The sequence below is a fragment of the Pseudomonas sp. PDM25 genome (genome assembly GCF_019219045.1).
Classification (GTDB): domain Bacteria; phylum Pseudomonadota; class Gammaproteobacteria; order Pseudomonadales; family Pseudomonadaceae; genus Aquipseudomonas.
In genome coordinates this window covers 57672-150061 of record NZ_JAHUWL010000016.1, presented here as the reverse complement: position 1 = coordinate 150061, position 92390 = coordinate 57672, and the positions used below count along the sequence as shown (strand labels likewise).

At 59.0% G+C, this 92390-nt stretch carries 83 protein-coding genes, 1 tRNA gene and 1 pseudogene (1 of these 85 only partly in view); 43 read left to right on the top strand and 42 right to left on the bottom strand.

The features are described 5' to 3' along the window. Nucleotides 1-280: 280 nt before the first annotated feature. Entirely contained in the window at nucleotides 281-1480 is a 1200-nt protein-coding gene (gene tyrS, locus KW848_RS25590; protein ID WP_192409293.1) for a tyrosine--tRNA ligase, read from the bottom strand. Nucleotides 1481-1692: 212 nt separating this feature from the next. Between tyrS and KW848_RS25585 the strand changes: the two genes are divergently transcribed. Beyond that, complete coding sequence (locus tag KW848_RS25585; protein ID WP_218538460.1) at nucleotides 1693-3123, top strand: peptidoglycan DD-metalloendopeptidase family protein; 1431 nt, start codon at nucleotides 1693-1695, stop codon at nucleotides 3121-3123. Between the two features lie 3 nt (nucleotides 3124-3126). Further along, nucleotides 3127-4218: an anhydro-N-acetylmuramic acid kinase gene (locus tag KW848_RS25580; RefSeq protein ID WP_218538459.1), complete on the top strand. Its 1092-nt coding sequence runs from the start codon at nucleotides 3127-3129 to the stop codon at nucleotides 4216-4218. A gap of 66 nt (nucleotides 4219-4284) precedes the next feature. On the opposite strand, the gene erpA is transcribed toward KW848_RS25580, so the two are convergent. Both erpA and argC read right to left on the bottom strand, forming a co-directional pair. After that, nucleotides 4285-4635 (bottom strand): iron-sulfur cluster insertion protein ErpA, encoded by a 351-nt coding sequence (erpA, locus tag KW848_RS25575; protein WP_007947969.1) that lies wholly within the window; start codon nucleotides 4633-4635, stop codon nucleotides 4285-4287. Between the two features lie 168 nt (nucleotides 4636-4803). After that, nucleotides 4804-5838 (bottom strand): N-acetyl-gamma-glutamyl-phosphate reductase, encoded by a 1035-nt coding sequence (argC, locus tag KW848_RS25570; protein ID WP_008147251.1) that lies wholly within the window; start codon nucleotides 5836-5838, stop codon nucleotides 4804-4806. A 135-nt stretch (nucleotides 5839-5973) separates the two neighbouring features. Between argC and hemJ the strand changes: the two genes are divergently transcribed. The 6 genes from hemJ to coq7 all read left to right on the top strand — a co-directional run bounded on the left by hemJ (nucleotide 5974) and on the right by coq7 (nucleotide 10472). Further along, the gene (hemJ, locus tag KW848_RS25565) at nucleotides 5974-6402 is read left to right on the top strand and encodes a protoporphyrinogen oxidase HemJ (protein ID WP_008147249.1); all 429 of its coding nucleotides are present in this window, start codon (nucleotides 5974-5976) and stop codon (nucleotides 6400-6402) included. Between the two features lie 33 nt (nucleotides 6403-6435). Then, nucleotides 6436-7404, top strand: coding sequence for a nitronate monooxygenase family protein (locus KW848_RS25560; protein WP_218538458.1), 969 nt, complete (start codon nucleotides 6436-6438; stop codon nucleotides 7402-7404). Nucleotides 7405-7460: 56 nt separating this feature from the next. Further along, complete coding sequence (locus KW848_RS25555) at nucleotides 7461-8426, top strand: DUF805 domain-containing protein (RefSeq protein WP_218538457.1); 966 nt, start codon at nucleotides 7461-7463, stop codon at nucleotides 8424-8426. Between the two features lie 62 nt (nucleotides 8427-8488). After that, nucleotides 8489-9277, top strand: coding sequence for an SDR family oxidoreductase (locus KW848_RS25550; protein ID WP_046045397.1), 789 nt, complete (start codon nucleotides 8489-8491; stop codon nucleotides 9275-9277). 82 nt (nucleotides 9278-9359) lie between these two features. Further along, a complete protein-coding gene (locus tag KW848_RS25545; protein WP_008147240.1) occupies nucleotides 9360-9698 on the top strand; it encodes a histidine triad nucleotide-binding protein in 339 nt (112 codons plus the stop codon). Nucleotides 9699-9824: 126 nt separating this feature from the next. Then, nucleotides 9825-10472, top strand: a complete 648-nt coding sequence (coq7, locus tag KW848_RS25540; protein ID WP_008147238.1) for a 2-polyprenyl-3-methyl-6-methoxy-1,4-benzoquinone monooxygenase — start codon at nucleotides 9825-9827, stop codon at nucleotides 10470-10472. Nucleotides 10473-10568: 96 nt separating this feature from the next. Here coq7 and speD read toward each other — a convergent pair whose 3' ends face one another. Together speD and KW848_RS25530 are read right to left on the bottom strand one after the other, a co-directional pair. After that, on the bottom strand, nucleotides 10569-11363 hold the full coding sequence (speD, locus tag KW848_RS25535) for an adenosylmethionine decarboxylase (RefSeq protein ID WP_192409288.1): 795 nt from the start codon (nucleotides 11361-11363) through the stop codon (nucleotides 10569-10571). Nucleotides 11364-11600: 237 nt separating this feature from the next. Beyond that, nucleotides 11601-12023 carry an OsmC family protein gene (locus KW848_RS25530; RefSeq protein WP_007941657.1) on the bottom strand — a complete coding sequence of 141 codons (423 nt, stop codon included), beginning with the start codon at nucleotides 12021-12023 and terminating at the stop codon, nucleotides 11601-11603. Nucleotides 12024-12254: 231 nt separating this feature from the next. On the opposite strand from KW848_RS25530, the gene crp reads away from it, so the two are divergent. Then, on the top strand, nucleotides 12255-12899 hold the full coding sequence (crp, locus tag KW848_RS25525; protein WP_008147233.1) for a cAMP-activated global transcriptional regulator CRP: 645 nt from the start codon (nucleotides 12255-12257) through the stop codon (nucleotides 12897-12899). Here the strand turns inward: crp and KW848_RS25520 are convergent. From KW848_RS25520 to KW848_RS25505, 4 genes are all read right to left on the bottom strand, one after another. Beyond that, nucleotides 12896-13597 carry a lipoate--protein ligase family protein gene (locus KW848_RS25520; RefSeq protein WP_192409287.1) on the bottom strand — a complete coding sequence of 234 codons (702 nt, stop codon included), beginning with the start codon at nucleotides 13595-13597 and terminating at the stop codon, nucleotides 12896-12898. The two genes, crp and KW848_RS25520, sit on opposite strands and share 4 nt — an antisense overlap. A 67-nt stretch (nucleotides 13598-13664) precedes the next feature. Then, complete coding sequence (gene trpC, locus KW848_RS25515) at nucleotides 13665-14501, bottom strand: indole-3-glycerol phosphate synthase TrpC (protein ID WP_218538456.1); 837 nt, start codon at nucleotides 14499-14501, stop codon at nucleotides 13665-13667. Then, nucleotides 14498-15547 (bottom strand): anthranilate phosphoribosyltransferase, encoded by a 1050-nt coding sequence (gene trpD / locus KW848_RS25510; RefSeq protein WP_056741323.1) that lies wholly within the window; start codon nucleotides 15545-15547, stop codon nucleotides 14498-14500. Before trpD ends, trpC begins: the two co-directional genes overlap by 4 nt. Before the next feature lie 9 nt (nucleotides 15548-15556). Continuing rightward, nucleotides 15557-16150 (bottom strand): aminodeoxychorismate/anthranilate synthase component II, encoded by a 594-nt coding sequence (locus KW848_RS25505; protein ID WP_033056198.1) that lies wholly within the window; start codon nucleotides 16148-16150, stop codon nucleotides 15557-15559. A 47-nt stretch (nucleotides 16151-16197) separates the two neighbouring features. Here KW848_RS25505 and KW848_RS25500 point away from each other — a divergent pair, with 47 nt between their 5' ends. Beyond that, nucleotides 16198-16560, top strand: coding sequence for a hypothetical protein (locus KW848_RS25500; protein WP_158539706.1), 363 nt, complete (start codon nucleotides 16198-16200; stop codon nucleotides 16558-16560). Further along, nucleotides 16557-18464: an esterase EstP gene (gene estP, locus KW848_RS25495; RefSeq protein ID WP_218538455.1), complete on the top strand. Its 1908-nt coding sequence runs from the start codon at nucleotides 16557-16559 to the stop codon at nucleotides 18462-18464. The genes KW848_RS25500 and estP overlap by 4 nt, the downstream gene beginning before the upstream one ends. A 118-nt stretch (nucleotides 18465-18582) precedes the next feature. On the opposite strand, the gene trpE is transcribed toward estP, so the two are convergent. The 10 genes from trpE to KW848_RS25445 form a co-directional block, all read right to left on the bottom strand. Then, complete coding sequence (gene trpE, locus KW848_RS25490) at nucleotides 18583-20064, bottom strand: anthranilate synthase component I (protein ID WP_192409285.1); 1482 nt, start codon at nucleotides 20062-20064, stop codon at nucleotides 18583-18585. A 71-nt stretch (nucleotides 20065-20135) separates the two neighbouring features. Further along, complete coding sequence (locus KW848_RS25485; RefSeq protein ID WP_046045387.1) at nucleotides 20136-20954, bottom strand: phosphoglycolate phosphatase; 819 nt, start codon at nucleotides 20952-20954, stop codon at nucleotides 20136-20138. Continuing rightward, nucleotides 20951-21625: a ribulose-phosphate 3-epimerase gene (rpe, locus tag KW848_RS25480; protein WP_218538454.1), complete on the bottom strand. Its 675-nt coding sequence runs from the start codon at nucleotides 21623-21625 to the stop codon at nucleotides 20951-20953. Before rpe ends, KW848_RS25485 begins: the two co-directional genes overlap by 4 nt. A gap of 80 nt (nucleotides 21626-21705) precedes the next feature. Then, nucleotides 21706-22854 (bottom strand): iron-containing alcohol dehydrogenase, encoded by a 1149-nt coding sequence (locus KW848_RS25475; protein ID WP_218538453.1) that lies wholly within the window; start codon nucleotides 22852-22854, stop codon nucleotides 21706-21708. Between the two features lie 222 nt (nucleotides 22855-23076). Then, the gene (locus KW848_RS25470) at nucleotides 23077-23901 is read right to left on the bottom strand and encodes an ABC transporter permease (protein WP_008147216.1); all 825 of its coding nucleotides are present in this window, start codon (nucleotides 23899-23901) and stop codon (nucleotides 23077-23079) included. A gap of 12 nt (nucleotides 23902-23913) precedes the next feature. Beyond that, a complete protein-coding gene (locus tag KW848_RS25465) occupies nucleotides 23914-25161 on the bottom strand; it encodes an ABC transporter permease (protein WP_218538452.1) in 1248 nt (415 codons plus the stop codon). A 178-nt stretch (nucleotides 25162-25339) separates the two neighbouring features. Beyond that, the gene (locus KW848_RS25460; RefSeq protein WP_111452562.1) at nucleotides 25340-26383 is read right to left on the bottom strand and encodes an ABC transporter substrate-binding protein; all 1044 of its coding nucleotides are present in this window, start codon (nucleotides 26381-26383) and stop codon (nucleotides 25340-25342) included. 50 nt (nucleotides 26384-26433) lie between these two features. Further along, nucleotides 26434-27558 carry an ABC transporter ATP-binding protein gene (locus KW848_RS25455; RefSeq protein WP_218538451.1) on the bottom strand — a complete coding sequence of 375 codons (1125 nt, stop codon included), beginning with the start codon at nucleotides 27556-27558 and terminating at the stop codon, nucleotides 26434-26436. A gap of 343 nt (nucleotides 27559-27901) precedes the next feature. Beyond that, entirely contained in the window at nucleotides 27902-28555 is a 654-nt protein-coding gene (locus KW848_RS25450) for a response regulator transcription factor (RefSeq protein ID WP_178082239.1), read from the bottom strand. Nucleotides 28556-28672: 117 nt separating this feature from the next. Then, a complete protein-coding gene (locus KW848_RS25445; RefSeq protein WP_218538450.1) occupies nucleotides 28673-31069 on the bottom strand; it encodes a PAS domain S-box protein in 2397 nt (798 codons plus the stop codon). Nucleotides 31070-31142: 73 nt separating this feature from the next. On the opposite strand from KW848_RS25445, the gene KW848_RS25440 reads away from it, so the two are divergent. Beyond that, nucleotides 31143-32135 (top strand): alpha/beta hydrolase family protein, encoded by a 993-nt coding sequence (locus KW848_RS25440; RefSeq protein ID WP_218538449.1) that lies wholly within the window; start codon nucleotides 31143-31145, stop codon nucleotides 32133-32135. Nucleotides 32136-32254: 119 nt separating this feature from the next. Here KW848_RS25440 and KW848_RS25435 read toward each other — a convergent pair whose 3' ends face one another. From KW848_RS25435 to KW848_RS25425, 3 genes are read right to left on the bottom strand one after another with little or no spacing between them, the layout of a single operon-like run. After that, nucleotides 32255-33022, bottom strand: a complete 768-nt coding sequence (locus KW848_RS25435) for a TerB family tellurite resistance protein (RefSeq protein WP_218538448.1) — start codon at nucleotides 33020-33022, stop codon at nucleotides 32255-32257. Nucleotide 33023: 1 nt separating this feature from the next. Beyond that, nucleotides 33024-33695 carry an N-acetylmuramate alpha-1-phosphate uridylyltransferase MurU gene (murU, locus tag KW848_RS25430; RefSeq protein ID WP_218538447.1) on the bottom strand — a complete coding sequence of 224 codons (672 nt, stop codon included), beginning with the start codon at nucleotides 33693-33695 and terminating at the stop codon, nucleotides 33024-33026. After that, nucleotides 33692-34711 carry an aminoglycoside phosphotransferase family protein gene (locus KW848_RS25425; RefSeq protein WP_218538446.1) on the bottom strand — a complete coding sequence of 340 codons (1020 nt, stop codon included), beginning with the start codon at nucleotides 34709-34711 and terminating at the stop codon, nucleotides 33692-33694. Before KW848_RS25425 ends, murU begins: the two co-directional genes overlap by 4 nt. Nucleotides 34712-34841: 130 nt before the next feature. Between KW848_RS25425 and KW848_RS25420 the strand changes: the two genes are divergently transcribed. The 11 genes from KW848_RS25420 to KW848_RS25370 all read left to right on the top strand — a co-directional run bounded on the left by KW848_RS25420 (nucleotide 34842) and on the right by KW848_RS25370 (nucleotide 49032). Next, complete coding sequence (locus tag KW848_RS25420; RefSeq protein ID WP_218538445.1) at nucleotides 34842-37643, top strand: LPS-assembly protein LptD; 2802 nt, start codon at nucleotides 34842-34844, stop codon at nucleotides 37641-37643. Beyond that, nucleotides 37624-38940, top strand: a complete 1317-nt coding sequence (surA, locus tag KW848_RS25415) for a peptidylprolyl isomerase SurA (RefSeq protein ID WP_192409274.1) — start codon at nucleotides 37624-37626, stop codon at nucleotides 38938-38940. Before KW848_RS25420 ends, surA begins: the two co-directional genes overlap by 20 nt. Next, complete coding sequence (gene pdxA, locus KW848_RS25410) at nucleotides 38937-39926, top strand: 4-hydroxythreonine-4-phosphate dehydrogenase PdxA (RefSeq protein WP_218538444.1); 990 nt, start codon at nucleotides 38937-38939, stop codon at nucleotides 39924-39926. Before surA ends, pdxA begins: the two co-directional genes overlap by 4 nt. Then, complete coding sequence (gene rsmA, locus KW848_RS25405) at nucleotides 39923-40741, top strand: 16S rRNA (adenine(1518)-N(6)/adenine(1519)-N(6))-dimethyltransferase RsmA (RefSeq protein WP_218538443.1); 819 nt, start codon at nucleotides 39923-39925, stop codon at nucleotides 40739-40741. The genes pdxA and rsmA overlap by 4 nt, the downstream gene beginning before the upstream one ends. A 121-nt stretch (nucleotides 40742-40862) precedes the next feature. Further along, nucleotides 40863-41243, top strand: coding sequence for a Co2+/Mg2+ efflux protein ApaG (gene apaG / locus KW848_RS25400; protein WP_218538442.1), 381 nt, complete (start codon nucleotides 40863-40865; stop codon nucleotides 41241-41243). After that, nucleotides 41243-42124 carry a symmetrical bis(5'-nucleosyl)-tetraphosphatase gene (locus tag KW848_RS25395; RefSeq protein WP_111452553.1) on the top strand — a complete coding sequence of 294 codons (882 nt, stop codon included), beginning with the start codon at nucleotides 41243-41245 and terminating at the stop codon, nucleotides 42122-42124. Before apaG ends, KW848_RS25395 begins: the two co-directional genes overlap by 1 nt. Nucleotides 42125-42157: 33 nt before the next feature. Next, nucleotides 42158-42487 carry a thiosulfate sulfurtransferase GlpE gene (gene glpE / locus KW848_RS25390; protein WP_008147200.1) on the top strand — a complete coding sequence of 110 codons (330 nt, stop codon included), beginning with the start codon at nucleotides 42158-42160 and terminating at the stop codon, nucleotides 42485-42487. Nucleotides 42488-42783: 296 nt separating this feature from the next. After that, nucleotides 42784-44706, top strand: coding sequence for a PrkA family serine protein kinase (locus KW848_RS25385; RefSeq protein ID WP_033056218.1), 1923 nt, complete (start codon nucleotides 42784-42786; stop codon nucleotides 44704-44706). Between the two features lie 202 nt (nucleotides 44707-44908). Next, a complete protein-coding gene (locus tag KW848_RS25380) occupies nucleotides 44909-46180 on the top strand; it encodes a YeaH/YhbH family protein (RefSeq protein WP_008147198.1) in 1272 nt (423 codons plus the stop codon). Further along, nucleotides 46177-47739, top strand: coding sequence for a SpoVR family protein (locus KW848_RS25375; protein WP_074871405.1), 1563 nt, complete (start codon nucleotides 46177-46179; stop codon nucleotides 47737-47739). The genes KW848_RS25380 and KW848_RS25375 overlap by 4 nt, the downstream gene beginning before the upstream one ends. A gap of 63 nt (nucleotides 47740-47802) precedes the next feature. Next, a complete protein-coding gene (locus KW848_RS25370) occupies nucleotides 47803-49032 on the top strand; it encodes a multifunctional CCA addition/repair protein (RefSeq protein WP_218538441.1) in 1230 nt (409 codons plus the stop codon). An 82-nt stretch (nucleotides 49033-49114) separates the two neighbouring features. Here KW848_RS25370 and folK read toward each other — a convergent pair whose 3' ends face one another. After that, nucleotides 49115-49633 (bottom strand): 2-amino-4-hydroxy-6-hydroxymethyldihydropteridine diphosphokinase, encoded by a 519-nt coding sequence (gene folK, locus KW848_RS25365; protein ID WP_008147195.1) that lies wholly within the window; start codon nucleotides 49631-49633, stop codon nucleotides 49115-49117. Then, nucleotides 49624-49980: a dihydroneopterin aldolase gene (gene folB, locus KW848_RS25360; RefSeq protein ID WP_008147194.1), complete on the bottom strand. Its 357-nt coding sequence runs from the start codon at nucleotides 49978-49980 to the stop codon at nucleotides 49624-49626. The genes folK and folB overlap by 10 nt, the downstream gene beginning before the upstream one ends. Before the next feature lie 74 nt (nucleotides 49981-50054). Here folB and plsY point away from each other — a divergent pair, with 74 nt between their 5' ends. Next, a complete protein-coding gene (gene plsY, locus KW848_RS25355; RefSeq protein ID WP_008147193.1) occupies nucleotides 50055-50624 on the top strand; it encodes a glycerol-3-phosphate 1-O-acyltransferase PlsY in 570 nt (189 codons plus the stop codon). Nucleotides 50625-50647: 23 nt separating this feature from the next. Here plsY and tsaD read toward each other — a convergent pair whose 3' ends face one another. Further along, on the bottom strand, nucleotides 50648-51673 hold the full coding sequence (gene tsaD / locus KW848_RS25350; protein ID WP_218538440.1) for a tRNA (adenosine(37)-N6)-threonylcarbamoyltransferase complex transferase subunit TsaD: 1026 nt from the start codon (nucleotides 51671-51673) through the stop codon (nucleotides 50648-50650). 199 nt (nucleotides 51674-51872) lie between these two features. On the opposite strand from tsaD, the gene rpsU reads away from it, so the two are divergent. The 5 genes from rpsU to KW848_RS25325 all read left to right on the top strand — a co-directional run bounded on the left by rpsU (nucleotide 51873) and on the right by KW848_RS25325 (nucleotide 60416). After that, nucleotides 51873-52088: a 30S ribosomal protein S21 gene (rpsU, locus tag KW848_RS25345; RefSeq protein WP_002551877.1), complete on the top strand. Its 216-nt coding sequence runs from the start codon at nucleotides 51873-51875 to the stop codon at nucleotides 52086-52088. Between the two features lie 482 nt (nucleotides 52089-52570). After that, nucleotides 52571-54538 (top strand): DNA primase, encoded by a 1968-nt coding sequence (gene dnaG, locus KW848_RS25340; RefSeq protein ID WP_134104564.1) that lies wholly within the window; start codon nucleotides 52571-52573, stop codon nucleotides 54536-54538. Between the two features lie 67 nt (nucleotides 54539-54605). Then, the gene (gene rpoD, locus KW848_RS25335) at nucleotides 54606-56456 is read left to right on the top strand and encodes an RNA polymerase sigma factor RpoD (RefSeq protein ID WP_008147190.1); all 1851 of its coding nucleotides are present in this window, start codon (nucleotides 54606-54608) and stop codon (nucleotides 56454-56456) included. Nucleotides 56457-56577: 121 nt separating this feature from the next. Further along, entirely contained in the window at nucleotides 56578-60324 is a 3747-nt protein-coding gene (locus KW848_RS25330; RefSeq protein ID WP_218538439.1) for an EAL domain-containing protein, read from the top strand. Between the two features lie 15 nt (nucleotides 60325-60339). Continuing rightward, nucleotides 60340-60416: transfer RNA gene (locus KW848_RS25325), tRNA-Ile, on the top strand. An 81-nt stretch (nucleotides 60417-60497) separates the two neighbouring features. Here KW848_RS25325 and KW848_RS25320 read toward each other — a convergent pair. The 3 genes from KW848_RS25320 to KW848_RS25310 all read right to left on the bottom strand — a co-directional run bounded on the left by KW848_RS25320 (nucleotide 60498) and on the right by KW848_RS25310 (nucleotide 61968). Continuing rightward, a complete protein-coding gene (locus KW848_RS25320) occupies nucleotides 60498-60803 on the bottom strand; it encodes an XRE family transcriptional regulator (protein WP_056741296.1) in 306 nt (101 codons plus the stop codon). Beyond that, a complete protein-coding gene (locus tag KW848_RS25315; RefSeq protein ID WP_056741295.1) occupies nucleotides 60796-61161 on the bottom strand; it encodes a type II toxin-antitoxin system RelE/ParE family toxin in 366 nt (121 codons plus the stop codon). Before KW848_RS25315 ends, KW848_RS25320 begins: the two co-directional genes overlap by 8 nt. Nucleotides 61162-61320: 159 nt before the next feature. After that, a complete protein-coding gene (locus KW848_RS25310) occupies nucleotides 61321-61968 on the bottom strand; it encodes a peptidase M41 (protein ID WP_218538462.1) in 648 nt (215 codons plus the stop codon). A 205-nt stretch (nucleotides 61969-62173) separates the two neighbouring features. Between KW848_RS25310 and KW848_RS25305 the strand changes: the two genes are divergently transcribed. The 10 genes from KW848_RS25305 to KW848_RS25260 all read left to right on the top strand — a co-directional run bounded on the left by KW848_RS25305 (nucleotide 62174) and on the right by KW848_RS25260 (nucleotide 73185). Beyond that, the gene (locus KW848_RS25305; RefSeq protein WP_007980298.1) at nucleotides 62174-62635 is read left to right on the top strand and encodes an Lrp/AsnC family transcriptional regulator; all 462 of its coding nucleotides are present in this window, start codon (nucleotides 62174-62176) and stop codon (nucleotides 62633-62635) included. Nucleotides 62636-62895: 260 nt separating this feature from the next. Beyond that, nucleotides 62896-64578, top strand: coding sequence for an NAD(P)/FAD-dependent oxidoreductase (locus KW848_RS25300; RefSeq protein WP_046045362.1), 1683 nt, complete (start codon nucleotides 62896-62898; stop codon nucleotides 64576-64578). A gap of 12 nt (nucleotides 64579-64590) precedes the next feature. Beyond that, a complete protein-coding gene (locus KW848_RS25295) occupies nucleotides 64591-65385 on the top strand; it encodes a carbon-nitrogen hydrolase family protein (RefSeq protein WP_134104661.1) in 795 nt (264 codons plus the stop codon). A 48-nt stretch (nucleotides 65386-65433) separates the two neighbouring features. After that, entirely contained in the window at nucleotides 65434-67866 is a 2433-nt protein-coding gene (pqqF, locus tag KW848_RS25290; RefSeq protein ID WP_218538438.1) for a pyrroloquinoline quinone biosynthesis protein PqqF, read from the top strand. Between the two features lie 155 nt (nucleotides 67867-68021). Then, the gene (pqqA, locus tag KW848_RS25285; protein ID WP_009045898.1) at nucleotides 68022-68096 is read left to right on the top strand and encodes a pyrroloquinoline quinone precursor peptide PqqA; all 75 of its coding nucleotides are present in this window, start codon (nucleotides 68022-68024) and stop codon (nucleotides 68094-68096) included. Nucleotides 68097-68172: 76 nt separating this feature from the next. Then, complete coding sequence (pqqB, locus tag KW848_RS25280; protein WP_218538437.1) at nucleotides 68173-69084, top strand: pyrroloquinoline quinone biosynthesis protein PqqB; 912 nt, start codon at nucleotides 68173-68175, stop codon at nucleotides 69082-69084. Between the two features lie 137 nt (nucleotides 69085-69221). Continuing rightward, nucleotides 69222-69974: a pyrroloquinoline-quinone synthase PqqC gene (gene pqqC, locus KW848_RS25275; RefSeq protein ID WP_218538436.1), complete on the top strand. Its 753-nt coding sequence runs from the start codon at nucleotides 69222-69224 to the stop codon at nucleotides 69972-69974. Then, nucleotides 69971-70246, top strand: coding sequence for a pyrroloquinoline quinone biosynthesis peptide chaperone PqqD (gene pqqD / locus KW848_RS25270; protein WP_059407406.1), 276 nt, complete (start codon nucleotides 69971-69973; stop codon nucleotides 70244-70246). Before pqqC ends, pqqD begins: the two co-directional genes overlap by 4 nt. Continuing rightward, nucleotides 70218-71393, top strand: coding sequence for a pyrroloquinoline quinone biosynthesis protein PqqE (gene pqqE / locus KW848_RS25265; protein WP_375154735.1), 1176 nt, complete (start codon nucleotides 70218-70220; stop codon nucleotides 71391-71393). Before pqqD ends, pqqE begins: the two co-directional genes overlap by 29 nt. After that, nucleotides 71359-73185 carry a S9 family peptidase gene (locus KW848_RS25260; protein ID WP_218538435.1) on the top strand — a complete coding sequence of 609 codons (1827 nt, stop codon included), beginning with the start codon at nucleotides 71359-71361 and terminating at the stop codon, nucleotides 73183-73185. Before pqqE ends, KW848_RS25260 begins: the two co-directional genes overlap by 35 nt. Nucleotides 73186-73318: 133 nt before the next feature. Here the strand turns inward: KW848_RS25260 and KW848_RS25255 are convergent, their stop codons facing one another. From KW848_RS25255 to KW848_RS25240, 4 genes and pseudogenes are all read right to left on the bottom strand, one after another. Then, nucleotides 73319-73477, bottom strand: coding sequence for a YqaE/Pmp3 family membrane protein (locus tag KW848_RS25255; RefSeq protein ID WP_007904205.1), 159 nt, complete (start codon nucleotides 73475-73477; stop codon nucleotides 73319-73321). Between the two features lie 83 nt (nucleotides 73478-73560). After that, a complete protein-coding gene (locus tag KW848_RS25250) occupies nucleotides 73561-73881 on the bottom strand; it encodes a DNA-binding transcriptional regulator (protein ID WP_192409265.1) in 321 nt (106 codons plus the stop codon). Further along, a pseudogene (locus KW848_RS25245) lies at nucleotides 73874-74229 on the bottom strand (type II toxin-antitoxin system RelE/ParE family toxin). Before KW848_RS25245 ends, KW848_RS25250 begins: the two are co-directional and overlap by 8 nt. Before the next feature lie 251 nt (nucleotides 74230-74480). Next, nucleotides 74481-75764, bottom strand: a complete 1284-nt coding sequence (locus tag KW848_RS25240) for an aspartate aminotransferase family protein (protein WP_218538434.1) — start codon at nucleotides 75762-75764, stop codon at nucleotides 74481-74483. Nucleotides 75765-75933: 169 nt separating this feature from the next. Between KW848_RS25240 and KW848_RS25235 the strand changes: the two genes are divergently transcribed. Further along, on the top strand, nucleotides 75934-76863 hold the full coding sequence (locus tag KW848_RS25235) for a LysR family transcriptional regulator (RefSeq protein ID WP_111448574.1): 930 nt from the start codon (nucleotides 75934-75936) through the stop codon (nucleotides 76861-76863). Between the two features lie 227 nt (nucleotides 76864-77090). Here KW848_RS25235 and KW848_RS25230 read toward each other — a convergent pair whose 3' ends face one another. The 10 genes from KW848_RS25230 to bioB form a co-directional block, all read right to left on the bottom strand. Continuing rightward, entirely contained in the window at nucleotides 77091-78869 is a 1779-nt protein-coding gene (locus KW848_RS25230) for an acyl-CoA dehydrogenase C-terminal domain-containing protein (protein WP_192409263.1), read from the bottom strand. A 187-nt stretch (nucleotides 78870-79056) separates the two neighbouring features. Beyond that, entirely contained in the window at nucleotides 79057-80853 is a 1797-nt protein-coding gene (locus KW848_RS25225; RefSeq protein WP_218538433.1) for an acyl-CoA dehydrogenase C-terminal domain-containing protein, read from the bottom strand. Nucleotides 80854-80943: 90 nt separating this feature from the next. Beyond that, nucleotides 80944-82233: a GGDEF domain-containing protein gene (locus tag KW848_RS25220; RefSeq protein WP_111448571.1), complete on the bottom strand. Its 1290-nt coding sequence runs from the start codon at nucleotides 82231-82233 to the stop codon at nucleotides 80944-80946. A 198-nt stretch (nucleotides 82234-82431) separates the two neighbouring features. Next, nucleotides 82432-84237 (bottom strand): phenylacyl-CoA dehydrogenase, encoded by a 1806-nt coding sequence (locus KW848_RS25215; RefSeq protein WP_111448570.1) that lies wholly within the window; start codon nucleotides 84235-84237, stop codon nucleotides 82432-82434. Nucleotides 84238-84514: 277 nt separating this feature from the next. After that, nucleotides 84515-84811, bottom strand: a complete 297-nt coding sequence (locus KW848_RS25210) for a pyrroloquinoline quinone biosynthesis protein PqqE (RefSeq protein WP_218538432.1) — start codon at nucleotides 84809-84811, stop codon at nucleotides 84515-84517. A 120-nt stretch (nucleotides 84812-84931) separates the two neighbouring features. Further along, nucleotides 84932-85612, bottom strand: coding sequence for a dethiobiotin synthase (bioD, locus tag KW848_RS25205; protein WP_218538431.1), 681 nt, complete (start codon nucleotides 85610-85612; stop codon nucleotides 84932-84934). Then, nucleotides 85609-86421, bottom strand: a complete 813-nt coding sequence (gene bioC, locus KW848_RS25200; RefSeq protein ID WP_218538430.1) for a malonyl-ACP O-methyltransferase BioC — start codon at nucleotides 86419-86421, stop codon at nucleotides 85609-85611. The genes bioD and bioC overlap by 4 nt, the downstream gene beginning before the upstream one ends. After that, entirely contained in the window at nucleotides 86414-87145 is a 732-nt protein-coding gene (locus KW848_RS25195; protein ID WP_218538429.1) for an alpha/beta fold hydrolase, read from the bottom strand. The genes bioC and KW848_RS25195 overlap by 8 nt, the downstream gene beginning before the upstream one ends. Next, entirely contained in the window at nucleotides 87138-88316 is a 1179-nt protein-coding gene (gene bioF / locus KW848_RS25190; RefSeq protein ID WP_218538428.1) for an 8-amino-7-oxononanoate synthase, read from the bottom strand. Before bioF ends, KW848_RS25195 begins: the two co-directional genes overlap by 8 nt. 156 nt (nucleotides 88317-88472) lie before the next feature. After that, nucleotides 88473-89528, bottom strand: coding sequence for a biotin synthase BioB (gene bioB, locus KW848_RS25185; RefSeq protein ID WP_008147151.1), 1056 nt, complete (start codon nucleotides 89526-89528; stop codon nucleotides 88473-88475). A 93-nt stretch (nucleotides 89529-89621) separates the two neighbouring features. On the opposite strand from bioB, the gene KW848_RS25180 reads away from it, so the two are divergent. From KW848_RS25180 to KW848_RS25170, 3 genes are all read left to right on the top strand, one after another. Beyond that, nucleotides 89622-90362: a ComF family protein gene (locus KW848_RS25180; RefSeq protein ID WP_218538427.1), complete on the top strand. Its 741-nt coding sequence runs from the start codon at nucleotides 89622-89624 to the stop codon at nucleotides 90360-90362. A gap of 181 nt (nucleotides 90363-90543) precedes the next feature. After that, nucleotides 90544-91308, top strand: coding sequence for a TOBE domain-containing protein (locus tag KW848_RS25175; RefSeq protein ID WP_192409257.1), 765 nt, complete (start codon nucleotides 90544-90546; stop codon nucleotides 91306-91308). A gap of 58 nt (nucleotides 91309-91366) precedes the next feature. Beyond that, on the top strand, nucleotides 91367-92390 hold the 5' portion of the coding sequence (locus tag KW848_RS25170) for a PhoX family phosphatase (RefSeq protein ID WP_218538426.1). Its footprint extends 878 nt past the window's final position; 1024 of the gene's 1902 nt are visible here — the first part of the coding sequence; its start codon is at nucleotides 91367-91369; its stop codon lies beyond the right edge, outside the window.

Here is a 92390-nt window from a genome sequence, read left to right as displayed (position 1 = left end):
CTTGCGCTTGCGATCTCTCGTTAGCGGGAGGCGAATTCTACAGCGTTACTCGCTGCTGTCAACACCTCTTTTACACCGCTTTCGACCGAGAAGATCGAATCGTCAAAAGAGCCAAACAACCTCGCTCTTTCAACTCCTTCTGGGCTTCGATGACCTGAAGCAACTCGCTGTCGAAAACTGCGTAACTCATTGTTTACCAAGGAGTTTTCCGTTTCGACTGCGCCGGAAGTGGGGCGAATTATAGACTTCCAGAATCTGCCGTCAACCCCTAATTCGAGCTTTACTCGGATTTGAGCGTAATACGCGCAAATGCCTTCTTCCCAGCCTGGCAGACATGGGTCGCGCCCAGCGTGTATATAAAGGTGCGATCGACCACCTCACCATCTATACGCACACCACCAGAACCTAGAAGGTCCCGCGCGACAGCCGAGTTCTTGACCAGACCTGCCTTATTAAGGACAGCAGCAATCGGCATGTCTTCAGTAGCAGTCAACTCGATCTCTGGCAGATCGTCCGGCAGCTCGCCTTCCTTCATACGGTTACCCGCCCCACGGTGCGCATTGGCCGCTGCCTCTTCACCATGGAAACGCGCAACGATCTCTTCAGCTAGCTTGATCTTGATATCACGCGGATTGGCACCCGCCTCGACATCGGCACGGAACGCATTGATCTCATCCATGGAGCGGAAACTGAGTAATTCGAAGTAGCGCCACATCAGCGCATCCGGAATGGAAACCAGTTTGCCGTACATCACACCCGGCGCTTCCTGAATACCCACGTAGTTGCCCAAGGACTTGGACATCTTTTTCACGCCATCCAGACCTTCGAGCAGCGGCATGGTCAGAATGCACTGAGCCTCTTGACCATATCCACGCTGCAGTTCACGCCCCATCAACAGGTTGAACTTCTGATCAGTACCACCCAGCTCGACATCCGCGCGCAAAGCAACCGAGTCATAACCCTGAACCAGTGGGTAGAGGAACTCATGAATGGCGATCGGTTGATTGGTGGTGTAGCGCTTGTCGAAGTCGTCGCGCTCAAGCATGCGAGCCACGGTGTACTGAGAAGTCAGGCGAATGAAGTCGGCCGGCCCCATCTGATCCATCCAGGTGGAGTTGAACGCAACTTCGGTTTTCGCCGGATCAAGAATCTTGAAAACCTGGGTCTTGTAGGTCTCGGCATTCTCGAGAACCTGCTCGCGGGTAAGAGGAGGACGTGTTGCACTCTTGCCGCTCGGATCGCCGATCATCCCGGTGAAGTCACCTATAAGGAAGATCACCTGATGCCCCAACTCCTGGAACTGGCGCAGCTTATTAATAAGCACGGTATGCCCCAGGTGCAAATCCGGCGCGGTCGGATCAAAGCCTGCCTTAATACGTAGCGGCTGGCCACGCTTGAGCTTTTCGATCAGCTCGGACTCGACCAACAGTTCTTCCGCACCACGTTTAATCAGCGCTAGCTGCTCTTCAACCGACTTCATAACAGACCCGCAAGGCTCGAATTCAAAGGGAACCAACCATACAAGATCGCGCGTCAAATACAAGTTTTGCCCGGCGCACGGACACCAATCCACAGACTCAGCGTTCGCGGACTTGCTTCAGGGATGATTTGGTTATATTTTATACAGTTATTTCATCTTCATCATGTCATTCATCTTTTCCAATTCATCTTTTTCAAAGTCAAAAATTATCTATGACCAAAGAATCGTCTAAAGCGCCGCCGCTTTACCCGAAGACCCACCTGCTTGCAGCAAGTGGCATCGCCGCCCTTCTGAGCCTGGCGCTTCTGGTATTTCCTTCCAGTGATGTTGAAGCCAAAAAGACGACCCTGAGTCTTGAACTGGAAAGCCCTGCTGAACAACTGACACAAGATCAAGACGCTGCCGAGGCCGTCCAGGCCACAAATGAGCCAGCCGCTTCCCCTTTTGCGCAGATCGAAAACAGCGCCGAAGAACCCCAGGAAACCGCTCAAGCCGCGCCAGTGCCGGCGCCAGCACCAGTGATCGAAGAGAAAAAGTCTCCAAACCACAGGGAAGTGATCGTTTCTAAAGGCGATACCCTCTCCACCCTGTTTGAAAAAGTCGGTCTTCCAGCAGCTTTGGTGCATGAAGTGCTGGCCAGTGACAAGCAGGCCAAGCAGTTCAGCCAACTCAAACATGGCCAGAAACTCGAATTCGAACTGGGCCCCAACGGCCAACTGAGCAACCTTCACAGCAAGGTCAGCGACGTCGAAAGCATCACCTTGACCAAGAATGACAAGGGTTATGCATTCAACCGCATTACCGCAAAGCCTACCGTGCGCTCGGCCTATGTTCATGGTGTGATCAACAGCTCGCTGTCGCAGTCCGCTGCACGCGCCGGTTTGTCCCACAGCCTGACCATGGACATGGCCAGCGTGTTTGGCTATGACGTCGACTTCGCCCAGGATATTCGCCAGGGTGACGAGTTCGATGTCATCTACGAACAGAAAGTCGTCAACGGCAAGGCTGTCGGCAATGGCCCGATCCTTTCCGCTCGCTTCACTAACCGCGGCAAGACCTACACCGCCGTGCGCTACACCAATAAACAAGGTAACAGCAGCTACTACACCGCTGACGGTAACAGCATGCGCAAGGCGTTTATCCGTACGCCGGTGGACTTCGCCCGCATCAGCTCGAAATTCTCGATGGGCCGCAAGCACCCGATCCTGAACAAGATCCGCGCTCACAAAGGCGTCGACTATGCAGCGCCGCGTGGCACTCCAATCAAGGCAGCCGGTGATGGCAAAGTGTTGCTGGCCGGTCGCCGTGGCGGCTACGGCAACACCGTCATTATCCAGCACGGCAATACCTACCGTACGCTGTACGGCCACATGCAGGGCTTTGCCAAAGGCGTGCAGACTGGCAGTAGCGTCAAGCAAGGCCAAGTGATCGGCTACATCGGCACCACCGGACTTTCCACCGGACCGCATTTGCATTACGAGTTCCAGGTCAATGGCGTGCACGTCGACCCACTAGGCCAGAAAGTGGCGATGGCCGATCCGATCTCCAAAGCCGAGCGCGCACGTTTCCTCGCGCAGAGCCAACCGCTGATGGCGCGCATGGATCAAGAGAAATCCACGCAGCTGGCTTCGAGCAAGCGCTAAGCCATGACGCTCTATATAGGTGTGATGTCCGGGACCAGCCTAGATGGCCTGGACATAGCGCTGGTCGAGCTGGCTCCGACAATCAAACTGATCGCCACGCACTACATTCCCATGCCTGACTCACTGCGCACCGAGCTGCTTGGCTTGTGCGCCAGCGGCCCGGACGAGATTGCCCGCTCCGCCATCGCCCAGCAGAACTGGGTGAAACTGGCGGCACAGGGTATTCACACCCTGATCGACCAACAAAAACTGAAACCCGAAGACATTCGCGCGATTGGCAGCCACGGCCAGACCATTCGCCACGAGCCGGCGCGCGGCTTCACCGTGCAGATTGGCAACCCTGCCCTTCTGACCGAGTTGACCGGCATCACCGTCGTCAGCGACTTTCGCAGCCGCGATGTGGCGGCTGGCGGACAAGGCGCCCCACTGGTTCCAGCCTTTCACGAAGCGTTGTTTGAAGAACGCGCAGGCAACCGCGCGGTATTGAACGTTGGTGGATTCAGTAACCTCAGCCTGATCGAGCCCGGCAAACCGGTAGCCGGTTTCGACTGTGGCCCGGGCAATGTCCTGCTGGATGCCTGGATTCACCAGCAACGCGGCGACAACTTTGATCGCGATGGCCAATGGGCTGCCAGCGGCAAGGTCGAACCGGTTCTGCTGAACGAGCTGCTCAGTGATCCATTTTTCGTGACCAAAGGTCCCAAAAGTACCGGCCGTGAAGTGTTCAACCTGCCATGGCTGACACAACTTCTATCGAAACTGCCGACTTTCGCCGCCGAAGACGTGCAAGCAACACTGCTTGAGCTGACCGCACTGACCATTATCGAGTCATTGCAGAACGCCCAATCAGATACCCGGGAACTGTTGGTCTGCGGTGGCGGCGCCCACAACGCCACGCTGATGAACCGCTTGGCCAGCTTGCTGCCGAACACCAAGGTCAGCAGCACCGCGGCTTACGGTGTAGACCCGGACTGGGTCGAAGCCATGGCCTTCGCCTGGCTGGCCCATTGCTGCCTTGAAGGCATCGCTGCCAATCGCCCGAGCGTCACCGGCGCAAGTGGTCTGCGCGTACTCGGCGCCATCTACCCCGCTTAATCTGCACACAGCAAAACGCCGCAGAGCCCTGAGGCCATGCGGCGCTTGGTGATGCGATGATTGCGATCAGATCGAGAACGAAGAGCCGCAGCCACACGTGGTGCTGGCGTTCGGATTCTTGATTACGAAGCGTGAACCTTCCAGACCTTCCTGATAATCCACCTCGGCACCTGCCAGGTACTGGAAGCTCATCGGATCAACGACCAGACTCACTCCTTCGCGCTCGACAATGGTGTCGTCATCGGCCACTTCCTCATCGAAGGTGAAGCCGTACTGAAAACCTGAACAACCGCCGCCCGTAACGAATACGCGCAGCTTCAAGCGATCATTCCCCTCTTCATCGACCAGGCTCTTCACCTTGTGTGCGGCACCGTGGGTGAATTGCAAAGCAGTGGGGGTGAAGGATTCGACGCTCATGCTAACTATCTCCCGGCGTTACGCCGCCATAATGCGTGATGACGCGCATTATCCGCTTCTCCTAGAAAATCGGTCAACTATTGTTACGGTATATCAATCAACCCAATCGTAAGCCCGGAATGCAAAAAGACCCGTCAGACGGGCCTTTTTGCTGAGCGAGCTAAAGCCTTACGGCAACATGCCAGCGTGAGACAAGCCCAGGCGCTCATCCAGCCCGAACAGGATGTTCATGTTCTGCACCGCCTGACCCGACGCACCTTTGACCAGGTTGTCGATCACCGACAACACCACCACCAGGTCACCATCCTGCGGACGATGCACCGCAATACGGCAAACGTTGGCACCGCGCACGCTGCGGGTTTCTGGATGGCTGCCGGCCGGCATGACATCGACGAACGGTTCGTTGGCATAACGCTTTTCAAACAGTGCCTGCAGATCCACCGAGCGGTCCACGACGGTCGCGTAGAGCGTCGAGTGGATGCCTCGAATCATTGGCGTCAGGTGCGGAACGAACGTCAGACCGACGTCCTTGCCCGCTGCACGACGCAGACCCTGGCGGATTTCCGGCAGGTGACGGTGACCTTTGACGGCGTAAGCCTTCATGCTTTCCGACGTCTCGGAGTACAGCGAACCGACAGACGCGCCACGACCGGCACCACTGACGCCGGATTTGCAGTCAGCAATCAGGCGGGTGGTATCGGCCAGACCTGCTTCAAGCAATGGCAGGAAACCCAATTGCGTAGCAGTCGGGTAGCAACCCGGAACGGCGATCAGGCGAGCCTGCTTGATCTGCTCGCGATTGACTTCCGGCAAGCCGTAAACCGCCTCTTCCAGCAGTTCCGGCGCGCCGTGCGGCTGACCGTACCACTTGGCCCACTCATCGGCGTCTTGCAGACGGAAGTCCGCCGACAGGTCGATGACTTTGGTCCCGGCCGCCAACAGTTCGCCAGCCAGCGCATGGGCAACACCGTGAGGCGTGGCGAAGAACACCACGTCGCAAGCGCCCAGCGTCTTGATGTCCGGAACGCTGAACGCCAGGCCATCGTAATGACCGCGCAGGTTCGGATACATATCAGCCACGGCCAGACCGGCCTCGGATCGGGAAGTGATGACGACCACTTCTGCTTGCGGATGCTGCGCCAACAGACGCAGCAGTTCGACACCGGTGTAACCCGTGCCGCCGACGATACCGACCTTGACCATAAACCTGCCCTCAACGAACCCACTGGAAAGCCGTCGATAATAGGGGCCGCGCGGCTCTGCGACAACCGCCAAGGTGACGTGCGGGCGCTCTACCCTCTACTATCTTGGCTACCGTGAACCTGGGAACAACTAAAAATGCTTTATCTGTGGCTCAAAGCGCTTCACATCGTCAGCATGGTCTGCTGGTTTGCCGGCCTGTTCTACCTGCCGCGCCTGTTCGTTTATCACGCCCAAAGCGAAGACACCGTCAGCAAAGAACGTTTCAGCATCATGGAGCGCAAACTCTACCGCGGCATCATGGGCCCGGCGATGATCGCCACCCTGATTTTCGGCATCGCACTGATCGCCTTGAACCCCAGCATATTTAGTCAAGGTGCCTGGATTCACGCGAAGTTGACCTTGGTGGTGATCCTCATCGGCTACCACCACATGTGCGGCGCCCAGGTGAAGCGTTTTGCCCGTGGCGAGAACACCCGCAGTCATGTCTTTTATCGCTGGTTCAATGAAGTGCCGGTTCTGATATTGCTGGCCATTGTAATTCTGGTCGTCGTCCGGCCGTTCTAACGCCAATAAGCACAACTCTTCGGGGTACTTCCAATGTCGCTGCCCGCTCTGCTCGAACAACGCTTGCGTCTGCCAGTGGTGGCAGCACCAATGTTCCTGATTTCCAACCCGCAACTGGTGCTCGCCTGCTGCCGTAATGGCGTGGTGGGCAGCTTTCCTGCGCTGAACCAGCGCGAGAGCAGCGGCTTCAAGTCCTGGCTGGAAGAGATCGAAGCAGGGTTGGCGACACTGGAGAATCCGGCGCCTTATGCGGTGAACCTGATCGTCCACCACAGCAATCCGCGGCTGCAAGCGGACCTGGCGATCTGCATCGAACACAAAGTGCCGATTGTGATCACCAGTCTCGGCGCCGTGAAAGAACTGGTCGATGCAGTGCACAGCTATGGAGGTCTGGTGTTCCATGACGTGACGACTCGTCGCCATGCAGAGAAAGCCGCCGAGGCCGGGGTCGACGGTTTGATCGCCGTGGCAGCGGGCGCCGGTGGACACGCCGGAACCTGGAGCCCGTTCTCGCTGATTGCCGAGATTCGCCAATTCTTCGACAAGACCCTGCTGCTGGCCGGCTGCCTGAACCACGGCCACGAGATTCTCGCGGCACAATTGCTCGGTGCGGATCTGGCCTACTTCGGCACACGATTTATCGGCACCACCGAAAGTCATGCGCCTGACGCCTATAAAGAGATGCTGCTGACTGCCAGAGCCGCAGACATCGTCCATACTCCAGCGGTGTCGGGAGTACCGGCGAGCTTTATGCGTCAGAGCCTTGAGGCTGCAGGTTTCGACATGGCCGCGCTGCACGGCAAGGGCGAGGTGGACTTCGGCTCCAAACTCAAGCCCATGAGCGATGAAGCCAAAGCCTGGAAAACCGTCTGGTCCGCAGGCCAGGGTGTCGGCGAGATCGACGACTTGCCGAGTGTCGATCAATTGGTCGCTCGCCTTGATGCCGAGTACCGCAAAGCGCTGGAGCTGGCGGCAGCGATGCCCAAGCGCTGGCCACGCTGACAGGAAAACCTGGCCAGTCCATTCCGGCTGGCTTCACACGACAAGGATGCCTCGTAATGAGCGAAAACCGTTTCAAGATCGTGTTCGACGGCGCTCTGCTGCCAGGTGTCGACGTCACCACCGCCAAGCTCAATCTCGCCGAGTTGTTCAAAAGCGATGTGGCTGCCATCGAACGGCTGTTCAGTGGCAAGCCGGTTGCGCTCAAACGCGACCTGTCGCAGGGCGATGCGCAGACTTATCTCCAGGCGCTGACCAAAACCGGTATCGATGCCCGGATCGAATCCGAACCCTCGATCGAGCTGAACCTGGCTGACGTTCATGAACACGCCCCCGCTGTCGCGGCAGATCCCGAATCCCCTTACGCACCACCCCGGGCTACCGTTGGCGAAGCCTTGCCTGCGTTTTCCACACTCAAGCCGTTCAGCTTCGTGGGTCGGATCGGTCGCTTGCGTTATCTGGCCTGGACGATGTCGCTGACGCTGGTAACCCTTGGTGTTGGCGCTGTGCTTGCTGTTTTCGGCTTGGCCCTTATCTCTACAGACGCTACCGCCGGCCTGATTCTCGGTGGCTTGCTGGCCTTTATTCTCTTCGTGGCGCTGGCGTTCGTCAGCATCCAGTTCAGTGTCCAGCGTCTGCACGATATCGGCTGGTCTGGCTGGCTCTGGCTGCTGACCCTCGTACCGTTCGTGGGCAGCATCTTTCCGTTCGTGATGATGATTGCGCCGGGTAATAACACCGCCAATCGATACGGTGCGCCACCACCGCCCAACAGCGCCGCGGTCAAGGTCCTGTCGTCACTGTGGCTGGTGTTTATCGCGATCCTGTTCATCGGCGGACTGACCGGCGGCCTTACTACCCTCCGGAGCGAATACGAAAGCGCCACCCAGAGCGGCTATGAAAGTGACTCCGTGACCACTGAAGAGATCGAAGATCAAACCGCTGTGGAAGCAGAGCCCGCGCCAAATTCAGCCGACGATGCAGCCGAAGAAGCCCAGCCCCCTGTAGACTCTGCGAAAGAATGAACAGCGCTCCCCGTCCGTGACACCTGCGTCGCCGGCGCGGAGCTGTTGCGATGGAGAAATGCATGACCCGTTACGCTCTGATCACTGGCGCTTCCAGCGGCATCGGCCTGGCGATGGCCGAAGCACTGGCCCGGCGCGGCCGCAGCCTGATTCTGGTGGCCCGTCAGCGTGATCAGCTGGAAAGTATTGCGATTGAACTGACCCAACGTTTTGGCGTGGAAGTGTTGTTCCGAGCCTGTGACCTCGGCGAGCCGCTACGGCTGTCCGGTTTTCTGCTGGAGCTGGAGGAAGGTGACCGACAGATCGATTTGCTGGTCAACTGCGCCGGCATCGGCACCTGCGGCCCTTTTCTGGCTCAGGACTGGATGACCGAGCAGGACCTGATCGAAGTGAACATCCTCGCACTCACTCGACTGTGTCACGCGATCGGCAACAGCATGGCGCTACAGGGCGGCGGACAGATTTTGAACGTCGCCTCGGTGGCGGCGTTCCATCCCGGCCCGTGGATGAGTACTTATTACGCCAGCAAGGCTTATGTGCTGCACTTTTCCGAAGGGTTGCGCGTCGAACTGAAAAAATGCGCGGTCAAGGTCTCGGTGCTCTGCCCCGGCCCTACCCGCACGGCGTTTTTCCGCACCGCGCAATTGGACGCTGGCAAACTGATCGACAGCAAAATGCTGATGAGCCCCGAGGAAGTCGCGCTCTACACCGTCCGGGCTCTGGAGAAGAATCGCGCCATCATTATTCCGGGTCGACGCAACCGCTGGCGCGCCTTCCTGCCGCGACTCGGCTCCCGCTGGCTGACCCGGACAATCGCTGGCATGGTCAACAAGGCTTACTGCCCGCGCTGATCGCACCCTCAAGGTAAAAGGCTGGGCTCGGGCATAACCCATGGTTACACTCAGGCCAGCCCAAACAACGGAGAAAACAGCTGTGGATACTCTGTTCACCAAGATCATCAACCGGGAAATTCCGGCAAAGATCATTTACGAGGACGACCAGGTACTGGCCTTCCACGACATCGCCCCACAGGCACCCGTGCATTTTCTGGTGATCCCGAAAAAAGCAGTGCGCACGCTTAACGACCTGACCGAGGACGACAAGGCATTGGCTGGGCATATTCTGTTCACTGCCCAGCGTCTGGCCCTGGAACTGGGTTGCGAAGAGGGCTTTCGCGTGGTCATGAATTGCAATCCATTGGGTGGGCAGACCGTCTATCACATACATATGCATGTATTGGGTCAGCGCCAGATGCATTGGCCGCCGGGCTGATTGCAGCAAGCCCTGTGGGGGCGGGCAATCCCGCTCCCACAAGCACCTGCGTCGCAATGACTCAGCGCAAACCTTCCCAGGCCGATTGGGTTAAACTGGCCGCCGAGATTCTTCCCGGAGGTCAGCATGACAACCCAACGTCACTACTCGCCGATTGACCGCCTTCTGCTGCAAGCCGATGCCGCGATGCGTACCTTGCTGCCCTTCAGTGGTCAGCCGTACCGCCCTTCGCCCGCTATCGTGCAGCCGGATGCGCAAATGAGCGACGAAGACACCCGGCACGTCGCCGGTCTGATGCGCATAAACCATACCGGCGAAGTCTGTGCCCAGGCGCTGTATCAAGGTCAGGCCCTGACCGCCAAGCTGCCGCAAGTACGCGCCGCCATGGAACATGCCGCCGAAGAAGAAATCGACCATCTGGTCTGGTGCGAACAACGCATAAAACAGTTGGGCAGCCACACCAGCATTCTCAATCCGCTGTTCTACGGCATGTCGTTCGGGATTGGCGCGGTGGCCGGGTTGATCAGCGATAAAGTCAGCCTGGGTTTCGTTGCCGCGACCGAGCATCAGGTGTGCAAACACCTCAATGAACACCTTGAGCAACTGCCAGCCGAGGATGAAAAGTCCCGGGCGATCCTCGAGCAGATGCGCATTGATGAAGAACACCACGCCGAAAGCGCGCTGGAGGCTGGGGGTTTCCGCTTCCCGGCACCGGTGAAGTTCGGCATGAGCCTGATGGCCAAGGTCATGACCAAGAGTACTTATCGGATCTGACTCAATGGCTTTCGTAGGAGCAAGGCTTGCCTGCGATTGCATCCTTGAGATCGCCATCGCGGGCAAGCCTTGCTCCTACAAGGGCAATCGAAAATCTTAGTTCGGCATGTTGCGCGCGTAGAAGATTTCCAGCATTTCGTGTTTCACGCGGTCTGTCACCTGGGCACGCTGCTCCGCGGACAGGCTGCTGGTGGCGTCGCCGAACAGGTAGTTATCCAGTTCGAAGTTCTTCAGCAGCATTTTGGTGTGGAACAGGTTTTCCTGGTACACGTTCACATCGGTCATCTGGTACGCGCCCCGGGTGTCTTCGGAAAGGTAGTTCTGAATCGAGTTGATCTCGTGGTCGATGAAGTGCTTGTTGCCTTCCACGTCACGGGTGAAACCGCGCACACGATAATCCACGGTCACGATGTCCGAATCGAACTGGTGGATCAGGAAGTTGAGCGCCTTGAGCGGTGAAATGACGCCACAGGTCGACACGTCAATGTCCACACGGAATGTCGCGATGCCATCGTCCGGATGGATTTCCGGGTAGGTGTGCACCGTGATGTGGCTCTTGTCGAGGTGGGCCAGGATAATTTCAGGCAACGGGCCTGGAGACTCTTCGATCTGGCTGTCGGTAGGCGTCACCGGCTCTTCAGAGATCAGAATCGTGACACTGGCGCCCTGGGGTTCATAGTCCTGACTGGCGATGTTCAGGATGTTGGCACCAATGATATCGACAACTTCTGTGAGGATCTGCGTCAGGCGCTTGGCGTTGTACTCTTTATTGATGTACTCGACGTAAGCCTGTTGGTCTTGCGGGGTTTGCGCGTAGCAGATGTCATAGATGTTGAAGCTCAAGGTCTTTGTCAGGTTATTGAACCCGTGGAGCTTGAGTTTGCTTTTCACCGTTAAGACTCTCTATGTATTGCGGCCCGGCCGCATGATCAAGCAAGCCCGTCAGAAGCGCACGACGCACCTGCGCAGGACGGTTAACACCTCTTCACAATGGCGATTTTGGTTATATGTTCGGGTGCGCGGCCTGTCGGCGGACGGGCTACTACCCTGAAAAAAGTGGCGCGTTGTGCAGACGTCAGCTTGGGATCGCCACAGTCTGCACTGCCTTTATGATAGTTGAATGTCGATTCAACCGAGCTCGATGATCTCGTAGTCATGGGTAATTGCCACGCCAGCCGCACCCAGCATGATCGACGCCGAGCAATACTTCTCGGCAGACAGCTCGATGGCGCGTTTGACCTGGGCTTCTTTCAAGCCGCGGCCCTTGACCACGAAGTGCATGTGAATCTTGGTGAAAACCTTCGGATCTTCGGTAGCACGCTCGGCTTCGAGGAAGGCTTCGCAGCTTTCAACGGCCTGACGGGACTTCTTGAGGATGCTGACCACGTCGAAATTGCTGCAACCGCCAACACCCAGCAGGAGCATTTCCATCGGCCGAACACCCAGGTTGCGACCGCCGGCATCGGGCGGACCGTCCATGACCACGACATGACCGCTGCCGGATTCGCCGAGGAACATGGCTTCGCCAGCCCATTGGATGCGTGCCTTCATCGCCAAGACTCCACTGTATAAAAAAGGGTCGCCAGCTTAGCACAGGGGCCTTGATTGACGACGTCTCGCCTTCCTACGACGCAAGCCGCTGTGCTGTAGGTAAATTCTCGAATATTGCAGGAAGTGTCTGTTAAGCTGGCGCCAATTCACTGGCGCATTGCCAGCTTTATAGCAACCTCAGCGACTCATAAGAAAATCAAACACACCGTGAAGTCTTTTCGGGATACAACCATGGTTGCTATTACCCCAACACCCAAAATCAAGAACCTCGACAAGCTGTTGATGCACTGCCAGCGCCGTCGTTATGCGGCCAAAAGCAACATCATTTGTGCCGGCGACCGCTCAGACACGCTGTTCTTCATCATCAAGGGTTCGGTCACCATCCTGATCGAGGATGACGACGGCCGCGAAATGATCATCGCCTACCTGAACTCCGGAGACTTCTTCGGCGAGTTGGGCCTGTTCGAACAGGCGGGCCTGGAACAGGAACGCAGCGCCTGGGTGCGCGCCAAGATCGAATGCGAAGTCGCGGAGATCAGCTACGCAAAATTCCGCGAACTGTCCCAACAGGATCCAGACATTCTTTACGTGCTCAGCGGACAAATCGCACAGCGCCTGCGCAACACCACCCGCAAAGTGGGTGACCTTGCATTCTTCGACGTTACCGGCCGCGTCGCGCGCTGCCTCCTGGAACTGTGCAAGCAGCCAGATGCAATGACCCATCCCGATGGCATGCAGATCAAGGTGACCCGTCAGGAAATCGGGCGGATTGTCGGTTGTTCACGTGAGATGGTCGGTCGCGTACTCAAGGACCTGGAAGAACGCAACCTGGTGGACGTCAAAGGCAAGACCATGGTGGTCTTCGGTACGCGCTAAACCCTGAACATGTCTGCCAGCAACTCTCGGTACAACGTGTCGAGTCGCCCCATCGCATCAGGTGCTGCATATTTTTCATGAAGAGCAATGTGGCTCTCGGCGCGAACTCGCTGCTCCAGGCCACAGGCTTCATTGAAACGGTTAACCGCCGCAACCATCGACTCACGCTCGTTATCGAGCAACAAAGCACCGTGCACCAACCCTACCGGACGCGTACCGCCCTTGCTCTGGCGCCAGCGTTGAGCCGTGCCGACCATCTTGCGCCCATCAAGGTTGACGTTGAAACGCCCATCACAGAACGCCCCCTCTATTTCGCCCAAAGACGAAACGCCGCCCAGCTCATCGAGTAACTGACAAATCGGATCGCAAAGCCGGCGATAACCGGTTTCGATGCGGTTCTGGTCACCCTCGCTACGCGGTGGCGCGTAGACCAGTGCGATGTTGATCGTCGAGGCCGATTGCGGCACCGGCTCACCGCCGGTTTCACGCAACAACACCGGCCAACCTGCCGCAGCCGACACTTCGCACGCAGCCTCGAACCCAGGCAGACGATTCAACCGTCGCGGCATGACCAGCGCCCGGTCACTGGGCTGCCAGAACAGCAGGCCAAACTCCGAATCGCCGGTGCACACATGGGCCAACAGATCCTGTTCGGCGAGCAGGCCGGCTTCGACGGTCATGGCGATGGGCTGGGTCATGGCAGTAGACATCCTTTGTTTGGGGTATAAAAAAGCCGGCATCGCCGGCTTCTTCATCAAGTCACGTTCAGTCGAGTGTAGAACCGCTCACCGCGATGCCACGCTCAGGAAAGAACAGACGCTGCAGCTCGGTGCCCGGGCTTTCGGCGCGCATGAACGCTTCGCCCACCAGGAATGCGTACACATCGCTGATTTCCATCAGCTCGACATCGGCCCGGTTGAGAATGCCACTTTCGGTGATCACCAGACGATCACGCGGAATACGCGGCAACAGATCGAGGGTGGTTTCCAGGTTGACTTCGAAAGTGTGCAGGTTGCGGTTGTTGACGCCTACCAACGGAGTGTCGAGGGTTTTCAAGGCCCGCTCCAGCTCGTCGCCATCGTGAACTTCCACCAGCACATCGAGGCCGACACTTTTGGCGACGGCAGCCAACTCGGCCATTTTCACGTTATCCAGAGCGGAGACGATCAGCAGCACGCAGTCGGCGCCCAACGCTCGGGCTTCAATGATCTGGTACGGATCAATCATGAAGTCCTTGCGGATCACCGGCAGTTTGCACGCCGCCCGCGCCTGTTGCAGATACACATCGGCGCCCTGGAAGTAATCGATATCGGTCAGCACTGACAGACAGGTCGCGCCGCCCTTCTCGTAACTCTTGGCGATGTCGGCGGGAACGAAGTTCTCGCGAATCACGCCTTTGCTCGGTGAAGCTTTCTTGATTTCTGCAATGACCGCTGGCTGCTTGAGCTTGGCCTGAGCCAACAATGCCTTGGCAAAACCACGGGGTGCATCGGCCGCCTTGGCCAGACTTTCCAGCTCCGCCAGGCTTACGCGAGCGCTTCGCTCGGCGACTTCCTGGACTTTGCGGGCCAGAATGTTTTCCAGAACCGTCGGTACACTCATCCCTCATTCTCCACTTTGAATACCGCGGTAAATGCACCCAACTCCTCCAGTTTTTCCCGAGCGAGGCCTGTGTGCAGCGCATCGTGCGCCAGGGCAACGCCTTCTTTCAAACTGCTGGCATGGTCAGCGGCGTACAACGCGGCACCGGCATTGAGCATAATCATTTCCGCGGCTTTCTGACCGTTCTCGGTCTTGCGCTTGCCCAGGGCATCGCGAATCAGCTCCAGGGAAGCCGCCGGGCTATCCACTGCCAGACCGTGCAGGCTCTGGCTTTTCATGCCCAGGTCTTCTGGCTCGACCCAATACTCGGTGATCTGGTCATCCTTCAATTCCGCCACGAAGGTTGGCGCCGCCAGACTGAACTCGTCCAGGCCATCCTTCGAGTGCACCACCAGCACGTGCTTGCTGCCCATACGCTGCAAGACTTCGGCCAGCGGCCGGCACAACGCCTGATTGAACACGCCCACCACCTGATGCTTCACGCCGGCCGGATTCGTAAGCGGGCCGAGCATGTTGAACAGCGTGCGCAAGCCCAGCTCCCGGCGCGGGCCGGCGGCGTGCTTCATGGCGCTGTGATGGGTCTGGGCGAACATGAAGCCGATGCCGACGTTGTCGATGCAACGTGCGACCTGAACCGGCGTCAGGTTCAGGTAGATACCCGCCGCTTCCAGCAAATCGGCGCTGCCGCTTTTGCCCGAGACCGCACGGTTACCGTGCTTGGCCACGGTGCAACCGGCCGCCGCAACCACGAACGAGGAAGCGGTCGAGACGTTAAAAATGTTCGCGCCATCGCCACCGGTACCGACCACGTCGACGACGCCGTCGAGGGTCTTGAGTTCGACCTTGTCCGCCAGCTCGCGCATGACCGACACGGCGCCGACGATCTCGTCGATGCTTTCACTCTTCATGCGCATGGCCATCATGAACGCGCCGATCTGCGCATCCGTGCATTGACCGGTCATGATTTCGCGCATGACATCGCGCATCTCATCGGTGCTGAGGTCGAGCTGTTCGACGATACGGCTCAGGGCTGTCTTGATATTCATGAAAAGTCCTTAGCGCGTGCCGCCGGTTTGTTTGAGGAAATTAGCGAACAGCTCGTGGCCCTGCTCGGTGAGGATCGACTCAGGGTGAAACTGGACGCCCTCGATGTTCAGCGTCTTGTGGCGCAGGCCCATGATCTCGTCGACCGAACCGTCTTCAAGCTGTGTCCAGGCGGTCAGCTCCAGGCAATCGGGCAGGGTTTCGCGTTTGACGATCAGCGAATGATAGCGGGTGACTGTCAGCGGATGGTTCAGGCCTTCAAATACGCCTTTGTCCTCGTGGAACACTGGGCTAGTTTTGCCGTGCATGACTTGACGGGCGCGCACCACATCGCCGCCAAAGGCCTGGCCGATGGACTGATGGCCCAGGCACACGCCCAGAATCGGCAGTTTTCCGCCAAAATGTTTGATTACGTCAATCGACACGCCGGCTTCGTTCGGCGTGCAAGGGCCGGGCGAAACGACGATCCGCTCTGGGTTGAGCGCTTCGATTTCGGCAATGGTGAGCTCATCGTTGCGCACGACTTTGACCTGGGAGCCGAGCTCACCGAGGTATTGCACAACGTTGTAAGTAAAAGAGTCGTAGTTATCGATCATCAGCAACATGGCGTTAAGAACCTCTTGAATTTACTGACTTTGAATACAGCCTTCGAATGATTTACCCGCAGCGTCCTGCACTTTGTCAGTCGCTGGAGTCGCGCTGCAAAGCGGTTTGTCTTGCGGGTAAAGAAGGCAAAGCGGTAAAGATCCGGCCGGGCCGGCAGAAGGATTCAGGCGCGCCAACGCCAACGGGCGTGTGCCTTGATGACTTGATCCAGAAGTTTGCTGACGATCAACACGGGGAAGGTCTCATTTATACGTCTCGGCACAGTAACTTAGCTGGGCAGAGCGTGCAATATGGGGCGATCGAAGCGCTTGAAACAATTGACGGGTTCGCGCCGAACGGCAACAGGCTCTATAGTTTTTGGCACTATCGTTTCGCTCACTACAACAATAACAAACGGACTTGCTCATGATCAGACAGACGTTGACTGTACCGCTTGCCGGCTGCTTGCTCGCCATGGCCTGCACCCAGGCGATCGCGGCGCCCAACCCTTATTCGAGTTTCATCGTCTTCGGCGATAGCCTCAACGATGCAGGGCAGTTTACCGACACGGGTGGCCCTCCCGGTTCGACCCTGCGCTTCACCAACCGGACCGGCCCGATTTACCGGGACGGCAGCGGCGAAGTCTACTCCGCCAACTCGACCCAATTGCTGGGTGACCGGCTCGGGTTTTCACCGGACCAGACGGCCGCTTCAACCTCGGCGGCGCGTGCGAACCAGGGCCTGTCGGACGGGAATAACTGGGCCGTTGGCGGTTACCGCACGGACCAGATCCTCACCTCGATCACCAGCGTATCCGCCACGGGCGAACGCACGCGCCCGGGCTATCTGCCGACAAACAACTTCAGCGCCGATCCGAATGCGCTGTATTACATTTCCGGCGGTGGTAACGATTTTCTTCAGGGACGTGTACAAAGTGGCGCTCAGGCGAATGCCGCTGCGGATCGACTGGCTAACAGCGTCCAGGTTCTGCAAACTGCCGGCGCCCAGTACATTATGGTCTGGCTGCTACCCGACCTGGGTTTGACGCCCGCCATCAATGGCACGCCTCTGCAGACTCCCACCTCACTACTGAGCTCTGCCTTCAACCGGCAACTGGTCACGCGACTCGCAGGGATCGATGCCGAAATCATCCCGTTGAACATTCCGCTGCTGTTGCAGGAAACCTTCGCCGATCCGGCGCGATTCGGTTTTGCTACAGGCCAGAGCCTGACGGCGACCTGCTTCAGCGGTAACAGCTGCACCGAAAACCCTACGTATGGCATCAACAGCGCCACCCCGGACCCCAGCAAGCTGATTTATAACGATGGGGTTCATCCGACCGAAGCCGGGCAGAAACTGATTTCCGACTACGCCTATTCCTTACTGGCTGCGCCTTGGGAACTGACATTGTTGCCGGAAATGGCCCACGCCACCTTGCGTGCGCACCAGGATGAACTGCGCAGCCAATGGCAATCGGACTGGGAGAACTGGCAGGCGGTCGGCCAATGGCGCGCGATTGTCGCCGGTGGCGGTCAGCATCTGGATGTCGATAGCCAAAGCAGCGGCGCCAGCGCCGACGGCGACGGTTACAACCTGAACATCGGCGGCAGCTATCGCCTCAATGACGCCTGGCGCGTCGGTGTGGCGGCGGGTTTCTATCGTCAGAACCTGGAAGCAGGCAATGACGATTCGGACTACAAACTCAACAGCTACCTGGCCACCGCCTTCGCCCAGTTCCAGCAGAATCACTGGTGGGCCGATGCTGCGTTGACCGGCGGCAAGCTGGATTACGACAACCTCAAACGCAAATTCGACCTGGGCGCCAGCGAAGGCGCGGAGAAAGGCGATACCGATGGCTATCTGTGGGCCTTCAGCACACGGGTTGGCTACGACATTGCGCAACCGGGCAGCGAGTGGCACCTGTCGCCGTTCATCAGCGCCGATTACGCAAAAGTGGAAGTCGACGGCTACTCGGAAAACAGCTCTCGCGCCACAGCGTTGACCTTTGATGATCAGACTCGCGATTCAAAACGTCTGGGCGTCGGTCTGCAGGGTAAGTATCAGATCACCCCGCAGACTCAAGTGTTCGGCGAATACGCGTATGAGCATGAATACGAGGATGACACTCAGAAGGTAAACATCGCGCTCAACAGCCTGCCGTCCCTGGACTTCAAGCTGGACGGCTATACACCGCAAAGCCACTTGAATCGCGTGAGCCTGGGGGTCAGCCACAAGTTGACGGCCGATCTGGCGTTGCGCGGCGGGTATACGTTCCGCAAGGATGATGACTTTACCCAGCAAGGCATCAACGTGGGGGTCGTTCTGGATTTCTGATAACCGACTAGATCTGTGGGAGCGGGCTTGCTCGCGAAAGCGGAGTGTCATTCACCTCAAATGTTGAATGAAATGCCGCTTTCGCGAGCAAGCCCGCTCCCACAGGTTTTGCGTGAACTCAGGCGTCCGGGGTTTGCTCGGCCAGGGCTACGGCGCGGAACATCGCTCGGCGCTTGTTCAGGGTTTCTTCCCATTCCAGCGCCGGTACCGAATCGGCAACGATGCCGCCGCCGGCCTGCACATGCAGTTCGCCATTCTTGATCACCGCGGTGCGGATCGCGATTGCGGTGTCCATGTTGCCGTTCCAGGCGAAATAGCCGACCGCGCCGCCGTAGACTCCCCGCTTGACCGGTTCCAGTTCGTCGATGATTTCCATCGCGCGAATCTTCGGTGCGCCAGACAAGGTGCCCGCCGGCAGAATCGCCCGCAGTGCGTCCATCGCCGTCAGCCCTGCTTTCAATTGACCGGTGACGTTGGACACGATGTGCATCACGTTGGAATAACGCTCGATCACCATCTTTTCGGTGAGTTTCACCGAACCGATTTCCGAAACCCGACCGGTGTCGTTACGGCCCAGATCGATCAGCATCAAGTGCTCGGCAATTTCCTTGTCGTCAGACAGCAGGTCTTTTTCCAGCGCCAGGTCCGCCTCTTCGTTGGCCCCGCGTGGGCGAGTGCCGGCGATCGGGCGTACGGTGATCAGGTTGTCTTCGACCCGCACCAGCACTTCCGGCGAACTGCCGACGACATGGAAGTCGCCGAAGTTGAAGAAATACATATAAGGCGTCGGGTTGAAGCAACGTAGCGCCCGGTACAGATCGATCGGCGCAGCCTTGAAGTCGATCGACATGCGCTGGGACGGCACGACCTGCATGCAGTCACCGGCCAGGATGTATTCCTTGATGGTGTCGACGGCTTTTTCGTAATCGTCCTGGGTGAAGCTCGAACGAAATACCGGATCAGCAGACTGTTGCTTGCTGAAATCCAGGCCACGGCGCGGGGTAATCGGCTGACGGAGTTTTTCCAGCAGCTCTTCCAGGCGCGCCTGACCTTGCTCGAATGCATCGTCCTGCGACGGATCGGCCAGCACAATCGCGTGCATCTTGCCGGCGAGGTTGTCGAACACGACCACCGCGTCGGAAACCATCAGCAGAATGTCCGGCACGCCCAACGGATCCGGGTTCGGGCACTTGCCTAATCGCTTCTCCACATAGCGCACGCAGTCGTAACCGAAGTAACCCACCAGACCGCCATTGAAGCGCGGCAGGCCAGGGATGGTCGGCACGTTGTAGCGGGCTTTGAATGCTTCGACGAAGGCCAGCGGATCTTCGGCTTCGTGGCTTTCGATCTCGATGCCGTCGTGGGTCACGCTGACGTGATGGTCGTGAACCCGCAGCACGGTGCGGCACGGCAGACCGATGATCGAGTAACGCCCCCACTTCTCCCCGCCCTGCACCGATTCCAGCAGGTAGGAGTTGGGCTCGTCGGCCAGTTTCAGGTAGATCGACAGCGGTGTGTCGAAGTCGGCCAGGGTTTCGCAGGCAAGCGGGATGCGGTTGTAGCCGGCAGCGGCCAAACGCAGGAATTCTTCGCGGATCATGGGGTAGCCTCGTGGCTTGAGGGTCTAACAGTCAGGTATGCAAACGCGCCGGTAGGCCGGCCAGGAACAAGTCAGGCGCGCCAACGCCAGCGGGCCAGGGCCTTGATGACTTTCATCCAGAGTTTGCGAGTGACCACCACGATGGCGTTTCCAGAAGGGGGTTGAACAGCGTCGGGCAACGTTATCTCAGCGGCTGGATCCAGGCAACCGGGAATTAACTTGCGCAGATCGTCGATCACCAGTGCCGGCGACTCTTCGGCAATCGGACGGCCATGGTTATAGCCATAACTGAGCGCCACGCATTTGACCCCCGCCGCTTTCGCCGCCAGCACATCGCTGCGCGAATCGCCGACGAACAAGGATTGCGACGCCGGGATGTTGGTCATTTTCATCACGAAAAACAACGCTGCCGGGTCCGGCTTTTTCTGTGGTAGGGTGTCGCCGCCGATGATCAAGCGGAAATAACGACCGATTTTCATCTGGTCCAGCAGCGGCGCGACGAAACGCTCCGGCTTGTTGGTGATCAGCGCCATCTCGACACCCTGCTTGTGCAGCCATTTCAGGGTGTCGCGCACGCCAGGGTAAACCACCGTCAGCTCGTGACCGTCTTCGTAAAAACCGTTGAACAGCTCCAGGGCATGCTCGGCCTCGACCTCATCGACACCCTCGGCGTCGATGTGGTTGGCCAAGGCCCGGCGTACCAGCGTGTGCACGCCGTTGCCCACCCACTCACGCACCGATTCGATGCCGGCAGGTTTTCGCCCGAGTTTGAGCAGCATGTTATCCACAGCCGCTGCGAGGTCGGGGACCGAATCGATCAACGTGCCATCCAGATCGAACATCACCAGCCGTGGCAGAGACCCCGGAAACAACTGCTCAAAGCCACTCATGGACGGGCCAGCGCCAGTTCGGAACGCATCTTTTCAATCACCTCTTGGTAGTTCGGCGCATTGAAGATCGCCGAGCCGGCCACGAAAGTGTCGGCGCCAGCAGCGGCGATTTCGCGAATGTTGTTCACGTTCACCCCGCCGTCGATTTCCAGGCGAATGTCACGCCCGGAAGCATCGATCAGCGCCCGTGCCTCACGCAGCTTGTCGAGGGTGGCTGGAATGAACTTCTGCCCGCCGAAGCCCGGGTTGACGCTCATCAGCAAGATCATGTCGACCTTGTCCATCACGTACTTGAGCACGTCCAGCGGGGTCGCCGGGTTGAACACCAGGCCCGCCTTGCAGCCGCCTTCGCGGATCAGTTGCAGGGAACGGTCGACGTGCAGCGTGGCTTCCGGGTGGAAGGTGATGTAGGTCGCACCGGCTTCGATGAAGTCGCCGACGATGCGGTCCACCGGGCTGACCATCAGGTGCGCGTCGATCGGCGCAGTCACGCCGTACTTGCGCAGTGCAGCGCACACCATCGGGCCGATGGTCAGGTTCGGCACATAGTGGTTGTCCATGACATCGAAGTGCACGAAGTCGGCGCCAGCGGCCAGGACGTTATCCACTTCTTCACCCAGGCGGGCGAAGTCGGCGGAGAGAATCGACGGAGCAATTACGAAGGGCTGCATGACGCACCTTTTTTGAGCAGAATCACGATGGCGCGCATTGTATACCTCATGCTTTGACGCGCGCGACGTGGCTGCGATGATCAGTAAGCCGCTCGGTAGATCTTCTCGATATCGACTGCACTCAATTTGCGCGGATTGTTGCGCATCAGGCGCTCAATTCCCGCCGCTTCCACGGCCATGGCCGGGATGGCGTCTTCGGGAACGCCGAAGCTGCGCAGTCCCGGCGGGATTTCCACCGCAGCGCACAACTCGGTCATCGCCTCTACGGCCTTGTCCGCCGCGTCGTTGGCGCTCAGATGAGCGGTCTTCACCCCCATGGCCTCGGCGATATCCTGCATGCGCTCCACGCAGGCCATTTTGTTCCAGGTCATGACATACGGCAGCAGCAAGGCGTTGCTGACGCCATGGGCAATGTTGAAACGGCCGCCCAGCGGATACGCCAGCGCGTGCACCGCGCCGACCCCGGCATTGCCGAACGCCATGCCGGCCATCAGGCTGGCGGTGGCCATGTCTTCGCGGGCCTGGAGATTGGACGGATTGGCGTAGGCCTTGGGCAGCGCCTTGGCGATGAGCTTGATGGCGCCGATGGCCAGCGCGTCGGTAATCGGTGAGGCGTTCAACGACAGATAGGATTCGATGGCGTGCACCAGAGCATCGACGCCACTGGCAGCTGTGACACTGCGCGGACAGGTCAGGGTCATTTGTGGACTGACCAGCGCCACGTCCGGTAATAGATAGTCGCTGACGATGCCTTTTTTCAGCTGCGCGACCTTGTCGGAGAGGATTGCCACGTTGGTGACTTCCGAACCGGTACCGGCGGTGGTCGGAATGGCGATCAGCGGCGGGCCTTTGCGCGGCACCTGATCGATGCCGAACAGATCGTCCAGCGCCCCGTGATAACCGGCGTAGGCCGCGACACTTTTAGCGATGTCGATGGCACTGCCGCCGCCCAGGCCGATCAGTCCGTCGTGCCCGCCCTCGCGGTAGACCCGCATGCAGTCTTCGACGATGGCGATTTCCGGGTCAGGCAATACACGGTCGAAAATTTCGTAGGTTCGGTCGCCCAGCTGCGCCAGCGCCAGCTCGACCGTGCCGGACTTGACCAGTGCGGCATCGGTGACGATCAGCGGGTTGTCGATGTCCAAGCGTGTCAGTTCCGCCGCCAGTTGCTCGATGGCAGCTGCGCCGGTGATCAGTTTGTGGGCGATTTTGAAAGAGGAAAGACTCATGTGCGCAGCCTCTTATAGATAGGGGAGCTGGGCACAAGAGTAGCTGGGGATTGGGGTTTGTCTGCTATTCAGGTCATGAATAACCGCCGATCCCGAAAACCACACAAAACACCTGTGGGAGCGAGCCTGCTCGCGATAGCGGTGTGTCAGTCGACATCAATGTTGAATGTCTATCCGCTATCGCGAGCAGGCTCACTCCCACAGGTTGATCGGGGTGTAGCTTTATACTTGGGCCGTACGCAGTTTTTCGCTACGGCCGCGCAGCCATTCCAGGGTCAGCAGCAGGATCACCGAGAAGGCAATCAGCAACGTCGCCGCCGCCGCGATGGTCGGGCTGAGGTTTTCGCGGATACCGCTGAACATCTGCCGTGGCAATGTCGCTTGTTCAGGACCGGCGAGGAACAGCGTCACCACCACTTCATCGAACGAAGTGGCGAAGGCAAACAGCGCACCGGAGATCACGCCAGGCGCAATCAGCGGCAAGGTCACCCGACGGAACGCCGTCAGTGGCGAAGCACCCAGGCTTGCAGCGGCGCGCACCAGGTTTTGGTTAAACCCCTGCAAGGTCGCCGACACCGTGATGATCACAAACGGCACACCCAAGACGGCGTGCACGACGATCAGCGAGATATAGCTGTTGCCAAATCCCAGTGGGGCAAAGGTCAGGTAACTGGCCACACCAATGATCACAACCGGCACCACCATCGGCGAAATCACCAGCGCCATCACCAGCGGTTTGCCCGGGAAATCGCCCCGGGTCAGGCCGATCGCTGCCAGCGTGCCGAAGATCATCGCCAGCACGGTCGCCGCCGGAGCCACGATCATGCTGTTCTTCAACGAACGCATCCATTCCGCCGAAGCAAAGAAGTCCTGGTACCAGTGCAGTGAGAAGCCTTGCAGCGGATAGACCAGAAAACTCCCCGAGTTGAACGACAGCGGAATGATCACCAGCACCGGAAGGATCAGGAACAACAAAATCAAGCCGCAGAGAATCCGCAAACCGTAGAACCACACCCGCTCAATGGGCGACATATAAGGACTCAGCATTTCGTTCTCCCCTTAGCTCAGGCGCAGGCGACTGGCGCCCACCAGCCAGCTGTAAATCAGATAAAGCACCACGGTCGCCAACAGCAGCAGCCCACCGAGTGCGGTCGCCATGCCCCAGTTGATGCTGGTGTTGGTGTAGAAGGCGACGAAGTAACTGACCATCTGATCGTTCGGACTGCCCAGCAAGGCCGGGGTGATGTAGTAGCCGATGGCGAGGATGAACACCAACAGGCAACCGGCGCCGACACCGGCATAGGTCTGCGGGAAGTACACCCGCCAGAAACTGGCGAACGGGTGGCAGCCGAGGGAAATCGCGGCACGCATGTAGGTCGGCGAAATGCCTTTCATCACGCTGTAGATCGGCAGAATCATGAACGGCAGCAGGATGTGCACCATGGAGATGTAAACCCCGGTGCGGTTGAACACCAGCTCCAGCGGTTTATCGATGATGCCCATCGCCATCAGGCCGCTGTTGATCAAACCACCCGATTGCAGCAACACGATCCACGCGGCGACCCGCACCAGGATCGAAGTCCAGAACGGCAGCAGCACCAGAATCATCAGCAAATTGCTTTGCCGTGACGGCAGGTTCGCCAACAGGTAGGCCAACGGATACGCCAGCAGCAGGCAGATCACGGTGATGATCAGCCCCATCCAGAAGGTCCGGGCGAAGATGTCGAGGTAGATCGCCTGATCGGGCGTGGCCGGGGCGATTTCGCCGAGGTCGTCGATACGGTGATCGACTGCCGCCAGCAAGTAATAAGGGGTGATGTTGCTGGTGTTGCGGCGCACGGCTTGCCAGTAGGCCGGGTCGCCCCAGCGTTCGTCGAGACCTTCCAGCGCTTCTTTATAGGAGGTCGGTTCGGTGGCGAACGGTAAGGCACGTGCGGTTTTGGTCAGCAGGCTGCGATAGCCGGCCAACTCCATGTTCAAGCGCTTGGACAGGTCGCCCAGGGTCTGATTCTTGCGGGCTTCAGCGAGGTCTTCGCTGGCGGCCTTGTAAACCGGTTCAGCGGGCAGGCCTCGGCCATCCCAACTGGCGATAGCCGCCACAGTGCGCGGCATGCCGCCGACCACTTCCGGGTTACCGACACTTTTGTAGAGCAGCGCCACGATGGGCACCAGGAACACCAGCAACAGAAACAGCACCAACGGCGCGATCAAGGCTTGTGCTTTCCAGCGGTTGATCCGCTCGGCGTGCTTGAGCCGCTGCTTCAAGGTGGGGTCGGTGCCCGCGTTCAGGGGAATGGCGGTGGCCATGGCGTACTCCGGAAATCTTTGATCAATACAGAGATGGGAATACCACCTCGATCGTTATGTGGGAGCGGGCTTGCTCGCGAAGGCGTCGGTACAGCCGGCATCAATGCCGATTGATCTACCGCTTTCGCAAGCAAGCCCGCTCCCACAGGGTGGGCAAGCCCACCATCACAGGTCGTGCTTACTTCGCAGCCCAGGAATTGAAGCGCTGCTCCAGTTGCTCACCGTTGTCAGCCCAGAAGCTGACGTCGATCTGCACCTGGTTGGCGATGTTTTCCGGGGTGGTCGGCATGTCTTTGAGGACATCCTTGGCCAGCAGCGGTACGGCTTGAATGTTGGCCGGGCCGTAAGCGATGTTTTCCGAGTAGGTCTTCTGCTGCTGCGGCGCTACGGAGAACGCGATGAATTTCTTCGCCGCTTCAGCGCGTGCTTTATCCAGACCTTTCGGGATGGCCCATGCGTCGAAGTCGTAGATACCGCCGTTCCACACGACTTTCAGGTTGCTTTCTTTTTGCACGGCAGCGATCCGGCCGTTGTAGGCCGAGCTCATGACTACGTCGCCGGAAGCGAGGTACTGCGGCGGTTGAGCGCCGGCTTCCCACCACTGGATGCTTGGTTTGAGCTCATCGAGCTTCTTGAACGCGCGGTCCTGACCGTCCTTGCCGGCCAGTACTTTGTAGACGTCTTTCGGCGCAACGCCGTCGGCCATCAGAGCGAATTCCAGGGTGTACTTCGCGCCTTTACGCAGGCCACGTTTGCCCGGGAATTTCTTGGTGTCCCAGAAATCCACCCAGCTGGTCGGTGCAGATTTCAGCTTGTCGGCGTTGTAGGCCAGCACGGTCGACCACACGAAGAAGCCCACGCCGCATGGCTGGATGGCGCCTTTGACGTAGTCTTCGGACTTGCCGAACAACTTCGGATCAAGCTGCTCGAACATGTCTTCGTCGCAACCACGGGACAGTTCTGGCGATTCAACTTCTACCAGGTCCCAGGACACGCTCTTGGTGTCGACCATGGCTTTGACCTTGGCCATTTCGCCGTTGTACTCGCCCGCCACGATCTTGCCGTTACCTGCCGCTTCCCACGGTGCGTAGAAGGCTTTGACCTGCGCCGCCTTGTTCGCCCCGCCAAAGGACACCACGGTCAGGTCCGGGCCCGCCGCCATTGCGTGTGCCGCGCCGATCATGCCCATGACCAAAGCGGTGAATTTCAGGGATCTCAACATTTATTGTTCTCTCCACGTGCAGGGTTGGTGTTGTTGAAGCAGGGGGGCGATCAATGCGCCTCTAGAAGTGGGTCGAGCGCGCGAACGTGTTCGACCTGCCAGCCAAGCGGTACTACGTCGCCGACGGCCAGCGCGGGATCGAGCTCGGCAATCGGTTGTTTCACAAAGAAATCGGTCTTGCCGCAGACTTCCAGGCGAACCCGGACGTGGTCGCCCAGGTAGATGAATTCCTCCACCCGCCCTGAGAAGCGGTTGACGCATTGATCGCTTGCGCCGTTGAGGCTGATGCGCTCGGGGCGAATCGACAGCGTGACCGGTTCACCGGTCTTGCCGACGTTGACCGCCAGGGCTTCAACCTTTTCACCGCGTCCCAACTCAACCACGCAGCGGTCGCCGGTGTGGCTGTGCAAGCGGCCGTTGAGGCGGTTGTTCTCGCCGATGAAGTTGGCGACGAAGGTGTTTTTCGGCTCTTCGTAGAGGGTGCGCGGCGGCGCGATCTGCTGGATTTCGCCCTGGTGGAACACGGCTACACGGTCGGACATGGTCAGGGCTTCGCCCTGGTCGTGGGTCACGTAGACCACGGTCACGCCGAGGCGCTGGTGCAGGTGCTTGATTTCCATCTGCATGTGTTCGCGCAGTTGTTTGTCCAGGGCGCCGAGGGGTTCGTCCATCAGCACCAGTTGCGGTTCGAACACCAAGGCGCGGGCCAGAGCCACACGCTGTTGCTGACCGCCGGACAGTTGCCCCGGATAACGCTGGGCGAAGGTGTCGAGCTGAACCATGCTCAGGACTTTTTTGACCTTGTCGCTAACGTCGCTCTTGTTCAAGCCGCGCACGGTCAACGGGAACGCGAGGTTCTCGGCAACGGTCATGTGCGGGAACAACGCGTAGTTCTGGAACACCATGCCGATGTCGCGTTTGTGCGGCGGCACGTTGTTGATGGAACGCCCGGCCAGCTGGATTTCGCCTGCGGTCGGTGTTTCGAAACCGGCGAGCATCATCAGGCTGGTGGTCTTGCCGGAGCCGGACGGCCCGAGCAAGGTGAGGAATTCGCCTTTGCGAATCTCCAGGTTGAGGTCTTTGACGATCAGGTTCTCGCCGTCGTAGCTTTTTTGCACTCCACGAAAGCTGACCAGAATATCGCTGGCCCCTGCGTTTGAATCAACCTGGCTCATACCCACACCTTTGTTGTGATGACTGCTGTGGACTAAGCCTAGTGGACGCTGCTGACCACGCAAATCGGGGCGCAGGAGAGAATGGCCTCAGCAGGATGGAAGGTTGGGGGTAGGGATTGCCCTACAAGGATGGCGCGTTTTGGCAAACACAGCGGCAAGCTGTCAGCTACAAGCCGCAAGGACAGGCAAAAGCGGATTTGCGGGGTGTCGCAAATGGATATGCCACTACTATCCCTGTGGGAGCGGGCTTGCTCGCGAAAGCGGTTGGTCAGGCAATATTGATTTCGACTGACACGCCCCCTTCGCGAGCAAGCTCGCTCCCACAATGGGCCGGTGGCGGGATTTAGAGCAGTTTGTGCTCCATGGCGTACTTCACCAGTTCCGCCAGGGAGGTGATGTTGAGTTTCTGCATCAGCCGCGCCTTGTGGGTGCTGATGGTTTTGCTGCTCAAGGCCAGTTGCTGGGCGATGTCGTTGACGTTGGCGCCCTGGGCCAGGCGTTCGAACACCGAGAATTCGCGCTCGGACAACAACGAGTGCAACGGCCGCGAATCGGTCAGGCCGACTTCGAAGACCATGCGGTCGGCCAGGTCCGGGTCGATGTAGCGCCCGCCCGCCGCGACCTTGCGGATCGCCGTCAGCAGCAGCGCCGGATCGCTGTCCTTGGTCGCATAACCCGCAGCGCCGACCTTCAACGCACGGGCGGCCATTTGCGCTTCGTCGTGCATCGACAACACCAGAATCGCTGGCGGATTGTTCAGCGCACGAATCCGCGGAATCGCCTCCAGGCCATTGACCCCAGGCATGGAGATGTCCAGCAAGACCACTTCACAGGGAACATGGCGCAACGTCTCGAGCAACTGCTCGCCATTGCTCGCCTCCCCTACCACCAGCAAATCCTTGGCCAGGCCGATCAATTGCTTGATGCCTTCGCGGACGATGGTGTGGTCTTCGGCTACCAGTACACGGATCACGTTCTTCTCCAGATTCAAGATCATTCGCGAGCAAGCCCGCTCCCACAGTGATTGGGGAGAGCCAAAGATTTCTGCACTTACACAACTCCCTGTGGGAGCGGGCTTGCTCGCGAAGGCGTCTGCCCAAACAACTCAAAACCCTCAGGCCTCATCCAGCGGCACTCGCACGCTCAGGGTCGTGCCTTCACCCGGTTCACTCTCAAGCGACAACTGCCCGCCCATGATCAACACTCGCTCGCGCATGCCCACCACCCCGAAGGAGGTTGACCTACCGGTAGCGGGGACAAATCCTACGCCATCATCGCTGACGGTCAGGCACAACTCGTCGCCTTCCAGCGCCAATGTCAGTTCGACAGTATGCGCCTGGGCATGGCGCATGACATTGGTCAGCGCTTCCTGAAGGATCCGGAACAGGCCAATCGCCTTGGCATCACTGAGCACCGGCAGGTTCTCCGGCACCTGCACCAGACACGGAATCTGCGTGCGCGCCTCGAATCGGCGAGCCTGCCACTCGATGGCCGAAGCGATCCCGGCGTCGAGAATCGGCGGCCGCAGTGCCGTGGCTACATCGCGAACCAGTTGGAACAGCTGCGCGATTAGTCGCTTCATGCTGTTCAAGCGCTCGTTCAGACCAGGGTCGAGCTGGGCGTAGGCCAGTTCGCACATGGAGGTTTCCAGTTTGAGCACGGTCAACATCTGACCGAGTTCGTCGTGTACTTCCCGGGCGATGCGGGCTTTTTCCTCTTCCCGCACACTCTCCAGGTGCGCGGACAATTCACGCAACTGTTCGCGAGAACTGGCCAGTTCCAGTTCGATGCGCTTGCTCTCGCTGATGTCCCAGACGATCCCGTCCCAGACATAGGCGCCGTCTTCGAGTCGGCGGGTGATGGCCTTGATTTCGGCCCAGCGCTGTTCGCCCGAACGGGTGAGAATCCGTCCCTGCCACGACCAGTCACTGTCGGTGTCCAGCGCATGGTCCTGGGTTTGGTGATAACTGGCCTTGTCGTCGGGATGCACCAGACTGCGCAGGCCTTTGTCGCGATGGGCCAGGGTGGCCGGCGAGTAACCGACCAGGCTCTCGCTACCTTCACTGATGTAGGCAAAATCGATCTGCCCCGTCACCGGCGCCCGCTCCAGACGAAAGACCAGTCCTGGCACGTTGGCAGCGATCCCTTGCAGACGCGCCTCGCTTTCCTGCAACGCAGCCAATGCACGACGGCGCTCGGTGACGTCATTGAGGTAAACCACCAGGTATTCACTGTCGCGAAACCGCAAAAAGCTCAGCGAAACGTCCACCGGCAGGTTGCTGCCATCCGCCCGTATGCAGTTGGTTTCAAAACTTTGCGGGCCGTCCTCACTGGCCCGGGCGCGTTTCCACAGGTTCAGCCAGCGATCCATGTGCAAGCCGGGCTCGAAGTCGATCAGTGGCCGATCAATGATCCCGCCCGCCGGATAACCCAGCATGGTTTCGGCCGCGCGATTGGCGTAGCGCACATGGCTGTCCCAGTTGACCCAAAGGATGCCGACAGTGCTCTGGTCGATGGAAAACTGAGTGAGGCGCAAGGCTTCTTCACTGGCGGCACGCAGGGCAATGTCTTCGCGCGCGGCCCGCAAACGATGCTCAAGACTGTGCTGTTGCCGACGCTGCCAGAACACGATGGCCATGCTGCTCAGCATCAGCACCGCCAACAACAGACAGAGGTTTTGCCAGAAACCCGGGGACTCGGTCAGGCGCGGGTATTTGGGTTGCAGCCATTGGTTGTGCAGCTGCTCCAGGTCCTTGGCCGGGATCGCCCGCAGCGCGCTTTCAACGATGCCGGCCAGTTCCGGCCAATCCCGGCGCGTGGCCACCCGCAACAGTTGCGGCAAGCCGATATCACCGACCACCACCAGCCCGGCGAACTCAGGTTCGGCGGACAAACGCCCTAACTGCGCTTCGTCGATCACGGCGTAACTGGCCTGCTGACTCAATAACAGTTGCAGTGCCTGGCGCTCGATCGGTACGCCTTGAAGATTCAGGTGCGGGTAATTGCTGCGCAGGTAATCGGCGGTGGCGCCGGGCATGCGCACGGCGACGCGGGTCTGGCTGTCGAGTTTTTCCAGCTCGACCACGCCGGTGCTTTTCTGGTCGCTGACCACCAGTTGCGGCACCCGCATATACGGGTCGGAAAACTGCCAGAGCCGCAGGCCACCGGGGGTTTGGGTCAGCCCCGGAGCGATGTCGATGTCACCCTCGCGCGCGGCGGCTTCCAGTTGCTCCAGGTCGGGAAAGTTGCGCCAGCTCAGCTCGACTTTGAGCGCCTTGGCCAGCCACTTCATCAGCTCGACATTGACCCCGGACAAACGCTGCAAGCGGCGATCGTATTGGGCGTAGGGCACCTGCAACACCAGTCCCACGCGCAATTCGCCATGCTGCGCCAGCCATTGCTGCTGGTCCGCGGACAATTGCGCGACGTGCACCGGTGGCGCGGGAGCCGCCCAGCCCATCAAGGGAAACCACAAACAGCCGATAACCCACAGGCAGCGAAAACGCATCATCGAAATCTCACACACTGACAAATACTGACCAACCCATTAGGCTGCCGGAATAACTTCTGGCCTGGAATATCCGATGCCCCCTGTCTACCGCCTGGCACTGCCAGCATTGTGCCTGTCGCTGATCCTGCCTTGCGCCTTTTCTGTCGAGGCCGCTGACCCGGCGCCTGCCACTACGGAAACCCCCGCCGAAGAAAAACCGGTCGAGCGCCAGCCGCTGCTTGAGCGTAGTCAGGAAGAAGCGTCTGCACTTGAGCGACAGATCCCGGCTCAGGAACAGCAGCAACTGCAAGCGGGCAGCGACACGTTTCTGGCCTTGTGGAAACCGGCCAATACCGCCGAACCCAAAGGCGCGGTGATTATCATCCCGGGCGCCGGCGAAACCGTTGACTGGCCGCAAGCAATCGGTCCATTGCGACGTAAATTGCCGGACGCCGAGTGGAGCAGCCTGAGTATCACCTTGCCGGACCTGCAAAGCGATGCCATTGCGCCGCGTATCGTAGAAATCGCACCTACACCAAAAGCCGCTGACACCGGCAGCAAAAACTCGACCACTGCCGCGCCCATCGAACAAGCGGCAGGCGGTGAAGCGGAGGTGGCGGACAAGGCGATCGCCGAAACCACCGAGGAACAGGCCAAAGCCGACGCCGAACGAATCTTCGCCCGCATCGACGCCGCGATCGCCTACGCCGAACAGCAAAGCGCTCGCCGCATTGTCGTGCTGGGGCATGGCACTGGCGCTTACTGGGCCGCGCGCTATTTGAGCGAGAAGCAGCCCTCGCAAGTGGAAAAGTTTGTGATGGTCGCCGCTCAGATGCCGGTGAAAGCCAAACCAGAGCTGGCCGAACTGACACCGACCCTGAAGCTGCCCACTGCAGACATTTTCTATATGGACAAGCCGCTGGATCGCAACCTGGCACTGGAGCGCTTGCAAGCCAGCAAACGCTTGAAGACTTCGGGGTTCAGCCAGGTCTCGCTCAAGGCTTTGCCGGGTAATTCCAAGGCTGAGCAAGAGCAGCTGTTCCGGCGGGTGCGAGGCTGGTTGAATCCACAGAACGCGGTCAACTGATAGACCGCGCCGCCCCCTTCGCGAGCAAGCCCGCTCCCACATTTGACCGGTGTACACAGGACAAATGTGGGAGCGGGCTTGCTCGCGAAGGGAGCGTCAAACACTACAAATCTGTTGCCCTAACGAAAATCCCGCCGCGCGCGAATCAATGTGTAGGCGCTATGCAGTTCGCGAGTTTTGTCAGTGGCTTCGCGCACCTGCAGCGCCGTCGCACCGCTGCCGGCGATCTTGTCCGGGTGATGGCGACTCAGCAGGCGTCGATAAGCACGCTTGATCTGCGCCGGCTCGGTGGTCGCCGAAACGCCCAAAAGCCGCAGAGCATCTTGATAGGTCAGCGCGGTGCTGGCCTGTGCAAACTTGTGCTGCTCGTAATCGGCTGCCAGAGCCTGCACCTGTTGTGACGTCCAGCCCAGCCATTTACCCCACTGCCTGATCAGCTCTCGTTCAGCACTGCCGGCGCGGCCATCCGCCCAGATCATCCGCCAACAGGCGCGCAAGACGCCTTCGGCCGCATGAGGCTGAGCGCTCAAGCGGCGCAAATACCCACGCAACCGGTCATTTCCCGACTTGCCGCGATTGAACGCGGCAATGGCCCGGAGCTGGGCCGACTCGGTCATGTCCAGAGAACGCATTTCCTGACGGGCCTGCTGGATATGGCCCTCGACCACCCTTCCATCGCTCTTGGCCAGGCGTCCCAACAACACAAACAGCAATTCATCGTTGCGCAGCACCGGGCGGCCACCGAGCTTTTCTCGCAAGTGCGCCCAGCTCTGTATATGCAAGTGCCGATCCAGCACCTGCCCCAACAAGGCGCCAAGCATGGCCCCCGGAATGCTGGCAATGTAAAAGCCCGCTCCGGCTCCAATCAGAGTCCCTGGCCACAACATGTCAGCGTCTCGCTTCTAACAGGGTTTCGACTTCAGCCAGACGCTCGTGAGTGCCAACATCCACCCAATGTCCCTTCAAGTGCTCGCCGGTGACTTGTCCATCGGCCATGGCCTTGCGCAGCAGCGGTGCAAGCTTGAAGGCGCCGGCGGAGCAACCGTCGAACAGCTGCGGGTGCAGGACCGCGATGCCGCTGTAGGTCAGGGTTGCAGTGCCCGGTTGAGCGTCGCGGACTTGCCCGTCGATCAGGCTGAAATCGCCAGTCGGATGATGGGCAGGGTTGTCCGCCAACACCAGATGCGCCAGCCCGGTGATGGGGTGGTGCAACATACTGAAGTCGTAGTCGGTCCAGATGTCACCGTTGACCACCATAAAGGCCTCGTCACCCAGCAACGGCAGCGCGCGAAAAATCCCGCCTCCGGTTTCCAGTGGTTCACCTTCCGGCGAGTACTGAATACGTACGCCGTATTGCGAGCCATCACCCAGGTAGTTTTCGATCAACTGGCCGAGCCAGGCATGGTTGATCACCACCTCGGTAAACCCCGCCACCGCCAAGGCTTTCAAGTGATACTCGATCAACGGTATACCGCCCGCGCGAACCAGCGGTTTCGGCGTGGTCAGGGTCAGCGGGCGCATGCGCTCGCCTTTCCCTGCGGCCAGAATCATTGCCTTCATGCATTCACTCCAGCACGCAGACTCAGCAGCAACACATCCAGCTCCGCCAGTTCAGGACGGCGGGCGATCACGGCGTCTATATAAGCAAAGAAGCGCGGTACATCGCCAAGATAGCGTGGCTTGCCGTCACGGTGGCAGATGCGGGCAAAGATGCCGATCACTTTCAAGTGCCGCTGCACACCCATCAGGTCACTGGCACGCAGGAAATCTTCGAAGTCGGGCTGAACCGGGATTCCGAGATCGCCCGCTTGCTGCCAGTAAGCTTGCAGCCAGCCGCGCACACGCTCCTCGGGCCAGCTGAGGAACGCATCCTTGAACAGGCAGGTAACATCGTAGGTCACGGGACCATAGACTGCGTCCTGGAAATCCAGCACGCCAGGATTTGGCTCGCTGAGCATCAGGTTGCGTGGCATGTAATCGCGGTGCACCAGCACTTTGGGCTGGGCCAGTGCGCTGTCGATCAATAGCTCAGTTATGTTCTGCCAGAGCATTTGCTGCGCCGAGTCGAACTCGATGCCCAACTCGCGCTTCACGTACCACTCAGGGAACAACTCCAGCTCACGGCGCAGTAGCGCCACGTCATAACTTGGCAGCGGTGCAACCATCGGCAACTGCTGAAAAGCCAGCAGTGCTTGCAGGGCATCCTCGAACAAATCGTCGGCATTTTCGCTGTCGATCACGTCAAGGTAAGTCTTGTTGCCCAGGTCATTGAGCAAAAGAAAACCACGTTCGAGGTCTTCAGCATAAATTTTCGGAACATTTATTCCGGATTTCGCCAGCAAAAAAGCGATATCCACGAAGGGTTTACAGTTTTCCTGGGGCGGTGGCGCGTCCATCACGACGAAGCTTCTGCCCTCGCCTTCCCAGCGAAAATAACGTCGAAAACTCGCATCGCTACTGGCCGCGGTCAACGTGGCCGGGGGTACGACACCCCAATTCTGCTCTGCAAAGAGGACAGCCAATTGCTCATCGAGCCAAACTTTCAGGTGTTGCAAACGTACATCTTGGTCAGGCATTGCAAGGGTCTCCGACGGCGCTAGCCGTCAAGCGGGTCATGCTTTATTATCCAGCATCTTTTTCAGACCATCGAGAGGCGTGCGGCCCACACCGCGGGCAGATGGCACGCAGGAAGCCCGGACTAATAAGATGGCATTGAAATCCCCCGCGTTTCGTAAAAAATTTCCGTTGTTGGTTACCGGCAGTCTGCTGGCCCTGCAACCTCTAGCCACTTCGTTCGTGGTCGCCGCGGAACAGTATGACTGCTCAGTCTCTGCTTCGGGTGCCTGGAACTGTGCGCCAAAATCTCCAGCAGCTGCGCTGCCACCTCGCCCCGTCCATGACGGCAGTGCGGCGGCAAGCACCAGCGGCGAGACTCCGGCTGACAGCGGTTTAAGTCAAGACACCGGCGCCAAGCCTGTGCTGGTGACCGAATCCAAGGGCCGTGGCCTGAAGTCGCGTAGCGAAGACTACAGTCACCTTGACTGGGTTCCGCGCGAGAAGCTCACTGCAGCGCAATTGGCCGAAACAGGTCCTTACTGCTCTGGTTCCTATATCGAACCCATTCGTCCTGGCATGAATGACAAGACGAATAAAAGTGACGCTCCGACCTTTCTCGGCGCCAAAGCCTCTCGCTATAAGCAGGATGAGCAGGTCGCGACCCTCGCGGGTGACGTGGTCATGCGTCAGGGCAGCATGCAGGTCGAAGCCGACGAAGCGAACCTGTACCAGGCCGAGAGCCGTGGCGAACTGAGCGGCAACGTCCGTGTTCGCGACAATGGCGCACTGATCGTTGGCGACCACGCCGACGTGCAGCTCGACACCGGTGAAGCCAAGGTCGACAACGCCGAATACGTGATGCATAAATCCCGTATCCGCGGTAACGCGCTGTACGCCAAACGTGCCGAGAACGCGATCATCCGCCTCAAGGATGGTACGTACACCACGTGCGAACCGAACAGCAACGCCTGGCAGCTCAAGGGCAACAACATCACCTTGAACCCGGCCACCGGTTTCGGTACCGCGACCAACGTGACACTGCGGGTCAAGGACATTCCGGTTCTGTACACGCCGTACATCTATTTCCCGATCGATGACCGTCGCCAGTCCGGCTTCCTGCCGCCGACCATCGGCACCGGCAGCGATACCGGCTTCATGCTGGTCACCCCGTATTACTTCAACCTGGCACCGAACTACGATGCCACGTTGTACCCGCGCTACATGAGCAAGCACGGGCTGTTGATGGAAGGCGAATTCCGTTACCTGACCCCGTCCAGCGAAGGTCAGTTCGGCGCCGCGTACCTCAACGACGAAGACACCGATCGCAGCAAGCAGACCGACTACCAGAAAAACCGCTACATGTATAACTGGCAGCACAAGGGCGGTCTCGACTCGCGCGTTCTGACACAAGTCGATTACACCAAGCTCAGCGATCCTTACTACTTCCAGGATCTGCAAACTGATCAGATCGGTGTGAAAAGTGCCGATTACGTGAACCAGCAGGGTTCTGTCACCTACCGTGGCGACAGCTACACCGCTCGTGTGAACGCCCAGGCTTATCAGCTCGCAACCGTTTCGAACATCACGCCGTATGACCGCTTGCCGCAGATCACTTTCGTGGGTCAGTTGCCGACTCACCCTGGCGGCCTGAATTTTGACTACGAGACAGAAGTCGTACGCTTCGACCGTGATTTGAAGAACGGTAACTTCGTAAACGAAGATGGCACTGTTGAACCGCGCCTTGATAACAACGTTACGGGACTGGCACGTGCCAACGGCGACCGCTTGAATCTCAAGCCAGGTGTCAGCCTGCCGATGGACTGGACTTATGGCTTCCTGAAGCCATCGCTCAAGTACCAGTACACCCAGTACCAACTGGACCTGGACGGTACCGGCAAAAGCCAGATTGACGCGCAAACCGCGGAGCAGCAAAAGCTCAACGGCACCTTCAGCAGCAACCAGAACCGTGGCGTGCCGATTGCAAGCATCGACAGCGGCCTGTACTTCGATCGCAACACCCAATGGTTCGGCAAGAATTATCGCCAGACCCTCGAACCGCGTCTGTTCTACCTGTACGTACCTGAAACGGATCAGGAAGACATTCCGGTCTTCGACACCAGCGAATACACCTTCAACTACGCTTCGCTGTTCCGTGACAACCGCTTCTCCGGCTCCGACCGCGTCGGTGACGAGAACAAACTGTCTCTGGGCATAACCAACCGCTGGATCGAAGACAATGGCTTTGAACGTCAACGCATCAGCGTCGGCCAGGCCATGTATTTCAAGGATCGTGAAGTTCAGTTGCCGGGTATCGATGCAAAAACCCGCCAGGACGCGCAGGCTAATGTCTCGCCGTATGCGCTGGAATACGAATACCGCTGGAACCGTGATTGGCGCACCACGGCCGATTACAACTGGGACCCGGACAGCCGCAGCCCTCGCTCGGGCAGCGCGATGTTCCATTACCAGCCTGAAGACAACCCGAACAAGGTCATCAACGCCGGCTATCGCTATCGTAATGACCAGGTCCGTTACGACCAGAACACCGGTAAATGGCAAGTGGGCGGTGGTGACTACGGCACCCCGGGCCAACCTGGCTACGTGAAGGACTACTACAAGATCGAGCAGCACGATTTCTCGGTGATCTGGCCGATCGTGCCGCAATGGAACGCCATCAGCCGCTGGCAGTATGACTACAACCGTAACCGTACCCTGGAAGCTTTCGGTGGTTTCGAGTACGACAACTGCTGCTGGAAACTGCGCCTGATCAACCGTTACTGGGTTTCGTATGACGAGTTCAGTCAGAACGCCCCGGAAAACGAAAAAGGCGACCACGGCGTCTTCCTACAAATCGTTCTGAAAGGTCTCGGCGGCCTCACCGGCGCCAAAGTAGAGAGCTTCCTCGACAAAGGCATCCAAGGTTATCGTGAACGTGAAGACCAAGCTTTCTGATTGTCTGCGCCCGCTAGTGTTGGGCGCGCTGTTCCTGGGTACCGCGGCGAACGCCGCGGTGCAGTCCATCGATAAAGTGGTGGCCATTGTCGATAACGACGTGGTCATGCAGAGCCAACTGGACCAACGCGTTCATGAAGTTCAGCAAACCATCGCCAAGCGCGGTGCTGCCGTACCGCCGGCCAACGTGCTGGATCAGCAGGTACTTGAACGTCTGATCGTCGAAAACCTGCAACTGCAGATCGGCGAACGTTCGGGTATCCGCATTACCGATGAAGAACTGAACCAGGCTGTCGGCACCATTGCCCAGCGCAACAACATGTCCGTGGATCAATTCCGCGCCGCCCTGACTCGCGACGGTCTGTCTTACGACGACGCCCGTGACCAGATTCGCCGCGAAATGGTCATCAGCCGTGTGCGTCAGCGTCGTGTGGCCGAGCGAATCCAGGTTTCCGAACAGGAAGTGAAGAACTTCCTCGCTTCCGACCTTGGCAAAATGCAGCTGTCCGAAGAATTCCGCCTGGCCAACATCCTGATTCCTACGCCGGAAAGCGCTAACTCCGACGCGATTCAGAATGCAGCCAAACAGGCCGACGCGGTTTACCAGCAGCTCAAGCAAGGCGCTGACTTCGGTCAGTTGGCAATCGCCAAATCCGCCAGCGAAACCGCACTGGAAGGTGGCGACATGGGCTGGCGTAAAGCCGGTCAACTGCCACCTCCGTTCGATCGCATGCTGAGCACCATGGCTGTCGGCGACATCACCCAGCCAATGCGCACACCGGGCGGCTTCATCATCCTGAAGATCCTCGACAAGCGTGGCGGTGAGACCCAGACACGCGATGAAGTGCACGTGCGTCATATCCTGGTCAAACCGAGTCCGATCCGCGACGAAGCAAAAACCAAAGCCCTGGCTCAGTCCCTCTACACCCGAATCGAAGCGGGCGAAGATTTTGGCGAACTGGCGAAAAGCTTCTCGGAAGATCCGGGTTCCGCCCTCAACGGTGGCGACCTGAACTGGGTCGACCCGAATGCACTGGTTCCCGAGTTCCGCGAAGTGATGGCCAAGACCCCACAAGGTCAGCTGTCCAAGCCGTTCCAGACCCAATATGGCTGGCATGTTCTGGAAGTCCTTGGCCGTCGCGCCACTGACAGCACCACCCAGGCCCGCGAGCAGCAAGCAATGACCGTATTGCGTAACCGCAAATATGACGAAGAGCTGCAAACCTGGCTGCGTCAGATCCGTGACGAAGCGTACGTAGAGATCAAACTCCCTGGTGCAGACCAGGCAGCGCAGTGAACCCCAAACGTTTCGCGCTGACACCCGGCGAACCGGCCGGCATAGGTCCCGACCTGTGCCTGCTGCTCGCCTCGCAAGCCCAGCCACATCCCCTGATTGCCATTACCAGCCTCGACCTGCTCCTTGAGCGGGCCGTGCAGCTGGGTGTGGTTGTCGATTTGCTGCCGGTAACCCCGGACAACTGGCCGGATGTACCCGCACCAGCCAACAGCCTGTATGTCTGGGATACACCGCTCAACGCCAAGGTCACTGCCGGGCAACTGGACAAGGCCAACGCGGCGTTCGTTCTCGAAACCCTGACCCGAGCTGGCCAAGGCTGTCTGGACGGGCATTTTGCCGGCATGATCACAGCCCCTGTGCACAAGGGCGTGATCAATGAATCCGGGATCGCCTTTTCCGGGCACACAGAATTTCTCGCCGACCTGACCCATACCGCACAAGTGGTGATGATGCTCGCCACTCGCGGATTGCGCGTGGCGCTGGTCACCACTCACCTGCCTCTTCGCGAGATTGCCGATGCGATCACGCCGGAGCGTCTGGAACGGGTCACGCGAATTCTGTACGCCGATCTGCAAGAAAAATTCGGCATTGCCCAGCCACGCATCCTCGTGTGTGGGCTCAACCCCCATGCCGGCGAAGGCGGACACCTGGGCCATGAAGAAATCGACATCATCGAACCTACATTAGAGCGCCTGCGCGGCGAAGGAATGGACCTTCGTGGCCCTCTGCCCGCCGACACTCTGTTTACCCCCAAGTATCTGGAGCACTGCGATGCAGTGCTGGCGATGTACCACGACCAGGGCTTGCCTGTGCTGAAGTACAAAGGCTTCGGTGCGGCAGTCAACGTGACCCTCGGCTTGCCGATCATCCGCACATCGGTCGACCACGGCACAGCCCTGGACCTGGCCGGTAGCGGCAAAATCGACACCGGCAGCCTGCAAGTCGCCCTGGAAACCGCCTACCAGATGGCCGAGACCCGTTTATGACCGAGCATTACCAACACAAGGCGCGCAAACGCTTTGGCCAGAACTTCCTGCACGATGCCGGCGTTATCGACCGCATCCTGCGCGCCATCCGCGCCAAGCCCGAAGACCGTCTGCTGGAAATCGGCCCTGGCCAGGGCGCGCTGACTCAAGGCCTGCTCAACAGCGGCGCCCAGCTGGACGTGGTGGAGCTGGACAAGGATCTGATCCCGATCCTCAACCAGCAATTTGCCAGCAAGAGCAATTTCAACCTGCATCAGGGCGACGCGCTGAAGTTCGACTTCACCAGCCTGAACGCTGCGCCGAACAGCCTGCGGGTGGTCGGCAACCTGCCGTACAACATCTCTACGCCGCTGATTTTTCACCTGTTGCATAACGCCAGTCTGATTCGCGACATGCATTTCATGCTGCAAAAGGAAGTGGTCGAGCGCCTGGCAGCAGGCCCTGGTGGTGGTGACTGGGGTCGCTTGTCGATCATGGTTCAGTATCACTGCCGGGTTGAACACCTGTTCAACGTTGGTCCGGGCGCGTTCAATCCGCCGCCCAAAGTCGATTCGGCTATCGTGCGCCTGGTGCCTCACGCGGTGCTGCCGCACCCGGCCAAGGATCACAAGCTGTTGGAACGTGTCGTGCGCGAAGCCTTTAACCAGCGCCGCAAGACCCTGCGCAACACCCTCAAGCTGCTGCTGAGCAACGCTGAAATCGAAGCCGCCGGCGTTGATGGCAGCCTGCGCCCCGAACAGCTCGATCTGGCCGCCTTCGTGCGCCTGGCCGACAAGCTCAGCGAACAAGTCCTACAGACGCCCGCCGCCGACTGACAGGCTATGAGCGTTATCGGGTAGGACACCAGCCTTCATGTCTGGTTTACTACCCGATACTTGGCCTAGACTGATCTCCATCAGCTACGCCCCGCGTTCCGCTTCGTTTAAGGCCTCTTGCATGTCCGATCCTCGTTACCAGGTCGACGTCAGCGTCGTCACCCGCTATCTGGCAGAACAATCGCAACCCGAGCAAAACCGCTTTGCCTTCGCCTATACCATCACCGTGCACAACAATGGCGAGCTACCGGCCAAACTGTTGTCGCGGCACTGGGTGATCACCGACGGTGACGGGCATGTCGAAGAGGTTCGCGGAGCCGGTGTTGTTGGCCTGCAACCGTTGATCGACGTCGGCGAAAGCCACACCTACAGCAGCGGCACCGTCATGACCTCCAAGGTCGGCACGATGCAGGGCACTTATGAAATGGTTGCCGACGACGGCAAACACTTCGACGCCATCATCGCCCCATTCCGCCTGGCGGTGCCCGGAGCCCTGCACTGATGGCAACGTACGCCGTCGGCGATCTGCAAGGCTGCCTTCAAGCATTGCAATGCCTGCTCAGGCAAGTCGCCTTCGACCCGACACGGGATCGTCTGTGGCTGGTCGGCGATCTGGTCAACCGTGGCCCGCAGTCCCTGGACACCTTGCGCTTCCTCTATAGCATCCGCGAATCGCTGGTATGCGTGCTCGGCAACCACGACCTGCACTTGCTGGCTGCCGGAAAAAACATCGAACGCCTGAAGAAGTCCGACACCCTGCTCGAGATTCTCGCCGCGCCCGATTGCGCGGAACTGCTGGAGTGGCTGCGTCAGCAAAAGCTCATGCACTACGACGAACAACGCAATGTCGCCCTGGTACATGCCGGCATTCCGCCCCAGTGGTCGCTGCGCAAGGCCTTGAAGTATGCCGCCGAAGTCGAGACGGCACTGCGCGATGACAACCTGTTGCCGCCCTACCTCGATGGCATGTACGGCAACGATCCGGCGAAATGGGACAACGACCTCAAAGGCGTGACACGCCTGCGGGTGATCACCAACTATTTCACCCGCATGCGGTTTTGTACTGCCGAGGGCAAGCTTGACCTCAAAAGCAAGGAAGGCCTCGACAATGCGCCACCGGGTTACAAACCCTGGTTTGAGCACAAAGAGCGCAAGACCAGGGGCCTGAAGATCATCTTCGGCCACTGGGCTGCTCTGGAAGGCCGATGCAATGAGCCAGGCATCTCGGCCCTCGACACCGGTTGTGTCTGGGGTGGCGCCCTGACCCTCATGAATGTCGACAGCGGTGAACGCCTGTCTTGCAAATGCGACGAGCATGGCCTTGCCCTGCCGCCAGTCGCCACACTTATCCCCGAACCATCGTCAGCAAGCGCCCCGCGCTAGACTGCGCTTTCAGCCGAGCCACAGGAGCCCGCCATGAGCGAATTCAAACGTATCCCCCCGGAACAGGCCCAGGCCCTGCGCGAACAAGGCGCGGTGGTGGTCGATGTTCGCGACCCGGCAACCTTTGCCGCACTGCACATCGCCGGCTCGAAGCATCTGGATAACCACTCCATCTCGGATTTCATCCGCGCTGCCGACCTCGACGCACCGACAGTGGTGGTCTGCTACCACGGCAATTCCAGTCAGAGCGCCGCTGCGTACCTCATTAGCCAGGGCTTCTCCGACGTCTACAGCATGGATGGTGGCTTTGAGCTGTGGCGTACGACTTATCCTTCGGAAACGGCGCAAGGCACTTCCGAATAATTTTTTTGTAACGCGCAAGCCCCGGTCCCCGTGGGCTCGCGCGGTGGCAGACGAACGGTCTGCCACAACTAATTACGTATCTCGCCTTTACCTGTCGAATAAGCAACTATCCTTAAGCGCAGGCCATCCAAAACAGGGGAGAGCCGGTACACCGGCGCGCGGGTCATCGGGAGTAGCTTTCGGGGTCGTCAGCTTCGAAAGAGTTCTGGGGGGTAAACAGCGACTGCATATTCGGTCGCTGCCAGCATCGACTGAATGATCCGGCGTCGGCTCCACGTATCGAGCGAGGTGACGTCATGAGTATCTTTAGCCACTTCCAACAACGCTTCGAGTCCACACGCCAGGAAGAACTCTCGCTGCAAGAGTATCTTGAACTGTGCAAAAGCGACCGCAGCGCCTACGCCTCCGCCGCCGAGCGTCTGTTACTGGCCATCGGCGAACCGGAGCTCCTCGACACCTCGGCCAACTCGAGGCTGTCGCGAATCTTTTCCAACAAGGTAATCCGCCGCTATCCGGCCTTTGAAGACTTCCACGGGATGGAAGAATGCATTGACCAGATCGTGTCGTATTTCCGCCATGCCGCTCAGGGCCTGGAAGAGAAGAAACAGATTCTCTATCTGCTCGGCCCTGTGGGTGGCGGTAAATCATCCCTGGCCGAGAAGCTGAAACAGCTGATCGAAAAAGTGCCCTTCTACGCGATCAAGGGCTCGCCGGTATTCGAATCGCCTCTGGGTCTGTTCAACGCCACTGAAGATGGCGCGATCCTCGAGGAAGACTTCGGCATTCCACGGCGCTATCTCAACACCATCATGTCGCCGTGGGCGACCAAACGCCTCGCCGAATTCGGCGGCGACATCAGCCAGTTCCGTGTGGTGAAGCTGTATCCGTCGATCCTCAACCAGATCGCAGTGGCCAAAACCGAGCCGGGAGATGAAAACAACCAGGACATCTCGGCACTGGTGGGCAAGGTCGATATCCGCAAACTGGAAGAGTTCCCGCAGAACGATGCCGACGCCTACAGCTACTCGGGCGCACTGTGCCGGGCAAACCAGGGCCTGATGGAATTCGTCGAAATGTTCAAGGCACCGATCAAGGTGCTGCACCCACTGCTGACCGCCACACAGGAAGGCAACTACAACAGTACCGAAGGTCTGGGGGCCATTCCGTTTACCGGGATCCTGCTGGCCCACTCCAACGAATCTGAATGGCACACCTTCCGCAACAACAAAAACAACGAAGCCTTCATCGACCGGATCTACATCGTCAAAGTGCCGTATTGCCTGCGGGTCAGCGACGAAGTGAAGATCTACGACAAGCTCTTGTTCAACAGTTCCCTGGCCAAGGCTCACTGCGCGCCTGACACCCTGAAGATGCTTGCCCAGTTCACCGTACTCTCGCGACTGAAAGAGCCTGAGAACTCCAACATCTACTCCAAGATGCGCGTGTATGACGGCGAAAACCTCAAGGACACCGATCCGAAGGCCAAGTCGATCCAGGAATACCGCGACAACGCGGGTGTCGACGAAGGCATGAATGGCCTCTCGACTCGCTTCGCGTTCAAGATCCTGTCGAAAGTGTTCAACTTTGATCCGCACGAAATCGCCGCCAACCCGGTGCACTTGCTGTACGTGCTGGAACAACAGATCGAACAGGAACAATTCCAGGCGGAAACCCGCGAACGCTATCTGCGCTTCCTCAAGGAGTACCTGGCACCGCGCTATATCGAATTCATCGGCAAGGAGATCCAGACCGCCTACCTCGAGTCTTACAGCGAGTATGGCCAGAACATCTTCGATCGCTATGTGCTGTACGCCGACTTCTGGATCCAGGACCAGGAATACCGCGACCCGGAAACCGGCGAGATCCTCAACCGCGTAGCGCTGAACGAAGAACTGGAGAAAATCGAAAAACCGGCCGGCATCAGCAATCCGAAGGATTTCCGCAACGAAATCGTCAACTTCGTACTGCGCGCCCGGGCCAATAACAACGGCAAGAACCCGACCTGGCTCAGCTACGAAAAACTGCGGGTGGTCATCGAGAAGAAAATGTTCTCCAACACCGAGGACCTCCTGCCAGTCATCAGCTTCAACGCCAAGGCCAGCAAAGAGGACCAGCAGAAGCACAACGACTTCGTCACACGGATGGTCGAGCGGGGCTACACCGACAAACAGGTACGACTGCTGTCCGAGTGGTACCTGCGGGTCAGAAAATCACAATAACCCGCTGCCGGTCAGACCGGTTGTCGTCAGCCAGAGGCCTGTGTACGCATTTTCTGTTACACAGACCTCTGGGAGGTGTTCGAAAGTCGGTAGCGAGGTTCAGTCAGCGTCCAAAAGCGCTTGGGGGAGCGTGAACATCCCTTGGCACCGTCGATGCTGCATAACCGCTCGCCCCTTTCAGGACAGCTTCTAAGGAGCAGTCATGAGCTATGTGATCGACCGACGTCTCAATGGCAAGAACAAGAGCACGGTGAACCGTCAGCGGTTTCTGCGGCGTTACCGTGATCACATCAAAAAGGCTGTCGAAGAGGCGGTCAGCCGGCGCTCCATTACCGATATGGAACACGGCGAACAGATCAGCATCCCCGGCCGCGACATTGACGAGCCGGTGCTTCACCACGGTCGCGGTGGCAAGCAGACCGTCGTACACCCGGGCAACAAGGAATTCACCAGCGGTGAGCACATTGCCCGCCCGCCCGGAGGTGGCGGTGGCAGAGGCCCCGGCAAGGCCGGCAACTCGGGCGAAGGGATGGACGAGTTTGTCTTCCAGATCACCCAGGAGGAATTCCTCGAATTCATGTTCGAGGACCTTGAGCTGCCGAACCTGGTCAAGCGCAACCTGACCGGCACCGACACCTTCAAGACCGTTCGTGCCGGGATCAGTAACGAGGGCAATCCGTCGCGGATCAACATCATCCGCACCCTGCGCTCGGCCCATGCACGGCGAATTGCCCTGTCTGGCAGCAGCCGGGCAAAACTACGTGAAGCCAAAGAAGAACTGCTGCGACTCAAGCGTGATGAGCCAGACAATTTCGGCGATATTCAGAAAGTTGAAGCAGAAATCGAAAAACTCAGTGCGCGCATTCATCGCGTACCGTTCCTCGATACCTTCGACCTCAAGTACAACCTGCTCATCAAGCAACCCAACCCCAGTTCCAAGGCGGTAATGTTCTGCCTGATGGACGTGTCCGGCTCCATGACCCAAGCGACCAAGGACATCGCCAAGCGTTTCTTTATCCTGCTGTACCTGTTCCTCAAGCGTAACTACGACAAGATCGACGTCGTGTTCATCCGCCACCACACCAGTGCCCGGGAAGTGGACGAAGAGGAGTTTTTCTATTCTCGCGAAACCGGCGGTACCATCGTTTCCAGCGCCTTGAAACTGATGCAGGAGATCATGGCCGAACGCTATCCGAGCAATGAGTGGAATATCTATGCCGCCCAGGCCTCCGACGGCGACAACTGGAACGACGACTCGCCAATCTGCCGCGACATTCTGATCAACCAGATCATGCCGTTCGTGCAGTACTACACTTACGTTGAGATCACCCCGCGCGAACATCAGGCCCTTTGGTTCGAGTACGAACGCATCGCCGAAGCCTTTTCTGACACTTTTGCCCAGCAACAACTGGTCTCGGCCGGGGATATCTATCCGGTCTTCCGTGAACTCTTCCAGCGCAGGTTAGTGACATGACCGCCAAAGAGCAGAAGCGCCAACCCATATCCACCGGCTCCGAATGGACGTTCGAGCTGATTCAGGCCTACGACAAAGAAATCAGTCGTCTGGCGGCTCGCTACGCGCTCGATACTTACCCTAACCAGATTGAAGTGATCACCGCCGAGCAAATGATGGACGCCTACGCCTCCGTCGGCATGCCGCTGGGTTATCACCATTGGTCCTACGGCAAACACTTCCTCAGCACCGAGAAATCCTACAGTCGCGGCCAGATGGGGCTGGCGTACGAAATCGTGATCAACTCGGACCCGTGCATCGCCTATTTGATGGAAGAAAACACCATCTGTATGCAGGCTTTGGTCGTCGCCCATGCCTGCTACGGGCATAACAGCTTTTTCAAAGGCAACTACCTGTTCCGCACCTGGACTGATGCCAGTTCGATCATCGATTACCTGGTCTTCGCCAAGCAATACATCATGCAGTGCGAAGAGCGCCACGGTATCGACGCAGTCGAGGACCTGCTGGATTCCTGCCACGCCCTGATGAACTACGGGGTCGATCGCTACAAACGCCCCTATCCGATTTCCGCCGAAGAAGAACGTCGTCGGCAAAAGGACCGTGAAGAGCATCTGCAGAAACAGATCAACGATCTGTGGCGGACCATTCCAAAAGGTGCGGACAAGTACAGCGACAAGGACAACGCGCGCTTCCCCGCCGAACCTCAGGAAAATATCCTCTACTTCATCGAAAAACACGCACCACTGCTGGAGCCATGGCAGCGGGAAATCGTACGGATCGTGCGTAAGATCGCTCAGTATTTCTACCCGCAACGTCAGACTCAGGTGATGAACGAGGGCTGGGCCACGTTCTGGCATTACACCCTGATGAATGACTTGTATGACGAAGGCCTGGTGACAGACGGCTTCATGATGGAGTTTTTGACGTCCCACACCAGCGTGGTCTACCAACCCGGCTTCGACAGCCCCTACTACAACGGCATCAACCCCTACACCCTGGGTTTTGCCATGTACCGGGATATTCGCCGCATGTGTGAACACCCTACCGAAGAGGACTACCGCTGGTTCCCTGAGATTGCCGGCACCGACTGGCTGTCGAGCATCAAGTTCGCCATGAGCAGCTTCAAGGATGAAAGCTTCATTCTGCAGTACCTGTCACCCCAGGTGATTCGTGACCTGAAGTTGTTCAGCATTCTTGATGACGACCAGAAGGAGGATCTGCTGGTCCCGGCCATTCATGACGAAGGTGGCTACCGCATCATCCGTGAAACCCTGGCAGCGCAGTACAACCTCGGCAATCGTGAACCCAACGTGCAGATTTACAGCATCGACCGGCGTGGTGACCGCTCGCTGACCTTGCGTCACCAGCAACACGACCGCAAACCGCTGGGCGAGTCCACCGAGGAAGTGCTCAAACACCTGCACCGTCTCTGGGGCTTCGATATTCATCTGGAAACCCTGCAAGGCGACCAGGTGATGAAAACCCACCACGTTCCGCCCAGAGGCGAGCACGCTGAAGGTGATTACGGGCGACTTGACCTGGCCGTTATCCATCTTTGATCCCGTTTCGGCCTCCGGAAGTTCGACACAAAGGTTATTCTGTCGAGCTAACGGAGGTTTTTTATGCAGATTTATAAAGTCGGCGGTGCGGTACGCGATCGCCTGCTGGGCAAGCCCGTCACCGACATCGACTGGGTTGTGGTTGGCGCCACCACTGAAGAAATGCTCGCCAAGGGCTTTCGCCCGGTGGGTGCGGATTTCCCGGTGTTTCTTCACCCCAAAAGCGGTGAGGAATACGCCCTCGCCCGGACCGAGCGCAAAAGCGGACGCGGTTACGGCGGCTTTACCTTTCACGCCAGCCCCGAAGTCACCCTCGAAGAGGACCTGATCCGTCGTGACCTGACCATCAATGCCATGGCCGAAGACGATCAGCAGAACCTGACCGATCCTTTCCACGGTCAGCGTGATCTTGAGGCGCGCTTGCTTCGTCACGTTTCCCCCGCGTTTGCCGAAGATCCGCTCAGAGTTCTGCGCGTTGCCCGCTTCGCAGCTCGTTACACGGGGCTCGGTTTCACCGTGGCGCCGGAGACACTGGAACTGATGCGCCAACTCAGCGAGTCAGGCGAACTGGAAGCCTTGACCGCCGAACGCAGCTGGAAGGAAATTTCCCGCGCCCTGATGGAAGATCAGCCACAGGTGTTCATCGAAGTGCTGCGCGAGTGTGGCGCTCTCAAGGTATTGATGCCGGAAGTCGATGCCCTGTTCGGCGTACCGCAACCGGAAGCCCACCACCCGGAAATCGACACAGGCGTGCACACTTTGAGCGTGCTGGAGCAAGCGGCGCGGCACAAACAACCACTTACCGTGCGTTGGGCCTGCCTGCTGCACGACCTCGGCAAGGGACTGACACCCGAGGAAGAGTGGCCGCGACACAATGCTCATGAGCACAAGGGCTTGAAGCTGATCAAAGCGGTCAACGAACGCTTCAAGGCGCCGAAGGACTGTCAGGAACTGGCGCTGCTGGTGGGCGAATATCACACCCACGGCCATCGCGCCCTGGAGCTGAAGCCGTCGACTTTGCTGGAGTTGCTGCAGAGTTTTGACGTTTACCGTCGGCCGCAGCGGTTCGAGGAATTTATTGCGGCGTGCGAGATGGACGCCCGAGGACGTAAAGGGCTGGAGCAGCGAAGTTATCCACAGGCTGATTATTTGCGCGGCGCGGCGAATGCTGCTCGGACCGTGGCGGTTCAGCCGTTGCTGGAGAAGGGATTCAAAGGACCGGAATTGGGTGAGGCGATCAAGCGAGAGCGGCTCAAGGCGTTGAAGGCTTACAAAGACGCGGCATCCGCCTGAAAAGCTTCGCGAGCAAGCCCACTCCCACAGGCTCTATGTAATCCCTGTGGGAGCGGGCTTGCTCGCGAAGGCTTCTTTCGCCTCACAACAAATTCGATGGGGTCAGCTGTTCGCCGCGCCACTCAAACGCTACCGGCGCCAACACCTGATCAATCTGCGCCTCACGCCACAACGTCGCAAAGCTCTTGCCTACCCCCGGATGCACGCGATCTGGCGCAATCAGCGACAACGGCCACAGCACAAAGGCATTTTTCAGAATTTCTGCCCGCGGCAGGATCAAGCCATCAAAGTTGCCCACCAGATCGCCGAACAGCAGCACGTCGATATCCAGCGGCAAACCCTTGCGATCCGGCGCATAACGGCCGTTGTCCGCCTCAATGAATTTCAGCCGGCGATCCAGCTCCATCAGCGGCAAATCGGTAAAAGCCGACACCACAAAATTGAAGAATGGCCCGCTCTTGATCCCCACCGGCTGGCTTTCGAACACCGCCGAGCAGCGTATATCCACCAGGAAACCGGCCAAGGCTTCCAGGCCAGCCTGCAAATGGGATTCGCGCTCGATATTGCTACCGAGCCCGAGAAACACCTGAGTCAGCGACATCCGCGCTCGATCTCCACGCCCACACCACCCGTGGCAGCCGGGATGGCGCCTGGCTTGGTCAGCTTGAGGCGCATCCAGGTGATGTTGAATTCGCTCATCAGGACTTCTGTCAGACGCTCGGCGAACGTCTCGACCAACTGGAACTGCGCCTGCTCGGCAAAGGCCTGGATACGCGACGACACACTGGCGTAATCGAGCGCCAGCGTCAGGTCATCGCCGGCGGCGGCCGGGCGATTATCCCAAGCGAAACTCAGGTCAAGACGCAAGCACTGTCGGATGCCTCGCTCCCAGTCGTAGGCACCAATCACGGTGTCGACTTCCAGGCCCTCGATAAACACTCTGTCCAAGCACTTTTCTCCGCTGCACGACAAGGGCGCAATGCGCCGTTAGAATCAGGGCGTCCTCGCCCGGAATAGTTAGCATGTTTTGGTTACTGGCGACCCTCGCCTACCTGCTCGGCTCTCTGTCCTTCGCCATTTTGCTCAGCCGCCTGACCGGTAACCCCGATCCGCGAATGAGTGGCTCGGGCAATGCCGGCGCCACCAACATGTTGCGCCTGGCCGGAAAAAAACTCGCCGTCCTGACCTTGATCGGTGACCTCTTCAAAGGTCTGCTACCCGTACTGATCGCCGGCGTTGCGGGCCTTTCGCTTCAAGAACAGGCCTGGATCGGCGTCTGTGCCGTCATCGGTCACCTGTTCCCGTTGTACTTTCGCTTCCGCGGCGGCAAGGGTGTCGCCACCTCTGCCGGCATGCTGCTGGGCCTCTACCCGCCCGCCGCACTGCTGGCGGTCTGCGCCTGGCTGCTGACGTTCTACCTGACTCGCACCAGCTCACTGGCGGCCTTGATCGCTACACCGCTGACCCTGCCGCTATTGGCCTGGCAAGAACCGGCGGCACTGCTGCCCATGAGCGCACTCACGGGACTGATCGTCTGGCGTCATCGGGGCAATCTACGCGACCTGTTTGCCGGGCGCGAACGGCATTTTTAAATACCGGGCATGAGCGCTGCTCATCACAGCGCCGACAATTGCTCCATCGGCCAACGCGCCTGCACGCTGATCGCCAGGCTTTCGTGCTGCCCGGCCTGCAAGCGCTGGCAGCCGGCAAAGGCAATCATCGCGCCGTTGTCGGTGCAGAACTCCGGACGCGCATAAAAAACATCGCCCTTCATGTCGCCAAGCATCTTCTCCAGCGAGGCACGCAGCGCCTTGTTGGCGCTAACGCCGCCAGCGATCACCAGACGCTTCATACCGGCCTGCTTCAGGGCACGCTTGCACTTGATAGTCAAAGTCTCCACCACGGCCTGCTGGAACGCCAGCGAGATGTCGCAACGGGCTTGCTCGCTGTCGTCCCCGGCGCTGACGCTCTGCTGCCAGGTGTTCAGGGCGAAGGTTTTCAAGCCACTGAAACTGAAAGCCAGGCCCGGGCGGTCGCACATCGGACGCGGGAAAGTGAAACGTCCTGCAATCCCTTGCTCCGCCAGCCGAGCGATTTCCGGGCCACCCGGATAATTGAGGCCCATCATCTTCGCGGTCTTGTCAAAAGCTTCACCGGCGGCATCGTCGAGGGTCTCGCCCAGGAGCGTGTATTGGCCGATCCCGTCGACCTGAACCAGCTGCGTATGACCGCCAGACACCAACAAAGCGACGAACGGAAATTCCGGTGGTTGCGACTCCAGCATCGGCGCCAGCAGGTGACCCTCCATGTGGTGCACACCCAGCGCCGGAATACCCCAGGCGAAGGCCAGTGCCTGAGCACAGGAAGCGCCCACCAACAAGGCACCGACCAGGCCAGGACCCGCGGTATAAGCGATGGCGTCGATCTCGGTCGGCACACAGTCAGCTTCGGCCAACACCTGACGAATCAAGGGCAGCATGCGTTTGACGTGGTCACGTGAGGCCAGCTCCGGCACGACCCCGCCATAGGCGCGGTGCAGGTCGATCTGGCTGAACAGCGCGTCGGCCAGCAGGCCGCGTTCACTGTCATATAATGCGACACCAGTTTCGTCGCAGGAGGTTTCTAATCCCAGTACTAGCATGGGTTTGCGCCTTGTTTAGGCTGAATTCGAAGGCGCGCATAATAGTCGCCATGTGATGCCCCGACTAGCGGTTTTCGATCAGAGGCTTTGCATTCCGAGCGATGAGGGGTTAACATCCGCAACCCTTAAAAACCGACGTCTTCAAGTGCTCTTTTGCCACGAGGATGTTGACCCCGGTAATGAATGAAGGTAGCTCTGGATGCCAGCCGTCAAAGTAAAAGAGAACGAACCCTTCGACGTAGCTCTGCGTCGTTTCAAGCGCTCCTGCGAAAAAGCCGGTGTACTGGCTGAAGTTCGTAGCCGCGAATTCTACGAGAAGCCTACTTCTGAGCGTAAGCGCAAAGCAGCAGCCGCTGTTAAGCGTCACGCCAAGAAAGTTCAGCGCGAACAGCGCCGCGCCGTTCGTCTGTACTAATACACAGACGTTCGTAGCAAGCTTCTGCCAAGCCCGGCCCTCAGCCGGGCTAATGGCATTTGCGGATAACGCTTGATGCTTCACCGTCAAAGCCGCACACGCGACCGAGACAAATCTGCTTCACAGCGTCAGACCTGGCTCTTTTGCCAGCGGTGCACGTCTTTTCTGACGAGCCTTCCAAGGCTACTGACGAGCACACCCACTGATTCCTCTCACGACGATCAGCCCAAGGCGCCTTCTTGCGTGCCAGCTTATGAGCTATCCGAGGCCATCGACAGGCCGCAGCGGATTTCAGCGCAACACTTTCAAATAGTCGAATACTGATTGGTACTAACGTCAGTGGATTTTCGGCAGATACACTTCCCGACAGCGATTACGCAGACGACACTGGTCGAGCCGCACATTTTGCGCGCCTCAAACAACGACCCGCGCTCAGCCGCTCTTCGTTTCGGATCCATTGCAGCGCAGATGACGAGAACGCCATGGCCGGGCTAATTCCCCAGAGCTTCATTGACGACCTTCTGAACCGCACCGACATCGTCGATGTGGTCAGCTCGCGCCTGCAAATGAAAAAGGCTGGCAAGAACTACACCGCCTGCTGCCCGTTTCACAAAGAGAAAACCCCCTCCTTCAGCGTCAGTCCCGACAAGCAGTTTTATTATTGCTTTGGCTGCGGCGCTGGCGGCAACGCCCTCGGCTTCATGATGGACCACGACAATCTGGATTTCGTCCAGGCTGTCGAAGAACTGGCCAAAGCCGCCGGCATGGAAATCCCCCGCGAAGAAAGCGGACGGCCGCACAAACCGCGGCAGCCGACCGATTCGCCGCTCTACCCGCTACTCACCGCCGCCGCCGACTTTTACCGTCAGGCACTGAAAAGCCATCCATCGCGAAAAGCAGCTGTGGATTACTTGAAAGGCCGCGGACTGACCGGCGAAATCGCCCGAGACTTCGGCCTCGGCTTTGCCCCGCCTGGCTGGGACAATCTGTTCAAGCACTTGAGCAGCGACACCCTGCAACAGAAAGCCATGATCGATGCTGGCCTGCTGATCGAGAACGCCGAAACCGGCAAACGCTATGACCGCTTCCGCGATCGCGTGATGTTCCCGATCCGCGACAGCCGCGGGCGAATCATCGCCTTCGGCGGCCGGGTATTGGGCGACGACAAGCCGAAATACCTGAACTCACCGGAAACCCCGGTATTCCATAAGGGCCAGGAACTCTACGGCCTTTATGAAGCACGCAAGAACAACCGCAACCTCGACGAAATCATCGTCGTCGAAGGCTACATGGATGTTATCGCCCTCGCCCAGCAAGGCCTGCGCAATGCTGTCGCGACCCTGGGCACCGCCACCAGCGAAGAGCACTTGAAACGCCTGTTTCGCGTCGTGCCCAACGTGCTGTTCTGTTTCGACGGCGACCAGGCAGGTCGAAATGCCGCCTGGCGGGCATTGGAGGCAGCGCTGCCGAGCCTGCAGGACGGACGGCGCGCACGCTTTCTGTTTCTGCCCGAAGGCGAAGACCCGGACACGCTGGTCCGCTCCGAAGGCACTGATGCCTTCCGCGCACGGATCAATCAGCATGCCCAACCATTAGCGGATTATTTTTTTCAACAGCTGACCGAGGAATCGGACCCTCGCTCGCTCGAAGGCAAGGCCCACATGGCCACCCTCGCCGCGCCGTTGATCGACAAAGTCCCGGGGGCGAACCTGCGCATCCTGATGCGTCAGCGCCTGACCGAAATTACCGGGCTTAGCGGTGAAGCCGTGAGCCAACTGGTACAAAGCGCCCCCCAGGAAGCACCACCGGCGTACGACCCGGGCATCGATTACGACGCCATGCCGGACTACAGCGACTACCATCAGCCGCAGACACAAGAGATGTATGTGCCGCAGCAGGAATGGACGCCGAAGAAACCCGGCGCCGGCGGCAAAAAATGGGACAAAAAACCGTGGGACAAAAACGGCAAACGCGGCGGTGATCACGATCAACCCCGCGCGCCACGGGTGCCGGCCGCTGTAGAGCCGCCGACCCTGGCCGCCTTGCGCACGCTATTGCATCACCCGCAACTGGCCGAGAAAGTCGAGGATGCCGGGCACTTTGCTGCCGAGGATCACACCAACACGCAATTACTGGTGGCCCTACTCGAAGCCGTGCAGAAGAATCCCAAGCTAAACTCATTTCAGTTGATTGCACGCTGGCACGGAACGGAGCAAGGACGTTTGCTCAAGGCGCTGGCGGAAAAGGAATGGCTGATTGACGGAGATAACCTTGAACAACAGTTTTTCGACACCATTACTAGCTTGTCAGCCCGCCAACGCGAGCGAAACCTGGAACAACTTCTCAGGAAAGCACGTCAAAGTGAACTGAGTGCCGAAGAGAAAAATCAACTGCGCGACCTATTAAGTCGCAATGTTTCCGCAACAAGCCCGACCTCAACTGGCGCGTGAGGTCATAGCTCAGGTATAATCCTCGGCTTGTTTTTTGCCCGCCAAGACCTTCAGTGGATAGGGTGTTATGTCCGGAAAAGCGCAACAGCAGTCTCGTATCAAAGAGTTGATCACACTTGGTCGTGAGCAGGGTTACCTGACTTACGCGGAGGTCAACGACCACCTGCCGGAGGATATTTCAGATCCGGAACAGGTGGAAGACATCATCCGCATGATCAATGACATGGGGATCAACGTATTCGAGGTTGCGCCAGATAAGGATTCCCTTATGCTGGCCGACGCCGATACCGACGAAGCCGCGGCCGAAGAGGCAGCAGCTGCGTTGGCAGCGGTCGAGACCGACATTGGTCGCACCACCGACCCAGTGCGCATGTACATGCGTGAAATGGGTACGGTAGAGCTCCTCACACGTGAAGGCGAAATCGAAATCGCCAAACGTATTGAAGAGGGCATCCGCGAAGTGATGGGCGCAATTGCGCACTTCCCTGGCACGGTTGACCATATTCTCTCCGAATACACTCGCGTCACCACCGAAGGTGGCCGCCTGTCCGACGTCCTGAGCGGTTATATCGACCCGGACGACGGCATTGCGCCGCCTGCTGCAGAAGTGCCGCCGCCTGTCGACCCGAAAGCCGTGAAAGCGGACGACGACACCGACGACGACGATGCTGAAGCCAGCACCGACGACGAAGAAGAAGCCGAAAGCGGTCCGGATCCGGTCATCGCAGCTCAGCGCTTTGGCGCTGTCTCCGATCAGATGGAAATCACCCGCAAGGCGCTGAAAAAGCACGGTCGTGGCAACAAGCTGGCAATTGCCGAGCTGGTGCTTCTGGCTGAGCTGTTCATGCCGATCAAACTGGTTCCGAAGCAATTCGAAGGCCTGGTCGAGCGTGTTCGCAGTGCCCTGGATCGTCTGCGTCAGCAAGAGCGCGCGATCATGCAACTTTGTGTTCGTGATGCCCGTATGCCGCGTGCCGACTTCCTGCGCCAGTTCCCGGGCAACGAAGTCGACGAAAGCTGGACCGACGCACTGGCCAAAGGCAAAAGCAAATACGCTGAAGCCATTGGTCGTCTGCAACCGGACATCATTCGTTGCCAGCAGAAGCTGACCGCGCTGCAAACCGAAACCGGTTTGACGATCGCCGAGATCAAGGACATCAACCGTCGCATGTCGATCGGTGAGGCCAAGGCCCGCCGCGCGAAGAAAGAGATGGTTGAAGCGAACTTGCGTCTGGTGATCTCCATCGCCAAGAAGTACACCAACCGTGGCCTGCAATTCCTCGATCTGATCCAGGAAGGCAACATCGGCTTGATGAAAGCGGTAGATAAATTCGAATACCGCCGCGGCTACAAATTCTCGACTTATGCCACCTGGTGGATCCGTCAGGCGATCACTCGCTCGATCGCCGACCAGGCCCGCACCATCCGTATTCCGGTGCACATGATCGAGACGATCAACAAGCTCAACCGCATTTCCCGCCAGATGTTGCAGGAAATGGGTCGCGAACCGACCCCGGAAGAGCTGGGCGAACGCATGGAAATGCCTGAGGACAAGATCCGCAAGGTATTGAAGATCGCTAAAGAGCCGATCTCCATGGAAACCCCGATCGGTGATGACGAAGACTCCCATTTGGGTGACTTCATCGAAGACTCGACCATGCAGTCGCCAATCGATGTCGCCACTGTTGAGAGCCTTAAAGAAGCGACTCGCGAAGTTCTGTCCGGCCTCACTGCCCGTGAAGCCAAGGTTCTACGCATGCGCTTCGGTATCGACATGAATACCGACCACACCCTCGAGGAGGTTGGTAAGCAGTTCGACGTGACCCGTGAACGGATTCGTCAGATCGAAGCCAAGGCGCTGCGCAAGCTGCGCCACCCGACGAGAAGCGAGCATTTGCGCTCCTTCCTCGACGAGTAATAACAAAACCCCCGGCGCAGGCCGGGGTTTTGCTTTTATACAGATTAAATCCCCCGTACCTCCCCCCCTCCGAATTGCCCGTCTACACTCGAAACATTCCCCGAGCCATAACGAGACCGTTATGCCCAGACTGCCGACCGTGCTTTTTTTGCTGTCGCTGTTGACCTGGACCGCAACGGCTGGCGCGCTGACTCTGACCGACGAAGAACGTAGCTGGCTGGCGGCTCACCCTAACTTGCGTCTGGGTGTCGATGCGTCATGGCCACCCTTCGAGTTTCGCGACGATCAGGGCCGCTATCAGGGCCTTGCAGCAGACTATATCGACCGGATCCGTCAAACCCTGGCCATCAAGCTCACGCCCATCGAACCCGTCAGCTGGACCGCCGTCCTGGAGCAGGCCAAACAAGCCAAGCTGGACCTGTTGCCCGGCATCATGTCGACCCCGGAGCGCCAGACTTACCTCTCATTCACCCGACCCTACCTGGACTTTCCGATTGTCATCCTTGCCCATATCGGAGGCCCCCAGCCACGCAAACTCAAAGATTTGTACGGCCTGAAAGTCGCCGTGGTGGAAAACTACGCACCCCACGAGCTGTTGCGCACCCACAATCCCGACCTCAATCTGGTGGCGATGCCCAACGTCAGCTCAGCGCTGCAAGCATTGGCTACCGATGAAGTGGATGCGGTGGTCGGCGATCTCGCCTCCAGCGTCTGGAGCCTGCGTCAGCTCAAGCTCGACGGGCTCTACGTCAGCGGTGAAACCCCCTATCGCTATCAATTGGCGATGGGCGTGCCCAAGAACAACAAGGTACTGGTCGGCATTCTGGATAAAGTCCTGGCGGACATGTCCCCGAACGAAATCAGTGAAATTCAGGAGCACTGGGTCGGCAACGTCCTCGATCATCGAACATTCTGGAACGATCTGCTGGTTTACGGTCTACCGGGAATGCTGCTGCTGATCATCGTGTTGGCGATGGTTATCCGGATCAACCGCCGGCTGAGTTCAGAAATTGCCCGCCGGGTCGACCTGGAACAAGAACTGCGCAGCAGTGAATACCATTACCGCGGGCTGGTGGAGAGCCTTTCGGCCATCGCCTGGGAAGCGCGGATCAGCGATTTCACCTACAGCTATGTGTCCCCCCATGCCGAGGATCTGCTCGGTTACCCCTTGTCTCATTGGCTGATTCCGGGCTTCTGGCGCAACATTATCCACCCGGCCGACCTGACTCGCGCCCAAACCTTCTGTGATCACGAAGTACTGGCCGGGCGCGATCACAGCCACGATTACCGGGTCATCACCGCCGATGGCCGCTGCATTTGGGTGCGCGATATCGTCAGCCTGATCGAGCACGGCCATGAACCGGTGATGCGCGGGCTGATGATCGACATCAGCGACGCCAAGCGCACCGAAGAGGCGTTGCGTCTGTCAGAACAGAAGTTCGCCTCGGTGTTCCAGCAATGCCCGGACATACTAGTCATCGCACGACTCTCCGACGGCTGCCTGCTGGAGGTCAACGAAGCGTTCGAGGAACAGATCGGTCTCAAGGCCGAAGACGTCATCGGCCAGACGGCCACCGACCTGAACATCTGGGGCATACCCGGCGTCGGGCCGGGCTTGTTGCAACGGTTGCAGGCCGGCAGCATCCGCAACCTGGAGATGCCCTTTCGCCGCAACAATGGCCAAGTGTTTACCGGACTGATTTCCGCCGAGCCTTTCGACCTCGATACGACCGCGGCCTTGGTGGTCGTCGTACGGGACATCAGCCAGCTCAAGGAAACCCAGCAACAACTGCAAACCTCCGAAGAGAAATTCGCCAAGGCCTTCCATGCCTCACCCGACGGCTTGCTATTGTCACGGCAGAGCGACGGTTTACTGATTGAGGTCAACGAGGGTTTCAGTCGCATTACCGGTTTCAACAGCGCGATGTCCGTGGATCGCTCCGTCCTCGAGCTGGGCATCTGGGTCAATCTTAACGAGCGCAAACAGATGCTCGATTTGCTGCACCGGGACGGTTTCGTCCGCGACTTCAGTTGCCATATACGCCGCAGCGACGGACAGATCCGCCTCTGCGAGGTGTCCAGCCGTCCGCTACCGATTGGCGATGAAGATTGCATGCTGACCATCGCCCGGGACATCACCGAGCGACACCTGATGCAGGAGAAGCTGCAACAGGCCGCCACGGTATTCGAGAGCACCGCCGAAGGTGTATTGATCACCGACACTCAACAGCACATCAGTGCGGTCAACCGTGCGTTTACCGAAATCACCGGCTACAGCGAGAGCGAAGCATTGGGCCATACCCCTCGCCTGCTCGCCTCGGGCCTGCACGACAGCGCGTTTTATGCCGCCATGTGGCATCAACTGACGGCCGAAGGTCATTGGCAGGGTGAAATTTCCAACCGGCGCAAGAATGGCGAGCTCTATCCGAGCTGGCTGACCATCAGTGCGGTGCGCAACCGAGACAAATTCGTCACCCATTTTGTCGCGGTGTTCGCGGACATTTCCAGCCTCAAACACGCCCAGGCCAAGCTCGATTACCAGGCACACCACGACCCGCTGACCGGGTTGCCAAATCGCACGTTGTTCGAGAGCCGATTGCTGACTGCGCTCAACAACCAACAGGAAAACGGCGGCCAGGGCGCGGTGTTGTTCCTGGACCTGGACCGTTTCAAACACATCAACGACAGCCTGGGTCACCCGGTCGGTGACCTGCTGCTCAAGGGCATTGCCGTGCGCCTCAAGGAGCAGTTGCGCGACATCGACACCGTGGCGCGCCTGGGCGGCGACGAATTCATCATCCTGCTGCCCGGACTGCAACAATCCAGTGACGCCGACAACATCGCGACCAAATTGCTCAATTGCTTCGGCGCGCCGTTCCAGGCTGGCGAACATGAGTTTTTTATCAGCGCCAGTATCGGCACCAGCCTGTATCCCAAGGATGGCTGCGACGTCGCCACGCTGGTCAAGAACGCCGACGCGGCGATGTACCGTTCAAAGGCCAAGGGTCGCAACCGGGTCGAAAGCTACACCCGTGACCTCACCGCTCAAGCCAGCGAGCGAGTGGCACTGGAACATGAACTGCGACGCGCTATCGAGCGCAACGAACTGCACCTCCATTATCAACCGAAGATCAGCCTGGTCGACCATCGCCTGGTCGGCGCAGAAGCGCTCATTCGCTGGCGCCACCCGACCTTCGGCGATGTGCCACCGGAGCACTTCATTCCGCTGGCCGAAGAAAACGGCATGATCCTGCAAATCGGCGATTGGGTTCTCGAAACCGCCTGCCGGCAGATGTTCGAGTGGAATCAGGTTTACGAACCCGTCGGCCCGCTGTCGGTCAACCTCGCGGGCGCTCAATTGCGCCAGCCGAACCTGCTCGGCCGGATCGAACAATTGCTCAAGGACAACCACCTCAAACCCGATTTCCTGCAACTGGAAATTACTGAAAACTTCATCATGAGCCAGGCTGAAGAGGCGTTGGCAGTGCTGCATCAACTCAAACACCTGGGTGTGCAACTGGCGATCGACGACTTCGGCACCGGTTACTCGTCCCTGAGTTACCTCAAACGTCTGCCACTGGACATTCTCAAGATCGACCAGTCTTTCGTCCGCGGCCTACCGGATGATCCCCACGACGCAGCCATCGTTCGCGCCATTATCGCCTTGGGCCGCAGCATGCAATTCACCATCATCGCCGAGGGCGTCGAAACCCTCGCGCAGCAGCAATTCCTCGCTACCGAAGGCTGTGAACAGATCCAGGGCTACATCGTCAGCCTGCCCTTGCCACCGGAAGAATTTGCCGCGACGTTTCTTCGTATAGCCATTTCAGACTTTTCGGATAGCACAGCCGAGAAACCGTCGCTATAATCCGCGGCCTACTGAGGGCCTATAGCTCAGTTGGTTAGAGCAGGGGACTCATAATCCCTTGGTCGTAGGTTCGAGTCCTACTGGGCCCACCAAACAAGAAAGCCGCGCAATGCGCGGCTTTTTCGTGTCTGCTGGAATAACTCAATCGCGACGAGCGCCTGCCGAAACATCACTCAGTTGGCAAAATTCTCGATCCTGACCTGGCCCTCAGGAAAGGTCGCGATAATTTCCAGTTCGCCGCCCATGGCGCGGATGTAGTTTCGCAGGGTGCTGATGTACATGTCTGTGCGCCGCTCCATTCTGGAGATCGCTGCCTGGTTGACGTGCAACGTCTTGGCCAGCGTTTCCTGGCTCAGCTCTTGAGCCTTACGCAGCTCGTGCAGGGGCATTTCTTTCAAGTGCTGCTGGAACAACCGCTCTGCGTTAGCGCGAGACTCCGGCGTCATGCGAGCTTGCAGTTCAGCAAATTTTTTAGCCATCGTTGCGGCCCTCTTTACGCAATGTTTCCAAATGGTCGTCATACAATGTTTCCGCCTGCGGGACATGCTCGTCATACCAACGGTTTCGACCGGTTTTGTCCCCTCCGATTAAAAGTAACGCGCATCGGCGTGGATCAAACGCATAGAGCACACGATAAGGCCGACCCGCATGCTGCACCCTCAACTCTCGGAGATTGCCCAGTCGTGAGCCTTTAATATCGCTGCTATGCGGGTAACGCAGACCCGGCCCGAAAAACCCCAGCAGATCGACGCTGGCTGAAACCGAGGCTTGCTCCTTTGCATCCAACCCCTCCCACCAACCTTCAAATTCATCGGTGTATTCAATCTCCCAGCCCATACCAATATGCCACCCAAGAAATATGATCTCAAGGGAATAACTCTAGGTTTTAATGGCCGTGCGACCACCTTGGTTGCCAATGAAATTGTTAACGGTGGTTTCTGCTTGGATCTGGGTGTTCGGGGCTTCCAATCTTCATACGTGCAGATCACTCTCAACTTAGGAAGCAACCGTTAACGCGGGAATAGCCTGCACCAGCTGCAGCCGCTCAAGCATTTCACCCGTCCATACGACTTCATACGTATCTGCCGCCCTGCCCCACTGCTCCACGATGACTATGCCGTCTACCAGCATGCATCCCAATCCGGTAATCGTATCGGCCAACGCCTCTACGATCGTTTGAGTCCGAAACCACACGCGATCAGTAATCTCTTTCAGCTCGGCCGTGATTCGGTCAGACGAGGCCGGATCCGTATCGGGGTAGGCGATGTTGCGCAGCAAGTGCCGTAACTCCCTTATTTTTGCGTAATCCTGTTCCGCCCCGAGCTCTCCTTTGAGGATGGCTGTCGCTTTCGATTTATCGACGCGTTTGTCGAGCGAATGCTTTGAAACCAATGCCTGCCCCATAGCGCCAGCAAACAGGACCATCATCCGCGCTTCCAAATGTTCCCTCATGGCGTCCATCGACGAAATGGACCGCACCAAGCTAATGGACGCCCCGCCTTGATGCCGCAAGTCCATGGTCACTGTCAGAGTCACGCCACCCGTTTCAAACCCCAAGGCTCGGGCGAGCACGTAGTGAGCCATTTCGTGATTGGCAATCTGCAACGCACGTTCCCGTACAGCGGGCGGCATTTTCTTTGTCATTTCCATTGCCTCGCATCCCTCGATTTCGCATTCGACTACGACTGACTGTTGGTGTCCATCCTGTCGATCGCGCCTTGTTCAAGCCAAAGAAAAACCCGACATGTGGAAAACGCTATGAACGGTGCTTAGGCGAGATCAACCCTCCGCAGTGCGAGATGTGCCTGTAACATGCCAACCCATTGATCTGTGCTGCTGGAGACGACCCTTGCCTGACACCCGCCCGCCCGTTCTTGACGAAATCGACCGCCAATTGATTGCAGCCCTGCAGATCAATGCCCGCGAAAGCGTAGCCATGCTCGCCCGCCAATTGGGCATCGCTCGCACCACCGTCACTTCGCGGTTGGCCCGGCTGGAAAAAGCCAAGGTGATCACCGGTTACGGCGTGCGTTTGGGTCAACGTGTCGTGGATGGCGGCTTGCAGGCGTACGTCGGGATCACGGTGCAACCGCGCTCGGGCAAGGAGGTGTTGCGGCGTCTCAGCGCGATGGCTCAGGTGCAGCAGTTGTGCGCGGTCAGTGGCGAATTTGATTACGTGGCTTGGTTGCGCACCGATTCACCTGAGCAACTGGATCAGTTGCTGGATCAGATCGGCAGTGTGGATGGGGTGGAGAAGACCACGACCTCGATCATTCTCAGCAGCAAGATTGACCGCGGCCAGCCGGTTTGACCACATTCCCATGTGGGAGCGAGCCTGCTCGCGAAGAGGGCGTGTCAGTCGGCATGGATGCTGACTGACGCACCGCATTCGCGAGCAGGCTCGCTCCCACATTGAACAGTGTGTATCGAGACCTCGTCATTTTGATCAGTAAACTGGCAAAACGACGACACATTGCGTCTTATTAACGTGTTCTACGCTCTCTAGAATGGCTGCCATCTTTTCCTATACTCAGACGCGCATGCCGCGTCCGGTCGCCAGCAAGGTCAGCCATGAACAAGAACAATCGCCATCCTGCAGACGGTAAAAAACCAGTCACCATTTTCGGTCCGGACTTTCCCTTCGCTTTCGACGACTGGATCGAGCACCCGGCCGGCCTGGGCAGCATCCCTGCGCACAACCATGGCGCCGAGGTTGCGATCGTCGGTGCCGGCATCGCAGGTCTGGTGGCAGCCTACGAATTGATGAAACTGGGCCTCAAACCCGTCGTCTACGAAGCCTCGAAAATGGGCGGCCGTCTGCGCTCCCAGGCATTCAACGGTGCTGAAGGCATCATCGCCGAGCTCGGCGGCATGCGCTTCCCGGTGTCGTCCACCGCGTTTTATCACTACGTCGACAAGCTCGGCCTCGAAACCAAACCGTTCCCGAACCCGCTGACACCGGCCTCAGGCAGCACGGTGATCGACCTCGAAGGCCAGACCCATTACGCACAGAAACTGGCGGATCTTCCTGCACTGTTCCAGGAAGTCGCCGACGCCTGGGCCGACGCGCTGGAAGCGGGTTCGCAATTCTCTGACATCCAGCAAGCGATCCGCGACCGCGATGTGCCGCGCCTCAAAGAGCTGTGGAACACCCTCGTTCCGCTATGGGACGACCGCACGTTCTACGACTTCGTGGCCACTTCCAAAGCCTTCGCCAAACTCTCGTTCCATCATCGCGAAGTGTTTGGTCAGGTCGGTTTCGGTACCGGCGGCTGGGACTCGGACTTCCCGAACTCGATGCTGGAAATCTTCCGCGTGGTCATGACCAACTGCGACGATCACCAGCACTTGGTGGTCGGCGGTGTGGAACAAGTGCCATTGGGGATCTGGCGTCATGTGCCGGAACGTTGCGTGCACTGGCCAGAAGGCACCAGCCTCAGCTCCCTGCACAACGGCGCACCGCGTACCGGCGTGAAAAAAATTGCCCACGCGGCAGACGGGCGCTTTGCCGTCACCGATAACTGGGGCGACACCCGCGAATACGCAGCGGTGCTGACCACGTGCCAGAGCTGGCTGCTGACCACCCAGATCGAATGCGACGAAACCCTGTTCTCGCAAAAGATGTGGATGGCCCTCGACCGCACCCGCTACATGCAATCGTCGAAAACCTTCGTGATGGTCGACCGGCCATTCTGGAAGGACAAGGATCCGGAAACCGGCCGCGACCTGATGAGCATGACCCTCACCGATCGCCTGACCCGTGGCACTTATCTGTTCGACAACGGCGACGACAAGCCGGGCGTGATTTGCCTGTCGTACTCGTGGATGAGCGACGCGCTGAAAATGCTCCCGCAACCCGTGGAAAAACGCGTGAAACTGGCGCTGGATGCGTTGAAGAAGATCTACCCGAAAGTCGACATCGCGGCGCGGATCATTGGCGATCCGATCACCGTGTCCTGGGAAGCTGACCCGCATTTCCTCGGCGCTTTCAAAGGCGCCCTGCCCGGCCACTACCGCTACAACCAGCGCATGTACGCGCACTTCATGCAGGCCGATATGCCGGCCGAGCAGCGCGGGATTTTCATCGCTGGCGACGATGTTTCGTGGACGCCAGCCTGGGTCGAAGGCGCGGTGCAGACCTCGCTTAATGCGGTGTGGGGCATCATGAAACACTTCGGCGGTGAAACTCACGCCGAGAACCCGGGTCCAGGAGATGTGTTCAACGAGATCGGTCCGATCGCCCTGCCCGAGTAAGAGGAATCCGAAATGCGCGTAGCCCTTTACCAATGTCCACCGCTGCCCCTGGATGTCGCAGGCAATCTGCAACGTCTGCATCAATTGGCGCTGGAGGCCAAGGGCGCGGATTTGCTGGTGCTGCCGGAGATGTTTTTGACCGGTTACAACATCGGCATCGATGCCGTCAGCGTGCTGGCGGAAGTGCACAACGGTGAGTCGGCGCAACAGATCGCGCGCATCGCCAAGACGGCCGGGATCGCCATTTTGTATGGCTATCCCGAGCGCACCGAGGACGGGCAGATCTACAACGCCGTGCAGTTGATCGACGCCAATGGCGAGCGGTTGTGCAACTACCGCAAGACTCACCTGTTCGGCGACCTCGATCACTCGATGTTCAGCGCCGGGCCGGATGAGTTTCCGCTGGTTGAACTCAATGGCTGGAAGCTCGGCTTCCTGATCTGCTACGACCTGGAGTTCCCGGAAAACGCCCGACGCCTGGCCCTGGCCGGCGCCGAGCTGATCCTGGTGCCGACGGCGAACATGATTCCCTACGACTTCATCGCCGACGTCACCGTCCGTGCCCGGGCCTTCGAAAACCAGTGTTATGTGGCTTACGCCAACTATTGCGGCAACGAAGGCGAGATCCAGTATTGCGGCCAGAGCAGCATTGCTGCGCCGGATGGCAGCCGCATCGCCCAGGCCGGGCTCGATGAAGCTCTGATTGTCGGTGAGCTGGATCGTCAGTTGATGGTCGACTCCCGCGCCGCCAATCGCTACTTCCTCGATCGTCGCCCCGAGCTTTACAGCGAGCTTAACAAGCGCTGATCCATCGTTATCCGCTAGCATTGGCACTTCTCTGTTCTGGAAGTGCTCATGCCTGCGCTGAACCACCCCCACCCTCACACTGAAACCCTGGCCAACGGTCTGCGGGTGACGCTGCGTCATGCTCCTGATTTAAAGCGCAGTGCTGCTGCGTTGCGGGTCGCGGCGGGCAGCCATGACGTGCCGCTGGCCTGGCCCGGACTGGCGCACTTTCTTGAACACCTGCTGTTTCTCGGCACAGAGCGTTTTCCCGCAAGCCAAGCACTGATGGCCTACGTCCAGGGTCATGGCGGCCAGGTGAATGCGCGGACCAGTGAACGCACCACGGACTACTTTTTCGAGTTGCCGCCTCAGTCATTTGCCGGGGGACTGGAGCGCCTGTCGGACATGCTCGCTCATCCGCGTATGAATCCTGACGATCAGCGACGGGAACGGGAAGTGCTGCACGCAGAATTTGTCGCATGGTCTCGGGATACGGCCGCTCAACAGCAATTCGCGCTGTTCGACGGAGTTTCAGCGGCGCATCCGCTGCGGGCGTTTCATGCCGGCAACCGCTACAGCCTGCCGGTGCCGCAACCTGAGTTCCAGCACGCCTTGCAGGGTTTCTATCAGCGGTTTTATCAGACCGGACAGATGACGTTGAGCCTGACTGGGCCGCAGAGTCTCGATGAGTTGAGGGCAATGGCTCAGCGCTTTAGCGCTGCGATTCCCGCAGGGGAAAAGGTGCTGCAACAAGCGCCTACATCGCTGATGGATTCTTCGGACAAAAGTTATCAACAAGCTGCAGCGCGGCGACTGGATCTGCTGTTTGCCTTCGAAGCATTGCCCGATTCATCGCCCGAGGCGCTGGCGTTCCTGTGTCATTGGCTGAACGCCGCGAAACCCGGTGGTCTGCTGGCGGAACTGCGCGAGCGCGGGCTGGCTGACAGCCTGAAAGCTGCGCCGTTGTATCAGTTCGCCGGCCAGGCTTTGTTGCACATCGAGTTCACGTTGCATGCCAACGCGACGCCCAACGGGATCCGCGAACAGCTACAGGATTGGCTTGGATTCTTTGCCTCGCAGCACCCCTGGGCCGGCTTGCGTGAAGAATACGCCGCCCTGTTGCAACGTCAGCAGCAAGTCAGCGGCGCCCTGCAACTGGCCCGACTGGACAGCGAACAGCGTGAAACCGGGTTATCAGAATTGGGCATTGCAGCCCTCAGGGACGTCCTGAAACAAATCGGCGCTGTGGATAACTTCACCGGCCAATGGCAACTGCCAACACCTAATCCGTTTTTACGCGCAGAGGCTCCGGCCCCGAGTGCCGGACTGATCCGCGGCCAAACCAGCAAACACCGAGGCCTGCGGACCTTTGCCCAGGATCGCTCGCGCGGTCGTCGCGAACGTTCGCCCATGCAGTTCAGTCAGGCGTTGCCGGATAACAGTGCCGAAGGTGCCGTTTACCTGCGCTGGCGTCTGGACTCGGCACCTCGCAGCAACGTTCAGACGAGCCTGGAAAACCGCCTTCAGCCGTTGCGTGAAGACGCGCGTCAGGCAGGTGTCGATTTTTCCTTCAGCGCATCGGGCAATGAATGGCTGCTGAAAATGACCGGGCTACAGGGGCCAATGCCGAGCGTCCTCGAACACGCGCTGAAAGAACTGACAACAGCCGATGCCGGTTTCTCGCAAGAAGAGCCGCCGAGCGTTGCGTTGATGCCGATTCGACAACTGCTCAAAGCGCTGCCTGATCACTGCCTTGAGCGCACCGCTGACTCGGACGATTTGATGCAGCTTTGGTCGAGCGCACGCTGGGATGGTCTGGCGACCGGTCTGTCCGCCCAGACACAAGCGGCGATGGGCCTTGCCTTGAGTCGTGTGCCTGGCACTGCGGACAATCAACTGACACCGCCCTCGCCGATAAACGCGCAGCATCTGTGGAGCACGGTCGATACCGAGTCCAGCGAACATGCGCTGCTGCTCTTCTGCCCGACGGCAACGGCAAACATCGCTGACGAAGCCGCCTGGCGCTTGCTGGCTCACGTCTGCCAGACGCCGTTTTACCAACGCCTGCGGGTAGAACTGCAGCTCGGTTATGCGGTGTTCAGCGCCCTGCGGCAGATCCATGGGCAGACAGGGCTGCTGTTCGGCGTGCAATCACCCAGCGTCGCCCCTCTGGATCTGCTGGAACACATCGAACACTTCCTGAGCGGATTGGCCGGGATGATCAACGACTTCGATGACGAGACCTTCATCGACCAACGCCAGGCACTGGCCGATCAATTCGATAGCGCGGCGCTGCCCAATGCGCAGGCCGCCGAACTGCTCTGGCAGGGCAAACTGGCCGGCCACTCGTCGGATTATCTGGAGCTGCTACCTCAGACGATTCTGAAGATCGACCGCGAAACGTTACTGGCCGCAGCACAACGACTGAATCAGGCCGAAGGCGGTTGGCGCTGTCTGGCCAGCGGACCGGGCCCGGGCTCGCCTTGGCAAGCGGCAAAATGATCATTACCGGTGCTGCAATTAGCTTTCTCAAAGATTCCCGGTCAATTGCCCTGTAATTTTGAGTAACATAGCCACCTAACTATCTGAACATCTCCGGCTGGAGGTGGACTATATGTATAGATCTCAACTGTCCCATCACCTGAAGGAGCGCTTCTATGTCCTGGTCCAAACCTGCTTACACCGACCTGCGTATCGGCTTTGAAGTCACCATGTACTTCGCAAGCCGCTAATCTTTTTGTAGCGCAGTGCAACGCCTCGGCTCGCCGGGGCGTTTTTATTTTCAGTTTTCAAAATGATGGAGCGGCCATGTTTGTCCAGATTCTAGGTTCCGCCGCCGGCGGTGGTTTCCCCCAGTGGAACTGCAACTGCGTGAACTGCGCCGGTTTTCGCGATGGCAGCCTGAACGCCAAGGCGCGGACCCAGTCGTCCATCGCCATTTCCGATAACGGCGTGAATTGGGTGCTGTGCAACGCATCGCCGGACATCCGCGCCCAACTCCAGAGCTTCGCCCCGATGCAACCGGGCCGCGCCCTGCGCGATACCGGCATCAGCGCGATCATCCTGATGGACAGCCAGATCGACCATACCACCGGCCTGCTAAGCCTGCGTGAAGGTTGCCCGCACCAGGTCTGGTGCACCGACATGGTCCACGAAGACCTGAGCAGCGGTTTTCCGCTGTTCACCATGCTGACCCACTGGAACGGCGGGCTGACCTGGAACCCGATCGAGCTCGACCGCAGCTTCACCATCCCGGCCTGCCCGAGTCTGCGTTTCACCCCGCTGCCGCTGCGCAGCGCCGCTCCGCCGTACTCGCCGCACCGTTTCGACCCGCACCCCGGCGACAACATCGGCCTGATCGTTGAAGACCTGAACACCGGCGGCAAACTGTTCTACGCACCGGGTCTGGGCAAGGTCGACGCGCCGCTGCTCGAGATCATGGCCGGCAGCGATTGCCTGCTGGTGGACGGCACGCTGTGGGATGACGACGAAATGCAGCGCCGTGGCGTCGGCACCCGCACTGGCCGGGAAATGGGCCACCTGGCGCAGAACGGCCCCGGCGGCATGCTGGAAGTGCTGGAACAACTGCCCAAACAGCGCAAAGTGCTTATCCACATCAACAACACCAACCCGATTCTCGATGAGGATTCGCCGGAGCGTGCAGAACTGGCTCGGCGCGAGGTTGAAGTGGCGTATGACGGCATGAGTATTGTGCTGTAGCGGATGGCCTCTTCGCGGGCAAGCCCGCTCCCACATTGGATTTGTGGCGTTCAGAAAATCCCTGTGGGAGCGGGCTTGCCCGCGAAGGCGTCCGACCAGACACCAAAGAATCCACCGGTCGTACCCGGAGAACCGAAATGACTGACACCGCACTGTCCCCCGCCGAGTTCGAAGCGGCCCTGCGCGCCAAGGGCTCTTACTACCACATCCATCACCCGTACCACGTCGCGATGTACGAAGGCCGGGCAACGCGCGAACAGATCCAGGGCTGGGTCGCCAACCGTTTCTACTATCAGGTGAACATCCCGCTCAAGGATGCCGCGATCCTCGCCAACTGCCCGGACCGCGAGATTCGTCGTGAGTGGATTCAGCGCCTGCTCGACCATGACGGCGCCCCCGGCGAAGACGGCGGCATCGAGGCCTGGCTGCGTCTGGGTCAGGCCGTCGGCCTCGAACCGGATCAACTACGCTCGCAGGAATTGGTACTGCCCGGTGTACGTTTTGCCGTCGATGCCTACGTCAACTTCGCCCGCCGTGCCAGTTGGCAGGAGGCCGCCAGCAGCTCGCTGACCGAACTGTTTGCGCCACAAATCCACCAGTCGCGCCTCGACAGCTGGCCGCAGCATTACCCGTGGATCGACCCGGCGGGTTACGAGTATTTCCGCACCCGCCTGGGTCAGGCACGTCGCGACGTGGAACATGGCTTGGCGATCACTTTGCAGCACTACACGACGCGGGCCGGCCAAGAGCGCATGTTGGAAATTCTCCAGTTCAAACTGGACATTCTTTGGAGCATGCTCGATGCCATGAGCATGGCCTACGAACTGAAACGCCCGCCGTATCACAGCGTGACCGAGCAGCGGGTCTGGCATAAAGGAATCACCTTATGAGTTTTGATCGCAGCAAGACCCCGACCTGGCGCACCGGCTACCGCTTCCAGTACGAACCGGCACAGAAAGGTCATGTGCTGCTCTACCCGGAAGGCATGATCAAACTCAACGAAAGCGCCGCGATGATCGGCGGTTTGATCGACGGCGAGCGTGACGTCGCGGCGATCATCGCCGAACTGGACGCGCAATTCCCCGGCGTGCCCGAGCTCGGTGACGACATCGAACAATTCATGGAGGTCGCCCGTGCTCAGCACTGGATCGAACTTGCCTGAATCGGCGTCAGACAAGTTACCGCCCAAACCGGAAATCGGCCTGCCGCTATGGCTGCTGGCCGAGCTGACGTATCGCTGCCCGCTGCAATGCCCGTACTGCTCCAATCCGCTGGATTTCGCCGAGCAAGGCAAAGAACTGAGCACCGAACAGTGGATCAAAGTGTTCCGCGAAGCGCGGGAGATGGGCGCGGCACAATTGGGCTTCTCCGGCGGCGAACCGCTGGTGCGCCAGGACCTCGCCGAGCTGATTGCCGAGGCGCGCAAGTTGGGGTTCTACACCAACCTGATCACCTCCGGCATCGGCCTGACCGAGCAAAAAATCAGCGACTTCAAAAAGGCCGGTCTGGACCATATCCAGATCAGCTTTCAGGCCAGCGACGAGCAAGTGAACAACTTGCTGGCCGGCTCGAAAAAAGCCTTCGCCCAGAAGCTGGAAATGGCCCGCGCCGTGAAAGCCCACGGTTATCCGATGGTGCTGAACTTCGTGACCCATCGGCACAACATCGACAAGATCGACCGGATCATCGAGCTGTGCATCGCCCTTGAGGCGGACTTTGTGGAACTCGCCACGTGCCAGTTTTACGGTTGGGCGCAACTCAACCGGGTCGGTCTGTTGCCGACCAAGGAACAACTGGTCCGCGCTGAACGCATCACCAACGAATACCGCGCCAAACTGGAAGCCGAAGGGCATCCGTGCAAGCTGATTTTCGTCACCCCTGACTATTACGAAGAACGCCCGAAAGCCTGCATGAATGGCTGGGGCAGTATTTTTCTGACGGTCACGCCGGACGGAACCGCCCTGCCCTGTCACGGTGCCCGACAGATGCCGGTGCAGTTTCCCAACGTGCGCGACCACAGCATGCAGCACATCTGGTACGACTCGTTCGGCTTCAATCGCTTCCGCGGTTACGACTGGATGCCCGAGCCGTGCCGTTCCTGCGACGAGAAAGAAAAAGACTTCGGCGGCTGTCGCTGCCAGGCCTTCATGCTCACAGGGGACGCGAGCAACGCCGACCCGGTGTGCAGCAAATCGGAACATCACGGCGTGATCCTCAAGGCTCGCGAAGAAGCCGAACACACGACCCAGACCATTGAACAACTGGCCTTTCGTAATGAACGAAATTCACGACTCATCGCTAAAAGCTGAACCCTTCAGCGCTGCCAGGGCCGTCGCGGCCGGCATCGACTTCGCCGAGTTACAGGCCGGCCCACATGGCCTGTTCTGGAACGAATACCGACCCGAGGATGCCGCCTGCCGGATCTGGCATTGGCGCGACGGCCAGGCGCATTGCCTGACGCCAGCGGGCTTCAGTGTGCGCAGTCGGGTGTACGAATACGGCGGCGGCGCGTTCTGTCTGACCGATGACGGGATCGTGTTCGTCAACGAGGCGGACCAACAGCTGTATCGACAGTCGCTGGCCGGCGAGACACCTGAGTTACTGAGCTCAGGCGAATGTCGATATGGCGATCTGCAGTTCGCTGACGGGCAGGTATTGGCGGTTGAAGAAAACCGCGATCGGCATCGTCTGGTGGCTATCGACCTGGCTGACGGAGTACGTCATCTGCTGGCCGAAGGCGCTGATTTCTATGCCGCGCCGACGTTGAGTCCCGACGCGCAACGACTGGCGTGGATCGAGTGGAGCCGCCCGGATCAGCCATGGACCGCGACTCGCCTGATGGTTGCCGAACGCCAGAACGATGGCCGTTTTGCTCTGCCGCGATGCGTGGCGGGCGAAGGCGCTGAGGAATCGCTGCAACAACCGAGATTCGATACAAGCGGCCGTCTGTTTTGTCTGACTGATCGCGGCGGCTACTGGCAGCCTTGGGTGGAATCGGCAGACGGTCTGAGCCCGCTGCCGAGTGCCGCAGCGGATCACGGGCCAGCGCCGTGGCAGCTGGGTGGCTGCACCTGGTTGCCACTGAGCGAAGGTCGTTATCTGGCGAGCTGGACCGAAGACGGGTTTGGCAAACTGGGGCTTTGTGGTGATGCCGGTGAAGATTTCACCGGCGATTACAGCCGCTTCCGCTCTCTCGCACTGGATGAGCAGTTCATTTACTGCATCGCCGCTTCGCCAGTCAGTTCCTCGGCAGTCATTGCCATCGACCGCCAGACCCGGCAGGTCAAAATACTGACTGGCGGTATTGCACCGTTGCCCGCCGAGCAGATCAGCGTCCCGCAAACCCTGCGTTACCCCAGCGGTTCGCGCGAGGCCCACGGCTTCTTCTATCCAGCGATGACCGGTGATGCGAAACCGCCTCTGGTGGTGTTCATCCACGGCGGCCCGACGTCGGCCTGCTACCCCATGCTCGATCCGCGTATCCAGTACTGGGCGCAACGCGGCTTTGCCGTGGCTGATCTCAACTACCGCGGCAGCAGTGGCTATGGTCGGGCTTATCGGCAAGCGCTGCATTTGAGCTGGGGCGAAGTGGACGTGGAGGACGCCTGCGCCGTCGTCGCTCATCTTGCCGAACGCGGATTGATCGACGGCAACAAGGCGTTTGTTCGCGGCGGCAGTGCCGGCGGCTACACCACTCTGTGTGCGCTGGCCTTTCACACAGTCTTCCGCGCCGGTGCCAGCCTGTATGGCGTCAGTGACCCCGTGGCACTGAGCCGGACGACTCACAAGTTCGAAGGCGATTATCTGGACTGGCTGATCGGCGACCCGGAGCAGGATGCCGAACGCTACGCCGCACGAACGCCGTTGCTGCATGCGGGCAACATCAGCGTTCCGGTGATTTTCTTTCAGGGTGAACTGGACGCTGTGGTGGTGCCGCAACAGACCCGCGACATGGTCACAGCGCTACAGGACAACGGCATCCTGGTTGAAGCGCATTACTACGCCGACGAACGCCATGGCTTTCGCAAGGCCGGCAATCAGGCCCATGCGCTGGAGCAGGAGTGGTTGTTTTATCGAAGGGTGATGGCGTTGGCGGACTGAAACCTGCGGCCCGTGCAGGAATGGTGTTGCCCCATTCGCGAGCAGGCTCGCTCCCACAATGGATCTGTGGTGTACAGAAATCCTTGTGGGAGCGAGCCTGCTCGCGAAAGCGATCTAACGGGCGCCGCTAAACTCAGCGCTTGGCAATGATGTACACCGCATGCACGATCCCGGGGATGTAACCGCACAGCGTCAGCAGAATATTCAGCCAGAACGCCCCGGCGAAACCAACTTGAAGAAACACACCCAGTGGCGGCAACAGAATGGCGATGATGATGCGAATAAAGTCCATGGGGTTAGCTCCTGATGGAAGTTGGCTCGTGCGAGCCTACAGCTAATCGACCTTTACCGTTCGTCAGGGTTCAGTGCGGTTCTTCAGGCCAGTATCTCAAGACCGTGTTTCTGAACGATGCTCAACAACTTCAGCGCCATGCCGCTGGGGTGCTTGTCTCCCGCTTCCCATTGTTTAACCGTCGAGGCGCTGGTGTTCAGATAACGCGCAAACACTGGCTGGCTTACGTTGTTGCGTTCGCGTAACGCTTTGATCTGCTCAGCGGGGATCGCATCTGGAACTGTTGCAAGACATGATTCATCGAATTTGCGCATGGTTGCCTTGCTGATTGCACCGATGGCAAACAAGGCACTGGCTGACTCGTGTATCGATTCCGAAATTTCATTTTTGAATTTTTTACTCATGAGGTATCTCCACAAACTCCTTCATATCCAGCAAGCGCTGGATTTCCATCTCGGTCAGCCCTCCATACGTCTTGGCTAACTCGCGCAAGTCGGCCAACTGCCTCGGACTGATATTGCTCTGGTCTTTCTTGGCATACAGAAACTGATAAACCCAGTAACGGCCACCTTTGGCCAAAACAATTGACCGATGACGGTTGGCATTCAACCGTTTTTTCCAGACCCGCCGCCGAGATTGTCCGCCTGGCCGTTGAGCATTTCGGCGAATGCTTCACGAAGCTCGTCATCATCGATCCAGGCCTTCCCGACTTGCATCGAAAAACGTTTCGTTTTGAATAACCTTGGTGACATCGGCTTCCCTTCCAAAACATACCACCCAGTGGTATAGAATTCAAAGCCAGTTCCACGACAATATTGTTTCACTGGCACCGACACTCCTTGCCGATACGCTCTAAAAAGCCATTGATCCCACTACCGCTCAAGCACTGAATGGCATTTGGCAAAACGCAGAGACAAAAAAACGCCCCACGCCAAAATAATCAGGCATGGGGCGATGCGTTATACCGCGAGACGGTTCGGGAATTCGTGTAGGGCGGGTCTGATCAGACGGCAATCCCTTTGCGGCACTGCAGTTGCGCAGTGCGCACGCGGGAGAAGGCACGGGCCAGGCGCAGGAGCATTTCGTCGATGTTGGCTTTGCTGACGGTCAGGGCCGGGGTAAAGCGCAGGCAATCGGGCTGCGGAGCGTTGAGCAGCAGGCCTTCGTTCAACGCCGCCTTGACGACGGCGTCAGCCGATTCGTCGGACAAGGTAAGACCCCAGAACAGTCCTTGCCCGCGCAACTCGCCATGACCATAGCGATGGGATAAACGCTGCAGACCTTCGCTCAGGTGCTGACCGATTTCCCCGACATGATCGAGAAACCCCTTGTCCTGAACGCTGTCGAGGACGGCAAGACCGGCCGCCATCATCAGTGCATTGCCATGATGAGTACCTGTCACTTCGCCGACGTCGAAACAGCAGGCTTTGCCCCGCGCCAACAACGCCGCCAATGGCACGCCGCCACCCAGCCCTTTGCCGAGAACGACGATATCTGCCCGCACGCCGTAGGATTGTTCGGCGAGTAAAGTGCCGCAACGACCGATACCGGTTTGCACTTCGTCGAAGATCAGCAGAATCCCAAGCTCACGGCACAGGCGCTCGACGCCTTTGAGGTAATGCTCGGTGGCCGGTATCACCCCGGCTTCGCTCTGGATCGGTTCGAGCATGATCGCCACGGTCTGGGCGTCGACGGCCGCATGCAAGGCCGCAAGATCATTGAATGGCACGTGACTGAAGCCCGGAAGCAGCGGCTCGAATCGGTTAGTCAGATTCAAACTGTCCGACGCCGACATCGCCCCCAGACTACGACCGTGACAGCCGTTGTTGGCAACAATGATCCGCGAAGCCCCGCCGCGATGTCGCTGGCCCCATTTACGCGCCAATTTGATCGCTGCTTCACAGGCTTCGCTGCCACTGTTGAGCAGGTAGGCCTGATCACTGCCGGTGCTGGAACACAGTCGCTCAGCAAGATTGAGCATGCCGCGGTTATGCAGGCCGAAGCCGGGGTTGATCAGCGACTGAGCCTGCGCCGCGATGGCGTTGACCAGAACCGAAGGACTGTGTCCGAGGCTATTGGCCCCGCCACCCTGTGAGAAATCCAGATACGCGCGGTCATCGCTGTCCCACAACCATGAGCCCTGGCCGCGCACGAATATCTGTTTCGGTCGCTCGACACTGGGCATCAGGCACTCGCTGGAAAGATTTTCGCCTTGGGACGGCATGAAGGCGTCCACGGCCAAGTCATCAAGACTCGGAGGATTGCGCCGCAAGCTGAACAAGTTCATCTGATCAAACCTCGTGCGAGGTTTTTTGCCTTACCTATGTAAACACCATTGAAGCAAACGGTATTCATCGCGCTCTGTGGCCCTGTAAGCCTTGTGAATGCGGTTAGACTAGGCTCACGCGAGGCCTTGAGCCATTTCGTTTTCCCAGCATTTTCGATAAGCACACCTTATGGATTTCAAACAACTGCGTTATTTCGTCGCGGTCTACGAAGAAGGTCATGTGGGCCGGGCTGCCGAGCGGCTTTCAATCTCCCAACCAGCACTGTCCCAGCAGATCCGCCACCTCGAACAAAACCTCGATGTGAGCTTGTTCGAACGCAGCAGCAAACGCCTGCTGCCCACCCTGGCGGCACATACGTTGTACAACCATGCGCTGCCCTTGCTGGATGGATTGCAACGGGCACGGGAAGCCTTGGGCAACTTCAAGGGTCAGGCATTGCGCACTCTGGCTATCGGCGTATTGCAGACTGTTCATAGCAGCCTGGTGCCACAGATGCTCGAACGCGTGCGCAAGGCGCAGCCGCATTTGGTGGTGCAAATCTATGAACTGACGGGGCTGGAAATCGAGCGGCGCTTGCTCAATGGCTCGCTGGACATCGGCATCGGCTATCTGCCACCTCGTCAGCCGGGGTTGCACGGCGTGATGCTGTACGAAGACGAGCTGACCCTGGTCATCCCGGCGGATCACCCGTTGCGCGAATTCAAGAAAGTCTCGATGAGTCAGGCTGCCGAATTGCCGATGTTGCTGCTGGGTGAAGAGTTTCAAGTGCGGCAGATCTGGCAAGCGCAACTGGCCAATCTGGGACGACGCCCGCAGGTACAGGCAGAACTGAACAACATGGCGGGGATTCTCGACAGTTTGCCGCACACGCGACTGGCGACGGTACTGCCCGGACGCTCACAACAGGCACACGGCAATAAGGAACTGTTGTGGAAACCACTGAGCGAGCCGAGGGTGCCGCTGAAAGTCGGATTGGTGTGTCGGGATGTGCAGCGACAACAGGCCTCGCTGACCTTGTTGCGTACGCTGTTGGAAGAAGTGATGAATGGCGCGGATGGGCGTTTGATCAGCCCGGCAACACTGGATGAGATGAGCTAAGCACTTTTTTGCAGGCAAAAGAAAACCCCGCCGAAGCGGGGCTTTGCAGACTGTTTCCCTGACATCCATTTCACTCCGCCGTCCTGGCAGAATCCTACGTGTCCGTGTTGTTGCTTTGCGCTTCCTGCGCGACGTCCATGTGAAGTAGATTAGCTGTGGATCCAATCTTCATCTATGGGAGAAGAGCAGCACGTCATGTAAGAGAATGCTTACATGAGGTTACATTGTCAGAACTGTCCTGCGTCCAGCAGGAACAACGACTCGCTGCCGGCCTTCACCGACGCGCTCAACGAGTGAATACGCGGCAGAAGGCGTGCGAAATAGAACCGCGCCGTGCCCAACTTGCTCGCGTAGAAATCGTCCTGCGCTTCTTTGCCAAAAGCGGCCTTGGCCATCAGTGCCCACATGTACGCATACGCCGTGTAACCGAATGCTTGCAGATACTCGACCGAAGCAGCACCGATTTCGTTCGGGTTGTTTTTCGCCCGATCCAGCAACCAGGCGGTCAGTTCGTCGAGGGTAGTCACCGCATCGTTCAGCGGTTTGGTGAACTCCACCAGATCAGCGCTGGCGGTCGCAGTGAAATGACGGATCTCGTCGGCAAACAGATTGTAGAACGCCCCACCGGTGCCGACGATCTTGCGGCCTACCAGGTCCAGCGCCTGAATGCCGTTGGTGCCTTCGTAGATCTGGGTGATGCGCACGTCACGCACCAGTTGCTCCTGGCCCCACTCACGGATGTAACCGTGGCCGCCGAACACCTGCTGGCCGTGAATGGTGGTTTCCAGACCCAGGTCGGTCAGGAACGCCTTGGCCACCGGAGTCAGCAAGGCCACCAAATCTTCCGCGCGTTTGCGGGTGGTGGCGTCTTCGCTGAACTTGGCGGTGTCCAGTTGCATGGCCACATAAGTCGAAAAGGCACGACCGCCTTCGTTCGAGGCTTTCATGGTCAGCAACATGCGACGCACGTCCGGGTGGACGATGATCGGGTCAGCGACCTTGTCCTTGTTCTGCGCACCGGTCGGCGAACGGCTTTGCAGGCGGTCGCGGGCGTACTCGACGGCGTTCTGGTAAGAGCGCTCGCCAGAGGCCAGGCCCTGGATACCGACGCCCAGACGTTCGTAGTTCATCATGGTGAACATCGCGGCCAGACCTTTGTTCGGCTCGCCGACCAGATAACCCACGGCCTCATCGAAGTTCATCACGCAGGTCGCGGACGCCTGGATGCCCATCTTGTGTTCGATTGAACCGCAGGTCGCCGGGTTGCGCGCGCCCAGGGTGCCATCGGCATTGACCATGAACTTCGGCACCAGGAACAGCGAAATGCCTTTCGGCCCCGCCGGTGCGTCCGGTAGCTTGGCCAGCACCAGGTGAATGATGTTCTCGGTCAGGTCATGCTCACCGCCAGTGATGAAGATCTTGGTGCCGCTGACTTTGTAGGACCCGTCGGCCTGAGGCTCGGCCTTGGTGCGAATGATCCCCAGGTCCGTGCCGGCGTGTGGCTCGGTCAGGCACATGGAGCCAGCCCAGACACCGGCGTACATGTTCGGCAGGTACGCGGCTTTCAGCGCTTCGCTGGCGTGGGCGTTGATCGACAGGCAGGCGCCCGCGGTCAGCATCGGGTACAGGCCGAACGACAGGCTGGCGGAGTTGACCATTTCTTCGACTTGCGCCGAAACGGCCTTGGGCATGCCCATGCCGCCGTAGGTCGGATCGCCGCCGACACCGACCCAACCGCCTTCAGCATAAGTCTGATAAGCCTGTTGGAAACCTGCCGGCGTGGTGACGGCACCGTCCGCCCAATGGCAACCTTCTTCGTCAGCCGCACGGCTCAGGGGCGCGATGCTTTTGCTGGTGACCTTGCCGGCTTCTTCAAGAATGGCTTCGACCGTTTCAGCATCGACAGTCTCGGCCAGCGCAGGCAGCTCGGCCCAGAGTTTGGCGACCTCGAAAACTTCATTGAGGACGAAGCGCATATCGCGCAGGGGCGCTTTGTAGTCAGCCATGGCAAACCTCGCAAGATCTAAACAGGTGATTCGTAGGAGTGGTACTTTCGTTGGGTTTGAGTGTAACCCAACAACTTTTACGACACATAGGGTCAGCTCATGACCGTATTGTTATTTTTAGTCACAGGAAAGCAAGCCATTAAAGAAGCCCGCAACTAGGCGGGCTCTTTTACGTCGGTTTGAAACACTATAGTGCGAATAACTCCGCAGGCAGGTTCATCAGACAATCGCTGCCCGCCTCGATGGCCGCACGATGAGCCGCCGTGCGTGGCAACAATCGCTTGAAGTAAAACTCGCTGGTCGCCAGTTTTGCCTGGCAGTAATCGGCATCGCCGCTGCCCGAATCGAGCTGCGCCTGAGCGACCAACGCCATGCGCAGCCATAGATAGCCGAGGATGATGTAACCGCTGTACATCAGGTAATCCACCGATGCCGCGCCGACTTCATCCGGATTTTTCATCGCCGCCATGCCGACCTTGGTGGTCACCTCACCCCACTGCTGATTCAGGTCGTTGAGCTGCGCCACGTAGCTGGCGAGTTGCGGGTGTCCGGCGTTTGCCGCACAGAACTTGTGGACGATTCTGGTGAACCCGCGCAGCAGTTTCCCTTGGCTGCCGAGGACTTTTCTGCCAAGCAAGTCCAGCGCCTGAATGCCGTTGGTGCCTTCGTAGATCGGTGCAATCCGGCAGTCGCGTACCAACTGCTCCATGCCCCACTCGCGGATGAAACCGTGACCGCCGAACACCTGCATGCCGTGGTTGGTCACTTCCAGCCCGGTATCGGTCATGAAGGCTTTGCAGATCGGCGTGAGGAACGCCAGCAGGTCTTCGGCCTCCTGACGCGCCGTTTGATCCGGGCTCAGATGCGCCACGTCCAGCAACTGCGCGGTGAAATAAGTCAGCGCCCGATTGCCTTCGTTGAAGGCCTTCATGGTCAGTAACATCCTGCGCACATCAGGATGAACGATGATCGGATCGGCGGCTTTTTCCGGCGCTTTCGGGCCGGTCAGCGCGCGCATTTGCAGACGATCATTGGCGTACTTGATCGCGCCTTGAAAGCTCGCCTCCCCGAGACATAAACCCTGCATGCCGGTGCCCAGCCGAGCATGGTTCATCATGGTGAACATGCAATTCAGGCCCTTGTTCGGCTCACCGATCAAGAAGCCCTTGGCGTCATCGAAGTTCAGCACGCAGGTAGCCGAGGCCTTGATGCCCATTTTGTGTTCGATCGAGCCGCAGGAAACGCCATTGCGCTCCCCCGCTTCACCCTCGTCGTTGGGTAGGAATTTAGGAACGATGAACAGGGAAATGCCCTTGGTCCCGGCCGGGGCGTCCGGCAGTTTCGCCAGCACCAGGTGAATGATGTTTTCACTCATGTCGTGCTCGCCGGCGGAGATGAAGATCTTGCTGCCGGAAATCGCATAGCTGCCGTCGGCTGCAGGCACGGCGCGGGTTTTGATGATGCCCAGGTCGGTGCCGCAATGGGCTTCGGTCAGGCACATGGTGCCGGTCCATTGGCCAGCGGTGAGCTTGCTCAGGTAAGTCTGTTTCTGTTCTTCAGTGCCATGGGCGTGGATTGCCGACATTGCGCCGTGAGTCAGGCCGGGGTACATGCCCCAGGAGGTGTTGCTGGAACCGACCATTTCGCTAATGACCAGCCCCAGCGAACTTGGCAAACCCTGGCCACCGTAAACCGGATCAGCCGCCAGACCGTGCCAGCCACCTTCAACGTATTGTGCGAATGCCTGCTTGAAGCCTGTAGGCGTAGTCACCACGCCATTGTCGAAATGGCAGCCTTCTTCGTCGCCGCTGCGATTCAGCGGTGCGAGAACGTTCTCACAGAATTTCGCGCCTTCTTCGAGGATCGCATTGACCATGTCCGGGCTGGCATCGGTGGCACCCAGCGCGGCGTAGTTGCTGTGAAAATCGAAGACGTGGTCGATCAGAAAGCGCATGTCGCGCAGGGGAGCTTTGTACTCAGGCATGGTCATTTCTCCGGCAGCAGATTCCCCAAACCTACTGCCGCACACCCGACCTCACAATCACAGTCCAGGCGCTGAATGCGCCATCATCACTCAATCAGTAGCAGCGTCCATGCGCACCGCACCACGACGGCTCTGACCGAACGCCACCACACAGTTTCGCCCCGCGCCCTTGGCACTGTAGAGCGCCTCGTCAGCGGACTTGAGCACTTTCTCGGGGGTGCGTTGCTCCAGTCGTTCGGCCACGCCGATGCTGACGGTAACCGACACACTTGAGGCGCCCGAGCCTGCGCGACGTTGACGACCTTGCTGGTCGTCCTGAGGGCGGCTGTCCTGATTGCGCAGCTGAATGTTGTAGGTGGCGATGGACTCGCGGATGACTTCCAGGTGCGGCATGCACTCTTCGAGGGTCTTGCCTGCGAACACCAGGGCGAATTCCTCACCGCCGTAGCGATACGCCCTACCGCCTCCGCCGATTTTCGACAGTTTGCTGGCGACTAGTCGCAGCACCTGATCGCCGACATCGTGACCGTGGGTGTCATTGAATTTCTTGAAGTGATCGACATCGCTCATCGCCAACACGTAATTGCGCCCCAACCGCTGCATCCGCTCGTTCAAGGCGCGGCGGCCCGGCAGGCCGGTGAGTTCGTCGCGGAAGGCCATTTGGTAGGCCTCGTGAGCGACCGCTGCGGCAATCATCAACATCACCTGACTGCACATGATGTTCAGGGTAAACGGCAGGATGAAGGTTTTCGGCAACATCCAGAACAACCCGAGCAGGCCCACCAATTGGGCAGCATGCAAGGGTCTCGGGTTGCGCCAGTATTGCCAGGCCAGCAATACAAACGAGGCGATGAACACGGGATAAGACAACTGGATCAGACTCATCCAGGCGCCATGCAACGCTGGCCAGCGGATCTCCGACAGCCACATCAACAGCGCCTGTGGGTAACTTTGTTCCAGTCCCAACGCCACGCTACCAAAAGCCAGCAACACGGCGAATCGCGCCACCATGTCCTGGAACAGGTGGGTGCGCTCCTGCCAGGCGGCGAACACACCAAATAGCAGCGGCAGCAACAGGCAGCACAGATGGAAGACCACAGCGGCGTCTTCACGAACCTTGCCGTTGTCGCGGTAATAATCGGTCTGGGTGTCGAGCAGGAAGTAGGCGATGTACACCGTGACCATCAGAAACAGCTCACGCTGACGTCGGTAAACCGCGCAGTAAGCACCGCCGAGCAACAACACCAAGGTTGGCAGTACGTTGAACAGCGAGGTGAAAAAGACGTTCAGATCCTTCACGTACGCAGCCGCCAGCCCCGCGAGCAAAAGCAGTAATGACGGCAGGAAATGGCTGAAACGTACAGCGGAAGAACGCGGCAAGGGTAAAGCTCCGACCCGGCAAACTAAGATGGCATTGTGCCTTCTCTTCGGGCGACATGTCACATCGCCACCCTCTTTAACGGCAGCAAAGGCATTCTTCTTAGCGTTTTAGTCAGGAATATTTACGCGTAGATATCGCGCACAAAAAAGCCGCTGCTCCCGAGGAAGCAGCGGCTTTATAAAGCGACAGCGTGGGGCTTAGTAACCCAGCGCGAAGTCTTCTTCTTTCATGTCCATCAGGTTGTTGGCGCCCGACAGCATGGTAACAACGTGAGTGCGGGTACGCGGCAGGATGCGCTGGAAGTAGAAGCGCGCAGTCTGCAGCTTGGCGGTGTAGAACGCCGTTTCGGTGGTGCCGGCAGCCAGTTTTTCGGCAGCCAGACGCGCCATGTCTGCCCAGAAGTAAGCCAGGCAGGCGTAACCGGAGTACATCAGGTAATCCACCGACGCCGCGCCGACTTCCTCGCGATCCTTCATGGCCGCCATACCGACCTTCATGGTCAGCTCGCCCCACTCTTTGTTCAGTGCAGCCAATGGCTCGACGAACTCTTTGACCGCTTCGTTTCCTTCGTTGGTCTGGCAGAACTTGTGGACGATCTTGGTGAAGCTCTTCAGAGCCTCGCCTTGAGTCATCAGCACTTTACGGCCCAGCAAGTCGAGTGCCTGGATACCGGTGGTGCCTTCGTACAGCATCGAAATGCGGCTGTCGCGAACGTTCTGCTCCATGCCCCACTCGGCGATGAAGCCGTGGCCGCCGTAGATTTGCACACCGTGGTTGGCGGATTCGAAGCCGACCTCAGTCATGAAGGCTTTGGCGATCGGCGTCATGAACGCCAGCAGTGCGTCGGCCTTCTTCTTCTCTTCTTCGTCCACGCCGTACTTGACGATGTCGACTTGCTTGGCAGTGAAGTAAACCATCGCACGGTTGCCTTCGGCGAAGGCTTTCATGGTCAACAGCATACGACGTACGTCAGGGTGAACGATGATCGGATCAGCGGCTTTTTCCGGCGCTTTCGGGCCAGTCAGGGAGCGCATTTGCAGACGATCACGAGCGTATTTCAGACCGCCCTGGAAGCCGATCTCGGCGTGAGCCAGACCTTGCAGCGCGGTGCCCAGACGTGCGGTGTTCATGAAGGTGAACATGCAGTTCAGGCCTTTGTTCGCCGGGCCGATCAGGTAACCGGTGGCCGCGTCGAAGTTCATCACGCAGGTGGCGTTACCGTGGATGCCCATCTTGTGTTCCAGGGAACCACAGGTCACTGCGTTGCGTGCGCCGACCGAACCGTCTTCATTCGGCATGAACTTGGGAACGATGAACAGCGAAATGCCTTTGGTGCCAGCTGGCGCATCCGGCAGACGTGCCAGCACGATGTGGACAATGTTGTCGGCCATGTCGTGCTCACCGGCCGAGATGAAGATCTTTGTGCCGGAGACTTTGTAAGAACCGTCGGCCTGAGGTTCAGCCTTGGTGCGCAGCATGCCCAGGTCGGTGCCGCAATGCGGTTCGGTCAGGCACATGGTGCCGGTCCATTCGCCGGAAACCAGCTTGGTCAGGTAAGCCTCTTGCTGCTCAGGCGTGCCGTGCTCGGAAATGGTGTTCATCGCGCCATGGGACAGGCCTGGGTACATGCCCCACGACCAGTTGGCTTCGCCAACCATTTCGCTGACGGCCAGACCCAGAGATTCCGGCAGGCCTTGGCCGCCGTGCTCTACGTCGTGGGCCAGGCTTGGCCAGCCGCCTTCGACGAATTGTTTGTAAGCTTCTTTGAAACCGGTCGGGGTTTTAACGCCGGACTCGCTCCAGGTGCAGCCTTCGGTGTCACCCACGCGGTTCAGCGGAGCCAGCACCTGCTCACAAAACTTGGCGCCTTCTTCGAGAATGGCGTCAACCATGTCTGGAGTAGCGTCCTGGCAAGCCGGAAGGCTCTGATAGTGCGCTTCGTAGCCGAGCAGTTCGTCACGAACGAAGCGAATATCACGCAAGGGGGCCTTGTAGTCAGGCATAGCGATAAACCTCTGCTGATGTAACCGGGAATGAACGACCGCGTTGATTTGTTGTGACGGTCAAACAGTTGTTTGAAACATACGTTTACGCCTAAATCTTGTCAAGCGCCGATCTTTTGCCGTTCGTCATTACCCGGGGTAAATACCAGACCCACAGCCACGCAACACCGTCGCCTGAGCAATACGCAGTGGAGGAAAGATTAGTTGAGGGAGAAGGATTTACGCAGAAAAACGCCGCGAATATTCGCGGCGTGGAAGGTGCGGGTTCAGCGAGGATTCAAGCGTAGGTATCAATCAGCGTACCGAGCATTTCATCGGATGCCTTGGCAACTTTGACACCCAGTTCAACCTGAAATTTGCCTTGGGACATCTCGACCATGTTACTGGCCAAGTCCGACTGCTGACTGCGATCCACCGAGCGCAGACGATCAACCTGAGCCTCGGAAGACTGGCTGGTCACCGAACGCTCAATCGTCGTGTTGGCAATCTGGCCAGAGGCCTGATCGACACGGTTCTGCCCTGTCTGAATAGTGCTCAGACCGGCATAAAAAGCGGTGCTTCCTGAGATTTCCATGGGAGAACTCGTCCTACAAAGGATCAACAGCGGCCATTGAACCAGACCCACTGACAAAAGGCCCGACAAAAACACTAATAGCACAGTGCCTTGTCATAGTTAAAACCCCTGCCAGAAAACTCAGTCCAGTAGATCCAGTTGCAGATGCTCCGCCACTGCTTCAGCCGTCACCGACTTGAGTTTCGGCACACGCCCAAGGCACGGTGCCGGGATCCGCTCAGCGAGTGTTGCGAGGTTTTCTTCCAGACGCGAAGTCTTCGGATCGATGATATTGGCCACCCACCCTGCCAACTGCAAACCGTCCTGAGCAATCGCCTCGGCCGTCAGTAGCGCATGGTTGATGCAACCCAGGCGCACGCCCACCACCAAAATCACCGGCAGGCCCAGCGCCATCGCCAGGTCCGACAGATTGTCCTGATCCGCCAAAGGCACTCGCCAGCCTCCAGCACCTTCGATCAAGGTGAAGTCCGCCTGCATATCGAGAATTTCCCGCATGGGCGTCAACAGTGATTGCACCGTCAATGCCACGCCGGCCTCCCGCGCGGCCAAGTGCGGCGCGATCGGCGGCTCGAACGCCATAGGGTTGACCTGTGCATAAGTCAAAGGCACTGAGCACTCCGCCAGCAACGCCAACGCATCGGCATTGCGCAAGCCCTTGGGTGTCACATCGCATCCAGAGGCGACCGGTTTGCCCGCCGCCGTGCTCAAACCGGCCGACCGCGCGGCATACAGCAAAGCCGCGGCAATGGTGGTCTTGCCGACATCAGTGTCAGTACCGGTGATGAAATAGGCGGCGCTCATAAGGGTTTCTCCAACACGGCGTAGACCACTTGATAAGTCGCCGGCAATCCTTTGGCCTGACGAAACCGCTCATAAGCCTCGATCAAACCGAGGATCCGCGCCCTGCCGGTCAAACCACCCGGCCGACCGGGGTTCAGGTTGTGGGCACCCAGCGCCTTCAGTTCATGGGTCAGGCTGCGCACATCCGGGTAATGCAACACGTGCGGTCGGGTTTCCAGACTCGCGACGCTCAACCCACTGTCCGCGCAAAGCTGTTGATAAACCCCGAACTCGCGAAAGCGGTTGACGTGCACCATGCCATCCACCTGTCGCCAGCTGTCACGCAGCTCGAACAGTGTGCCTACGCATAGACTAGCAAACGCGAAAATTCCGCCTGGTTTCAGCACCCGATTGGCTTCACTGAGCACCGAAGCGAAATCCGCGCACCACTGCACCGCCAGGCTGGAGAAGATCAGATCGCAGGTCGAATCCTGCAACGGTAACCGCTCGGCATCGCCTGCGATGAAATGCGTTGCACCACCTAACGGCCGGGCGTGATTGAGCATGCCTTCGGCGATGTCCAATGCCAGTCCGTGACTGGCAGGAAATCGCTCGCCCAATGCACGGCTGAAATGCCCGGTGCCGCAGCCCAGGTCCAGCCAGACACCCGGCACAAAGTCCTCAGGCAAACGACTCGACAATTCACTGCCAACATCGCGCTGAAATTCGGCCACGCTGTCGTAGCTTGCCGCCGCACGGGAAAAAGAGGCCGCCACCCGGCGTTTGTCGGGCAAACCGCCGGGCAGGTTGGGAAGGGATAAATCAGTCATCACCGCACTCATGCAAAAAGGCCTGAATCGCCCCCGCCACACCGTGAGGGTCTTCCAGAAGAAACGCGTGACTGGCCTGCTCGATCAGACCGATTTCAACATCCGGCAGCAATGTCAGCAGATCACTCGCCGCTTCGGCTGGAACCAGTCCGTCGAGGCCGGCGAACAAGTGCAGTTGCGGGCCGCGGAACGCCTGCAAAGCCTGGCGGGTATCCAGTTGTGCGAGCAACTCCAGGCCGCTCATCAGCACCTCTGCCGAAGTGTGTGGCGCGCCACCGAGCAACAGCCGAGACAACCCGCGCGGGTCTTCAGCCCCCTGAGCGCAGAGCAGCGAAAAACGTTTCAACGTCATGCGCGGATCCGCCTTGCAACCGGCCAGAAACGCATCGAAGGTTTCGGCAGGCATCGCGCTTGGCCATTGCTCATGGGCGACAAAAGAAGGATTGCTCGCCAGGGTCAGCAAGCCGCAGCAGCGATCGCCGCGCCGGGCTGCCAACTCTGAAGCGAGCATGCCGCCCAGCGACCAGCCGCCGAGCCAGGCGTCCTGAGGCACCGTCGAATCCAGCTCATCGAGCCACGCCTCAAGATCGCTCGATTGCAGTTCCGGAAACGGTTCGATCTCGACCCGCAAGCGTTCATCCAGTCCTTGCAACGCTGCCGCCAAGGGCTCCAGGGGAGAAATGCCGAGACCCCAGCCGGGCAGCAGAATCAGGCGATCACGCATGGCTTGGCTCCGGTCCCAGTTGTTGAAAACAATCGGCCAGTCCATTTAACAATAGCTGTACCTGCGCCTCGCTGTGGGCGGCGGTCAGGGTCACTCGCAGTCGGGCGCTGCCGGCGGGCACGGTCGGAGGACGGATCGCAGTGACCATCAGACCGCGTTCACGCAGCATCTGCGACAGTCGAACCGCACGCCCGGCATCGCCGATCATGATCGGCTGGATCGGCGTGAAGCTGTCCATCAACTCCAGGCCGATCTGCTCGGCACCGTGGCGGAACTGGCGGATCAACGTTTTCAGATGTTCACGTCGCCAGTGCTCGGTACGCAGCAACTCAAGGCTTTTCAGCGTCGCGCAGGCCAGCGCCGGCGGCTGGCTGGTGGTGTAAATGTAGGGACGGGCGAACTGGATCAGGCTCTCGATCAGCTCTTCGCTGCCAGCCACAAAAGCCCCGGCGGTCCCGAACGCCTTGCCGAGGGTGCCGACAAGCACCGGCACGTCTTCCTGGCTCAAGCCGAAATGCTCGACGATCCCGCCGCCATTGGCACCCAGCGGACCAAAGCCGTGAGCGTCATCGACCATCAGCCAGGCACCTTTGGCCTTGGCTTCCCGCGCCAACGCCGGCAGGTCGGCAATGTCGCCGTCCATGCTGAACACGCCGTCGGTGACCACCAGGGTATTGCCGGTCGCCTTCTCGAGACGCTTGGCCATACTCGCCGCATCGTTGTGCAGATAGCGATTGAAGCGAGCTCCGGACAACAGCCCCGCATCCAGCAGGGACGCGTGATTGAGCCGGTCTTCCAGCACCGTATCGCCCTGCCCGACCAGCGCGGTGACCGCGCCGAGGTTGGCCATGTAACCGGTGGTGAACAACAGCGCGCGCGGACGACCGGTGAACTCGGCCAGGGCTTCTTCCAGTGCGTGATGTGGGCCGCTGTGGCCGATCACCAGATGCGAAGCACCACCGCCCACGCCCCAACGAGCGGCGCCAGCGCACCAGGCTTCGATCACTTGCGGGTGATTGGCCAGGCCCAGGTAATCGTTGTTACAGAACGCCAGCAACGGCTGACCATCGACCACCACTTCCGGGCCTTGAGGGCTTTCGAGCAATGGGCGTTGGCGGTAGAGATTTTCGGCACGACGGGCAGCAAGGCGCGCGCTGAGATCGAAAGACATGCAGACCTCGGGCAGTCAGATTACATAATCCAAGGTTGGGCACAATCCAATGTGGGAGCGGGCTTGCTCGCGAAGACGGACTGACATTCAACAGTGATGTCGACTGTGCCGCCGCTTTCGCGAGCAAGCCCGCTCCCACACTCGATTTGTGTCGGATCAGACAGCAGCGTTATAGAACTGCTCGCTGCTCTTCTGCTCAACCAGCGCTTGTTCGATCGCGGCCTGATGGACTTCGTCAGCGTGCTCTTCACGCGCTTCCGGCAGGATGCCCAGGCGCGAAAACAGTTGCATGTCCTTGTCGGCCTGCGGGTTGGCGGTGGTCAGCAGTTTTTCGCCGTAGAAAATCGAATTCGCGCCGGCGAAGAACGCCAGGGCCTGCATCTGCTCGTTCATCGCTTCGCGGCCGGCGGACAGGCGCACGTGGGATTGCGGCATCAGGATACGTGCGACAGCCAGCATGCGGATGAAGTCGAACGGGTCGATATCGTCAGCATTTTCCAGCGGCGTACCGGCGACTTTCACCAGCATGTTGATCGGCACCGATTCCGGGTGTTCCGGCAGGTTGGCCAGTTGGATCAGCAGATTGGCGCGGTCATCAAGCGACTCGCCCATGCCGAGGATGCCGCCGGAGCAGATCTTCATCCCGGACTCACGCACGTAGGCCAGGGTTTGCAGGCGCTCGCTGTAAGTGCGGGTGGTGATAATGCTGCCGTAGAACTCAGGCGAGGTATCGAGGTTGTGGTTGTAGTAGTCGAGGCCGGCGTCAGCCAGAGCGACGGTCTGGTCCTGATCAAGGCGACCGAGGGTCATGCAGGTTTCCAGGCCCATGGCTTTCACGCCTTTGACCATTTCCAGCACGTAGGGCATGTCTTTGGCCGACGGATGTTTCCACGCCGCGCCCATGCAGAAACGGGTCGAACCGATGGCCTTGGCGCGAGCGGCCTCTTCGAGGACCTTCTGCACTTCCATCAGCTTTTCTTTTTCCAGACCGGTGTTGTAGTGACCGGACTGCGGACAATATTTGCAATCTTCCGGGCAGGCACCGGTTTTGATCGACAGCAGCGTCGACACCTGGACCCGATTGGCGTCGAAATGCGCGCGGTGCACCGTCTGCGCCTGGAACAACAGGTCGTTGAATGGCTGAACGAAGAGTGCTTTGACTTCGGCCAAAGACCAGTCATGACGCAGGGTTGCAGTGGTGCTGGCGCTCATGGGCGTTTCCTTTGTTTTATGCTTGGCAAGCGGCTGGGGGAATGGAATACCCACAGACGCGACACGGATGTTCGGCATATTTAAGGAAGACTCATGCGCTGTCAACCACGATACGAAGGACCGGTTTACATCTGGTTAAAAAGCGATCAATCCTGTTTGCTCTGTTCAGAACCCGCCGATGAATGCACCCCCATCTGCATGGCCTGTGAAACGGAGCTGCCTTGGCTGGGGGATCAATGCCAAACCTGCGCCCTGCCGTTGCCCACCGCTGACCTGACCTGCGGCCAATGCCTGAAACAGCCGCCTGCCTTTGAGCGGGTCGCCACGCCCTGGACTTACAGCTTTCCGGTGGACACGCTGATCACACGCTTCAAACACGCGGCGAAGTGGCCGTTTGGTCGCCTGCTCGCCGAACTTCTCGCTCAGTTCCTGCAACATCGCTTTGATGAAGACCTGAATCGACCCGATGCGCTCATCCCGGTTCCGCTGGCCTCCAAACGACTGCGCCAACGGGGTTTCAACCAGGCCGCGATGCTCGCTCGCTGGCTCAGCACCAGCCTCGACATTCCGTGCGATGAAACGCTGTTGCTGAGAACTCAGGACACCAGCGCCCAACAGGACCTGAATGCCGAGGCCCGCAAAAAGAACCTGCGCAACGCCTTCGCCCTGACGCCCGATGCATGCATCAAGGGTCGTCATTTAGCATTGGTGGACGATGTGTTGACCACCGGCGCCACGGCGCAAGCCCTGGCTCGTCTGTTGATGGACGCCGGCGCCGCTCGGATCGATGTCTACTGCCTGGCCCGCACACCCAAACCTGGCGATACCCCCTGATTTAGTGGCATTCAGGGTGGGAGCGAGCCTGCTCGCGATGACGGTCTATCCGTCACATCTATGGTGAAATTGATGACCCCATCGCGAGCAGGCTCACTCCTACAAGGATATGACCTGACTTGACTCCCGGGCTCCCAGCAGCCAACGTCCTTCCCATCGTCACAGCCCAAAGCGTCTTGCCATGTCCTTGCCTACGTTGTTGTCGCAGCACATTGTCCGTCGTCCGCAGCGCATCGCGTTGCTGCAACACATTGCCGAACAAGGCTCGATCACCCGCGCCGCGAAAAGCGCGGGGCTGAGTTACAAAGCGGCCTGGGACGCCATCGATGAGCTGAACAACCTCGCGCAAAAGCCGTTGGTGGAGCGCAGTGTCGGCGGCAAGGGCGGCGGTGGCGCCAAACTCTCCAGCGAAGGCGAGCGCGTATTGCGCCTGTATCAAAAGCTGCAAGCCTTGCAGGCTCAGGTGCTGGAAGCCGCCGAAGAGGCCAGCGATCTCGACCTGCTCGGCCGACTGATGCTCAGAACCAGCGCGCGCAATCAACTGCATGGCAAGGTCGTGGCGATTGATACCCAAGGGCACAACGACCGTATTCGTCTTGAATTGGCCGAAGGTTTGAGCATTGATGCGCAGATCACTCACGACAGCACCACGCGTCTGGAACTGGAAACCGGCACCGTAGTGGTCGCGCTGATCAAGGCCGGTTGGCTGGAGTTGCTGGGCATCGATCAAGTGGCAACACCTGGCAATAATTGCCTGAAGGGCATCATCGAAGAAATTCTCGACGCCGAGGACGGCCCCAGCGAAGTGCGCATCGGCCTGCCCAATGGCCAGACACTCTGCGCACTGGCCGAACCGCTGCACTTGAGAACCCTCGGTCTGGCCGCCAATAAACCGGTGCGGGTGCAGTTCGCGCCCTCCAACGTTTTGCTCGGTACACCGCTTTGAAACACAAGTGTCATTAACGCTCATTAAGGTGACTGCAAAAACCCGCAGGGAGCCTGATGTGAGCCTATTAGAAGACAACCAATCCACCGACCTCGAGAACATGGTCGGCCTCAGCCGTCGAGGTTTCATCAGCGCTGGCGCCCTTTGCGGTGCAGCCATGTTCCTGGGCGGCAGCCTGCTGAGCCGCAGCGTGCTGGCCGCCAGCGTCAGCGCCGGCTCCAGCAAACTGTTGGGTTTTGACAGTATTCCCGCCGCCACCAGCGACGCCATCACCCTGCCCCCAGGTTACAAATCTTCGGTATTGATCAGTTGGGGCCAACCCCTGCAGAAGAACGGCCCGGCGTTCGACCCGAGCGGCAACGGCACGGCCGAACATCAGGAAGTCCAGTTCGGCGACAACAACGACGGCATGAGCCTGTTTGAATTTCCCGGTGACAACAACCGGGCGCTGATGGCGATCAACAACGAATACACCAACTATCGCTACCTCTACGCCCACGGCGGCATGCCGCAATCGGCTGCTGACGTGCGCAAGGCACTGGCCTGCGAAGGCGTGTCGGTGATCGAAGTGCAGCACAAGAACGGCCAATGGCATTTCGTCCAGGGCTCGCGCTACAACCGGCGGATTCACGGCAACGCGCCGATCAGCCTGAGCGGTCCGGCCGCCGGCCACGAACTGCTGAAAACCAGTGCAGACCCACACGGCAAGAACGTCCTTGGCACCTTCCAGAACTGCGCCAACGGCAAGACGCCGTGGGGCACGTATCTGACCTGCGAAGAGAACTTCACTGACTGCTTCGGCAGCAGCAATGCCGAACAAAAGTTCGACGCCGCGCAAAAACGCTACGGCGCAGTAGCGACCAGTAAAGAGATCAACTGGCACCCACACGACGAGCGTTTCGACCTGGCGAAGAATCCGAACGAACTCAACCGTCACGGTTGGGTCGTGGAAATCGACCCGTTCGACCCGAAATCGACGCCCGTCAAACGCACCGCGCTGGGCCGCTTCAAACATGAAAACGCCGCACTGGCCGAAACCAGTGACGGTCACGCCGTGGTGTACATGGGCGACGATGAACGCG

What these genes read in the sequence shown, in the direction of transcription:
- KW848_RS25180 (WP_218538427.1), top strand. Translation starts at nt 89,622, where the DNA reads ATGCGCTGTCAACCACGATACGAAGGACCGGTTTACATCTGGTTAAAA.
- KW848_RS25240 (WP_218538434.1), bottom strand. Translation starts at nt 75,764, where the DNA reads ATGAACTTGTTCAGCTTGCGGCGCAATCCTCCGAGTCTTGATGACTTG.
- folK (WP_008147195.1), bottom strand. Translation starts at nt 49,633, where the DNA reads ATGTCGCTGACTCAGGTGTTTCTCGGGCTCGGTAGCAATATCGAGCGC.
- KW848_RS25215 (WP_111448570.1), bottom strand. Translation starts at nt 84,237, where the DNA reads ATGCCTGACTACAAGGCCCCCTTGCGTGATATTCGCTTCGTTCGTGAC.
- plsY (WP_008147193.1), top strand. Translation starts at nt 50,055, where the DNA reads ATGTTTTGGTTACTGGCGACCCTCGCCTACCTGCTCGGCTCTCTGTCC.
- pqqC (WP_218538436.1), top strand. Translation starts at nt 69,222, where the DNA reads ATGACTGACACCGCACTGTCCCCCGCCGAGTTCGAAGCGGCCCTGCGC.
- KW848_RS25550 (WP_046045397.1), top strand. Translation starts at nt 8,489, where the DNA reads ATGACCCGTTACGCTCTGATCACTGGCGCTTCCAGCGGCATCGGCCTG.
- KW848_RS25555 (WP_218538457.1), top strand. Translation starts at nt 7,461, where the DNA reads ATGAGCGAAAACCGTTTCAAGATCGTGTTCGACGGCGCTCTGCTGCCA.
- KW848_RS25450 (WP_178082239.1), bottom strand. Translation starts at nt 28,555, where the DNA reads ATGATCTTGAATCTGGAGAAGAACGTGATCCGTGTACTGGTAGCCGAA.
- KW848_RS25225 (WP_218538433.1), bottom strand. Translation starts at nt 80,853, where the DNA reads ATGCCTGAGTACAAAGCTCCCCTGCGCGACATGCGCTTTCTGATCGAC.
- KW848_RS25455 (WP_218538451.1), bottom strand. Translation starts at nt 27,558, where the DNA reads ATGAGCCAGGTTGATTCAAACGCAGGGGCCAGCGATATTCTGGTCAGC.
- coq7 (WP_008147238.1), top strand. Translation starts at nt 9,825, where the DNA reads ATGACAACCCAACGTCACTACTCGCCGATTGACCGCCTTCTGCTGCAA.
- KW848_RS25175 (WP_192409257.1), top strand. Translation starts at nt 90,544, where the DNA reads ATGTCCTTGCCTACGTTGTTGTCGCAGCACATTGTCCGTCGTCCGCAG.
- estP (WP_218538455.1), top strand. Translation starts at nt 16,557, where the DNA reads ATGATCAGACAGACGTTGACTGTACCGCTTGCCGGCTGCTTGCTCGCC.
- erpA (WP_007947969.1), bottom strand. Translation starts at nt 4,635, where the DNA reads ATGAGCGTCGAATCCTTCACCCCCACTGCTTTGCAATTCACCCACGGT.
- KW848_RS25260 (WP_218538435.1), top strand. Translation starts at nt 71,359, where the DNA reads ATGAACGAAATTCACGACTCATCGCTAAAAGCTGAACCCTTCAGCGCT.
- apaG (WP_218538442.1), top strand. Translation starts at nt 40,863, where the DNA reads ATGTCCGATCCTCGTTACCAGGTCGACGTCAGCGTCGTCACCCGCTAT.
- KW848_RS25385 (WP_033056218.1), top strand. Translation starts at nt 42,784, where the DNA reads ATGAGTATCTTTAGCCACTTCCAACAACGCTTCGAGTCCACACGCCAG.
- KW848_RS25310 (WP_218538462.1), bottom strand. Translation starts at nt 61,968, where the DNA reads ATGACAAAGAAAATGCCGCCCGCTGTACGGGAACGTGCGTTGCAGATT.
- KW848_RS25440 (WP_218538449.1), top strand. Translation starts at nt 31,143, where the DNA reads ATGCCCCCTGTCTACCGCCTGGCACTGCCAGCATTGTGCCTGTCGCTG.
- pqqF (WP_218538438.1), top strand. Translation starts at nt 65,434, where the DNA reads ATGCCTGCGCTGAACCACCCCCACCCTCACACTGAAACCCTGGCCAAC.
- KW848_RS25320 (WP_056741296.1), bottom strand. Translation starts at nt 60,803, where the DNA reads ATGGCTAAAAAATTTGCTGAACTGCAAGCTCGCATGACGCCGGAGTCT.
- KW848_RS25230 (WP_192409263.1), bottom strand. Translation starts at nt 78,869, where the DNA reads ATGGCTGACTACAAAGCGCCCCTGCGCGATATGCGCTTCGTCCTCAAT.
- rsmA (WP_218538443.1), top strand. Translation starts at nt 39,923, where the DNA reads ATGACCGAGCATTACCAACACAAGGCGCGCAAACGCTTTGGCCAGAAC.
- KW848_RS25420 (WP_218538445.1), top strand. Translation starts at nt 34,842, where the DNA reads ATGGCATTGAAATCCCCCGCGTTTCGTAAAAAATTTCCGTTGTTGGTT.
- KW848_RS25500 (WP_158539706.1), top strand. Translation starts at nt 16,198, where the DNA reads ATGATTTACCCGCAGCGTCCTGCACTTTGTCAGTCGCTGGAGTCGCGC.
- KW848_RS25460 (WP_111452562.1), bottom strand. Translation starts at nt 26,383, where the DNA reads ATGTTGAGATCCCTGAAATTCACCGCTTTGGTCATGGGCATGATCGGC.
- KW848_RS25435 (WP_218538448.1), bottom strand. Translation starts at nt 33,022, where the DNA reads ATGTTGTGGCCAGGGACTCTGATTGGAGCCGGAGCGGGCTTTTACATT.
- trpE (WP_192409285.1), bottom strand. Translation starts at nt 20,064, where the DNA reads ATGATCCGCGAAGAATTCCTGCGTTTGGCCGCTGCCGGCTACAACCGC.
- glpE (WP_008147200.1), top strand. Translation starts at nt 42,158, where the DNA reads ATGAGCGAATTCAAACGTATCCCCCCGGAACAGGCCCAGGCCCTGCGC.
- KW848_RS25505 (WP_033056198.1), bottom strand. Translation starts at nt 16,150, where the DNA reads ATGTTGCTGATGATCGATAACTACGACTCTTTTACTTACAACGTTGTG.
- KW848_RS25560 (WP_218538458.1), top strand. Translation starts at nt 6,436, where the DNA reads ATGTCGCTGCCCGCTCTGCTCGAACAACGCTTGCGTCTGCCAGTGGTG.
- tyrS (WP_192409293.1), bottom strand. Translation starts at nt 1,480, where the DNA reads ATGAAGTCGGTTGAAGAGCAGCTAGCGCTGATTAAACGTGGTGCGGAA.
- KW848_RS25255 (WP_007904205.1), bottom strand. Translation starts at nt 73,477, where the DNA reads ATGGACTTTATTCGCATCATCATCGCCATTCTGTTGCCGCCACTGGGT.
- KW848_RS25370 (WP_218538441.1), top strand. Translation starts at nt 47,803, where the DNA reads ATGCAGATTTATAAAGTCGGCGGTGCGGTACGCGATCGCCTGCTGGGC.
- bioF (WP_218538428.1), bottom strand. Translation starts at nt 88,316, where the DNA reads ATGTCTTTCGATCTCAGCGCGCGCCTTGCTGCCCGTCGTGCCGAAAAT.
- KW848_RS25250 (WP_192409265.1), bottom strand. Translation starts at nt 73,881, where the DNA reads ATGAGTAAAAAATTCAAAAATGAAATTTCGGAATCGATACACGAGTCA.
- hemJ (WP_008147249.1), top strand. Translation starts at nt 5,974, where the DNA reads ATGCTTTATCTGTGGCTCAAAGCGCTTCACATCGTCAGCATGGTCTGC.
- KW848_RS25380 (WP_008147198.1), top strand. Translation starts at nt 44,909, where the DNA reads ATGAGCTATGTGATCGACCGACGTCTCAATGGCAAGAACAAGAGCACG.
- KW848_RS25395 (WP_111452553.1), top strand. Translation starts at nt 41,243, where the DNA reads ATGGCAACGTACGCCGTCGGCGATCTGCAAGGCTGCCTTCAAGCATTG.
- KW848_RS25470 (WP_008147216.1), bottom strand. Translation starts at nt 23,901, where the DNA reads ATGCTGAGTCCTTATATGTCGCCCATTGAGCGGGTGTGGTTCTACGGT.
- KW848_RS25300 (WP_046045362.1), top strand. Translation starts at nt 62,896, where the DNA reads ATGAACAAGAACAATCGCCATCCTGCAGACGGTAAAAAACCAGTCACC.
- trpC (WP_218538456.1), bottom strand. Translation starts at nt 14,501, where the DNA reads ATGAGTGTACCGACGGTTCTGGAAAACATTCTGGCCCGCAAAGTCCAG.
- rpoD (WP_008147190.1), top strand. Translation starts at nt 54,606, where the DNA reads ATGTCCGGAAAAGCGCAACAGCAGTCTCGTATCAAAGAGTTGATCACA.
- KW848_RS25520 (WP_192409287.1), bottom strand. Translation starts at nt 13,597, where the DNA reads ATGACCCAGCCCATCGCCATGACCGTCGAAGCCGGCCTGCTCGCCGAA.
- KW848_RS25530 (WP_007941657.1), bottom strand. Translation starts at nt 12,023, where the DNA reads ATGAAGGCACGCATCCAATGGGCTGGCGAAGCCATGTTCCTCGGCGAA.
- argC (WP_008147251.1), bottom strand. Translation starts at nt 5,838, where the DNA reads ATGGTCAAGGTCGGTATCGTCGGCGGCACGGGTTACACCGGTGTCGAA.
- rpsU (WP_002551877.1), top strand. Translation starts at nt 51,873, where the DNA reads ATGCCAGCCGTCAAAGTAAAAGAGAACGAACCCTTCGACGTAGCTCTG.
- KW848_RS25210 (WP_218538432.1), bottom strand. Translation starts at nt 84,811, where the DNA reads ATGGAAATCTCAGGAAGCACCGCTTTTTATGCCGGTCTGAGCACTATT.
- rpe (WP_218538454.1), bottom strand. Translation starts at nt 21,625, where the DNA reads ATGCAGCCCTTCGTAATTGCTCCGTCGATTCTCTCCGCCGACTTCGCC.
- KW848_RS25195 (WP_218538429.1), bottom strand. Translation starts at nt 87,145, where the DNA reads ATGCGTGATCGCCTGATTCTGCTGCCCGGCTGGGGTCTCGGCATTTCT.
- KW848_RS25315 (WP_056741295.1), bottom strand. Translation starts at nt 61,161, where the DNA reads ATGGGCTGGGAGATTGAATACACCGATGAATTTGAAGGTTGGTGGGAG.
- KW848_RS25445 (WP_218538450.1), bottom strand. Translation starts at nt 31,069, where the DNA reads ATGATGCGTTTTCGCTGCCTGTGGGTTATCGGCTGTTTGTGGTTTCCC.
- KW848_RS25475 (WP_218538453.1), bottom strand. Translation starts at nt 22,854, where the DNA reads ATGAGTCTTTCCTCTTTCAAAATCGCCCACAAACTGATCACCGGCGCA.
- pqqB (WP_218538437.1), top strand. Translation starts at nt 68,173, where the DNA reads ATGTTTGTCCAGATTCTAGGTTCCGCCGCCGGCGGTGGTTTCCCCCAG.
- KW848_RS25330 (WP_218538439.1), top strand. Translation starts at nt 56,578, where the DNA reads ATGCCCAGACTGCCGACCGTGCTTTTTTTGCTGTCGCTGTTGACCTGG.
- KW848_RS25425 (WP_218538446.1), bottom strand. Translation starts at nt 34,711, where the DNA reads ATGCCTGACCAAGATGTACGTTTGCAACACCTGAAAGTTTGGCTCGAT.
- KW848_RS25465 (WP_218538452.1), bottom strand. Translation starts at nt 25,161, where the DNA reads ATGGCCACCGCCATTCCCCTGAACGCGGGCACCGACCCCACCTTGAAG.
- KW848_RS25485 (WP_046045387.1), bottom strand. Translation starts at nt 20,954, where the DNA reads ATGAGTGGCTTTGAGCAGTTGTTTCCGGGGTCTCTGCCACGGCTGGTG.
- murU (WP_218538447.1), bottom strand. Translation starts at nt 33,695, where the DNA reads ATGAAGGCAATGATTCTGGCCGCAGGGAAAGGCGAGCGCATGCGCCCG.
- bioB (WP_008147151.1), bottom strand. Translation starts at nt 89,528, where the DNA reads ATGAGCGCCAGCACCACTGCAACCCTGCGTCATGACTGGTCTTTGGCC.
- KW848_RS25375 (WP_074871405.1), top strand. Translation starts at nt 46,177, where the DNA reads ATGACCGCCAAAGAGCAGAAGCGCCAACCCATATCCACCGGCTCCGAA.
- pqqD (WP_059407406.1), top strand. Translation starts at nt 69,971, where the DNA reads ATGAGTTTTGATCGCAGCAAGACCCCGACCTGGCGCACCGGCTACCGC.
- KW848_RS25235 (WP_111448574.1), top strand. Translation starts at nt 75,934, where the DNA reads ATGGATTTCAAACAACTGCGTTATTTCGTCGCGGTCTACGAAGAAGGT.
- bioD (WP_218538431.1), bottom strand. Translation starts at nt 85,612, where the DNA reads ATGAGCGCCGCCTATTTCATCACCGGTACTGACACTGATGTCGGCAAG.
- bioC (WP_218538430.1), bottom strand. Translation starts at nt 86,421, where the DNA reads ATGACTGATTTATCCCTTCCCAACCTGCCCGGCGGTTTGCCCGACAAA.
- trpD (WP_056741323.1), bottom strand. Translation starts at nt 15,547, where the DNA reads ATGAATATCAAGACAGCCCTGAGCCGTATCGTCGAACAGCTCGACCTC.
- tsaD (WP_218538440.1), bottom strand. Translation starts at nt 51,673, where the DNA reads ATGCTAGTACTGGGATTAGAAACCTCCTGCGACGAAACTGGTGTCGCA.
- KW848_RS25585 (WP_218538460.1), top strand. Translation starts at nt 1,693, where the DNA reads ATGACCAAAGAATCGTCTAAAGCGCCGCCGCTTTACCCGAAGACCCAC.
- KW848_RS25295 (WP_134104661.1), top strand. Translation starts at nt 64,591, where the DNA reads ATGCGCGTAGCCCTTTACCAATGTCCACCGCTGCCCCTGGATGTCGCA.
- KW848_RS25580 (WP_218538459.1), top strand. Translation starts at nt 3,127, where the DNA reads ATGACGCTCTATATAGGTGTGATGTCCGGGACCAGCCTAGATGGCCTG.
- crp (WP_008147233.1), top strand. Translation starts at nt 12,255, where the DNA reads ATGGTTGCTATTACCCCAACACCCAAAATCAAGAACCTCGACAAGCTG.
- dnaG (WP_134104564.1), top strand. Translation starts at nt 52,571, where the DNA reads ATGGCCGGGCTAATTCCCCAGAGCTTCATTGACGACCTTCTGAACCGC.